Here is a 115,343-nt window from a genome sequence, read left to right as displayed (position 1 = left end):
ACATGAAGGAGTTGTTGCTGTACCGGCGTGGCATCAACGTGACCAGTGGCAATGCGCTTGCTGCGCGTTTGGCGCAGTCAGCACTGGACCTGAGTATTCCCATACTGACCAATACGCCAGCCAAGCAGGTGCTGATGGAGGGTGATCGTGCTGTCGGCGTTCTTGCAGCCACGGAGGGTGGTGAGCGGCGCATCGTTGCCCGTCATGGTGTGGTACTGGCCGCTGGTGGCTTTCCTCACGATGTAAAGCGTATTGCTCAAGCCTATCCACATCTGCGCCGGGGCCACGAGCATCTATCCCCAACGCCAGTCGGTAACACCGGAGATGGCGTAAGCATGGCCGAGGCTGCTGGCGGTATGGTGGATATTCGCCTCAAAGACTCAGCAGCCTGGATGCCTGTGAGTAAGGTCTATTTAGGGGGCGGCGAAGTGGGCGTGTTCCCCCATTTGCTGGATCGCTACAAACCCGGCGTGATTGGTGTGCTGCAAAACGGTCGACGCTTTACCAATGAATCCAACTCCTACCACGACGTAGGGGCGGCCATGATAGAGGCTTGCGCTGGATTGGCAGAAACCGCCATGTGGCTGCTCTGTGACAAGGCCACTCTCTCCAAGTACGGCATGGGCTATGTCAAGCCCGCTCCAATGCCCATAGGCCGCTTTTTGCGCAATGGCTATTTGATTGAGGGCCGTACGCTAGCAGAACTGGCAGACAAAGCGGGCATAGATTCGCAGGGACTTGAGGCCACGATACAAGCATACAACCGGGACGCGGTGCGCGGCGAGGACCCTATATTTGGCCGTGGCAAAACAGCTTTTAACCGCTATTTGGCTGACCCCGAGCACCGACCCAACCCCTGTGTGGCCCCCGTTCAAAACGGCCCCTTCTACGCGGTCAAAGTTGTTATGGGAGATCTGGGTACGTTCGACGGCGCGCGCACTAGCGTGGTCGGCGAGGTGCTCAGGCGCGATGGCTCGACTATCGAGGGGTTGTATGCAGTGGGCAACGATCGCGCCAGCATCATGGGGGGCAACTATCCGGGAGCGGGTATCACCCACGGGCCGAATATGACTTTTGGCTATGTCACGGCGAATCACATTGCTGATCGGGCGCTGAATGGCGGGGATGCGTTATGAGTGCAAAGGCCTTGATCGACCACCGCGTCTACACCATCGCTCTGCGCAAAATGCCCGAATTCTTGGAGGTGTTCAACTCCCTGGCCATGCCAGTGTTGATACAGACCCTGGGGCATCCGCTGGGTTTTTACACCAGCCTCGTGGGGCCACAGAACCAGTTTGTGCATCTGTGGGGTTACGACAGCCTTGCTGACTACGAACTTCGCAGTCGCGCGCGAGATCTGCATCCGGATTTTCCTGCCTATTTGAAGGCCTCGGGGCATTTGATCACTGCGCAGGAGACTCGATTGATCCACGCAGTCGAAATGCTGGGTTGGAAGCGCTAGATCTTCCACCTTCTCCCGCTCGACTTACGCAAATCCGATTTAAACAAGACGTTGCTCGCTGGTAACGTCCTTTGTGCATGTGTAGTTGCGTAAGTCCTGCTCCTAACTATCTACAAGACGGAGACAAACTATGACGCATTCTCTTTCCCGCTTTCTGTCGCGCCGCACCTTGCTGAGCGCCACGGTGGCAACACTGAGCCTACAGGCCGGCGTTGAAGCCCATGCCCAGGCAATGTGGCCAGCCAAGCCTATACGCTTCGTCGTGGGCTTTCCTGCCGGCGGTTCTACCGATGTCATGGCCCGCGTAGTGGGTGCTGCCATGGCCAAGTCGCTGGGCCAGCCTGTTGTTGTCGATAACCGGCCAGGTGCCAGTGGCAACATTGCAGCTAGCGAGACCATCAAATCAGCGCCCGATGGCTATACCTTTATGGTGGCACCTATTTCGGTGCAGACGGCGAACCCCTTTCTGTTCAAGCCTGCGCTGAATCCTGAACGTGACCTACGCCCCGTGGCCAGCCTGGGCTATGCACAGCTCTACTTGGTGGCTAAAAAGGATTTGCGCGCCAAGTCGGCCACTGAGCTTGTAGCGATGGCCAAGGCGGCTCCTGGCAAGCTGAGTTACGGGTCTGGTGGTGCGGGAACGCAGATGCACCTAGTTGGTGAGTTGTTCAAGCAACAGGCCAATGTTGATGTGGTGCACGTACCCTACAAAGGCGCTGCGCCTGCGTTGCAGGACGTGCTGGCTGGCCAAATTGACTATTACTTTGATCCTGCAAGCGGCATTTCCCACATCCGCGAAGGGCGTGCGCGTCTGCTCGCTGTCACTGGCTCCAAGCGATCGCCCTTCTTTCCCGACGCACCTACGTTGACCGAACTGGGTATTAAGGGTGTTGAGCTCGGCAACTGGTTCGGCGTCTTCGCACCAGCCAATACGCCAACCGAAATCACCGTTCGTTTGGAGCGGGAAATCGTCAAGGCCATCGCTCAGCCCGAAGTCAAGCAGCGTTTTGCCGACCTCGGCACTGAATCTGTCGTGCAGGACGCGGTCGCCTTCCGCAAGACGATTGCAGCAGAGACCAAGGTGCTTTCTACATTGATCCGCGAGCGCAATCTCGTAGTCGACTGACATGAGCCTTTTTGCTTTCCGCCCGCAATACAACCACAGGGGAATCCATCCATGCACCTTGTCTTGTCTTTAAAACCGCGCTGCGGCAGACAGTTCGCTGCCTTCTCAATTCTCTTAGCCACCGGAGCAACTGCCTGGGCGCAGTCGTCCGTCACTATTTATGGTTCACTGGACCAATATGTCAGTCACTTGCGTAGCAGCTCCGGCAAAAATATCACCGCGTTGGAGGATGGCGCCGTACTGCGCAGTCGGCTCGGCTTTCGTGGCAAGGAAGAGCTGGGCGGCGGTCTCCATGCCAAGTTTCAGCTGGAGATGGGTATCAACGCCGACAACGGGACTCAGGCCGAAGCCACGCGCGGCTTCGACCGCCAGAGCTGGGTGGGGTTGGGCGGTGGTTGGGGTGAGGTGCGACTAGGCCGGCAGAACACAGCGTTGCTGAATAGCGGCGGTGCTATCGATTTTACGGGGCGCACTTTAGGATCGATGGTGAACAACTTCGGCGTACCTGCGCGTTTCGACAACGATATTGCCTACATCTCGCCTCGCGTGGGCGGCCTCCAGGCAGAGTTGCACTACGCCATGGCGGAAACCGGGGCTCCATCTCGGCAAGCCCTCTACCAGGCGGGTGTTGACTACATGAATGGCTCGTATCAAGTAGGCTACACGGGCTTGTACGCACGTGCGCCACAGAACGCGCCATACAAGGCACCTGTGCGCTACGACAACGTCTATGCCAACTACGATCACGGCAAGGGCAAGATCTACTTGGCCCTTGCGCGCAGTAACAACAGTACCGCCAGCGTAGCTGGCAACAATGCTGGCTCTATCCTTAGCAATATAGGTGGGGTGGTAGCAGGGACGAATGCTGACGTGGGCCGGTACTACCGGATCTGGCAGGTCGCGGCTGACTACCGAGTGCTGCCAAAACTGCGTTTAGGCGCCCTATGGGGCCAGATCAATGGACCTCATGGAGAGGGAGCCAAGGGCGCAACGTTAGCTGCATACTATGACTTGTCTAAGCGAACGATGCTGTTCGCGCTGGCCGAGCGGATGGCGAACGAGCGCAACACGGGGTTCCGGCTCGCGGGATCGGGAGGGCTGAAATCCAACCTCGCAGGAGATGACGTGAATGGGCGCACGATCAAGGGCGTTCAGGTTGGAGCGGTACACCGATTCTGAGCTTGCCCGAGAAGCAAGCTGAATGTATGGTCCCAGGAAGTCATGGTGCATTCTTCAGCCTGGAACAGGAGAAAGCACTATGGCAATCCGCCTGCATGGCAGCGCCCGCACGACGCCGCGTATCCGCGCAGAACTCCAGCTAGCCACCGGATCCCATCGGTCTTTGGCCAAGCGCTATGCCAAGACCATGGCCAAGTGGCGTGCGCGCACCTCTGTTCTCAATGAGCGCATGGCTCCTCGGTACAGAGCAAGCCAGCATCTTTCTCAAGAGCAAGAACACTTTGCAATTGGATTACGCAAGCAAAGGCATCTGTCGCTGGACGATCTCATGGGGCAGCTCCTGGAGACGGCACCCAGGCTCAGCCGCAGCGCCTTGCATCGATGCCTGCAGCGTCACGGCATCTGCCGACAGCCCGCGATGCAGGTGCCACGAAGGCTCGGAAAGTTTGAAGAAACGACGCTGGGCTTCGTGCACATCGACCGCGCCGAAATGAAGATCTTCAGCGGCAAACAGCACATGTTTGTCGCCTATATCTATTTCGGCATACGAGGAGACACCTTGATTTACTGGACTGGAAAAGGGTGCTTGGCGATAGCCGTTCCTCTTGCAACCTCTTTGGTTGGTGCTGCAGTGAATAGGTTTGCGTTTCATGGTCAGTTGTCAAACGATCAAATCTCCAGCCCTTCATTGATATGTGCCGCTCTCATCCTCCAATTCCTGATCCACCGTTTTCCTGATCTCCGCATGAGAGAGGAGCCGCCAGACAATGGTGAGGGCAATTCTTCTTCACCTTACTTCACGAAAGTCGAGCCTACATACGAACGTGTCATCAAATTTCTAAAGGTGAGGAGGCATGCGCCGCATACGTTTTGGTGGATTCCGTTAAGCGTATATCCCATCATCATCGGCGGCTTTGGTATATCGAAGCTATTCTCGCTGCGATGATTCGTATGCCAACCCATCCATCAAGCAGGGCGCAGCGCCGACGCGCATCGCCCCTTACGTCAAACGCGATGGGCCGAATGAAAACATTCGTTGTTGAAGGTGCAGCAATCGCCGATGAAGCGTCGTTTCATGAGGTGTTCCTCAAGGCGTTCGATTTCTCCGCCTTCTATGGGAGGAGCATGAATGCATGGGCTACTTTGATGGCGGCGTCCACATCGGCGGCCGAGCCCAGGCTGGTGCGCGCAATGGGCTGCTGCGTGGAGGGATTGATCACCTCCAGGGTGCGCGGGGTGGCCGTATCCACCCATTGACCGTTGATATAGAACTGCAGATGGTCTTTCATGCAATGCTCCGGATGTCGTATGTATTTGCGGAGAACTAGTTCAGGCAGCTTGAACTTGGGAGGCTATCAATGAAGACGGTGTATCGAAGGTGACTCGTTGGTTTACCCGGTGATGGGGCCAGTAATCAGCGACAGCGTAGTGCTGCGTGCTCCTGTTATCCCATATCGCAATGCCGCCAGCTTCCCACTGGTGATGCACCATGAACTCTGGTCTCTGTAGCCAGCCAAGTAGAAAATGAAGGACCCCACGAGCTTCATGGCGGTCGATTCCAATGATGTTTCGGGTGAAGTCGGCATTCACGAATATGCATTTACGGCCTGAGTCAGGATTCACTCGGACCACAGGATGTGTGACCGGCTTGCCTGCCTTGATTGCAGCGATGAGAGCTTCGTCTCCCTTTTTTCCAAGGTATTCACGAAAGCCTGATTGTTCCCAGGTGTGCACGGCACTCAACCCCTCCAAGTACTGTTGCATGCCGGGGGATAGCCATTCAAAGGCTTTGCTGGTGCTGCTCCAGCAAGTGTTTCCACCAGCTGGAGGAGTCACGGTGATCTGTATCGCTGTTCCTAATGGGGGGTTGAGCTTCCAGCTGATGTCTGTATGCCAGTTGTCGATGGCCGGCGGTCGGTCGCGGTCGGACACGATCATTTCCATCTCGGGAGCATTCGCGTTGCGGTCGAAATAGGAGCCATTTGAGATCGGTCCAAATACCTGCCCCAATGCAATGTGTTGCTCTGGTGTGATTGTTTGCGGTTTGAAGAAGATGACCTCGAAGTCGAACAACGCCTGGCGAAGTTCAGCCTTAACTTCATCAGTCAGAGGCTTCGTGAGATCAACGCCTTCGATCCAAGCCGCGAAGTTCGGCATTCTGGGGACCGGCTGTATGTGCTTGTAGCGGCTAGCAATATCGATCAACTCCATGGGTGTGGTATTGGCCATGTTCAATGCCTTTCAGGGATAGCAGGTGGTAGTGAGAGAACTGCTTACTGCCAGTGCAGCAGGCGTTTTTCGAGCCAGGTCATGAAGCGCACGATGCCAACCCCTAGCAATGCGAGTACCAGCAGGAGAGCCATAACGCCATTGATATCGAAGGTGGAGCCGAGATAGGCCAAGGTTTGGCCCAGGCCCTTTTCGCTTGCGATGATTTCGGTGCCGACAACTCCGAGCAGGGCATAGATCAACCCTAGTCTGAGTCCTGAAAAGATCACTGGGACCGCACCAGGCAAAGTGACCTCGAAGAACGTTGTGCCGGCTTTCGCCCCCAATGTCTTGCATAGCGTCAAGTGGTCCTGGCTCACCCCGCGGATGCCAGCTACAGTCGCAGAGAGAACGATGAAGAAGGTAAGCGAGCAGCCAACGGCAATCTTGCTGCCTATTCCAAGGCCGAACCACAGGATGAACAGCGGTGCCAGAGCAATACGTGGCATCACATTGAGCGCGTTGAAGTAGGGGTCAGCGAATCTCTCGATCGCAGGCCAGCGAACAAAAATGAGTCCAACGGCGAATGCGGCCAGGCTGCCCAGAACAAAAGACGCGGCTACAGCTGTCAGAGTCCAGCCTAGGTCGCTCCAAAACTTTGCTGTTCTTACGTTTTCCCAAAGGTAGGCCAGTACTCCACTTGGTTGGCCAAAAAATGTCGGATCAACCCATTTACGCGAAGAGGCGATCTCGGCAAATCCCAGCATTAAGGCTATGAAAACGATGTGCAAGAGTACCCACTGCAGTCGATTAGCCTTCATGGTGTACCCACCCCGATTCAAGCTGCGACCAGAGAGTCGCATAGAGTTCGTGGAAACGTGGCGACTTTTGCAATTCACGAATTGAGCGAGGTCGCGGTAGGTCAATCGGCACGTCTGCAATGATGCGTCCTGGCCTGGACGACATCACGATCACACGATCGGAAACGGCGACAGCTTCTGCCAAATCGTGAGTGACGAACAAAGCCGTTTGTCGGTGCTGATGACAGAGGCATAGAAGCAAATCTTGAAGCTGCAACTTGGTTTGCGCATCAAGTGCTCCAAATGGCTCATCCATCAACAGCAGCGGTGCATCCAATGCAAATGTCCGTGCGAGAGCAGTACGCTGACGCATGCCGTGCGAAAGTGCCTTCGGCAATGCATTGGCATGCTCTGCAAGGCCTACCTCGGCGAGCATTTTTCGTGCGCGTTCAAGGCTTTGTTTCTTGGTTTGCCCTCTGACCTTTGAGCCAAAGGCGGCGTTTTCCAAGGCGGAACACCACGGCAAGAGGCTATCGCGCGCGAGCATGTAGCCGATTTGGGGATTACCGGATCGTGGAGGGCTACCCATCACTTTGATGGATCCGGAACCCGTGCTTTCAACCAGGCCCGCACACAGATTTAGCAAGGTTGTCTTACCGCAGCCGCTTGGGCCAACGAGAGAGACAAATTCGCCTTCGGCAATATTCAGAGAGATGTCCGCCAGAACCGGATTGTTGCCGTCGAAGCTTAAATGCAGGCCATCTACGGCAACCGCAGGCTGTCTGGAGGCAAGAGCGTTGGGAATGGGCATATCGCCTCCGCTCACTGCACCAGCAGCGTAGAGGTGTCCACCACCTTGCTGATCTGGCCTGTACGTTGCATATACCTCGCTGTATCCTGGAAGGCCTTGGGATCTACAGGAAATTGCAAAGAGGGCAAAGAGTTACGCAGCGAGACCTCAAGAATCTGGTCTCCATTCGGAATATTGATCTTGAAGGTGTCTTGCGCAATCTTGAGCAGTGCCCCAAAGTTTGCGGGGTTCTGCGCAAACTCACTCGCTTCAATCATGGCCCTTCGGTACCCCTCTATCGCCTTAGAGTTTTTCTGAAGAAATTCATCGCGCACGACTTGCAGCATCGAGGCTCCGTCGGTCTCCAGGACATCACTGGGACCTTGCCCCTTGCGGGGATCAACCACCATCCGGCATACCTTCGACACTTCGCAAAAGCCATCCATCGGGGTGAAAAGCATCAGCCCATCAATCTGCTTCTGCGAGATCGCAGGAAAGGCGGTGTTGGGCGAGCCGACCGCAACAATCGTGACGTCCTGGGTAGACATGCCTGCACCCTTGAGCAGGCTCACCAACTGGAACTCGGCTGCGCCGCCTCTTGCTGTAACGCCGATTTTCTTGCCTTTGAAATCCTGCATGACCGCCGGATAGCCATGGGCCGCATTGGGCGTATCCAAGCCAGCTCCCGCCATGAGGAAGAATGTGGGTCCGCGAGCTCCGCTGCCAATCGCTTTGACTGCAGCTCCCTTGTTCGCAGCCTGGACAAGAACCTCCGGAGGCGTAAATGCGACGTCGAGATCTCCCGCCAGCAGTGTCTGCATCGCTAACGGAGCCTGCGGAATGCTGCGCAATTCGCACGTGATGGCATGCTTTGCGCAGAGTCCATTCGCATTGGCGACACGAACCAGAAAGTTGCCCAAGCCGGGATAGTCCTGTATGCGCAAGACGACGGACTGAGCCATAGCCGAAGTGGATAGCGCCGATACAGAAGCTATAGCGAGAGCGATCAGTTTTTTTCGAATCATGGTAATCCGTTCCGTTGGAGAGAGAGTTACGACAATCGGTATGCAAACGGATTAAAAAATCGACCAGCCAATTGAATTGCGCCTCAGGTGACAATGTTCGGATGAACACCAAGCTCGACTTCCCTAGGCGTCTATCGGGTGACCGTTACCGCGTGGATTGGCTTGCGAACTTCCCTGAGCCCTCTATGCAGCGGCTTCGTGCCATTGGCATCAAGCGAACGTTCCACGACGGCCAACTCGTACAGAAAAGAGGTGACTCTGCACAGAGCGTGTTGGTTGTGTTGTCAGGACGTCTGCGCTCTGTGGGCTACACCCCAGGAGGGGCCGAGCAATTTACGCGTTGGATGGAACCAGGCGAAATCAGCGGTTTTAGTTCGGTGTTGGGAAATGCGCCGGTGCCGGTAGACCTTGTCGCAACCGGAGACGTCGAACTTCTAATCTTGCCAAGTCAGCCCTTGCTCGAGGTCTTGGCAAGCGATGCTCTGGCATCTTTGGCAGTGGCACGTGCACTAAGCCTGCGCGTGAACGAATTGTTCGACATGATCTTCATCAGGGCTGAAGAGACTCTCAATGCGAGAGTTTGGGCGACGTTGCAACGCATAGCAGCTGAAAACGGAAAGCCTGTTCACGGCAATGTCGTGCTTCGCATTTCTCAAGGTGATCTCGCGCATGCCGTTGGAGCGTCTCGTCAAAAAGTCAACCTCGAACTGCGCGAACTTCAAGCACAAAAGAAGATTCGCCTGGGTTATCGCTGGATTGAAATTTTCTGCAGCGCATAGCCCTGAGCAGGTCAGGTCTAGCATCGGCAGCTTGGTTTTAGACTGGTGCTTTTATGCAGAGGTTCCCTAAGGAGCCTCTGCATAAATCTTTTCTGTGTCTGCTATCGCGGCCTTTGACAGTCATTGCGCAATATTCGGCAACGAGAAATCAATAGCTTAGAAGTGATTGGCGATGCATCAATGATGGTGCGGATGCCTTATAGCGGGTAGTTTCTGATTTATTCAGAGCTCTTCCAAGGGTGGCGCAGAGCCTTAGCCCTGGGGTTTCACTCCTCAAACGCTGCCATGCTGTGCACGTCAAGCTCTGCCAAGTGCTCGGCGGTTCGCCTGCCGACACCCATGCATCGCCAACGGGCGTGCATTCCATCAGCAATTGCTGATCGCCGACCGGCAGCCCGGCAAAGTTGCACACACGCCGCAGGTGCGCCGGACAGGTGCTTGCAGGTGAGATCCCCGTCCATCTCCGCCACCACTATGTCGTCATGCTGGGGGCGGAAGAACTCATCCACCAAGAGCATGAATTTCCTCAACTCCATTTGGTCGTCTCGGATACGTTGGTATGTTTGTAACAATTGGTATATTTGAGCCAGCAATAATTAAATGAATGAGGGAGCCGAGATGCTAGTGAGTCGTGGATCTGCGGGCCTGTTGGGCTTAGCGCTGTTGTTGGTCGGCTGTACAGGTAAGGGCATCGATGCTCCCTTGGCAACAACTGATGAAGCAGCTTACAGAGCGTCGCTGAACAAGGCATGGCCAGACATGAGTGCCCATCAGCAGGAGGCATTCAACTGGGCTGTAAGCAATTTCAGTCTGCAGCAGCTGATTGCGAAGTACTCGAGCATGACGCCGCGTGTCGTCATCAGTCGTGAGGCAGATGAGTACATACAGCTGAAAACCCAGCAGGCAGCAAAGAGTGCAGCAGAGCTGGCGGCCAATGCAGAGAGACTGACGCAGCAAGAGCTGTCTCTGAAGGGCGTGGAGGCAGAGCTGTCCAAGATCTCGGCCCGAGGACTGACGATTCAGAATCGATTTGGATTTGGCAAGGACTTTGTCTATGAAGTCAGCAACTCGAGTAAATTCAATTTGTCATCTGCCCAATGGGATGCCTGGTTGTTCTTGAATGGTGAGGAAACCAGCACGCGTCATTGCAAGGTCTACAGCACTTTCAAGTACGAGGGCGGCTTGCGTGCCGGCGCAAGCATGAGGAAAAACTATGAAGTTGGCTTCATGGCTTGCGACAACTGGAACACCTTGGAGGTTCAGAATGCCAAAAGCAAGCAGTACCAACTGAAGCTTGAATTTGCTTCGGTAAAGGACTTCGACGAGCGGCAAATCCTGCCAGTGATTTCGCCATCGAGAGCCGATTATGAAAAAGCTATCACTGATGCAGGCAAGGAAGTTGAGAATGCCAAGATGTACAAGGAATCGTTGAAATAAGAGCTGTCTGGGCAGCGCTAAGCATCAGCTTCGGTTGCATCCATCGCGTCTGTATTGCGCTCCATCTGCACCTTGCTGGTCAGAGCCCCATTGCCCAGCGCATGGGTGACTTCTGGCACCACCAGACCTGGCCATCAATTTCAGGCTTGAACCCCGTCACGCGCACAGGGGTCTGCGGCATCAGCGCTGGCGCAACGATGGCCTGATTCAGATCGAGGCGTAGCCATGCCTCGATTGATGCGCTGCCGCTCGCTCTTGGCTGCGGCCCGCGCGTCAGCCTCAATGCCGAAGGTTTCCTTCATGGTCTTGAGGTTGCAGTCCTTCTTGCCTGCAATCACTTCCTTGCGCTTGCCAGACTTTCGGTCGTTCCAAAGCGCATTGACGCCGTCATAGGCATCGCGGGTGCTGCTGGCTCAGCGGTGCTGGTCGCCCCGATGCGGGTGATTTCGAGGTTTGGCAGGCTCTCGCCCTTGCTGGTTTGGGTGCCGTTGACGGGCATGAAGGACAGGTGTTTTTTCTTCACCGTGGCCACGGTGTCATATTTGCGCGCCAGCCGGGTGATGAAGTGCATGCCTGATTCATTGGTCTGGTCGATGTGCCGGACCCGGGTGGCGCCCAGCTTGGCATCCACCTTGCGGGGGAGCTTGTTGCGCTTGGGCAGCGTGGCCAGGATGGAGCCCAGGCATGGTGTCATGCCAGCTTTTCTCGGTGCGCTTGCATATCTCGCCGCACAGATCGGCAGCACGGGCGCGGATGGTGATGATGTCCGGGGCGCCGCTGTGCTCGGGTTCGTTCACCATAAAGGTGCCTTTGTCGATCAGCTGAGCTCCTTGCGACCCCAGCTGCGTATTCCGGTCAAACTGACCACCCGTGCCGGATGCTGCTGACCAGTCTGCTGGTCATGACCGACTGAGCTCGGCCAAAAGCGGACCTTGGACTCCTTGACGGCAATGACTGCTATCGAATGGCATAAGAGTCTAGGAAGACTGCCACCCACCGCCCAGTGCCTTGAAGGCAGCGACTGCGGCGCGCGTCGATTCAGTCTGTGCCTGCACCCGCGCGTCGGACGCGCGCAGCAAGCTGTCGTCTGCTTGCAAGACCTCGATCAAGCTGACAACGCCTTTTTGGTATGCCGCAAACGAAGCTGCTCGTGCTTGACCGAGCGAGTCCACTCCTTGGGAGAGCACGGCAGTTTGTTCTTCACGCCTGACCAGGGCAGAAAAAGCGTTTTCTACGTCTTCGGTTGCGCGCAGCGCCGCGAGCCGATACGCCGCCAGCATTTCGGCCTCTTGTCCCTTGGCCTGCTCAATCTGTGCATTGATGCGGTCGAAGTCAAACAAGCGCCAGCGCAGGCCGAGAACGCCAGCGGCCTGGCTGGCACCGCTGGTGAACAGATTGCCGCTGGACACTGCGGTGGCGCTGCCGATCAGTCCACTCAAGGAAAGTTTGGGGTAGTACTCGGCGACAGCCACGCCGATACGCGCGTTCGACGCAGCCAAGCGACGCTCGGCTGCAATCAGGTCTGGCCGCCGCCTCAGCAGGTCGCCCGGTGATCCCGTGGCTGTGATCTGCGGAGCCAGCGGGATGTTGGTGGTCTTGGCAAGTTCCTCCCGGTGTGTGCCGGGTGGTGTCCCGAGCATCACGTCGAGGGCGTTCGTGGCGCTATCCAGGCCCGCTTCAAGAACGGGGACAGATGCCTGTACCTGGGCCAGCGCTCCTTCGACCTGCCTTACCTGTAAGTCAGGTGCCAAGCCCTTGCCGTTGAGAAGTTTGATGGTCGAGAGCAGTTCCTGCTGTGTCTGCACCTGGCGCCGCACGACATCCAGACGGGCTTGCAATCCACGGATGCTTATATAGATGTCGGCGGTCTGCGCGGCCACTGTCAGCCGCGTGGCGGCCGCACCTGCTTCTGAAGCCTGGTAGTCGGCAAGCGCCGCTTCTCGGCCACGGCGCAGCCCACCGAACACATCCAGTTCCCAGCTTGCAGTGAGATTGGCTTCGTAGGAGCTGCCGTAACGGTCAAAGCCACGCGCTGAGTTCAGGACTTGCCCCAACGGCGTTTCAACGGATTGGTAGGCTCTGGCCGCCTGAGCGCCGATATTGCCGGACGGCAACAGCGCAGCATTCATCGCACCGAGACCCGCACGTGCTTGCGTGACCCGGGCGGATGCCTGTGCGATATCGAGGTTCTGGTCAAGGGCCATCGTGACGTACCGCGTCAGTTGCGGATCGTCGAAACCTGTCCACCAAGTGGCGAGGCCGGCATTGGTGGCTGCATGCCGAAGATCCATTGCAGCCTGACCATGAAACTGCGCAGGCATGGGGGCGTCGGGTTGAACGTAGTCGGGGCCGACGGCGCAGCCGGCCAGAAGGCAGGCAACAGTGAGCGCGGAAAGAGTGTGTTTGGGCACCATGGGCGTATTCCACAAAAGCAGAGGGTGACTATAGTACCAAACAGTCACAGGTTGTCCAGTCTTTGTGGTTGACGTAAGCTGGAGCCTATGAAGAAAACAAGCGCTTATCCCGTCTCGGCCCGAGGCCCGGCCGATCACGAGGTGCGAAACCAGATCGTCACAGCGGCCACCGAACACTTCAGTCGTTACGGCTATGAGAAGACGACCGTCTCCGACCTCGCCAAGGCCATCGGCTTCTCCAAGGCGTACATCTACAAGTTTTTCGAGTCCAAGCAGGCCATCGGCGAAATGATCTGTGCGAATTGCCTGCGCCAGATCGAAACCGAGGTCGGGGAGGCCGTGGCCCAGACCGATCTTCCACCGGAGAAGCTGCGGCGAATGTTCAAGACCGCCTCCGAAGCAAGCCTTAAGCTGTTCTTTCAGGATCGCAAGCTCTACGAGATTGCGGCCTCCGCCGCCACGGAGAACTGGCAGTCGGTGATCGCCTTTGAAGAACGCATCCAGAAGCTGCTGCAAGACGTCTTGCAGGCAGGCCGGCAGACTGGCGACTTTGAGCGCAAGACCCCTCTGGATGAGACCGCAAAGGCGATCTACCTGGTGATGCGCCCCTACCTCAATCCGTTGCTTTTGCAACACAGCTTTGATTACGTCGAAGAGGCGCCGGTGCACCTGTCCAACCTGGTGCTCCGCAGCTTGTCTCCATGACGCATGGCCCAAAACCAATTGTGACTATTGACTAAATTAGTCACTGGTACCAAAATAAAAGTCCAATCACTTCGTCGATGGGACTTTTATGCTCCGGCGCCGCCTCGCTACCTCTACCCTCATCTGTGCATTGCCCCTCGCACTGGCCGCGTGCGGCGACAAAGCGACATCTGACCCGCGCACCGAAGCACCGTTGGTGCGTACCGCCACCGTCGCAGGCGCAAGCTCCGCATCACGCTCGTTTACCGGAACCGTCGCCGCGCGAGTACAGAGCGATCTAGGATTCCGTATCGCCGGCAAGGTGCTGGAACGGCTTGTGGATGCCGGGCAAACCGTCAAGCGCGGCCAGCCGCTCATGCGCATCGACCCCGTTGATCTGAAGCTCGCGGCCCAGGCGCAGCAGGAAGCAGTCGCTGCGGTACGGGCACGGGCGCAGCAGACCGCCGAAGATGAGGCTCGCTACCGCGACCTGCGTGGCACGGGAGCGATTTCGGCATCGGCCTACGATCAGATCAAGGCGGCAGCGGATACCGCGAAAGCCCAGCTCAGCGCGGCCGAAGCCCAGGCCCTTGTTGCCCGCAATGCAAGTGGCTATGCGGAACTGGTCGCGGACAGCGATGGAGTCGTCATGGAAACGCTCGCCGAGCCTGGGCAGGTGATCAGCGCTGGGCAGACTGTCGTGCGCCTGGCCCGTGCCGGACAGCGCGAGGCCGTGATCCAACTGCCGGAGACCCTGCGCCCCGCGATCGGCTCGACGGCACAGGCCACGCTCTTTGGCAAAACAGGTGCTGGCGTTCCGGCCAGACTTCGCCAGCTCTCCGATGCTGCGGATCGGCTTACCCGAACTTTCGAGGCCAGGTATGTGCTCGACGGCGAATTGGGGAGCGCCCCGCTGGGCAGCACCGTCACGATCCAGATTCCGAAAGTGGCAGCGTCAGCGCAGAGCAGCTTGCAGGTGCCCATTGGCTCCATTTTCGATGCGGGTAAAGGGCCAGGCGTTTGGCTCATCAGCGGTAAGCCGGAGGAAGTGTCCTGGCGCCCTGTGACGATCGAGCAATTGGGTAACGACAGCGCCCAAATTGCTGGCCAGCTCAAACAAGGCGACCAAATCGTTGCCTTGGGTGCGCACTTGCTTAAAGAAGGTGAACAGGTGCGCATAGGCACTAAAACCACTCAGACGGCCGCCACGGCGCAAGGAGTACGTCCGTGAGCGAGCGCCGATTCAACTTGTCTGCGCTCGCCGTGCGCGAGCGCTCCATCATGCTGTTTTTGATCTTGCTGATTACCGGCGCCGGCATTCTTGCGTTCTTCCAACTCGGACGCGCAGAAGATCCGCCGTTCACGATCAAGCAGATGACGGTCGTCACCGCCTGGCCGGGCGCCACGGCGCAGGAGATGCAGGATCAGGTTTCAGAGCCGCTGGAAAAGCGCATGCAAGAGCTGCGGTGGTACGACCGGACGGAGACCTATACCCGTCCCGGCTTGGCCTTCACGATGGTTTTCCTGCGCGACAGCGCTCCGCCTTCCGAGGTTCAAGAGGAGTTCTATCAGGCCCGCAAAAAGCTTGTGGATGAGGCCAAGAAGCTGCCTGCCGGAGTTATCGGTCCGATGGTCAACGACGAATATGCCGACGTGACCTTTGCGCTCTTTGCTCTCAAAGCCAAAGGCGAACCACAGCGCTTGCTGGTGCGTGAAGCGGAAGCCTTGCGCCAACAACTGCTACATGTCCCCGGAGTGAAGAAAGTCAACATCATCGGGGAACAGTCTGAACGCATCTTTGTGTCGTTCTCGCACGATCGCCTGGCTACGCTGGGTGTCACGCCGCAAGACATCTTTGCTGCACTCAACGATCAAAACGTATTGACTCCCGCCGGGTCTATCGAGACCAAGGGGCCGCAAGTCTTCCTGCGCGTCGATGGCGCGTTCGACAGCCTGGAGAAGATCAGGCAGGCCCCGATCACCGCCAAGGGACGAACGCTGAAATTGTCGGATGTGGCCACTGTCGAGCGTGGCTATGAAGATCCCGCCACCTTCCAGGTGCGCAGCAACGGCGAACCGGCGCTGCTGCTCGGCGTCGTGATGCGTGACGAATGGAACGGCCTCGATCTCGGAAAAGCGCTGGAGGCGGAAGTCTCCAAAATCAATGAAGGTCTCCCTCTGGGAATGTCCCTGACGAAAGTGACGGATCAGGCCGTCAACATCAGTTCGGCGGTGGACGAGTTCATGGTCAAGTTCTTCGTCGCGCTGCTCGTCGTGATGGTGGTCTGCTTCGTGAGTATGGGTTGGCGTGTCGGCTTCGTGGTCGCGGCGGCCGTGCCGCTGACGTTGGCGGCCGTGTTCATCATCATGGCAGCCTCCGGCAAGAACTTCGACCGCATCACGCTCGGATCACTAATTCTGGCGCTGGGCCTGCTGGTGGACGACGCCATCATCGCCATCGAAATGATGGTCGTGAAGATGGAGGAAGGCTATAGCCGGGTCGCCGCTTCGGCCTACGCCTGGAGCCACACGGCAGCCCCCATGCTCTCGGGAACGCTGGTCACCGCAATCGGCTTCATGCCCAATGGATTCGCACGCTCCACGGCGGGCGAATACACCAGCAATATGTTCTGGATCGTCGGCATTGCCCTGGTCGTTTCCTGGGTGGTGGCGGTCGCGTTCACGCCGTATCTGGGCGTGAAGATGCTGCCGAACATCAAGCAGGTCGAGGGCGGGCACGAAGCCATCTACAACACGCGAAACTACAACCGCTTCCGCCAGGTACTGGGGCGTGTCATTGCACGCAAATGGCTGGTGGCCAGCGCGGTTGTGGGGGCGTTTGTGCTTGCCGTCGTCGGCATGGGGCTGGTCAAAAAGCAGTTCTTCCCGACATCCGACCGGCCCGAGGTGCTGGTCGAGGTACAGATGCCGTATGGCACTTCGATCCAGCAAACCAGTGCCGCGACGGCGAAGGTCGAAGCCTGGCTGGCGAAGCAGAAGGAAGCGAAGGTTGTCACGTCCTATATCGGCCAGGGCGCTCCGCGCTTCTTCCTGGCCATGTCGCCTGAATTGCCCGATCCGTCGTTTGCCAAGGTCGTGGTGCTCACCGGCGATGAGAAGGAGCGGGAAGCCCTCAAATACAGGCTGCGCCAGGCAGCAGCCGACGGCTTGGCGCCGGAGGCACGGGTGCGCGTCACGCAGATCGTGTTCGGCCCGCCCTCGCCATTTCCTGTCGCCTACCGCGTGATGGGGCCCGACCCTGACAAGTTGCGCATGATCGCCACCCAGGTCGATGACGTCATGCGCGCCAGTCCCATGATGCGCACGGTCAACACGGATTGGGGCTCGCGTGTTCCCACCTTGCACTTCACGCTCGATCAGGATCGGCTCCAAGCCGTGGGGCTAACGTCCAACTCGGTGGCCTTGCAGTTGCAGTTCCTGTTGAGCGGGGTGCCGCTTACGGAGGTACGCGAGGACATCCGCTCTGTGCAGGTGGTCGGTCGCGCGGCGGGTGATATTCGTCTTGATCCTGCAAAGATCGCCGGCTTTACGCTTGCCGGCTCAGCAGGACAACGCATACCGCTGTCACAGGTGGGCACTGTCGATGTGCGCATGGAAGACCCCATTCTGCGGCGCCGTGACCGCACGCCGACTATCACGGTTCGAGGCGATATCGCCGACGGGCTGCAATCACCGGATGTTTCTGTTGCTATTTTGAAGCAGTTGCAGCCGGTCATCGAGCAGCTCCCTTCTGGCTACCGGATCGAACAGGCTGGCTCCATCGAGGAGTCTGCCAAAGCCACCACGGCGATGCTGCCGCTGTTCCCGATCATGATTGCGCTCACGCTGCTTGTCATCATCTTGCAGGTGCGTTCGATCTCCGCGATGGTCATGGTGTTCTTGACCAGCCCGCTTGGATTGATTGGCGTAGTGCCGACGCTGCTTCTGTTCCAGCAGCCATTCGGCATCAATGCCCTGGTTGGCTTGATTGCGTTGTCCGGCATCCTGATGCGCAACACGCTGATCTTGATCGGGCAGATTCACCAGAACGAGCAGGAAGGCTTGAGCCCGTTCAATGCGGTTGTCGAAGCAACCGTCCAGCGCGCGCGGCCCGTGATCTTGACGGCCTTGGCCGCGATCCTGGCATTCATCCCGCTAACCCACTCGGTGTTCTGGGGAACGCTGGCCTACACGCTCATCGGAGGCACGTTCGCAGGAACGATTTTGACCCTGGTGTTCCTGCCGGCCATGTACTCCATCTGGTTCAAGATCAGGCCAGCTCCTTTGCAAAGCTGATCGCCCCCCTTCCTCCAACTTGTCTCACGAAAAGGAACTGCCATGTCGAACTCCAAAGTCGTCGTCATCACTGGCGTGTCATCGGGCATTGGACGTGCCGCAGCTATCCAATTTGCCCAGCAGGGATGCCGGGTATTCGGCACCGTGCGCAACCTGGAAAAGGCGCAGGCAATACCCGGTGTTGCGCTCATCGAGATGGATATCCGCGATGAAGAGTCAGTTCAACACGGAGTCCAGACCATCCTTGCTCAGGCCAAGCGCATCGACGTGCTGGTCAATAGTGCGGGCGTGACCCTGGTCGGCGCAACAGAAGAAACGTCGATTGACGAGGCAAAGACGCTGTTCGACACCAACCTTTTCGGTCTCATGCGCACGATTCAAGCAGTGCTGCCGCACATGCGCGAGCGGCACGCCGGCCGCATCGTCAACATCAGCTCTGTACTGGGCTTCCTCCCGGCGCCGTACATGGCGCTGTATGCCGCATCCAAGCATGCTGTCGAAGGGCTGTCCGAGAGCCTGGATAACGAGGTTCGCCAATTCGGGGTTCGCGTCGCGCTGGTTGAACCGTCGTTCGCCAAAACCAAACTGGATCTCAATGCCCCTAAGGCCGTTTGCACGATCCCGGACTACAGCAAAGAGCTCGGCATCGTCTCCAAGGCCATTGAGAAGAACGTCCAGCAAGCCCCCGAACCCAATGGCGTAGCCGACACGATTGTGGATGCCGCTTTGGGTCCGTGGAGGATGCGCCGCACGCCTCAAGGCGAGGCATCTCTTCTGGCCAAACTCCGCCGTTTCATGCCCGCCGGCCCGGTCGAGAAGGGCCTGAGAAAGACGTTTGGGCTGGCCTGAACGAATCCTTGCAATCACCCGCGGTGGCCGAGCCTTGACCTTTGGCCTGGAAGATGGCGGCGGTGCTCACCGCTCCATGTAACAGGTCTTGCGGCAAGGAGATCTTGCTCGTGGTCAGGTGCAGCACGTCAATGCACTTGCCTCCACGCAGGTCGGTAAGCGGTGCTGCGCATCGGTTGCGAACCAAGCAGCACATTCAGAACGAGGAGAACGCATTGCTTCTGACCAAAGACATTCAATCAGAGGTCTCGACTAGGAGATTGCGGAGTTGCCATCTTTTTGACGGCATGGATGATCTTCGACTCGGTGAGGTTGCCAGTCTATGTACTTGGCAAAGCCTGGAACCTGGAGAAATTGCTGCTGGAAAGTCACAAGACATGTTCTTCATTGTTTGCCAGGGCAAGATGCGGGTTTCTGCACTATCTCCGAATGGGCGTGAACTGCTCATTTCAGATTTCGCGCAGGGCGGGCATTTCGGGGTTGTTGGAGTGATGGGGGGCAGTGGCGCTTCCCTGCAAGCCCAAGCGTTAGCACCATCGTTGCTCGCGTGCTTGACACGCACCGCTTTCATGAAGCTGATACGAGAGGATTCGATTTTTGGCAGGCTCTTGTTGGAAACGCAACAAGCGGCGACGGAGCATTTGATGAGCCGTTTGGTCGAGCTTGGAGTGCTGAGAATTTCAGGGCGGCTGTACAGCTATTTACTGGAGCTGGCAGAGCAGGCAGGCATCATGGATAACCGCTCGATTCTTTCTCCTGGACCGCGTCATCTTGACCTGGCTGCAAGAATTGCGGCCTCACGGGAAGAAGTAAGTCGTGAAATGGCGCGGCTGCACAAGCAGGGGGTTATCACATCAACGCGTCAAACACTGGTGCTGAATGACGTAGCTGCTTTGGAGCAGCGACTACATGCGCTATAGCCATAAGCGCATGAAATCTTGAATGGAGGTAAGCGCCAATTTCCACCCCTAGTGAGGTCTTGGTCCCGAATATTCTGCGTTTACAAGCAGCGGCTTTCAAACTTGTCACTCAATCAATCTTTGCTCAGACAGGGCCAGGACGGCATTGATAAAACGAGACGTTGAATTCTCGTAAAGTCCAGCCTTGCTTCCCGCGCCCCCACATCAGCGCCTTCTGGCTGTCCGAATAGTAGATTCTGGGGCGCTGCTTCATTTGCAACACTCCTGCCGCCTATGCGGTGGTTAGTGTGTTGCAGCGACCGGTTGAATCCGCCGTCGATTGCTGTCGGTGGTCAGTACCAGCAGGCCGGTCATCTCTTCGCTGAATGCTGGTCATTGAGAACCAGCGCCTGTACCCAGCTCCAGCGAGATTTCCGCTGCCTTGCGCGGGATGGCAATTGCCCGTTGTGGTCGCTTCGCATTAACGGTTGCAAACCGTAATCCTGGCGGAAAGCAGCTGGAGTCGAACCAACCCGGGAGCGGCTGACGCCCCCCACCGGGTTTGAAGCCCATGAAATCATTCGGAGGGATGCCTTTGGAATCAACTACTTTATTGATTTCAATGGCTTAGCTTCAACCTGTTGTAGCACTTTGCCGTAGCAGCACATCGGTGTGAGTGTTAAGAGTGGCTAACATCACTTCGTCATAGCCCCTCGCAGAGCAGTTATGCTTGCGGCCCTCATGGCAAGACGACCCGTTAGCAAAGAACTGTGGCGACAGCTACAACCCCTGATCCCAGCCTTCGTGCCTTCTGCCAAAGGCGGTGCGCGCAAGCTCGCGGTCAGCGACGAAGCCGCCCTCAACGGCATCCTGTTCGTGCTGCAAACAGGCATTCCATGGGAGGACCTTCCCCAATCTCTTGGGTACGGCAGCGGCATGACTTGCTGGCGGCGCCTGCGAGACTGGAATGCCGCTGGTGTCTGGAAGCAGTTGCACCAGGCCATGCTGACGCGCTTGCGTGAACACGACCAGATCGATTGGAGCCGGGCCAGCATTGATGGCTCCTCGGTACCAAGCCCCCGGGGGGCCAGGAAACGGGCCCCAACCCCACGGACAGAGGCAAGCTCGGCTCCAAACGACACATCGTCGTAGATGCCAGAGGCATTCCGCTGGTGATCTTGGTCAGCGGCGCGAACCGGCACGACTCTAAGATGTTCGAGAGGTGCGTGGACGCGATTCCTGCGATTGCAGGCTTGTCAGGGCGTCCCCGTAAAAGACCAGCCAAGCTGCACGCTGACAAAGGCTACGACTTCAAGCGATGCCGAAACCACCTGAGGCAGCGGGGCATCATCGGCCGGATTGCCAGACGAGGCGTTGAGAGCAGCCAGCGGCTGGGCAAGCACCGCTGGGTGGTGGAGAGGACGCACAGCTGGTTTGCAGGCTTTGGCAAGCTGCGAATCCGCTTTGAACGACGGCTGGATATCCACGAAGCGCTGTTGAAGTTGGCGGCAGCGATCATCTGCGCACGCTTCGTGGATAGGTGGTGTTAGCCAGTCTAAGTCTAGCAGGCTCACTGGATGAAAATCTGGAAGAAAAATCTGTGAGGGCATCTCAGCGCTAGATGCTCTGTGGAGTCCCCCCTGTAGGGCCGCTATGCTTGAGTCATTCCAAAAGAGAGGGTGGGCGAGTGCTGAAAGAAATCGTTTGTGAGTCTTGGAATTGGACTGCCATCGGAGCCATTGCTACTGCTGTAGCTTCTGTGACTGCTATCTACACAGCTCGTGTTGCATTGCATGTGGGGAGGGAGCCAAGGAGGCTGCATCAAGAGGCTTTGAAGAGAAGGGGCGTTGTTGCATATAAGCTCTTGAGCCCTGAAATGCAAGTGCTAAGAACTGTAGCTGTTGACCTGCGCCACTGGTCCGCCACTCAGCAGCTTGTTCAGGGGCATAGTCTTTTAGAAGTGCATCAACGCTTGGATGCTCCTTGGCTTAAAAACTGCCTTGATATGCCTGAGGTGTATCCAATGCGCTTGTGTATTGCTCTGGCTGACGTATACGGGCGTGTGTTGTCGCTGAAACAGTCTGTGTCCTTTCTTTCTCGTTTAGCGCGGGGAGGAGAAATAACGGTGTCGTCAGTTGCTCTTGATTCAGAAACTGAGCAGTTGTTAGGTGCATTAGAGAGTCTGGAGGAGGTCTTGGGACATGACCACAAACGACCGTTTACGGACAGGTCTCTGTAGGGTGTCCAAAAGATAGCTTGATAAATTAACGGACATGGCTTAAATTACGGACATCCTATTCGTACACATGAAGAGTCCATGTCCAGAGTCTTTGCTTACTGCCGTGTCTCCACCTCAGATCAGACTACTGCAAATCAGCTTCAGGAGGTCGCTGCTGCAGGCTTTGAGGTCTCGCCTAGGAGAGCCATTGAGGAGACCGTCAGCGGCTCTGTAGCGGCCTCTGAACGCCCTGGATGGACCTCCCTGGTTACCAAGATGGAGCCAGGGGATGTCCTGGTGGTCACCAAGCTGGACCGCCTGGGGAGGAATGCCATGGACGTGAGGGCCACCGTGGATGCACTGGCTGCTGATGGCGTGAAGGTCTACTGTCTGGCTCTGGGTGGGATGGACCTCACGAGCCCTGCAGGGAAGATGACCATGGGCGTTATCAACGCTGTGGCTGAGTTCGAGAGGGACCTATTGATCGAGAGGACTCAGGCAGGTCTAGCCCGTGCGAAGGCAGAGGGGAAGTCCCTGGGTAGGCCCAAGAGCCTCAGCGGTGAGGAGACTGGGGAGGTCCTCAAGAGACTGGCTGCAGGGGAATCTGTAGCGGCCATAGCTAGGGCCATGGAGACCTCTCGGCAGACAGTGATGCGGATCAGAGATGCTGGGTCCTCTAGCGATGTAGCTGGTGCGGATTGATCGCTATAGGCCGCTGGAGGCTCTCTGTGGGTCTCCAGTGGTCAAGCCTTGGGGTCACCATTGGCGAGTCTATAGGAGCGCTCCTGGGGCTTCCTGATGAACCTGTGGACAGTCCACGAGAGTCTGCAGCTTCCTCCATGGCGCTCCTCCGGTGGGGGGCAATAGAGGCAAAGACAGGCGACACATGGCTGGAATGCCACTGACGTAACCTATTAATTCCATTGGGTTTTCTATTAACCCACAGTATTGGGGAGACACCCTCCGGATTCTATACTTATAGATCCTATGGAGCGACCAGCAGAGCCATCCAGGAATGGAAGACCAAAGCTACCTAAAGAGCACCACAAGACACGATCTTAGGGAGCAGGAAGCAAGAGGCCAGAAGATAGACCGTAAGAGCACAGACCAATGAGAGTAATCACTACAAAGATTATTACCCCATAGGCACTTCCAGATGTACCTCTAGAGGGGGGTATTTAACCCACACTATATAGGGCTTGAGGTTGATTAGGGTCTCGCTCTTTAGGGTCATCGGTACTCGTGAGGAGACTTCCTCCAGCGCCAGCAAGCTGACAGCTAGAGATGCTTCAGAAGACCTCCTGCAGGCCTGCTGCTGGCTTATTTGGTCTTGCCTGAGGGTGCACCCTGGGGAGGTCTACGGATTCGTAGGAGAGCTGTTCTACGGCTTGCTGGAGGTCTTCCATGTCCGGATGTGTGTAGACCCTGCGACCTGTGGAGCCGCCTGTCTCGTGCCCTGTGATGGCGTCCATGAGGTGCTCTTGTACCTGGGCCTTCGCTAATCTTGTTCTGACAGTGTGGCGGAAGGAGTGAAAGTCCAGCCATTGACCATCCAGCCCTGGGATGCTCTTCCTGTACCGACTGAACCATGCGCTTGCGATATTTGCGTTCTTCAGGAGCGGCCACAGGCTCCCTTCCGGGCCTTGCTTCCGGACATCCTCTGCGTAGTCCAGTAGACCCAGCCGGATCAGCTCGGAGTGAATCGGGAGGGACCTTCGGCTGGCGCTGGTCTTCACGCTCTGGCCTTCTCCTTTGTCAGTGATGTGGATGACAGGAATCCCATCCTCTTCAGTAATGTCTGAGACCAGTAGCTGCGCCAGTTCGCCCATGCGGGCTCCTGTGTACAAACCAATGATGGGAATCCAGTAGGCTGCTGGACCTCCTCCAGTTCGACCCTTTGGTGGCACTTCATAGGCTTGAAATAGCGGCTGGCTGAATAGCTGCTGTAGCTCCTGGGGCTTCCATGGCTTGCGGGTGTCACTCTCGGGAACCTTGATGGCTAGACTATGCCAGGGGTTCTTCTGGATCATCTCCAGCTCCACACAAGCGAACCTCAGAAGTGAGTTCACATACATGAGATGGTTCTTGGCAGTCTTGAGGCCAAAGCCTCTGGCAGGCTCCTGCAGCCAAGCCTTGAAGGTATTCCCCTGATCCCTGGTGACTCCATGGACGTACAGCGGGCCGCCGAGGCATTCTTCAGCGAGACTCAGTGCCCGGTCGCTGGCTTGCTTGGTGTCGTGGGTCTTGCGCTCAGCCTTCAGCCAGAGGGCCTGGATGTCCCTGAGGGTTTGCCCATCAGCAGCACCACCATCAATTGCATGACCACCAGCGCCAGCAGCCCCCTGGGCTTGCATGGAAGACGCCACAGGAGCGCCTGTAGCGGCCTCTGGCTTTAGGTTGAGGGGTAGGGGGACATCTTCATCAATAAGCTCTCCTGCATCCATCCTGGAGGCATCCTGCCATGCCTGCCGGTATGACCTCAGGTAAGCCGTGAGAGCTTCCTTTAGTCCTTTAGTTTCTTCAGTGATGGTACGACCAAACGCCCTTGCATCCTCCTGGAGGAGCGGGAGGACAGTCCCACGGTTCAGTCCAGCCAGTGCTCTTCCGGTCTCCTGGGACTGCGTGACATTGAGGATGGTCAGGGCATTCAGTTCCCTGTCGGTGAGGCCATCAAGAGGGTCCCTCTTGGGTAGAGGAATAGACCCATCAGCTGCACGCATCAGCGGTAGGCCTACGCGGGCCAGCGCATTGAAGATGGGGTCGTTCCCTTCTCTGCGGTGATGGTCAGCCTGGAGGACTCTCTTACGGGCTCCACTGGCGAGGACCTGCGCCAGCTCCGGAGTAATGACCTCCAGGGCTTGAGGGTTGAGAGCCTTGCGCTTGGCCTCGAACTCTTCTAGCCATTGGGCTTTCAAGCGGAGGCCCTTACGGACCGCCTCTGCCTTGTCGCTGGTGCCAAGTGCAGTGTTGAACTTGGGTTTGCCGTAGTGGGCTTGGAGGTCTTTAGGAATGAGGACCAGTAGGGACCAGCGGGAGCCCCTCTGATTCAGTCCTTCAACAGTCGCCATTTCGTCTTTCCCTTGAGTGGGGGATTGAGGTGGACGATGTGGCACTTGACTGTAGTACTTTGGGTGGCGGAAAGCAGCTGGAGTCGAACCAACCCGGGAGCGGCTGACGCCCCCCACCGGGTTTGAAGCCCGGCCGCGCCACCGGGCACGATTGCCTTCCTTTGAGTCAAGAGTGGCAACTGCCACTCTTGTAGAAGATAGGACAGTGATTGTAGCCAGCAATCCGGCACCCGATGACAAAAGCACGTCAAGAACGCATATTCCGCTCTACTCTAATTTGATAGCTTGTTGCGTAAGCGGGATAAGGAACCTGGACTGATTTCTATCTGCTTTCCTTGCAGGCTCAGCGTGGCGTGCTATTCCAATGTACGTCAGGGCGCAGCAGATGGACGTCGCGCACGCGGCGCGTGTAGCCGGTGCGGTCGAAGAATTCGAGAATCTGGATGGCGCGCTTGCGGCCCAGACCAGTTGCGTCGCGGAAGGCGCTGGCTTCCACTTCCCCTCTGGCGTGCCGGCTGGCGATGTCGGCAACCAGGGCGGCGAGCTCATCCATGCGCGCCGGTGTATAGAACAAATCCTTGACGACCTGGAACAGCTGGCCCTGGCGCGAAAGCTTTTTGAGCAACTGGCGCACGAGCTCTTCACCCGCCGCATGGTCGCGCGCCAGATCGCGCACCCAGGGCGGGTCATAGCGGCCTGCAGTGATGGCGGGCAGCAGCTTTTCGGCCAGCGTCTGCTCGGCACTGCTCAGCTGCACGCTGTGTTGCGGCAAATGCAGCCAGGCACCGGTGCTGGCTAGCAGCTGGCTGCTGAGCAGGGCATCGACCAGGCCTTGATAGAGCGCGTCGTAGCTGCCTTGCTGCAGGCCGGGCAAGGCCATGCGCCTCAGTCTGGCCGCATTGACGCCGGGCTCGTCGGGCGATTTTTCGTGAAAGCGCGCCAGGCTGTCGATGACCTGGGTCTGCAGCTGCTGCCAGCGCTGCAGGCCCAGCACCAGGGCATCGCCGCCGGCAATGGGTAACTGGATGGTGTCGGCAAGGCTGGACTCGGGGAAGGCATGGCCGCTCAGCCGCACCAGCTGCGAACGCGCAATGCCGTGCGGGGCCTGTGCAATCAGTGGCCCGAAGTCGCTGCGGGCTATGAGTTGCTCCATGGCGTCTAGGTAGGCCATGCGCTCTGCGCTGCGGCGCTTGCGGCTCGGGGCATAGGGGTCGAGCACCATGCCGCCGGCGATGGTGCGGCTGGCCTGGGCGTTGCGCAGAATCAGGCGGTCGCCGGGCAGGGCGAAGACCGGCGTATCCAGCACCAGCTGCACGCGGGCCTCGGTACCGGGCTCTATGCCTTGGTCCTGCAGCAGTGCCACATGGCCTGTGGTGCGCTTGGTGCCCAGGTGCACATGGACAGGCGTCCACTGGGCCAGCAAGGGCGCTTCGCTGAGCAGGTGCAGATGAATATCGAGGCGGTCCGTGGCCTGTAGCAGGCGCGAGTCCATGATCCAGTCGCCGCGTTCGATCTCGTCCTTGCCTATGCCTGCCAGGTTCAGTGCGCAGCGCTGGCCGGCGACGCCGCTGTCGCTGCTCTGGTTCTGCGCATGAATGCTGCGCACCCGCACGGCCTGCCCGCTGGCCGAGTGCGCCAGCGTGTCGCCCACCCGCACTTGGCCATTGAAGGCCGTGCCCGTGACCACCGTGCCCTGGCCCGGCAGCGTGAAGACGCGGTCCACGGCGAGCCGGAACAGGCCGTCCCGGGGACGTGCCTGCATCATCTGGGCCTGCACCTGCAGATGTTCGCGCAGAGCCTGCACGCCGGCGTTGCCGGGTTCTGCGGCATTGGTCTCGAAGATGGGGCTGCCAGCCAGCGCAGTGACGCCGAGAATGGCGTTGATTTCGCGGTGCACGTCGGCAATGCGCTGCGGCAGCACGCGATCGACCTTGGTCAGCGCCACGCTGCCACGCCTGACACCCAGCAGCTGCAGAATTTCCAGATGCTCTATGGTCTGGGGCATCACGCCGTCGTCGGCAGCCACGACCAGCAGGGCGTGATCAATGCCCACAGCGCCGGCAGCCATGGTGTGGACGAATTTCTCGTGGCCCGGCACGTCGATGATGCCCAGCACATCGCCGTTGGGCAGCGGGCTGTAGGCATAACCGAGTTCTATGGAAATGCCGCGGGCTTTCTCTTCCTTGAGGCGATCGGTTTCCACCCCCGTGAGCGCACGCACCAGCGTGGTTTTGCCGTGGTCGATATGGCCTGCGGTTCCGATGATCATGGTGTGCTTATAGTCTTGATAGCTGCTGGCGCTTGTGTGTCAAGCGATGCAAGGTGTTTTTTATAAAAATTCCAGGGGCCGGGGCCATGGTGCTGGCTCAGGCCAGCAGCGGCAGTTGCGCGGCAAACAGGGCCTGGGCCGGGTTTTCCAGGCAGCGCAGATCCAGCCACAGAGCGTCGTCATGCAGGCGCCCGATCACCGGCCGGGGCAGGCCACGAAAGCGTGCTTCGAGCCGGCTCAGCTGGCGACCCGCCTGCTTGCCGCTGGCCGGATAAATCCTGAGGCCGAAGCTGGGCAGATTTTCCACGGGCAGGGCGCCGCTGCCGATCTGGCTGTTCATGGCAGCGGTCTCCACCACATAGTCCTGGCCCAGTGCCTGCTGAAGCAGAGGCTGCAGTTGCTCGGCCTGGGCCTGCATGTCGGCGGCCTTGCGCGTAAACAGACGCAGCGTGGTCAGCTCCTGGGCGAGCTTTTCGGGGTTCAGATACAGGCGCAGCGTGGGCTCCAGCGCTGCCAGCGTGATCTTGCCCACGCGCAGCGCGCGCTTGAGCGGGTTCTTCTTGATTTGGGCAATCAGCTCCCGCTTGCCGACGATGATGCCGGCCTGCGGGCCGCCCAGGAGCTTGTCGCCGCTGAAGGTGACGATGTCGGCGCCGGACTCGACCGTCTCGCGCACCGTGACTTCATAGGGCAGACCCCAGTCGCGCATGTCGATCAGTGTGCCGCTGCCCAGGTCGACGATCATCGGCAGATTGCTGTCGTGTGCAATGCGGGCGACATCGGCGTCGCTTACCGCCTTGGTAAAGCCGGTGATGGCGTAGTTGCTGCAATGCACCTTCATGAGCGCCGCCGTATCCATGCCTATGGCCGCTGCATAGTCTTTCTCGTGGGTGCGGTTGGTGGTGCCGATTTCGACCAGCCGGGCACCGGCGCGGGTCATGACGTCGGGGATGCGGAAGGCTCCGCCGATTTCCACCAGCTCGCCGCGCGAGACCACCACTTCACGGCCCATGGCCATGGTGGACAGCACCAGCAGCACGGCAGCGGCGTTGTTGTTGACAACGGTCGCGGCTTCGGCGCCGGTCAGCTCGCAGATCAGCGACTCGACCAGGTCGTCGCGATCGCCGCGGCTGCCGTCATCAAGGTCATATTCCAGATTGGCCGGGGAGCTCATGGCCTGGACCACGGCATCAATCGCGGCCTGAGGCAGCAATGCGCGGCCCAGATTGGTGTGCAGCACCGTGCCGGTGAGATTGAAGACGGCTTGCAGGCGTGGCGCAAACCGGGCCTGAAGCTGCTGTTGTGCCGCTTGCACAATGCTGCCGATGTCGGCCTGCACGCTCCGGCCGGGCTGATCGGCAAAACCCAGGAGCTGCTGGCGCAGCCCCGTCAGCACATCGCGTACTGCCTTGGTGCAGGCGTCCAGGCCATAGGACTCGCGCAGCACCTGCATCCCGGTCGCGAGCAAGACCTTGTCCACGGCGGGAAGCTGAGATGGGTGCGAAATTTCAGGGGCGGTCGCTGCGGTATTGCTCATGGCCAGGGTGTGTCGGGTCGTCGGAAAAATGAAAAAGGCGGCAGGAGTTCCTGCCGCCTTCATTATGGTGGCGGTTGGAGCCGGCAGGTTTACGCCGCAGGGTCCACCAGCTCGTGGTCGGCCTCGCCTTGCTGCTCTTCGGCCACGGCCACAAACAACAGAGGGTTGGCGCTGGCGCGCTGGAACTGGGTCTCGCTCATCAGCAGATCCAGCATCAGGGTGGCCAGATCGTCCACGAGGGGTTCGACCATGGGGTTCTTTTCCTGATTCACGATCTTGCGGTAGCTGCCGCACTCGTCGCAGGTCTCGGCCAGAACTTCTTCGCCCGCACCGTCAATGCCCTGGTAGTGGATGCCCTTGGTCGATTCGCAGTGCGTGCACTTGACGCGAACCATATGCCATTCACAGGCACAGGTGCCGCAATGCGCGTAACGGTGACCAGCCACTTTGCCGCCAATGCGGATGACGCTGGCCACAGGCTCGCTGGCGCAGACGGGGCAGATGTTGGCCGGGTCTGTGTAGGGAACGTCTCTGGGGCTGAGTTTGGAAGAGCGCTTGGCGAAAGCCACCTGCAATGCTGCCATGATGAAAGGGGCCAGGCCCACATGGCGTGCAGCTACTTCTTTTTGCAGCAGCTTTTTGGCGATGTCTTCTCGGATTTCGGGCTCAAGTGCGCGTAGTTCCTTGAGCAGGGGCTGCAGGGGCTCGGGTAGGCCTTCGCTGCTTTGCAGCGTGTCGAGCATATTGTCCAGCACTGTCTGCCAGATGGGATCGATGTTGTCCACAGCGGGCAGCAGGGGCATGGAATGCTCCTGGGCACGTGCCATCAGGGTGGCATTGGCGGGTTCGACTTCCACAGCGCTCACGGCTTTGTGCTGTGCGTCCATGATCTGGGCCACAAACAGCAGGTAGTCTGCAATGGGATTGCCATTGGCCAGCTGGCGCAGGCGTGCAGCGCGTTCGGCGAACAGACTGCTTACCTGGGGCAGCAAGATGCGGGGAAAGCTGGTGTGATCCAGTGCTTCGATTTCACCGGGTTGAAGAATGCGTTGCATTGACAGGGTTTCCAAATGAATCAGCCGCCGAGCGCCGATAAACGCTTGGCGGCTGGGTTGTTAGGGGAGAGGACTAAAAACCTTAGTCGTTGTCACCCGTCATCTTGCGGTACCAGCCGCGGTGGTGTTGCTTGGCCCAGGCCCGCGTTACTGTGCCATAAAGCATGGCGCGAATGGTGCCACGGGTCCAGATGGCGGCATACACGTGCATGATGATCAGACCGATCATCCACACGGCAGCGATGGCGTGAACCACCGAAGCCGCTCGCACCACGTTGACCGGCAATGTCCACCAAGCGCGCCACATCAGAAAGCCGGTGATCACGATCAGCAGCATGCCGATCACCAGGCCCCAGAACAACAGCTTCTGACCACCGTTGTACTTGCCTTGTTCGGGCATGTCGTGGTCGTCGCCATCGATCATCTTGTTGACGTTCTTGAGCCATTCGATGTCGCGCGGCTCAACGATGTTGAGCTTGGCGAAACGGCAGGCCATGATGACGAAGAATGCGCCCATGACAACCCCGATGTAGGGGTGCAGGATGCGGGTCCAGGGGCCGCCACCGAACAGATTGGTCAACCAGAAGAAGGCTGGGTGAAAGAACGCCAGACCGGACAGGGCCAGCAAGATGAAGCAAATGCCTACCACCCAGTGGTTGGCGCGCTCCGATGCGTTGTAGCGCACGAGGTCGCGAGGATTGCGTTTCATTTGCCGTTCTCCTTGTTCAGCGCTTCGGCGTCCTTGCGTTCCATTTCATCTTCAAGGTCCTTGGACACGTCGTTGGGTCCCTTGGTGATGTAGTGGAACAGGCTGCCGATTGCGGCTGCACCCAGTGCGGCCATGGCCAGAGGCTTGGCTACACCCTTCCACAGCGACACCATGGGGCTGATGGACGGATCGTCCGGCAGGCCCTTGTACAGCGAAGGCTTGTCAGCGTGATGCAGAACGTACATCACGTGCGTGCCACCCACGCCTTGCGGGTCGTAGAGACCTGCCTTTTCGTAGCCGCGTTCCTTGAGGTCCACGACACGGCGGGACGCATGCTCCTGCATGGCTTCCTTGGTGCCAAACTGGATAGCGCCGGTGGGGCAGGTCTTGACGCAGGCGGGCTCCTGGCCAACAGCCACGCGATCCGAACACAAGGTGCACTTGTACGCCTTGTTGTCCTTTTTGGAGATGCGCGGAATGTTGAACGGGCAGCCCGTGACGCAGTAGCCGCAGCCCACGCACTGGTCTTGCTGGAAGTCCACGATGCCGTTGGCATATTGGACGATGGCGCCAGGCGAGGGGCAGGCCTTCAGGCAGCCTGGGTCTTCGCAGTGCATGCAGCCGTCCTTGCGGATCAGCCATTCCAGGTTGCCTGTGGCTTCGTTTTCGTACTCGGCAAAGCGCATCACGGTCCACGACTCCGACGTCAGATCCGTCGGGTTGTCGTAGACGCCTGCGGCAACCGTGCCGATTTCGTCGCGAAGGTCGTTCCACTCCATGCAGGCAGTCTGGCAAGCCTTGCAGCCAATGCATTTGGAGACGTCGATCAGCTTGGCGACTTCCCCCGCGTGCGCACCGCGTGCGCTGGGTGCGGGGGTCGTCGTGGCAGAACGGCGTTTGATATCGAGAGACATGGTTGAGGACATCAGCGTGGCTCCTTAGATCTTTTCCACCTTCACGAGGAAGGTCTTGGATTCAGGGGTCAAGCTGTTACCGTCACCCACGGAGGCTGTCAGGTTGTTCGCCAGATAGCCCTTGCGTCCCGTCGTGGAGAAGCCCCAGTGAATAGGCACACCCACGTGATGGATGGTTTTGCCATCGATCTTCATGGGCTTGATGCGCTTGGTCACCACGGCCACGGCCTTCACGAAACCGCGCTTGGACGAAACCTTGACCTTCTGGCCGGTCTCTATGCCCAGTTCCTTGCCCAGTGCCTCGCCGATTTCCACGAACTGCTCGGGCTGAACGATGTTGTTCAGCTGAACGTGCTTGGTCCAGTAGTGGAAGTGCTCGGTCAGGCGGTAGGTCGTGCCCACATGCGGGTAGTCCTTGGGATCGCCCTGGGTGCCCTTGGCGGTTTCCAGGATACGTATCACGGGGCTGATGACGGCCAGCTTGTTGTTGGGGTACATGGGGTTGTAGCCCAGCGGGTTGTCAAACGCCTCGTAATGCGTGGGGAACGGACCTTCTGCCATACCCTTGCGGGCAAACAGGCGCGCCACCCCTTCGGGGTTCATGATGAAGGGGTTGATCACCTCAGGATCCAGGCCCACGGCCACGTCCGGCACGTCCGCACCGCCCCATTGCTTGCCGTTCCACTTGATCAGCACGCGTTCGGGGTTGAAGGGCTTGCCCTGGCGGTCGCAGGATGCGCGGTTGTACAGCACACGGCGGTTGGCTGGCCAGGCCCAGGCCCAGTTCAGCGTGTTGCCTATGCCTGTCGGGTCGCTGTTGTCGCGGCGCGCCATCTGGTTGCCGGACGAGGTCCAGCTACCAGCCCAGATCCAGCAGCCGCCCAGGGTGGTGCCGTCATCGCGCATTTCGCCGAAGCCCGCCAGCTGCTCGCCGGCCTTGCGGATGAGCTTGGTGGGGTCCTTGGGGTCGAACAGATCCACCAGCGCACGACCGTTGTATTCCTTGGCCACTTCCTCGGGGGAGGGGTGATCGGCTTCGGCATAAGGCCAGTACAGATTGGTGATGGGCTCGGAGAACTTGCCGCCGTCCTTCTGGTAGAGAGCCTTCAGGCGCAGGTGCAGGCCGGACATGATGGCAATGTCGGTCTTGGCCTCTCCCGGGGGCTCGGCAGCCTTCCAGTGCCACTGCAGCACGCGCGAGGAGCTGACCACGGCACCGTCCTCTTCAGCGAAGCAGGTGGTAGGCAGGCGGAACACCTCGGTTTGAATCGAAGCCGAGTCCACGTCGTTGAATTCGCCGTGGTTCTTCCAGAATTCCGAAGTTTCTGTGACCAGCGGATCCATGATGACCAGGAACTTCAGCTTCTTGAGACCTTCGCGCACGCTGTTGCTGTTGGCCAGAGCCGCCAAGGGGTTGAAGCCTTGGGCGATGTAGCCGTTGACCTTGCCCTGCGTCATCATCTCGAAGATCTGCAGCATGTCGTACTGCTTGTCCAACTTGGGCAGGTAGTCGAACGCCCAGTTGTTTTCAGCAGTTGCAGCCGCTCCCCACCACGCCTTCATCAGGCTGACATGGAACTTGGGCGTGTTCGACCAGTAGTTCATCTGGCCAGGGCGCAGCAGCTTGGGCGTGCGGGTGGCGATGTACTGGTTGTAGTCCTGTTCGGCTTCGTTCGGCAGCGTCAGGTACCCGGGAAGCGAAGCAGACAGAATGCCCAGGTCCGTCAGGCCCTGGATGTTGGAGTGGCCGCGCAGCGCGTTCATGCCGCCGCCAGCGATACCGATATTGCCCAGCAGCAGCTGGATCATGGCACCGGTACGCAGGATCTGCGCACCCGTGGTGTGCTGAGTCCAGCCCAGAGCGTACAAGATGGTGGCAACACGGCCGGCTTCAGCGGTCGAAGCAAGCTTCTCGCACACGTGCAGGAATTTTTCCTTGGGTGTGCCGCAGATGGATTCCACCTTCTCGGGCGTATAGCCGGCGTAGTGCTTCTTGAGCCATTGATAAACGCAGCGTGGGTGTTCCAGCGTGGGATCGACCTTCACAAAGCCATCGTCACCGAGCTCATAGTCCCAGGAGGCCTTGTCGTACGTGCGCTTTTCGGGGTTGTAGCCGGAGAAAATACCTTCGTCGAACGCAAAGTCCTCGCGCACGATGAATGAGAAGTCCGTGTAGTTCTTCACATACTCGTGGTGAATCCTGTCGTTTGTCAGCAGGTAATTGATCACGCCACCGAGGAAGACGATGTCCGAGCCGGAACGGATCGGTGCATAGAAGTCAGCCACGGATGCCGAGCGGTTGAAGCGCGGATCGACCACCATGAAGTGAGCCTTGTTGTGCTCCTTCGCTTCGGTCACCCACTTGAAGCCGCAGGGGTGTGCTTCGGCGGCATTGCCGCCCATGATCAAAATAACGTCCGCGTTCTTGATGTCGACCCAATGGTTCGTCATCGCTCCACGGCCAAACGTCGGGGCAAGACCTGCCACCGTCGGGCCGTGTCAGACACGTGCTTGGTTGTCGAGTGCAAGAAGGCCCCAGGAACGGGCCACTTTGTGCGTGATGTAGCCAGCTTCATTGCTGGAGGCCGAAGCGGCCAGCATGCCGGTGGTCAGCCAGCGGTTGACCTTCTGGCCCTTTTCGTTGGTTTCAACGAAATTGGCGTCGCGGTCTTCCTTGAGCAGCTTGGCGATGCGGTTCAGTGCCTCGTCCCAGGACATGCGCTTCCACTCGGATGAGCCGGGAGCGCGGTATTCGGGGTACTTGAGGCGGCTGGGGCTGTGGACAAAGTCCAGCAGCGATGCACCCTTGGGACACAGCGTGCCGCGATTGACCGGGTGATCCGGGTCGCCTTCCACGTGCATCACGGACAGACGGGAGTTCTTCCCGCCGTCGCCCAGGGAGTACATGAGGATGCCGCAACCTACGGAGCAGTAGGTGCAGGTTTGACGGGTTACGGTGGTGGCTGACAGTTTGTACTGTCGCACCTCAGCAAGGGCGGCTGTGGGTGAGAAACCCATCAGCGCCAAGCTTGAACCCGCCAGAGTCGAACCAGTCACTTTCATGAACTGGCGTCTGGAGAATTGGTCCATTGTGGGGTACCTTTTCGTATGAACGCTTATGTGAAAGCAAATTTTACGACCCCCCTCATTTTTGATAGCAGTTACAAACCCTTAATTCTTGAGTAACGTTGAGCGACTTTGAGTTTTATGTTTCGCTTTTGTTTTTCTTAATCGCAGCGATAGCTTTCAACCTACGCCTCTCAACCTATCAACTTTCAGTTTGAAAAGCCATCGGTCAGCAGGCCGAATTGAGCAGAAAATTCCTAATCTGTGTCGCTTTTCCGTGTTTCGGCAGGAGGGGGCGCGACGGTGGGGGCGAGGCCTTCTGCAGGCTGCTGCGGATCGGTCGTTGTGCGTTTTTGCGCGATTTCCCGATTCAGCAGCTTCTCCTCCTGTTCTTGCATGGTGGTAAACAACTCCCATGCCGCCATGAACAGGGCGGCAATGGCCGGGCCGAGCACAAAGCCCGAAAGACCGAACAAGGCCATGCCCCCCAGGGTGGAGATCAGCACTACATAGTCAGGCATCTTGGTGTCCTTGCCGACCAGCAGGGGGCGCAGCACGTTATCCACCAGGCCGATGACCAGCACGCCATAGGCCGCCAGGATCAAGCCCTTGGTGAGGGCGCCTGTGGCCAGGAAGTAGATCGCAACCGGCCCCCAGACCAGGCCAGCCCCCACTGCGGGCAGCAAGGACAGAAAAGCCATCACCACGGCCCAGAGCACAGCGCCCTGAATACCCAGAATCCAGAAAATCAGGCCCCCCAGCGCACCCTGAGCCGCAGCGACGGCCAGATTGCCCTTGACCGTGGCCCGGATGACGGTGATGAACTTGGTGGCCAGCTCGCGCTTGTGCTCGGGGGCGAGCGGCGTGGCAGCCCAGATGCGTGCGATCAGTTCCTTGCCGTCGCGCAGCAGAAAGAAGATGAGATAGAGCATGACGCCGAATCCCACGACAAAGCCCAGGGTGTTCTGTCCCAGTCCCACGGCCTTGGTGGCCGCGAGCTTGCTGGCCTGCAGCGCGATGTTGGAGAGCTTGGTCTGGATTTCGTCCAGAGTGCCCAGGTGCAGCTTTTCCATCCATGGCGTCAGCCAGGAGGGAAGTGCATTGAAGACCTGCTCCACATAGCTGCCGGCCGAGAGGTTGCCGCTGCTGACCTGGTCATAGATGGCTGAGGTCTCCTTGATGAGCGACAGTCCTATCAGAGACAGCGGCAAAATGACCATTACCAGACTAATTAGCAAGGTTGCCAGTGCAGCCAGGGTCGGCCTGTTGGGCATGCGCATCAGCAGCTTGCGGTGCAGGGGGGCAAAGACGATGGCAAACACCACGCCCCAGAAGATGGCAACGGCATATTCTTCAAGAACCAAGCCGAATCCGGCGGTTACTGCTATCAAAAGAAGAATGAATGCACGTTTGTGAAGCGGCAAAAGCGGCATGCGAATCCTTGTTTATGGAGTTCCCGCAATGTAAGCGACTCCCCGGGGTGTAAACATCTTGTCTTTTATAAGACCAAGACTTTGAACAGTGGCACAATGGCTGCCGCAACTCCAGGCCCTTCCCCAGCCACAGTCGCATCCGCCAATCGGTACAGCCGTGTCGCGGGAGGTTCTACAAACCAGCTAATGCTTTCCGAAGGAAAGCGGAGGTCAGCGAGATATGAGCGATCAGTCAACGATCTATCAAGCCTATCAAGGCAACACCTATCTGTTCGGCGGCAATGCGCCCTATGTCGAAGAGATGTACGAGAACTACCTGGCCAACCCCGGCAGCGTTCCCGATTCCTGGCGTGAATACTTCGATGCCCTGCAGCATGTGCCTGCAGTGGATGGCACCGACAACAAGGACGTTCCCCACCTGCCCGTGATCAATGCTTTCGCAGAGCGCGCAAAGCAAGGTGGCACCAAGGTGGTGGTGGCTTCCGGCGCTGACTCCGAACTGGGTCGCAAGCGCACGGCCGTGCAGCAGCTGATTGCAGCCTATCGCAATGTGGGTCAGCGCTGGGCCGATCTGGATCCTCTGAAGCGCACCGAGCGCCCCGAAATTCCCGAGCTGGAGCCTGCCTTCTACGGCTTCACCGACGCCGACCAGGAAGTGGTGTTCAACACCAGCAACACCTTCTTCGGCAAGGAAAGCATGACTTTGCGCGAGCTGATGAATGCTCTGCGCGAAACCTACTGCGGCACCCTGGGCGCCGAGTACATGTATGCCACCAATCAGAATCAAAAGCGCTGGTGGCAGCAACGTCTGGAATCGATCCGCTCCAAGCCCGTCTTCAATGCCGACGAGAAAAAGCGCATCCTGGACCGCCTGACCGCTGCTGAAGGCCTTGAGCGCTATCTGCACACCAAGTATGTGGGCCAGAAGCGCTTCTCGCTGGAAGGTGGCGAGTCCTTCATCGCCGCCATGGACGAGCTGATCAACTCCGCCAGCGCCAAGGGCGTGCAGGAAGTCGTGATCGGCATGGCCCACCGTGGCCGTCTGAACGTGCTGGTCAATACCCTGGGCAAGGCTCCCAAGGATCTGTTTGCCGAGTTCGACCACACCGCTCCCGAGGACCTGCCTGCCGGTGACGTGAAGTATCACCAGGGCTTCAGCTCGGACGTGTCTGCCAAGGGCGGCCCCGTTCACCTGTCGCTGGCCTTCAACCCCTCGCACCTGGAAATCGTCAACCCCGTGGTGGAAGGTTCGGTGCGCTCGCGCATGGACCGTCGCGACGACCCCATGGGCAAGCAAGTGCTGCCCGTGCTGGTGCACGGTGACGCAGCCTTCGCCGGCCAGGGCGTGAACCAGGAAACCCTGGCACTGTCCGAAACCCGTGGCTACACCACCGGCGGTACGGTTCACATCATCATCAACAACCAGATCGGTTTCACCACCTCTGATCCCCGCGACCTGCGCTCCACGCTGTATTGCACCGACATCGTCAAGATGATCGAGTCGCCCGTGCTGCACGTGAATGGCGATGATCCCGAAGCCGTGTGCCTGGCCATGCAGCTGGCGCTGGAATTCCGTATGGAGTTCTCCAAGGACGTGGTGGTCGATATCATCTGCTTCCGCAAGCTGGGTCACAACGAGCAGGACACTCCTGCACTGACACAGCCTCTGATGTACAAGAAGATCGCTGCCCACCCCGGCACGCGCAAGCTGTACGCAGACAAGCTGGCCACTCAAGGCCTGGGCGACACGCTGGGCGACGATATGGTCAAGGCCTATCGCGCCGCCATGGACGAAGGTCGTCACACCCAGGACGTGGTGCTGACCAACTTCAAGAGCAAGTACGCCGTGGACTGGAGCCCCTTCGTGGGCAAGACCTGGACCGACGCCGGCGACACTGCTATTCCCTTGACCGAGTGGAAGCGCCTGGCCGAGAAGATCACGACTCTGCCTGCCAGCGTGAACCCTCATGCTCTGGTCAAGAAGGTGTATGACGATCGCGCAGCCATGGGCCGCGGCGATGTGAACGTGGACTGGGGCATGGGTGAAACCATGGCCTTCGGCTCCCTGGTCGCTTCGGGCTATCCCGTGCGTCTGTCGGGTGAAGACTCGGGTCGCGGCACCTTCACGCACCGTCACGCCGTGGTTCATGACCAGAAGCGTGAAAAGTGGGACGAGGGCACTTATATTCCTTTGCAGAACGCTGCCGAGAATCAGGCTCCGTTTGTCGTCATCGACTCCATCCTGTCCGAAGAGGCAGTGCTGGGCTTCGAGTACGGCTATGCATCGAACGATCCCAACACCCTGGTGGTCTGGGAAGCCCAGTTCGGCGACTTCGCCAACGGCGCCCAGGTGGTGATCGACCAGTTCATCGCATCGGGTGAAGTGAAGTGGGGCCGTGTTAACGGCCTGACACTGATGCTGCCTCACGGCTATGAAGGCCAGGGCCCCGAGCACAGCTCGGCGCGTCTGGAGCGCTTCATGCAGCTGGCTGCCGACACCAATATGCAGATCGTGCAACCCACAACGGCCAGCCAGATCTTCCACGTGCTGCGTCGCCAGATGGTTCGTGGCCTGCGCAAGCCGCTGGTCATCATGACTCCCAAGTCGCTGCTGCGTAACAAGGACGCCACGTCGCCCCTGTCCGAATTCACCTCTGGTGGTTTCCAGACCGTGATTCCCGAGCAGGACGAAACCATCGTCAAGAACGCTGCCAAGGTCAAGCGCATCATCGCCTGCTCGGGCAAGGTGTACTACGATCTGGTCAAGAAGCGTGCCGAGAAGGAATCCAAGGACGTCGCCATCATTCGCGTCGAGCAGCTGTATCCCTTCCCCCACAAGGCGTTCGCCGCCGAAGTGAAGAAGTACGCCAACGCTACTGACATCGTGTGGTGCCAGGATGAGCCTCAGAACCAGGGTGCCTGGTTCTTCATCCAGCACAACATCCACGAGAACATGCGTGAAGGCCAGAAGCTGGGCTACTCCGGTCGCGCTGCGTCCGCCTCGCCCGCCGTTGGCTACGCACATCTGCACCAAGAGCAACAAAAGGCACTGGTGGAAGGCGCATTCGCCAAGCTCAAGGGCTTTGTCCTGACCAAGTAATACAGGCGACACCCCCTGTCCGAGGACAGGGGGCACAAGAAACATCTTTGGAAAGAATTCAAAATGGCAATCGTTGAAGTTAAAGTCCCCCAGCTGTCCGAATCCATCACGGAAGCCACCATGCTGACCTGGAAGAAAAAGGTCGGTGAGGCAGTGGCCATTGATGAAATCCTCATCGAAATCGAAACCGACAAGGTCGTGCTGGAAGTGCCCGCTCCTTCGGCTGGCGTGATCACCGAAATCCTGCAAGGCGACGGCGCAACCGTGGCTGCCGAGCAAGTGATCGCCAAGATCGACTCCGAAGCCGTCGCCGGTGCCGCTGCTCCTGCTGCCGCCCCCGCTGCTGCTGCGACTCCTGCTGCTGCCCCCGTGGCCGCCGCTCCTGCCGGCGCCGACAAGAGCGGCGTGGCCATGCCTGCTGCTGCCAAGATCCTGGCCGACAACAACCTGTCCGCTGCCAACGTGGCTGGCACAGGCAAGGACGGCCGCGTGACCAAGGGTGACGCGCTGGGTGCCATCAAGGCCGGCGCAGCCATCCCCTCCGGCGCTCCCAAGGCGGCTTTGCCTCAGGTTGCGGCTCCCGTGACCAAGGAAAACCTGGGCGACCGTCCCGAGCAGCGCGTGCCCATGACACGTCTGCGTGCCCGTATTGCCGAGCGTCTGCTGCAATCCCAGGCGACCAACGCCATCCTGACCACGTTCAACGAAGTGAACATGGCTCCCGTGATGGAAATGCGCAAGAAGTTCCAGGACCAGTTCACCAAGGAGCATGGCGTGAAGCTGGGCTTCATGTCCTTCTTCGTCAAGGCTGCAGTGCATGCCCTGAAGAAGTTCCCCGCAGTGAACGCCTCCATTGACGGCAACGACATCGTCTACCACGGCTACTTCGACATCGGTATCGCTGTGAGCTCGCCTCGCGGCCTGGTGGTGCCCATCCTGCGCAATGCAGACCAGATGAGCTTCGCCGACATCGAAAAGAAGATTGTCGAATTCGGTCAGAAGGCCAAGGAAGGCAAGCTGGGCATTGAAGAGATGACCGGCGGTACCTTCTCCATCTCCAATGGCGGCACCTTCGGCTCGATGATGTCCACCCCCATCATCAACCCCCCTCAGTCCGCCATCCTGGGCGTGCACGCCACCAAGGACCGCGCCGTGGTCGAGAACGGTCAGATCGTGATCCGTCCCATGAACTATCTGGCCATGTCCTATGACCATCGCATCATCGACGGCCGCGAAGCCGTGCTGAGCCTGGTGGCCATGAAGGACGCGCTGGAAGATCCTTCTCGCCTCCTGTTTGATCTGTAATTCAGCAGATCGAGCTTCTACAAAGCCCACCACCAAAAGCGGTGGGCTTTTTTCGAGTTAAACAGAGAAAAGATTCAAATCATGAGCAAGCAATTTGACGTCGTCGTGATCGGCGCAGGCCCCGGCGGCTACATCGCTGCCATCCGCGCTGCACAACTGGGTTTCAACGTCGCCTGTATCGACGAGTGGAAGAACGCATCTGGCGGCGCTGCTCCCGGCGGCACCTGCACCAACGTGGGCTGCATTCCCTCCAAGGCGCTGCTGCAGTCCTCCGAGCATTTCGAGCATGCCAAGCTGCACTTCGCCGACCATGGCATCTCCACCGGCAAGGTCGAGATGGACGTGGCGCAGATGATCGCCCGCAAGGACGCCATCGTGAAGCAGAACAACGACGGCATCCTGTACCTGTTCAAGAAGAACAAGGTCACCTTCTTCCACGGCCGCGGCTCTTTCGTGAAGGCTGCCGAAGGCGGCTATGAAATCAAGGTTGCCGGCAAGGACGAAGAAATCATCACCGGCAAGCAGATCGTGGTGGCCACCGGCTCCAACGCTCGCGCGCTGCCTGGCGCTGCCTTCGACGAAGAGAACATCCTGTCCAACGACGGCGCTCTGCGTCTGGGCAAGACTCCCAAGAAGCTGGGCCTGATCGGTGCCGGCGTGATCGGCCTGGAAATGGGCTCGGTCTGGCGCCGCCTGGGCACGGAAGTGACCGTGCTCGAAGGCATGGACAAGTTCCTGCCCGTGGTGGACGAGCAGATCTCCAAGGAAGCCAAGAAGGCGTTCGACAAGCAAGGTCTGAAGATCGAGCTGGGCGTGAAGATCGGTGAAGTCAAGTCCGGCAAGAAGGGCGTGACCGTTGCCTACACCAATGCCAAGGGCGAAGCCCAGAGCCTGGAAGTGGACAAGCTGATCGTCTCGATCGGCCGCACCGCCAACACCAATGGTCTGAACGCCGAAGCCGTGGGTCTGGCTCTGGACGAGCGCGGCGCCATCGTGGTGGACGATCTGTGCAAGACCAATCTGCCTGGCGTGTGGGCGGTGGGCGACGTGGTGCGCGGCCCCATGCTGGCGCACAAGGCCGAGGAAGAAGCCGTGGCTGTGGCCGAGCGCATTGCCGGCCAGCACGGTCATGTCAATTTCGCCACCATCCCCTGGGTGATCTACACCAGCCCTGAAATCGCATGGGTGGGTCGCACCGAGCAGCAGCTCAAGGCCGACGGCGTCAAGTACAAGGCAGGCTCCTTCCCCTTCCTGGCCAACGGCCGCGCGCGCGCACTGGGCGACACGACCGGCATGGTCAAGTTCCTGGCCGATGCCGAGACTGACGAGATCCTGGGCGTGCACATGGTGGGTCCCATGGTCTCCGAGCTGATTTCCGAAGCCGTGGTGGCCATGGAGTTCAAGGCATCGAGCGAAGACATCGCCCGTATCTGCCACGCTCACCCCTCGCTGTCCGAATCCACCAAGGAAGCGGCTCTGGCTGTGGACAAGCGCACCCTGAACTTCTAAGTTTTTTTTCAGTCTTGCGCGCAGGTTTTGACATGGCTGTGAAGTGCCCGCGCGCAGGCTGAGTTTCTTTTGGAATTCAGAACAAAATGGCTGCTAACGCTTAGTGTATAAGCGGTAGCAGCTATTGTTTTTTGAGCATCTGGAGACAAGACGGTGAATGTAAGACAAGCCTACGAGGCGGAACTGGCCGCCAAGGGTTTCAAAAGTGATCCCGCGCAGTTGCGTGCAGTCGATGCGTTGCAGCGCTGTGCCGACGAGTGGGCCGCGTACAAGGGCAAGCGCTCCAATGCTCTCAAGAAACTGATCAATCACCCCGATCTGCCCAAGGGCGTCTATATGTACGGCGGGGTGGGGCGCGGCAAGAGCTTTCTGATGGAATGCTTCTTCAACGCCGTGCCCCTCAAGCGCAAGGTGCGCCTGCACTTTCACGAATTCATGCGCGAAGTGCACCGCGAGATGCATCTCATGCAAGGCACGCAAAATCCGCTCGATGCCCTCGGCGCCAAGATCGCCAAGAAGTACAAGCTGATCTGTTTTGACGAGTTTCATGTCGCCGACATCACCGATGCCATGATTCTCTACAGGCTGCTCGAGTCGCTGTTTGCCAACGGCGTGGGCTTTGTGACGACCTCCAACTTCGAGCCCGACGGTCTCTATCCCGGTGGCTTGCATCGCGACCGGATCCTGCCTGCGATTGCCCTGCTCAAGGAGCGCATGGAAGTGGTGAATGTGGACAACGGCACCGACTATCGCCGCCGCACTCTCGAGGATGCCAAGCTCTATCATTGCCCGTTGGGCCCGCAAGCCGATGCGGCGATGCAGCAGACCTTCGATCGTCTGGCCGAAGCCCATGACGAAGAGCCTGTGGTGCAGATCGAGACTCGCAAGATTGCGGCCAAGCGCCGTGCCGGCGGCGTCGTGTGGTTTGACTTCCGCGAACTCTGTGGCGGCCCGCGCTCGCAGAACGACTATCTTGAAATCGCCACGCAGTTTCACACCATCTTGCTGTCCGACGTGCCCGAGCTGCATGTGAACATGGCTTCGGCCGCGCGGCGCTTCACGCTGCTGGTGGACGTGCTCTACGATCGCCATGTCAAGCTTATTGTGTCGGCTGCCGTGCCGCCCGAGAAGATCTATACCGAAGGTCCTCTGTCCCACGAGTTCCCGCGCACCGTCTCGCGCCTCAACGAGATGCGCTCCAAGGAATATCTGGCGCTTGAGCGCCGCGTGGTCGACACCAGCTTGACCTGATCGCCTGCAGGCAGCGGCCTGCGGCCTTAAGATGCCAGCCTGTACTTCGAGTTTCCGAGTTGATGACGATGCCCACTATCCTTGCCCAGCTGATCCGCCGCCGCATTGCAGGCTTTGCATTGGCGCCCCTGGCCGCCGTCTGGCTGGCTTGCGCGCCGGCCATGGCTCAGGTAAAGGCGGATTCGGCACAGCAGGCTGACAAGCAGGCGCAGAAGGAAGTTGCCGAAAAGGCGCGCCAGCATCTGCACCAGCAGCGCGAAGCCGAGCGCAACGAGCTTCTGAGCAAGCGCGCCCTCATCGAGCAGCAGCGCGTGGCTGATGAAAAGCTCTGCTACCAGAAGTTTGCCGTGGAGGGCTGTCTGGCCGATGCCCGCAAGGTGGCGCGTGAGAATGACGCGCCGCTGCGTGCGCGCGAGCTGGAAATCAACGATGCGCAGCGCAAGGAAAAGGCAGCGGCCAAGCTGCAGGCCATTGAAGAGAAAAAAGCCGAGAACGCTGCCGTGCCCATGAAGTCGCAGCAGCGCGAGAAGAACGGCAAGAGCTCGCCACAGCCCACTGGCTCGGGTGCCAAACCTGCCGTTGACGAGCAGGCGGCGCGGGCTCAGCGCCAGACCGAGGCTCAGCAGCGTGCCAGCAAGCAGGCCGACTATGTGCGCCGCCACGAGCAAAACCGTGCCCAAGCCGATCAGGGGCGAGCCGAGCGTGAAGCCAAGGCCCGGGCAGATCATGAGGCCAAGCTCAAGGCGGCAGCCGAGCACAAGTCCAGAGCCTTGCAGCAGGCCAAGGAGCGCGGTCAGACGGCAGCGCCGCTGCCAGCACCCGCTCCCTGAAGCATTCGAGGATCGGCAGTGCTCAGCAGCAGGGTGCTGCCGGAAGTACTGCTGCAAGCGCGTCTCCAAGGCGTTTAAAGATGCCTTGTCCGGACTGATGACGCTTCAAGCGCTTGCTGCTGCGGCTGAGGTATCCAGCTTGAGTATTGCCAGCGAGAGGTTGTCACCCCCCCCAGCCGCGCGCCGCCTGGCTTTTTCAATCAAGAATTGAGAGGCTTCGCGTGGCGAGAGTCCGTCAAGCACAGTGCCCAGCTCCTGAGCGGTGAAGTAATGCCACAGGCCGTCCGAGCAGGCCATCAGGCTGTCGCCCGGCAGCAGTTTCTCAATCATGTGATGGCGCATGGGCGGCGGCGGCTCGGCTCCCAGGCAGCCCAGCAAGATGTTGGACTGTGGGTGGTACTGAGCCTGGGCTTCAGTGAGCTCGCCGCGCTCGACCAGTGCCTGTACATAGGAGTGATCGAGCGAACGGTGCACCAGGGCGGCGCCGCGAAAATGGTAGAGCCGTGAATCGCCGGAGTGCATGAAGTGGCAGCGATTGTCGGGCAGCACTATGAAGGCCGCGATGGTGCTGTGGGGCTCCTGCTCCGCTGCTATGGCGGTGAGGCGAATGACGGTGTGGGCATCTTGCACAATGGTGCGCAGCATGCGTATGCAGTCTTCCTTGGCGGGCTCAAAGCGCTCGAAAAGCTGGCGAGCCGTCAGCATGACCTGATCGGATGCCTTTCTCCCGCCGCTGCGCCCGCCCATGCCATCGGCCACCACGCCGAGAATGCAGCCCTTGGCATAGGGGTGCGCCATGAGCAGAACCTGGTCCTGCTGGTATTCTCGGTCACCGCGATGAATGCCGGTGGCCGCCTGAATGCGGTAGCTGGATGACATGAGTGTGTGCGGGTGCGCTTGCAGAGCGAAATTTAACGTTGCGTTACATTTTATCGGCCGGAGGCTGGGCTTCGGCGAATATTTGCGATCTTATGTGAGCTTGAGCTGACTTGGCTTGTTGGAAGGTGAAACGGTTTTGACTCATTTGCAGGAGGCGGTCGCGCAGGTGTTTGCGCAGCAAGGTGCGCTCTCGCTGGCCGAGCCCGCATTCACGCCGCGCCCAGGCCAGACCCGCATGGCGCTGGCTGTGGTTCAGGCCATAGAGGAGGGCGGGGTGCTGGTGGTGGAGGCAGGCACGGGTGTTGGCAAGACCTACGCTTATCTGGTGCCGGCCTTGCTCAGCGGCCAGCGCGTGCTGGTGTCCACGGCCACCAAGGCGCTGCAGGACCAGTTGTTTGCCCGTGATCTTCCGCGTCTGGTTCATGGCCTGGGCCTGCCTCTGCGCATGGCCAGGCTCAAGGGGCGTTCTTCCTATCTGTGCACGGAGCGGCTGGAGCGTGTGCGCCAGGGCCGCACGGCTCCCCAGGATCCGCAGGTGCTGCGCGCCGTGGCGGATGTGGAGCGCTGGGCCAGGGTCACGCGTACCGGTGATCTGGCCGAACTGACGGCGCTGGATGAGCGCTCCCCGGTGATGCCCTTGGTGAGCTCCACCAAGGACAATTGCATGGGCTCCGACTGCCCGCACTGGCAGGACTGCCATGTCAACCAGGCGCGTCAGCAAGCGTTGGAGGCCGACGTGGTGGTGGTCAACCATCACCTGCTGTTTGCCGATCTCGATGTGCGCGACAGCGGCATGGCTCGTCTTTTGCCCAACACCGGCGTGGTGGTGATCGATGAAGCCCATCAGCTCAACGACATCGGCGTGCAGTTTGCCGGAGAGGCCGTGTCCAGCCAGCAGTTGGTGGGGTACGCACGTGATGCCCTTCGGCTGACGCAGGAGCATGCCCGCGGCATGGCCGACTGGCTGGTGCTCTGCGCCACGCTGGAGCAGGCCATGCGTGAGCTGCGCCTGCAGGCAGGCAAGCCTCCGGTCGGAGGGCGGCTTGCGTGGCAAGCGGTGACCCCGCAGGGACTGGATGCGGCGAAATGGCGTGCGGCACTGGTGCGGCTGGGGCAGAGCCTGCGTGCCCTGTTGATTCCACTCTCAAGCCTGGAGGGTGCAGGGGTCGAGTTGCAGCGTCTGTATGAGCGCGGCGCAGAGTTGCTCGCGCGACTGGCACGCTTTGCTGCACCTGCGGATGATGAATGCGTGCGCTGGCTGGAGATAGGTGCGCAGTATCTGCGCATGCTGGAGTCTCCGCTGTCGATTGCCCGCGTCATGCAGCAGCGGCTGCTTCAGCGCTCGCTGGAGGATGCCGGCACGGACCAGGGCGATGAGCCCGATCCTTCAAGGAAAAAGGCCTGGATTTTCACCTCTGCCACTTTGGGCAATGACGCGCAGCTGAGCTGGTTTGTCGAGTCCTGCGGCCTGCGCGGCGCTCAGGTGTTACAGGTGGAAAGCCCGTTTGACTACCATCGGCAAGCCGGCGTCTATGTGCCCCAGCCCTTTGCTGCGGCCGGCAGCGCACAGCACAGCCAGCAGGTCGCCCAGCTGGTGCTGGATGCAGCGCAGCGCATAGGCGGGCGCACCCTGGTGCTGACCACCACACTCAAGGCCCTGCATGCGATCAGCGCCTCGCTGCGCACCAGCCTGGGCCTGTTTACAGATCTGGATGTGCTGGTTCAGGGCGAGGCACCCAAGCTGGCCTTGATTGAGCGCTTTATGGCCGCCGGGGCAGTTGCTGGGCGTGGAGCTGTTCTGGTGGCTTCCGCCACTTTCTGGGAGGGGGTGGACCTGCCCGGCGACATGCTGCAGCTGGTGGTGATCGACAAGCTTCCGTTTCCGCCACCTGACGACCCCCTGGTCGAAGCCCGCTCGCGACTGCTGGAGAGCGTGGGGCGAGGGGCGTTTCATGATTACATGCTGCCCGAGGCGGCACTGGCCCTCAAGCAAGGGGCTGGACGCCTGATCCGTAGTGAGGCCGATCGTGGCGTGCTGGTCATCTGCGACAGTCGCTTGATGACTATGGGCTATGGCGCGCAGTTGATGTCGGCCTTGCCTCCCATGCGCGTGCTGGGCAGTCAGCCGGAATTCGAGGCGGCGCTGCAGCAGTTGACGATGCAACGCGCCAGGCGTGACGGCGAGCAGACGCCGGTGCAGGATTCAGAGACGTAGCAATGAAAAAAGGATGCGATTGACGCATCCTTTTGTCCTTTGGGCGGCAAACGTTGCTTACCAGAGCTTCCACCAGGATTCTTTTTTCTTCTCTACGTTTTGTTCGGTGTTGGCGCCATAGCTGCTCTCCAGCACGCGCTGGGCGTCGTCACGCAGCTGAGTCATGCCCAGGGCGTCATAGGACTTGACGAGGATCACCATGGCTTCGCGCACTGCGGGCACGTTCTGGTAGTCCCTGATGGCAGCCTGCGCACGGGCAATGGCCGCCACATAGGCGCCTCGGCTGAAGTAGTACTTGGCGACATGGACTTCGTACTGGGCCAGCGAGTTCACGATGTACTGCATGCGCTGGCGGGCATCGTCGGAGTACTTGGAATCTGGAAAGCGGGTCACCAGTTCGCGGAAGGACTCGAACGAATCCTTGGCGGCTTTCTGGTCGCGTTCGGACAGATCCTGGCGGGTCAGCCAGCCGAACATGCCCAGGTTGTCATTGAAGTTGACCAGACCCTTGAGGTAGAGGGCGTAGTCCATGGCGGGGCTGGCAGGATGCAGCTTGGTGAAGCGGTCCAGCGTGGCCAGAGCCTGCACTTTTTCGCCGGCCTTGTACTGGGCATACGCTTTTTCCAGCTGGGCCTGCTGGGCCAGCGGCGTGCCGGCAGCACGGCCTTCGAGCTTCTCGAACAGCGGCACGGCCTTGTCATAGGCGCCGGAGGAAGATTCATCGCGCGCTTCGGTATAGATGCGCTCGGGTGTCCACTTGGCCGTCGGGTCGTCCTTGGTGCTGGAGCATCCCGCCAGCGTGGCGGCGATTAACACGGCAGGGACTAGAGTCAGTGAAATACGCGGCATGGTGGACAGTTTTCTGACGATCATTAGCGGTAATAGGAGGCAGGCCCGTCGCATCTGGCGGCAAGGCGCAAAACCTACACCATACACCACCAGGGCCGGACCTTCCTGAAAAAGGATCGACGCATTGTAATGGGCCGCCGGATCGCGCCGGCGAGTTGCTGGCGTCTTTACGCCAGGGCTCAGCGAATCTAGAGGCATTGAGTGCGCAGGGACGAAGCGCTCTTCCTACAATAGCGGCCATGTTTGTCCATCTGCGCCTGCACACCGAATTCTCCGTCGTCGACGGAACCACCCGCGTCAATGCCATGATCAAGGCCGCTGCCGAAGACGGGCAGGTGGCGATGGCCATTACCGACTTCAACAATCTGTTTGGCGGCATCAAGTTCTACCGCGAAGGTCGCGGCAAGGGCGTCAAGCCTCTGCTGGGCGCCGAGATCGTGCTCGAAGGGCTGGGCGACGCGCCGCCTTCGCGGATCATCGTTCTTGTGCAGAGCAAGCAGGGCTACCACAATATTGCCGAGCTGCTGGCCCGCGGCTGGACGCGCAATGTGGTACGTGATCAGGCGCAGCACAAGTGGGAATGGCTGCAGGAGCTGGGCGAGGGACTGATCGTGCTGTCCGGTGCGCATGCCGGCCCCGTGGGCATAGCCCTGACGCGTGGTGATGAGAAAGGTGCGGCCGAGATTGCCCAGCGCCTGGCCACCATGTTCCCGCACCGCTTCTATATCGAGCTGCAGCGCGCGGGCCGTCCCGATGACGAGTCGCATGTGCTGGCTGCTGTGAAGCTGGCCAGCCGTCTGAATCTCCCGGTGGTGGCGACACACCCGATTCAGTATGCCAAGCCCGATGATTACGAGGCACACGAGGCCCGTGTCTGCATCGCCGAAGGCGAGATCCTGGGCAATGCCAAGCGGGTGCGCAAGTTCACCCGCGAACAGTATTTCAAAACCGCTGCCGAAATGGAGCAGCTGTTTGCCGACATTCCGAGCGCGATCGAGAACACGGTGGAAATTGCCCGCCGCTGCAGCCTGACGCTGGAGCTGGGCAACCCGCAACTGCCCAACTTCCCCGTGCCTGATGGCATGACCATGGACGAGTTCTTCCGCCATGAGTCCTACCAGGGGCTGGAAGAGCGTCTGGTCCACCTCTATCCCGATGCGGCCAAGCGCGACGCCCAGCGTTCGCGCTATGTGGAGCGGCTGGAGTTCGAGCTGGGCACCATCATGAAGATGGGCTTTCCGGGCTACTTCCTCATCGTGTCGGACTTTATCAAGTGGGCCAAGGCCAATGGCTGCCCAGTGGGGCCGGGTCGCGGCTCGGGTGCCGGCTCGCTGGTGGCTTATGTGCTCAAGGTGACCGATCTCGACCCGCTGGAATACAACTTGCTGTTCGAGCGTTTCCTGAACCCGGAGCGCGTGTCCATGCCCGACTTTGACGTGGACTTCTGCCAGCAGAACCGCGACCGCGTGATCGACTATGTCAAGGACCGCTACGGGCGCGACGCCGTCAGCCAGATCGCCACCTTCGGCACCATGGCCGCGCGGGCGGCCATCCGCGACGTGGGCCGCGTGCTGGACATGAGCTACACCTTCTGCGACGGCATCTCCAAGCTGATCCCGAACAAGCCCGGCCTGCATGTCACGCTCAAGTACCCGCCCAATCCGCCCAAGGAAGGCGACAAATACACATACGCCATCAAGGAGGAGCCGATTCTGGCCGAGCGCATCGAGCGCGAGGAGGACGTCAAGACCCTGATCGAGATGGCGCAGAGCCTGGAGGGCATGACGCGAAACATCGGCATGCACGCCGGCGGCGTGGTGATTGCGCCGGGCCGCCTGGCCGATTTCTGCCCGCTGTACCAGCAGCCCGGCAGTACCTCGGCCGTGGCCATGTACGACAAGGACGACGTGGAAGCCGTGGGCCTGGTGAAGTTCGACTTCTTGGGCCTGGCCACGCTGACGATTCTGGAGATTGCGCGCGAATTCATCATGAAGCGCCACAAGGGCCAGGAGAACTTCCAGTTCGAGAACATTCCGCTGGACGACTACCCGACCTACAAGCTGTTCTCCGACGGCAAGACCGAAGCCGTTTTCCAGTTTGAATCGCGCGGCATGCAGCAGATGCTCAAGGAGGCCAAGCCCTCGCGCCTGGAAGACCTGATTGCGCTGAACGCCCTCTACCGTCCCGGCCCCATGGACCTGATTCCCACCTTCATTGCCCGCAAGCACGGGCAGGAAGTCGTGGAGTACCCGCATCCGCTGGTCGAGTCGGTGCTGGCCGAAACCTACGGCATCATGGTCTACCAGGAGCAGGTGATGCAGACCGCCCAGGTGCTTGGCGGCTACTCGCTGGGTGGCGCCGACTTGCTGCGCCGTGCCATGGGCAAGAAGAAGGTCGAGGAGATGGTCAAGCACCGGGCCATCTTCCGCGAAGGCGCAGCCAAGAACGGACTGAGCGAGGAAAAGGCCGACGAGGTCTTTGACTTGATGGAGAAGTTCGCGGGCTACGGCTTCAACAAGTCGCACGCGGCAGCCTACTCCCTGCTGGCCTATCACACGGGCTGGCTCAAGGTGCACTACACGGCCGAGTTCTACTGCGGCAATATGACCGTGGAAATGGACAACACCGACAAGCTCAAGGTGTTGTACGAGGACGCGCTCAAGATGGGCATCACTTTCGAGATGCCCGATGTGAACCGCGGCGTGCACCGCTTCGAGCCGGTGACCGACAAGGTCATACGCTATGGCCTTGGAGCCATCAAGGGAACAGGGCAGGCGGCTATCGAAGCCATCGTGGCCGCGCGCAACGGCGAGGGCACAGGCCCCAACGGCCACGAGAAGGGACCGTTCAAGAGCCTGTTCGACTTCTGCCTGCGCGTGGATCGCAGTCGCATCAACAAGCGGACGGTGGAAGCGCTGATCAAGGGCGGCGCCTTTGATTCGATAGACATGAACCGCGCCTCGCTGATGGCGACGCTGGACACGGCCTTCGGCTTTGCTGCCACGTCGATTGCCAACGCCGACCAGGGTGGCCTGTTCGACATGATGGGCGATGATGCGCTGGGCTCGAGCACGGCGGAGCCACCCATGGCCGATGTGCTGCCCTGGGGCGTCAAGGAAAAGCTGACGCTGGAAAAAACGGCCATCGGCTTTTATCTGACGGGCCATCTGTTCGACGAGGTCGAGGCCGAAGTGCGCCGTTTCGTGCGCACCCCGATCGGCGAGATGCAGGGCAGCCGCGAGCCGCAGACCATGGCCGGCATCATCGGCGGTCTGCGCACCATCAACGGCCAGCGTGGCAAGCTCAGCATCTTCACGCTGGACGACAAATCTGCGGTGATCGAAGCTTCCGTCGACGAAAAAACCATGGCTGCCTGCGCCGAAGTGCTCAAGGAGGACGAGTTTGTCGTGGTTTCGGGGCGTCTGCAGCCCGACCGCTTCAGCGGCGGCCTGCGCATGAAGGTGCAGCAGATGTGGAGCCTGGCCGATGCACGCTGCCGTTTTGCGCGCTATCTGCAGGTCAGCGTCGGGGAGAAGATGCCCGATGTGCCGGCGCTGCTGCGCCAGTTCCCGGCCAAGGTCGAGGAAACCGAGAGCGGCAATATCAACCATGGCGTGAAAGTGCGCCTGGACCTGATCTGCCGGGATGGGCGCGGCTCGGCCAGTTGCGAGCTGGCGCTGGGCGAGAGCAGCCGCTTCTATCCGTCGGATGCCGCACTGGCCGCCTGGTATGGCTCGGCTGCTGCCGGTCAGGTCAAAGTGGTTTATGAATAAAAAGCATGGGCTGCCTTTTCGAGCTGCTTGCACTCGAATGTCGGATAGGAGCCCTTTTTTTTGATAGCGCAGAGCGCTTGCTGGGTAAGGGATCTCCATGGATTTCCCTTGGTTTTGCCAATTTTGCTTTCAGCCGCCTTGAAATCCCTAACAATGCTATGCATATGCCAGCGCAAAAACATTGCAACGGCTCGCTAGAATGGATTTCATGGCTACCCAACTCCCATCAATTCCCCCGGTCTCGCCAGCGATCAGAACGCCTGACGATGGAGATTCCTTGGTGCTTGAACGGCGCCGCCAGCGGCTGCAGCCGCCACGCATGTATCAGGTGGTGATGCTCAACGACGACTTCACGCCCATGGAGTTCGTGATTGCCGTGCTGCAGGAGCTGTTCGGCAAGGACCGCGAATCGGCCACGCAGATCATGCTCAAGATTCATTTGGACGGCCGTGGTGTCTGCGGCGTCTACAGCCAGGATGTGGCGGCGACAAAAGTCGAGCAGGTATTGCAGGCGGCCCAGAAAGCGGGCCATCCGTTGCAGGCCACATTCGAGCCTGTTGAATAAGCGCAGTCCGCCCTCAGATTAGTTAGCACAGAGTCAACCAAGCAAGCCGAAAGGAGTCGCACATGATCGCTCAAGAACTGGAAGTCAGCTTGCACATGGCGTTTGTCGAGGCCCGTCAGCAGCGCCACGAGTTCATCACCGTGGAGCATCTGCTGCTCGCCCTGCTGGACAACCCCAGTGCAGCTGAAGTGCTGCGCGCATGCGCGGCCAACATAGACGACCTGCGTTCATCGCTGTCCAACTTCATCAAGGACAACACACCGCAGGTGGACGGCACCGAAGAGGTGGATACGCAGCCCACGCTGGGATTCCAGCGTGTGATTCAGCGCGCCATCATGCATGTGCAGTCCACAGGCAATGGCAAGAAGGAGGTGACGGGTGCCAATGTGCTCGTGGCCATCTTCGGCGAAAAGGACTCCCATGCCGTGTACTACCTGCACCAGCAGGGCGTGACGCGCCTGGACGTGGTCAACTTCATTGCTCATGGCATCAAGAAGGGCGAGCCGCCCGAGCCAGCCAAGGCCGAATCTCCCTCGGAGAGCGAAGAAGGCGCCGCTGGCGAGCGCAATGAAAAGGCCTCGCCGCTGGAGCAGTTCACGCTCAACCTGAATGTGGCCGCCAAGGAAGGCAAGATCGATCCGCTGATCGGGCGCGAGTACGAGGTCGAGCGCACCATCCAGATCCTGTGCCGCCGCCGCAAGAACAACCCGCTGCTGGTGGGCGAGGCCGGTGTGGGCAAGACGGCCATTGCCGAGGGTCTGGCCTGGCGCATCACCGAAGGCACGGTGCCCGAGGTGCTCAAGGATGGCGTGGTCTACTCGCTGGATATGGGCGCGCTGCTGGCCGGCACCAAGTACCGCGGCGATTTCGAGCAGCGCCTCAAGGGCGTGCTCAAGTCGCTCAAGGACAAGCCGCATGCCATCCTGTTCATCGACGAGATCCACACGCTGATCGGCGCCGGTGCGGCTTCGGGCGGCACGCTGGATGCGTCCAATCTGCTCAAGCCCGCGCTGTCCAGCGGTCAGCTGCGCTGCATCGGTGCGACCACGTTCACGGAATACCGTGGCATCTTCGAGAAAGACGCGGCCCTGTCGCGCCGTTTCCAGAAGGTGGATGTGGTCGAGCCAACCGTGGCCGAGACCGTGGACATCCTCAAGGGCCTGAAGTCGCGCTTCGAGGAGCACCACAGCATCACCTACGAGCAGGACGCCCTGCAGGCGGCGGCCGAGCTGTCGGCCAAGTACATCAATGACCGTCACCTGCCCGACAAGGCCATCGACGTGATCGACGAGGCGGGCGCTGCCCAGCGCATTGCCCCCGAAGCTCAGCGCAAGCAGACCATCGGCAAGGCCGAGATCGAAGCCATCGTGGCCAAGATCGCCCGCATTCCGCCTGCCAACGTCAGCAACGACGACCGCAGCAAGCTGCAGACGCTGGAGCGTGACTTGAAGAGCGTGGTCTTCGGCCAGGACAAGGCGCTGGAGGTGCTGGCGTCCGCCGTCAAGATGGCGCGCTCGGGTCTGGGCAAGCCGGACAAGCCGATCGGCTCCTTCCTGTTCTCCGGCCCCACGGGCGTCGGCAAGACGGAAGCTGCCAAGCAGCTGGCCTACATCCTGGGCGTGGACCTGATCCGCTTCGACATGTCCGAGTACATGGAGCGTCATGCCGTCAGCCGACTGATCGGCGCGCCTCCCGGCTATGTGGGCTTTGACCAGGGCGGTCTGCTGACCGAGGCCGTGACCAAGAAGCCGCATTCGGTGCTGCTGCTCGACGAAATCGAGAAAGCGCATCCGGACATCTTCAACGTGCTGCTGCAGGTCATGGATCACGGCACGCTGACCGACAACAACGGGCGCAAGGCCGACTTCCGCAACGTGATCATCATCATGACCACGAATGCGGGTGCCGAGACCATGAACAAGGCCACCATCGGTTTCACGAATCCGCGTGAGGCCGGCGATGAAATGGGCGATATCAAGCGCCTGTTCACGCCTGAGTTCCGCAACCGTCTGGATGCCATCGTCAGCTTCAAGCCGCTGGACGAGCAGATCATCTTGCGCGTGGTCGACAAGTTCCTGCTGCAACTGGAGCAGCAACTGGCCGAGAAGAAGGTGGACGTCACCTTCAGCGACGAGCTGCGCAAGCACCTGGCCAAGAAGGGCTTCGATCCGCTCATGGGTGCACGCCCCATGCAGCGCCTGATCCAGGACACCATCCGCCGCTCGCTGGCCGATGAGCTGCTGTTCGGTCGTCTGACCAACGGCGGGCGCCTGGAAGTGGATTGGGACGAAGCGGGCAACGAAGGCAAGGGTGATGTCAAGCTCACCATTACCGAGTTGCCCAAGGACGCCTCCAAGGCCGAGCCCGAGCAGGTAGTGGCCGATTAAGGCAAGCCATGAAGGCTTTTGCCGGCGTCCGTGAGGGGCGCTGAGACCAGAAACCGGCAGTGGAGACACTGCCGGTTTTTTGTTGCCGGTCTGGCCTGTGTTTGCTCTCTTTATAGGAGCTTCTGTCGCATGTTCTGCATGAAACCCAGGTACTTTTGTATCTGAATTTCCCTAAAGGAGAGCGAAGCCAGCTATGAATGATGATTCAGCGGTCGGGGCCGATGAGCTGGCGCTGGCGGATGCAGTAGCGGCCACGGCTTTTTCGGCGTGGGCGGTCTGAGCGGAGGCAGGCTTTGGCGCAGATGTTCTGTGCTGCGGCGCACGACCGTGCTGCGCGCACGATAGCGCCGCAGGTCGATGCCCAGGCGCAGCAGCCTGATCAATCACGCAGGTACAGAAGCAGCATGAAGACCGGTGTGCCGGCCAGAACGCCGATGATGGAGAACAAGGGGCCGTAAACAAGCAGGCTTATCTCCAGGGCACGCAAGCATCCCGAGATGCCCTCATTCAGGCAGCTGACCCCGTCGGGCGGCAGCAAGATGCTGTGAAACGGCAGAAAAAGCGCCGCCACGGCCACACCGGCAAGCAGTGCCAGCAAGGCGGAGAAAACAAGTCGGCCCAGGGTTTTCATGATGTGCGTGTCCGGCGCCACTATAGCTGGCTGCGCTGTGAATGCCGGGATGGCGCGGGAACAATGGCGCTGGAGCCTGTCTAGTGCTTGTCTAGGGCTTGTCTAGGGCTTGTCTAGGGCTTGTCTAGGGCTTGTCTACCATGCCGCGTGCCGCCTGGCTGATGAAGTTGAGAGCAGCGACGATGATGCCTTTGCTGAGCGGCAGCAAGGCGAAAAACAGGAAAAAGAGGTGATTGACCTGCCACATCGGCATGGTGCGCAGATGTGCGAGCCAGCTTTGAACATGGCCGCCGGCCACGGCAGTCGCGATGGCGGCGGCAAGCAGGGCCACAAGCGCCACGGCCAGGGCCTTGGCATGCTTGGATGCGCGCTCGAAGGCGAGCGTGGCAGGGCGGATCAGGCAGCAGCCAAAGGCCAGGGCGCAGAGAAAAGGCACCAGGTCCACGGCTTCGCCGCGCACCAGCCAGGGCAGGGCAGTTGCATAGGACAGAGCCAGCAGGCCGAGGCCGATGGCTCCTATGAGTCGGGGTTGCCGCTGTGGCTGCTGCTTCATGGGCACCTGCCTGTGCGCTGGGGCGAGGCGATGAAACCAATGAAAAAAGGAGCTGCTATCGCTTGCTGCATAACGATTTAAGATACTTTTGTATTTGAAAGTCAATACTGATAAGCGGTATAAGCTATCAATATTGATGCTTGAGTCTGACGCCAGTCACTTGACCTGGCGTTTTTCCAGCTTGCGCGCCAGGGTGCGCCGGTGCATGCCCAGGCGGCGTGCGGCCTCGGAGATATTGAAGCCGGACTCGGCCAGGGTCTCGTGAATATGCTCCCATTCCAGCGTCTTGATGGAGGTGGTCTGGCTGCTGACCTCCACGTCGGTGCGCCCCTCGACCCGCCCGAAGGCGGCTTCGATATCGTCGGTATTCGAGGGCTTGGCCAGGTAGTGGCAGGCGCCGAGCTTGACGGCTTCCACGGCCGTGGCAATGCTGGCGTAGCCGGTGAGAACGACGATGAGCGCATCGGGGTTGTGCAGATGCAGCATCTGCACGCAGTTCAGGCCCGATGCATTGCCGGCCAGCTTCAGGTCCATGACCGCATATTGCGGCCGGTGCTGGGTCAGCATCTGCTGCACTTCCTCGCCGCTGGTGGCATGCAGCACGCGGTAGCCCCGGCGCTCGAACGAGCGCTTGAGCGTGCGTGCAAATGCCGCGTCATCTTCAACCAGCAGCAGTAAACGGTCTTCTACCATGCAAACCACAATGTCTTAAATCGCGAGAGCGGACTGGGGCAGGCTGACCTCCACCAGAGCGCCACCGCCTTGCTGAGCCGGCAGATTGCCGGCATGAACGCGGCCGCCCAGGGCGCGGGCCACGTTGGTCACCAGAAACAGGCCCAGGCCGCGACCGGGGCGCTCCTGCTTGGTGGAGACATGGCACTGGCCCAGTTGCTGCAGCACGGTGGCATCGAAGCCCGGGCCGTGGTCGCGCACCTGGATGCGTATCTGGTCTTGATCGCTGCTCAGGGTCAGCTCCACCCAGCCGGGCGAGGCTTCGAGGGCATTGTCCAGCAAATTGCAAATCATTTGCTGCAATGCAGTATCCGAGAGCATGGCGAAGTCCTTCACGCCCTGCTGGTGCAGCGCAAAGTGCTGCAGGCTGTTATGCGCCTGCCAGTGGCTGACCACGCCTTGCACAAAGCTGGCGAAGGTGGTGCTTTCCGTGCCTTCGGCCCGGGTCTCGCCGGCAGACAGCAGCACGCCCGAGACGATGGACTTGCAGCGCAGCAGCTGGCGCTGCATTTCCTGCAGGTCCTCGCGCAGGTCCTCGTCCTGCATGAGGGCCGGCATATGCTGCCAGTCGCCCAGGATCACGGACATGGTGGCCATGGGCGTGCCCAGCTCGTGTGCCGCGCCGGTGGCCAGCAGGCCCAGGCGCACGATATGTTCCTCCTCGCTGGCGCGCTGGCGCATATTGGAGATGCGCTTGTCGCGGCGGCGCGTGTTCTCGACGATGCGGGTCAGAAAGACGATGGTCAGGATGCTGGTCAACGCAAAGCTGATGAGCACGCCCACGACGTAGAGGCTGGGCAAGCCTTCCTGAGTGGCGAACTGCACATGCAGGGGCTGGTGAAACAGGGTCAGGCCCAGGACGCCGACAAAGGAGGCCGCGACCACGCACCAGGTGTAATGAGCGGGCAGCAGCACGGCACTCAGAATGCCCTGCAGCAGATACAGATAGATGAAGGGGTTGCTGGCGCCGCCGCTCAGGTACAGCTGAATGGTCAGGGCCAGCACATCGGCCAGCAGCGCATAGAAGACGCTGCGCGAGGTCACGGGGCGGTGCAGGCCCTGGCTCCAGTAGATGTAGGCCAGGTTGGTGGCGACCAGGGCCACCAGCACCAGCGCCATGGGCAGCAGGGGCAGTGCAATCTGAAAGCCGTAGTGCACCAGCGAGATGGTGACGACCTGGCCGACCACGGCAATCCAGCGCAGCTGAATCAGCAGCTGCATGTTCTGCCGCTCGGTCAGGCGCTGTACGCGAAACAGGGAATCGGAAATTTGGCTCACCGCGCAATTGTCACCGAGCAGGCCTGCCTCGGACGCCTCTGGGGCTATGCATTCGTGATGTAGGAGCAGCCCGCAGGGAGCAAAAAAAAGCGCTCCGGGGAGCGCTTTCAGAGGGAGGCATCAGTTTGCGGCAACCGCCTTGTCGTGCCGGCGCACCAGCCAGGCCGCTCCCAGCACCATGGCTGCCAGCCCATACCAGGTAAGCGCATAGACCAGATGACTGTTCGGGAACCGGATGACTGTCATGCCGGGGCGCAGGACTTCGCTGTCGGCCTCTGCCTTTGCATAGGCCGGGTTGCTGGCGGGCACGCCCTGGTCTATGAAGTAGGGGGCGGGCCTGCTCAGGCCCTGGGCCTGGGCAATGGCGGCGACATCGCGCGAGTACCACTGGGCGTTGGCGGGATCGTTCTTGCGCAGAAAGCCGCCGCCGGGCTCGCTCATGCGCATCAGGCCGATGACGGTGACGGTCTCGGCCGATGGCCCGGCTTCGGCAATCTGCTTGAGCCACTGGCTGCGCAGTTTCTCGGGCGTGAAGCCGCGGTTGACCAGAACCTGCGTGCCATCGCTCAGCTGCAGCGGCGTCATGAGCCAGAAGCCCGCACCGGCTTCGGTCAATGCCTTGGCCAGCACGCTTTGCTTGTCCAGCCATCGGCCTTGCGCCTTGACGGGCAGGTACTCGTGGCTGGCCGCATTGATCTGCGGCCATTGACCGGGCTCGGGCAACGCCACGGGGGCGCTGTGCACGCGCTGCTCCACGCGCTCGATGAGATCGAGCTTCCAGGCGCGGCGCTGCACCTGCCAGGTGCCCAGAGCCATGAACCCTAAAAACAAGGCGATGCCCACAAACGCGAGCATCGCCTTGGCGAAGGGAGAGCGCTGCCGTGCAGCGCTCTGGTTCTTCATGAGGTCAGTCAAGGTGTGACAGCAGCGGGAGCCGTGTGACCTTCGTGATCTGCATGGCCTGCGGCCTGGTGCATTTCATGACCGGGCATCATGTTGGTGTTCATGTGGAACATGACCCAAAGCGTGCCGGAGATCGCAATCGCCAGGAAGATCACCGTGAAGATGGTGGACAGCATGGTCCAGCCGCCCTGGATCTTGCCGTTCATGTGCAGGAAGTACACCATGTGCACGAGCACCTGGATCACCGCAAACAGACCCAGCACGGCCACAGCCGTGGAGCGGTCGGTGATGATGTTGTTCATGACCAGGTAGAAGGGGATGGCAGTCAGGATGACGGCCAGGATGAAACCCTTCACATAGTCGCCCATGGTGACGTGCAGGTCGTCGTGATCGTGGTGATCGTCATGACCGGCGTGGATATCGTGTGCGCTCATTTACAGCACCCCCATCAGATACACAAAGGTGAACACACCGATCCAGACCACGTCCAAGAAGTGCCAGAACATGGACAGGCAGTTGATACGGCGCACGTTCTCGTTGATCAGGCCGTGCTTCTTGATCTGGATCATCAGGGTGATCAGCCAGACCAGACCGAAGGTCACGTGGATACCGTGGGTGCCCACCAGCGTGAAGAAGGACGACAGGAAGGCGCTGCTCTGAGGCGTTGCACCTTGATGGATCAGGTGGTGGAACTCATAGAGTTCCACGGCCAGGAAGGCTGCGCCCAGCAGACCGGTGACGGCCAGCCACAGCAGCGTGCCGTTCACGTTCTTCTTTTGCTTTTGCAGCATGGCAAAGCCGAAGGTGATGGACGACATCAGCAGGAAGGCCGTGTTGACCGCGACCAGCGACAGATCGAACAGGTCCTTGCCCGAGGGGCCGCCTGCATAGCTGCGGCCCAGCACGCCATAGGTGGCGAACAGTGCGGCAAAGATCAGGCAGTCGCTCATCAGGTAGAGCCAGAAGCCCAGCGAGGTGCCGTTTTCCGGATGAGGCTCGTGCGCGAGGTGGTACTCGCGAGTAGCCAGGGCGGCTGCGCCGCCAGCGTTGATATGTGTATTAGACATGGGCTGCTGCAAGCTGCTTGGTACGTGCTTCTTCCGATGTGGCCACTTCGGCCGCAGGGATGTAGTAGTCACGCTTGTAGTTGAAGGTATGAATGATCGAGGCCAGGATGGTCGCGGCGAACGAGGCGATCGCCAGAGGCCACATGTGCCAGATCAGAGCAAAGCCCAGAACGGTGGACAGGCCGGCAATCACCACGCCGGCGCCGGTATTGGCGGGCATGTGGATGGGCTCGAAGCCGCTCAGCGGACGCTGATAGCCGTGCTTCTTCATGTCGGTCCAGGCGTCGATGTCGTGCACCACGGGGGTGAAGGCGAAGTTGTACTGGGGAGGGGGCGAGGAAGTGGCCCATTCCAGGGTGCGGCCTTCCCATGGGTCGCCGGTCACGTCACGCAGTTCGTCGCGCTTCCAGATGGACACGGCCAGCTGGATGAAGAAGCAGCCGATACCGGCAGCGATCAGGGCAGCACCGCAGGCAGCGATGATGAACCAGATCTGCAGCGAGGGATCGTCGAAGTGGTTGGCGCGGCGAGTCACGCCCATCAGACCCAGGATGTACAGGGGAGTGAAGGCAACCCAGAAGCCGACCAGCCAGAACCAGAACGAAGCCTTGCCCCAGAACTCGTTGAGTCGGAAGCCGAAAGCCTTGGGGAACCAGTAGTTGATGCCGGCAAACACGGCAAACACCACGCCGCCGATGATCACGTTGTGGAAGTGGGCGATCAGGAACAGCGAGTTGTGCAGCACGAAGTCTGCGGGAGGCACGGCCAGCAGCACGCCGGTCATGCCGCCAATGGCGAAGGTGACCATGAAGCCCACCGTCCACAGCATGGGCACCGAGAAGCGGATGCGACCGCGGTACATGGTGAACAGCCAGTTGAAGATCTTCGCGCCCGTGGGGATGGAGATGATCATCGTGGTGATACCGAAGAAGGTATTCACGCTGGCACCCGAGCCCATGGTGAAGAAGTGGTGCAGCCACACCAGGTAGGACAGGATGGTGATACACACGGTGGCGTAGACCATCGAGGTGTAGCCGAACAGGCGCTTGCGGCTGAACGTTGCCACGATTTCGGAGAACACGCCGAAGCAGGGCAGGATCAAGATGTAGACCTCGGGGTGGCCCCAGATCCAGATCAGGTTCACGTACAGCATGGGGTTGCCGCCCAGCTCGTTCGTGAAGAAGTTGGTGCCGACGTAGCGGTCCAGCGACATCAGCACCAGGGCTGCGGTCAGCACGGGGAAGGAAGCCACGATCAGGGCGTTGGTGCACAGGGCAGTCCAGGTGAAGACGGGCATCTTCATCAGGTTCATGCCGGGGGCGCGCATCTTGATGATGGTCACGATCAGGTTGATACCTGACAAGGTCGTGCCCACACCGGCGACCTGCAGGCCCCAGATGTAGTAATCCAGACCCGTTCCAGGATTCTGGTGCCCCAGATTGGACAGGGCCAGCCAGCCGGAGGTGGAGAACTCGCCCAGGAACAGGGAGATCATCACCAGCACGGCGCCGCCGGTGGTCATCCAGAAGCTGAAGTTGTTCAGGAACGGGAAGGACACGTCACGTGCGCCGATCTGCAGAGGAACCAGGTAGTTCATCAGGCCGGTCACGAAGGGCATCGCCACGAAGAAGATCATGATCACGCCATGGGCCGTGAAGATCTGGTCGTAGTGGTGAGGAGGCAGGTAGCCCATGTTGTCGCCGAAGGCCATGGACTGCTGCAGACGCATCATCACGGCATCGGCAAAGCCGCGCAGGAACATGACCAGACCGAGGATCATGTACATGATGCCGATCTTCTTGTGGTCGATGGAGGTGATCCAGTCGTTCCACAGCGGAGCCCAGAGGCGGAACTTGGTGATGCCGCCGACCACGACGAGGCCGCCAAGCACCACGGCAATAAAGGTCAAGAGCACGATGGGCTCATGCGTCATGGGAATCTGGTCCCATGTGATACGGCCCAACAGCCAGTGGGAGGCCGGGGTTGTTGTTTCAGACATGTTGAGTCTCTTTTGTCGTATTGGAGCGGCTGAGCGGTGAGCGCATCCGCACCGTGAACTACTTATTGCTGTGCGACAGCTCCGGAGGCGGCGACTTCGTCGAGCAGGGCGACAACGCGCTCAGCGTCTTGGGAAGTGCAGACATCCAGGGGCAGGGTCACGCTGGAGGTCTTGCTGTGGTGTGCAGGAGGCCTGCCGCCGGCAGCGTCGATGGCCATCATTTCGTTCATGCACATCTTGCCGTCTTCCACGCAGCGGTTGAGGACCTTCTGGTACAGGCCTTCGTCCACGCTGGCGAAGCGTTCAACGGGGTTGCGCTCGCTGGGCTTGGACAGATCGATATAGGCATCGCGTGTCAGGGCCTTGCCTTCGGTCTTGGCCTTGGCAATCCACTGATCAAACTGCTCGTTTTCCAGGCCGTGGAACTTGAAGGTCATGCCCGCAAAACCAGCGCCGCTGTAGTGAGAGGACTTGCCGCCATAGACACCGGGCTTGTTGATCACGGCGTTCAGCTCGGTCTGCATGCCGGGCATGGTGTAGATCATGCCGGCCAGATCAGGAACGTAGAACGCGTTCATGGTGTGGGTGGAGGTCAGCTTGAAGTGAATGGGGCGATCCACCGGGGCAGCCACTTCGTTGACGGTGGCAATGCCTTGCTCGGGGTAGAAGAACAGCCATTTCCAGTCCAGAGACACGACCTGGATCTCCAGGGGCTTGACGTTGGGGTCCAGAGCCTTGGTGGAGGAGATGCGGTCCAGAGGACGATAGGGGTCGAGCTTGTGGGTGCTGATCCAGGTAATGGCGCCCAAAGCGATGATGATGAGCAGGGGAACCGTCCAGATCACCAGCTCCAGTGCAGTGGAGTGGTGCCATTCGGGGTCGTATTTGGCTTCGGTGTTGGACTGGCGGTATTTCCAGGCAAACAGCAGCGTCAAAAAGATGACGGGGACGATGATGAGCAACATCAGCAAAGTGGCCGTAATGACCAGGTCGCCTTGCTGCTTGGCGACATCGCCAGCTGGGTTGAGGACGACGGCCTTGCTGCAACCTGCGAGGGTTGCAGTCAAAGCGGCCGCTGAGAGCCACGCGGGCCCACGGATTTCCTTGATTTTTAACATGCTTTGGGCGTGACAAAGTCGCGCTTAGGTGTAAACGCGGATTACTGGATCTCGGCAAATGTAATACCAAACGGTGGCTTGTCCATTGGACATTTTGTCCAAGGTCAACGTCTCGGGATTGGAAATGCGCTATGCGACAAGGGTTTAGCAGCTTTGGCGTGTGGACAAACTTTGATCTGACAGGGCTTGAAATTGTCAAATCAGCCCTCAGAAACGGGGGCTGCGCGGTGCTGGTCTGACAGTGCTCAGAGCAAAAACTCTATTGCGGCTGCACATGCTTGGGCGTAGAACTGAAAGCGTCCCCGGGACTGAAAAGTAAGACAAGGAGTTGTACCTTTATGACAAGCATGAACCCGTCCATTGGTCTTACTCAGCAAGACTATGAGAACTCGGAAACCTTGGCCTATGCGGATACCGACGAGGATGTGACCCCTGGCGAGATTGCCGTGGGGGTGATCATCGGGCGCTCTTCCGAGTACTTCGACTTCTTCGTGTTCGGCATCGCCTGCGTGCTGGTGTTTCCCTCGCTGCTGTTTCCCTACATGTCCAAGCTTGATGGCACGCTGGCTGCGTTTGCCATATTTTCGCTGGCCTTTGTGGCCCGCCCCGTGGGCACGGCGCTGTCCATGGCCGTGCAGCGCCGCTGGGGCCGTGCCACCAAGCTGACCCTGGCGCTGCTATTGCTGGGCGTGTGCACGGTGGGCATGACCTTTTTGCCCAGCTTTGAAACCGCAGGCATGAAGGCCGTCTGGGCGCTTGTGATGTTGCGCATAGGTCAGGGTCTGGCACTGGGTGGTTCCTGGGACGGACTGCCCTCGCTGCTGGCCATGTCGGCCCCGCAGAACAAGCGCGGCTGGTACTCGATGATTGGTCAGCTCGGGGCACCGCTGGGTTTCATCATTGCTGCCGCGCTGTTTGCCTTTCTGTACTCCAGCCTGACGGCCGACGAGTTCATGAGCTATGGCTGGCGCTACCCCTTCTGCGTGGCCTTCGCCATCAACGTGGTGGCGCTGTTTGCCCGCTTGCGTCTGGTTGTGGGCCAGTCCTATGCCCAGCTTCTGCAGGAGCGTGAGCTGGAGCCCATCAGCGTGAGCAGTCTCATGACCAACGAAGGCCGCAATGTGATGATCGGGGCTTTTGCCGCGCTGGCCAGCTTCGCGCTGTTTCATCTGGTGACCGTGTTCCCGCTGTCCTGGATTTCCATGTATTCCAACCAGTCCGTGACGGAGGTGCTGGTGGTGCAGATCATCGGGGCGCTGCTGGCCGGTGCGGCCATGATCCTCTCGGGCTGGCTGGCGGATCGTGTGGGTCGCCGCAACACCCTGGGCACCATGGCCTGCCTGATCGGCATCTTCAGCTTTCTGGCACCCTGGCTGCTGGGCAGCGGCAGCACCGGCAACAATGTGTTCATCCTGGTGGGCTTTGTGCTGCTGGGTCTGTCCTACGGCCAGGCCTCGGGCACGGTGACTTCCAACTTCTCGTCGCGCTACCGTTACACCGGTGCGGCCCTGTCCACGGACATGGCCTGGCTCATCGGTGCGGCGTTTGCGCCTCTGGTGGCCCTGGGTGTCTCGGCCAAGTTCGGACTGGTGGCTCTGGGTATCTATCTGCTGTCGGGTGCCTTGTGCACGCTGGCTGCACTGGGCATCAACCGTGCCATCGAGGCCCGCGATCAGTAAGAAGGTTGCGCGCTTCTCTGCAAAACGCCCGGTGTGATGCATCGGGCGTTTTTACGGATGCCGTAGCGCATGAAAAAGCCGCCTTCAAGAGGCGGCTTCTTTACGGATGGGCGGGCTGGATCAGTCCAGAGCCAGACCGGCCTTCTTGATCACCTCGCCAAAGCGCTTGCTCTCGGAAGCCATGAAGGCCTTGAATTCTGCGGGCGTGGGGTTGAAGGACTCGTAGCCGAAGGCGGCGAACTTCTCCTTCACGTCCTGGCCGGTCAGCGCCTGACGGACGTCGGTGCGGATCTTCTCGACCACGGCGGCAGGGGTGCCGGGGCGCACGGCCAGGGCGTTCCAGCCGATGGCTGCGAAATCCTTGGGGCCGCCCGATTCGGACACCGTGGGCACGTTCTCGAAGCCGGCAATGCGGCTGGGAGCCGCCACCGCCAGGAAGCGCAGCTTGCCGCCACGCACCAGAGGACCTGCCGTGCCCAGAGAGCCCAGGGCAAAGGTCAGCTCGCCATTGGCAACGCCCTGGTACAGCTGGCTGGTTTCCTTGTAGATCACGTGCTCCATCTTGGTGCCGGTCTGGTTTTCCAGCAGCGCCGAGCCCAGGTGCACGGGGTTGCCCACGGACCAGGAGCCGTAGTTCAGCTTGCCGGGATGCGCCTTGGCATCGGCGATCAGATCGCCGATGGTCTTGTAGGGGCTGTTGACGGGCACGCAGACAAAGAAGTAGTTGCGGAACAAGGGCATCAGGATGTCGAAGTCCTTGTTCAGGTCGTAGGGCAGCTTCTTGAACAGGTGGGGGTAGGCCGCGATGTGGACGTTGTCCAGCTGGATCATGTCGGTGCCGTCGGTCGCGCCACGCTTGAATTCGTTGATGGCGATGAAGCCGTTGCCGCCGGGACGGTTTTCCACCACCACGGGCTGGCCCCAGGCGCGGCCCAGCTTGTCGGCCACCAGGCGCGAGATGCCATCGGGGCCGCCGCCTACAGGGAAGGGGTTGATGATGCGCGAGGACTTGGTGGGCCACTTGTCGCTCTGGGCGAAAGAGGGGGCTGCCACGGCTGCGGCAATCGCGCCGAGTGCGAATGCAGCTTGGCGACGGCTCATATTGAGCTGATGGGTCATTTTGTCTCCCTGGAAGGACGTCGATGATGAATTGCGTGTGGACCACGCATTGTTGATATCGTCGGCTGTTATTTTTAGATATTTAGGCCCAGTTAATTACATTGTGTCACTTGGGTCATAAACACCTAGGTCTAGCTGAGGCTAGCAGCTATAGCAAAATAGCATAGCTTGTTTTGAAAGGTGTGAGCATGAATCTGCAGCAGATAGAGACCTTTGTTCGGGTGGCCGAAGTGGGGAGCTTCAGCAAGGCTGCAGTACTGCTGGACACGGCCCAGCCGGCGCTCAGCCGTCAGGTGCGGGCCCTTGAAACCGAGTTGCGCGAGACCTTGCTGATCCGTACCGGGCGTGGCGTGACGCTGACCGATGCGGGGCGCCGCCTGCTCGAGCATGGTCACGCCATCATGCAACGCGTGGCCATGGCCAAGGAAGATCTGGGCAGTCAGCGCGACGAGCCCGTGGGGCGCATCACCGTGGGCCTGCCGCCGAGTCTGGCGCGGCGCCTGACCCTGCCCCTGATCGACGGCTTCAGCCGCGAGATGCCCAAGGCCAGGCTGGCGGTGGTCGAAGGCTTCTCCATGAATATCTCGGAGTGGCTGACTTCGGGACGCATGGATCTGGGGCTGGTCTACACGCCCGAGCCCCATCCGCAGATCGAGGTCTCGCCCGTGCTCGAGGAGCGCCTGTGCCTGATCGGCCCGGCCAGCACGCTGGCAGGGCGCACCAGCATCCCGTTCGAGCATCTGGCCGAGTTCCCGTTGATCATGCCCCAGCACGGGCAGATTTTCCGCAAGCTGATGGAGGCCCAGGCCACGCTGTCCCAGGTCAAGCTCAATGTGGTCTGGGAGGTTTCCAGCGTGCCGGCCATTCTGGATCTGGTGCGCGGCGGCTATGGCTATGCGGCGCTGACCGATAGCGCCATGCACAGTCATGCCACGGACGCTGCGCTGGTGGAGGTACCCATCAAGTCGCCGCATATCGTCAGCACCTTGTGCCTGGTGCAGCCCGCCAAAAAGAAGTCCACACCACTGATGCGCCGCACGGCCGAGCTGCTGCGCCGCCTCAGCATGCAGGTCTGCTCGGTGGAGAGCGGCCATATCTGAACGCCGCGCCTGCACCGGGGCATGGCCGCTGATGAAGCATGCTCCTGTTAGGAGAGCTTGTTGCACTTGTTGAATAACGATTTCAGATACATATCTATCTGAAATCAATTTAAGGCGGGCGCTATAAGCTTCTGAAATGATAGCGTCAAAGCTGGGGGCGCAAGGTTCTGGCCGCTTCCTGCAGCAGCGGCAGTATTTCCTGCTGCATGGTGTGCGGGCTCATGCGTTTGGCCGATGTCACCACATTCAGCGCTGCCACGGTGCGCCCGAGCATATTGCGCAGCGGCACGGCCACGGCCTGAATGGCCAGTTCATGCTCTTCAAGCGCCATGCAGTAGTCGAGGCGGCGCACCTCGTCGAGCAAGCCCTTCAGCGCCGCGCCATCGGAGACCGTGTGCGCCGTCAGCTTGGGCAGGTCATAGGTGGCCAGCCAGTCGTCGAGCTCCGAGCCCGAGAGCGAGGCCAGCAGCACCCGGCCGGTGGACGTGGCGTGCGCCGGCAGACGCGTGCCCAGATGCAGTCCGTGGGCCATCAGCCGTTCGCCTTTTTCATGAACGGCGCTGCGCGCGACGATGACGACTTCACGACCCTCGCGCACCACGCAGGAGTAGGACAGGCCGGTCTGCGCGGCCAGTCTGTGCAGCACGGGTTGCACGATGCGCGGCAGCCGGGCCGAGGCCAGATAGCTGCCCGACAGGCGCAGCACCTTGGGGGCCAGCCAGAAATAGCTGCCATCGGACTCCAGATAGCCGAGATAGGCCAGCGTGAGCAGATGGCGCCTGGCTGCGGCGCGCGTGATGCCTGCGCGATCGGCCGCCATGGTGGCGTTCAGGCGCTGGCGTTCGGTGTCGAAGCTCTCGAGTACGGCCAGGCCCTTGGCCAGGCCTGCAATGAAGTCTGCCGGGGCGATGGAGGGGGAGCCGGGGTCACTCATGGAGGGCCCCGCCGTTCTTGTTTTGCGCGATCATCGTTCTCATTGTGCGATTATCGCGCAAACGTCGATTCTCTCCTTTGTCTTGATGCAGCACAAAACTTAGTCTTGCTGCACAGCGCAATCGGCGTCGTCACGCGCGCCGATCGACAGGTTTTTGAGCCATAACAAGGAGTCACAATCATGCGTACACAAGTCGCCATCATCGGTGCCGGTCCCTCAGGTCTGCTGCTGGGGCAGCTGCTCTACAAGGCGGGCATCGACAACATCATCATCGAGCAGCGCAGCGCCGACTATGTGCTGGGCCGCATCCGCGCCGGCGTGCTGGAGCAGGTGACGGTGGATCTGCTCAAGCAGGCGGGTGCCGACAAGCGCATGAACGAGGAAGGACTTCCCCACGACGGTATCGAGCTGCTGTTCAAGGGCAAGCGCCATCGCATCGACCTGAACGGCCTGACCGGCGGCAAGCGCGTGATGGTCTACGGCCAGACCGAGGTGACCCGCGATCTGATGGAGGTGCGGGCCCAGGAAGGCCTGACCACGGTCTACGAAGCCAGCCATGTGCAGCCTGTGGACTTCGAGAGCGACAAGCCCAAGGTGCGTTACGAAAAAGACGGTCAGGTGCACGAGATCGAGTGCGACTTCATCGCCGGTTGCGACGGCTTTCACGGCATCTGCCGCGCCAGCGCTCCCCAGGACAAGATCAAGACCTTCGAGAAGGTCTACCCCTTCGGCTGGCTGGGCCTGCTCTCCGATACGCCGCCCGTGTCGCATGAGTTGATCTACGCCAACACCGAGCGCGGCTTTGCGCTGTGCAGCCAGCGCAGCGCCACGCGCAGCCGCTACTATCTGCAGGTGCCGCTGACCGACAAGGTGGAGGACTGGAGCGACGAGGCGTTCTGGGAAGAGCTCAAGAAGCGCCTGGACCCCGAAGCCCGCGCCAATCTGGTGACCGGTCCTTCGCTGGAAAAAAGCATTGCGCCGCTGCGCAGCTTTGTGACCGAGCCCATGCGCTTCGGCCGCATGTTCCTGGCAGGCGACGCCGCACATATCGTGCCTCCCACCGGTGCCAAGGGCCTGAACCTGGCGGCTTCCGATGTGGGCTATCTGTCACAGGCCTTTGCCGAGTACTACAAGGAGCAGTCCGAAGCCGGTATCGACCGCTACTCCGAGCAGTGCCTGCGCCGCGTCTGGAAGGCCGAGCGCTTCTCCTGGTGGATGACTTCCATGCTGCACAACTTCCCTGGCGAGGGCGAGTTCAATACCAAGGTGCAGGAAGCGGAGCTGGACTACATCGTCCACTCCGAGGCCGGCTCGACCTCGCTTGCCGAGAACTATGTGGGACTGCCCCTGGTTTAAGCCCTGGACTTAAGCCCAAGACCGCCTGGCCTTCATCACCGTGGTGATGAAGGCCCGCTGCCCGATCGCGGTGCCTTGCGCTGTGCCTGCATTGCTGTGTGCGATGCAGGCATTTTTTTCATCCATGCAATTTGGTTGATGCTGCCTTGCGTAAATTTTGATGCCGAGCCGCAAGCCGGCAGGGCCTGCGAGGAGTAAGCTTGCCGACCTTATGGCGCAAATCATGTTTTCCCCTCCCTACATTGCCGCTGCCGAGGCAGCTCAGTCCTTGCGCACGCGCGGCTACGCCGTGCTGCAGCCCGAGGACTTTGCCCAGTGGATGGGCCTTGGCGTGAGCGATCTGCATGCCATGGATGCGGACTGGCAGGGTTTGCCGCCCGATGCCTTCCTCAAGGATGGCGGCCGCTATCGCCGTCGCCGCCATTCCTGCTTTGTCAGCGAAGGCCATCAGGTGCAGCAGGTGCCCCACCGCGCCCACTGGCAGCCCGTGGAATACAACGCGCTGCACGGCGGCATGCAGCGCATGTTCGAGCCCATGCTGGAGAGCACGACGACGAGCGCGGCATGGCTGGAGATGATCAATGCGCTGGCTCAGCTGGCCGACCAGGTGTTCTGCACCGACGAGCGGCATGAGCGCTGGTTTGTCGAGGCGCACCAGTTTCGCATCGACACCACGGACGGCATCGGACGGCCCACGCCCGAAGGCGCGCACCGCGACGGCGTCGATCTGGTTGCCGTGCTGCTGGTGGGGCGCAAGGGCGTCAAAGGGGGCGAGACCCGTGTGTTCGAAGCGACCGGCCCCAATGGCCAGCGCTTCACGTTGACCGAGCCCTGGTCCGTGATGCTGCTCGACGATGCGCGCATGATTCATGAGACCACGCCGATCCAGCCTGCCGAGCCCGGTGGCGTGCGCGACACGCTGGTGCTGACCTATCGCCGTGGCAACTTCCAGGGGGCCGCGCTCCAGGAGCCGCAGGGCCAGGCCGCTTGAGCTGGATTGAGGCGGACGGCGTTGTTCGAAAAATTTGGGCAAAACTGTAACGTGCTCAATGCATCAAAGTGACGCCCTCGACACTGCATGATGCAGGCTTGTTGCGGCGAAGCTTTCGCCTCTTCGAGTCTTCCTGGCATCCAACACGCCACAACCGCTGGCCGACACCACGCCCCTGCCGGGCGTGTTTTTTTATATGAATCGCTTTTACGCCCTCAGTATTTCAGTGCTGACCGCTCTTGTCACCGTAGCGGCCTGCAAGCCTTCGCAAGACCGTCCGGCGCAGGCGGCCGACACCAAGGAGCCCACGATCTACTTTCGCAATGGCCTTGAGATTACCCTCGGCGATGCCTCGGTACCGATTCGCGGCGTGGAGGAATGCCCTTATGGTCTGGCCGCGCCGGCCGGGGCCGTGGTCGAGCTCAATGATGCCAAGTGCATCCGGCTGTCGCACGATACCGAGCAGATCGTCGTGATGCTGGATATGCCGGGCGGCATCGTCCAGGAGGAATGGACCGTGCGCCGCGATGCGCCCAGCAAACCCCATGAGCCAGCCTTCAAGAATGTCTCCCTGTTGTGCCCGGACGGCACTCGCATCACGATTACCGACAAGTCCGACACTCTGCTGGACAAATGCTACGAATACCAGGCGGCCCATGTCTGCATCTGAGCCAGACCTCGGCCAGTGTGAATTTCAGGGTTGATTCATGTCAACACGCTGAGGCATGATGAAGGCAGACTCAACGCTATCTCAAGAGCGGCATCTGCCCCGGGCCTTTGGCTTGAGGTTGGTGTCGCCTGCAACCTGAAAGGAGAAACATATGTCCATGTTCAATCACATCCTGGTTCCGGTCGACGGCTCCAAGCCCTCCATGCTGGCTGCACGCAAGGCCGCTGAGCTCTCCAAGGTTTTCGGCAGCGCCGTGACGGCGGTGTATGTGGTCGATCCCTATCCTTTCACCGGCGTGGGCGCCGACTTTGCCTATGGCCAGTCGCAGTATCTGAGCGCGGCCACCGCCGAAGCCAACACCGCCCTGGATGCGGTCAAGGCCATCATGGATGAGGCGGGTGTGCCCGTGAAGACCCTGGTGGGTGAGGGTCATGCAGTGCATGAAGGCATTGTGCGGACCATGGAAAGCGTGGGCGCAGACCTTGTCGTCATGGGCTCGCAGGGACGACGCGGCCTTGAGAAGCTGATGCTGGGCAGCGTCACCCAACGCGTGCTGGGCGCAGTCAAAATCCCGGTTCTTGTTGTGCGCGAGTAAGCGTAAGGCGGCTGCCTACGAAGCAACGGCTCCTGAGGGAGCCGTTTTTCTTGTGGGTCAGAGTGCTCAGCGATTGAGCAGCCGGGCGAGCCAGCCTTTTTTCTTGCGCTGCAGTTCCAGCTCCTGAAGCACTTCGGCCTTGAGTTGTTCCTTCTGTGCAGCGTGTCCGCTCTCTTTGGTCATCATGCGCAGATAGACCTTGGCCGAGTCCACATAGCCATGGTCTTCGTTGCGGATGTGGTTGAACAGCCAGCGCGAGAGCATGCCGTGCAGCTCGGCGGCCACATCCTCGCCCGCATCGAAGCGGGTCTGCATCTCGATGACGCGACGCGTGAACAGCTCGTGCACTTTTTTGTGCGGGCCGGCGAACATATAGCCGGCGCTCTCGATCAGGCTTTCCTCGAAGACGAAGTGCGAGACGGTGTAGTCGATCATCTCGCCGATGACATCGCCCAGCCCAGCGCGATCTGGCGAGCTGCGCAACTCGTAGAGTCTGTTGATGTAATCGACGATGCGGCGGTGCTGCCGGTCAATCTCTGCAATCCCGGTGTCCAACTCGGGGACCCAGACCAGCAATGCCATGATGTTCTCCAGAAATTCAGGGGTTTCCGCAGAAGTATTCACGAGCCTGTCATAGGCCGCATTGATGCAGATCAGGCCTATTCGCGCCTGGCAGGGCGGCGCCAATCCTGCGCGCCGCGTCGGGATGTCACTCGATCTTGGCGCCCGAGGACTCGACGACCTGCTTGGACTGCTTGAAGTCGGCCTGGAACATCTTGTCGAAGTTGGCCACGCTCATGGACTGGGGCTCGGCACCCTGGGTCAGAATGGCGTCGCGCACCTCGGGCGTGGCCAGCAGCTTGTTCACTTCGAGATTGACCTTGGTCACGATGGCTGCGGGTGTGCCCTTGGGCATGAACAGGCCATACCAGGTGCTCACATCAAAGCCCTTGAGACCGGACTCGGCCAGTGTCGGAGTGTCCGGCAGCGAGGACGAGCGCTTTGCCGAGGTCACGGCGATGGCGCGCAGCTTGCCGGCCTTGATCTGGGCGATGGCCGAGGGCACGGAGGACACCAGCAGATCCACATTGCCGGCCAGTGCATCCATCATCGCGGGGTTGGAGCCCTTGTAGGGCACGTGAGTCAGATGAATGCCCGAGGCCTTTTCCAGCATCACGCCGGCCAGGTGGATGCTGGTGCCGTTGCCGGGCGAGCCGTAGGTGATCTTGGACGGGTTCTTCTTGGCTGCAGCCACCACGTCGGCCAGCGTCTTGTAGGGCGAGTTGGCGGCCGTGGCAATCACGATGGGGGTGTAGGCCACATGAGCCACGGGGGTCAGATCCTTGCTGGGGTTCCAGGGCAGGTTCTTGTAGAGGTAGGGGCCAAGGACCACATTGTCCTTCTGGCCCATCACCATGTCATAGCCCGTGGGCGCCGCTTTTACCGCTTCGGTGATGCCGATGGTTCCGCCCGCACCTGCACGGTTGTCGGGCACCACGGTCCATTTGCTGACTTCGGTGAGCTTGTTGGCAATCACGCGCGAGAGGATGTCCGTGCCGCCACCAGGCGGGAACGGCACGATCATGCGCACGGGCTTGTTGGGGTAGTCGGCAGCGGGGTCTTGTGCAGCGGCTGAAAAGCTCAGGCCCGCGCTTGCGAGCACGGCTGTGCTGATGAGAATTTGGCGAATCATGAAAAAGAAGCTCCAGAGACGAACGGGGGAGCGCTGGCCCGCAAACAAGGGCGGCGCAGTCGCGGCTGGCACCTGAGCCTTGAGCTCGGAAGCCAGAGTCACGGAAGGTGGGCTTTTCGATGATCGGGGACGGTGGTTCCGCCATCAATGGGTATTTGTCTTTACCGGGGAGCGCGAGTTATGCCGTACGGACATGATCGCCATCCGCACACGCTGCACGACAGGGTTGCTGCCGTTGCTAGCACGGGGGCAGCGTACCGATCGGGTGTCGCTGCCGATGTGGCCCACGGGCGCGGATTGTGGTTCTGCGCACAGCTTCAGAGGCTGCTGCAGACCAGTGCAAACATTCTGCCACGCATGAAAGACTTGCCAGGGCTTGGTTCGAGAATAGGCCGGGCCTGCTCCCAGATTTTTTGCGCGGTCCAGTCATTCACGGCAACAAGAGCTGCAGGCGTCCTTAGCCCTTGGTTTGGATAAGGCGGCTGCAGCCATGTTTGGGAGCACCACTGCCCTGAGTGCGATCTCAGGGCTGGCGTACGTCTGCAATCACCTGGTCGCCGAAGTCCGGTCGCGCCAGCCAGGCCAGCACGCGGGCTGCGGCGTCATCGGCCGAGGTCAGCTGCCCGTTGCTGTGCAGACCTGCAAAACGGCCCACGTCAGGGAAGTCGCTTGAAGCTGCGCTGCGCAGTTGCACCTGCATATCGGTGTCGATGACGCCGGGTGCCAGAGACACAATGCGTGCGCCGTTGGGCTTGGCAGCCTCTTCCAGCGCCACGCAGCTGCTGAACTGGTCCATGGCGGCCTTGACCGTGCAGTAGCTGGCTTGCGAGGCCATGGCGCGGCGGCCCAGGCCCGAGGAGATATTGAGCACCTTGCGGGCAATCCTCCAGTTCTCGGTTGCTCCGAGAAAGGCTCCGGTCAGGGCCATGGGCGCTTCAAGACCCACGCGCAGGGCATTGATCATATCGGCGGCAGGCACCTGGGACAGCGGCGCAATCTGCGGCATGACGCACGCATTGTTGATCAGGGTGATGCTGGTCCATTCACGGGGATCTATCGTGCCCAGCCAGGTCGCCAGGCGCTGCGCAGCAGCAGCGCTTTGTGCCAGGTCCTGCTCCCATTGCAGTAGCTGCGCAGGCTTGCTGGCGCTGGAGGTGAGGGCGGTGCTGGTCTTGCGGGCAATACTCAGCAGCTGATGGCCTTGTTGCAGCAGTTGCTGCCCCATGGACAGGCCCATGCCGCGAGAGCCACCGGTCAGAATTGTCAAATGCTTTGTCATGCCGGGCATCTTACGGGCGATTGAAGACAGAAAAGAGCAAGCCCCGCAAGACTGGCGTCCGGCGGGGCCTGGCGATGACCTCAGATGAGCTCAGTGAGCCTTCAATGCCCCAGGTAGGCCTTGCGCACCTCGTCGTTGCTCAGCAGGTTGACACCGCTGTCCTCCAGCACCACCTTGCCGGTTTCCAGCACATAGCCTCGGTCGGCAATCTGCAGGGCGCGGTTGGCGTTCTGCTCGACCAGGAACACCGTCACACCCGCTGCGCGGATGGTCTGGATGATCTCGAAGATCTGCGCAATGATGAGCGGCGCCAGGCCCAGTGTGGGCTCGTCCAGCAGCAGCAGGCGCGGCTTGCTCATCAGCGCGCGGCCTATGGCCAGCATCTGCTGCTCGCCGCCGGACATGGTGCCCGAGCGTTGCGCTGCACGCTCCTTCAAGCGAGGAAAGAGCTTGAACACATGCTCGACGCCGTCGGCGATCTCGGCCTTGTTCAGGAAAAAACCGCCCATCTGCAGGTTCTCGGTCACCGTCAGGTCCTTGAAGACACGACGGCCTTCGGGCGAGATGGCAATGCCGCGGCGCATGATGTGATGAGTGGACATCTGGGTGATGTCCTCGCCCTCGAACAGAATGCGCCCGCTGCTGGCACGAGGGTTGCCGCAGACCGTCATCAAGAGCGATGTCTTGCCTGCACCATTGCTGCCGATCAGGGTGACGATTTCACCCTGATCGACATGCAGGCTGACATGATTGACCGCGCAGATCGCGCCGTAGTGGGTGGAGACCTGCTCCAGTTGCAACATATGCTGGCTCATCAGGCCTCTCCCAGATAGGCCTTGATGACCCGTTCATCATTGCGAATCGCCTCGGGCAGGCCCATGGCGATGGGCTTGCCGTATTCCATGACCAGAATGCGCTCGGACACTCCCATGACCAGGCCCATATCGTGCTCGATCAGCAGCACGGCCACGCCGTACTGTTTGCGCAGATCGTCGATCAGGTGCTGCAGGTCTTTCTTCTCCTGCGGGTTCAGGCCGGCGGCGGGCTCGTCCAGCATCAGCACGCGAGGCTTGGTGATCATGCAGCGCGCAATCTCCAGCCGGCGCTGGTGACCATAGGCCAGATTGCCGGCCTCGCGGTTGGCAAACTGGCGCAGGCCCATCACGTCCAGCCATTGCAGCGCGTTGTCGATCTTTTCCTGTTCGGCACGGCGATAGCCTGGCGTGTTGAACAGGCCGCCGAGCAGCGTGGTGCGCGACTGGCGGTGCTGTGCGACCAGCAGGTTTTCCAGTGCCGTCATGCTCTTGAACAGGCGTACGTTCTGGAAGGTGCGCACCACGCCGTGGTTGGCGACCTGGTGGCTGCTGTGGCCTGCAATGCTCTGGCCGTCCAGAACGACCGAGCCGCCTGAGGGCTGGTAGAACCCGCTGATGCAGTTGAATACCGTGGTCTTGCCCGCGCCGTTGGGGCCGATGATGGCAAACACTTCCTGAGGGCGTACGTTAAAGCCCACGTTGTCCACGGCCAGCAGGCCGCCGAAGCGCATGCACAGGTCTTTGACTTCTAGCAAATACTCGCTCATGCGCTTGCCCTGCCTGTGGTTGTAGTTATTGAAATAATAGCGTTCAGGTGCAGCTTCATGACTTCACCTCCACTTGGTGTCGCTTCATGGGCAGCAGGCCCTGGGGGCGCCAGACCATCATCAAAATCATGACCAGACCGAAGATCAGCATGCGGTATTCGGAGAACTCGCGTGCCAGCTCGGGCAGCACGGTCAGGATGATGGCAGCCACGATCACGCCCAACTGAGAACCCATGCCGCCCAGCACCACAATGGCCAAAATCAGGGCCGACTCGATGAAGGTGAAGGACTCGGGATTGACGATGCCCTGGCGAGCGGCGAAGAAGGCGCCGCCGAAACCCGCGAACATTGCGCCCAGCGTGAAGGCCGAGAGCTTGATCTTCATGGGGTTCAGGCCCAGCGAACGGCAGGCGATTTCATCCTCGCGCAGCGCTTCCCAGGCGCGGCCTATGGGCATGCGGATCAGTCGGTTGCTGATGAACAGCGTCACCATGGCCAGCAGCAGGGCCATCAGATAGACGAAGATCACCATGTGCATGGAGTTGAACTCCAGACCGAAGAACTGATGAAAGGTCGTGCCGTCCTCGGTCAGGGGCGAGCGGGTCATGGGCAGGCCCAGCACGGTAGGCTTGGGAATGCTGGAGATGCCGTCGGGGCCGCCGGTGAAGCTGGTCAGATTGGTCAGAAGCAGTCGGATGATTTCACCGAAGCCCAGCGTCACGATGGCCAGATAGTCGCCGCGCAGGCGCAGCACGGGAAAGCCCAGCACGAAGCCGAACAGGGCCGAGGCAGCGCCGGCCAGCGGCAGCGCTTCCCAGAACGTCCAGCCAGCCCAGTGGAACAGCAGCGCATAGGTGTAGGCACCCACGGCATAGAAGCCCACAAAGCCCAGGTCCAGCAGGCCGGCAAAGCCGACCACCACGTTCAGACCAAGGCCCAGCATGACGTAAATCATGGCCAGAGTCGCGATGTCGACGGCATTGCGGCCAGCGAAGAATGGCCAGGAGGCGGCCATCATCAGCGCCACGAAGATGACGACGTTGCGTGTGCCCGACTTCATCTGCGGCACGGCCGGCAGATTGACCTTGGGCAGCTTGCCCGCGAGCAGGGGCTTGAGCATTTGCACGACAAAGATGGCAAGGCAAGCCCAGCCGGTCATGCTCCAGTCGGGGCTGATGATGGTGCGCACGCCGGCGCGCTCCAGGTGCAGGCTGAAGATGGGGGTGACGACGATGGCCGTCATCACGGTGGCGATCAGCGCATCGCGCAAAGCGGCAGAAAAGCTGTACTTCATCAGACTTTCTCCACTTCAGGTTTGCCCAGCAGGCCCGAGGGGCGGAACATCAATATGGTTACCAGTAGGCCGAAAGCCACGATGTCCTTGTATTCCGACGAGATGTAGGCGGCGGCAAAGGTCTCGGCTACACCCAGAATCACACCGCCGAGCATGGCGCCGGGGATGGAGCCTATGCCACCCAGCACGGCGGCCGTGAAGGCCTTGATGCCGGCGAGGAAGCCAATGAAGGGGTTGAGCTTGCCCACGGCCAGCGCAATCAGAACGCCGCCCACGGCGGCCAGCACGGCGCCCAGCACAAAGGTGAAGGAGATGACCTTGTTGGTATCTATGCCCAGCAGATTGGCCATGTGCATATCCTGAGCGCAGGCTCGCGAGGCACGGCCCATGCGCGAATGCTTGATGTACATGGTCAGTGCAATCATCAGCACCACGGTCACCGCGATGATGAGCACGCGGGTATAGGGGATGAAGACCTCGAAATTACCCATCTGGAAATTGATGGCACCCGGCAGCAGCGAAGGCACGGCCATATCGCGCGCGCCCTGGCCCAGAGCCACCCAGTTCTGCAGGAATATGGACATGCCGATGGCCGAGATCAGTGCTACCAGACGCGGGCTCTGGCGCACGGGCTTGTAGGCCACCTGTTCGACGACCAGGCCATAGACTCCGGTGACGAATACGGCCACCACCAGCATCAGGCCGATGATGGCCCAGACCGGCAGACCGCTTTGCGTGCCAATCGCCGAAAGCGTCACGAGGCCTATATAGGCCCCGATCATGTAGATGTCACCGTGTGCGAAGTTGATCATGCCGATGATGCCGTAGACCATGGTGTAGCCAATGGCGATCAGGGCGTAAATGGCTCCGAGTGAGAGCCCGTTGAATAGCTGTTGTATCAGCTGGGGGAAAAAGTCTGACATGTAACGCCACCCTTGAAACAGGAAAAGGCCCGAGGGCCAGATAACAAACATCCGGAGACATGACCCCTGCCATTGCCTCCGGAGAGAGTGGTGGAATTACTTAGCGAGCGATTTGCTGCCGTCCTTGTGCCACTGGAAGACCTGGAAGTCGAAGGAGTTCAGGTCACCCTGCTTGTTCCAGGACACAGGGCCCAGCACGGTGTCCACGCCGGTCGATTTGTGCATCCAGTCCGCCACCTTGGCGGGGTTGTCACCAGCGGCCTTGATGGCGGCCAGCAGCGATTGAGTTGCGGCAAACGACGTCAGCTGGAAGGCACCCGAGGCATTGCGCTTCTTGTCCTGGAATGCCTTCACAACGGCAGCGTTCTTGGGGTTGGCGGCAAAGTCGGCGGGCAGAGTCACCAGCATGCCTTCGACGGCAGGGCCGGCAATGGCGTTGACTTCGGGGTTGCCCACGCCTTCAGGACCCATCATCTTGACCTTCAGACCTTGCTCGGCAGCCTGACGCAGCAGCAGACCCATTTCGGGGTGGTAGCCGCCGTAATAGACAAAGTCCACGCCTGCACCCTTGAGCTTGGTGATGACGGCGGAGTAGTCGCTGTCGCCTGCGTTGATGCCCTCGAACAGGGCCACTTCAATCTTGGCCTTCTTCAGGTCGTCACGCACAGAAGAGGCAATGCCCTGGCCGTAAGACTGCTTGTCGTGCAGCACGGCAACCTTTTTGGGCTTGAGCTTCTCGGCAATGAACTTGGCGGCGGCCGGGCCTTGCTGGTCGTCACGGCCAATGGTGCGGAAGATGAAGTGGTAGTTCTTGCCGTCGGTCAGAGCGGGCGAGGTCGCAGAAGGAGTGACGACCACCACGCCTTCGTTGTTGTAGATGGGCGCTGCGGCAATCGAGGCACCCGAGCAGACGGGACCGACCACATAGCCGATTTTGTTGTTGACCACGCGGTTGGCTGCGACGGGGCCTTGCTTGGGTTCGCAGGCGTCGTCCACGGGTACCAGCTCGATTTTCTTGCCATTGACACCGCCAGCGGCGTTGGCCATTTCAACGGCGGTGGTGGCGCCTTCCTTGACCATGTCGCCGTACTGAGTCAGCGCACCGGTGGTGGGGATGACCAGGGCGATCTTGATTTGGGCATGCGCGGTGGAGACCAGGGCGGCACCAGCCAGGCCCAGGGCGGCAACAACGGTTTGCATGCGGAACGGAATGCTCATAAGGACTTCCTTAATCTCGAGAGATGTTCGAAAAGCGCGATTGCTGCCATAGCAGTTCGCGCAAAGAAGCTCAGATTAATCGAGTGGTCAACGAAGGCAACAGGGTATGCAGGGGCTGGTGCAGGCTTTTGGTTTTTGCTATGTCGTGCATAGCAGCTATTACCCAAAGGCTATGGCTTGACCTTCATTTGTGCTGTATGAGCAAAGTCCAGGCCCGAGCGGTGTGGCAAGTGTCTGCATCAGCGGTCTTCGGGTGCCGATTTCTCGGGCTTCAGGCGCCGCTTCAAAGGGTCTTTGTTGCAGCGCGGCAACTACTGGCGCTTGACGGCTGCTGCCAATTTGATCGGGCTTAAAAAAGAGGCTCGCTTTTTAGCTGCAGCAGTGCACCGGTGACCGGGTGCGCCAGCTCCAGTGCTGCAGCATGCAGCAACAGGCGTGGGCTGGCGCTGACCACTGCTTCGCAGGCATAGAGCGCATCGCCCAGCATGGGGTGGCCTATGGCAGCCATATGCAGGCGCAATTGATGGGTGCGGCCCGTCAGCGGGCTCAGCAGCACGCGGGTGCAAGGCTGTCCCAACTGCTCGGTGTGCTCGATCACCCGCCACAGCGTCTGGCTGCTTTTGCCGGTTTCGTGGTTGATGACCCGCAGCGGTCGACGCTCCCAGTCGGCCGCTATCGGCAGATCGATCAGTTGCCAGTCCCTGGCATCCGCTGCTTCGCTGTGCGCCTGCAACTCACCGGCCACTACGGCGATATAGCGTTTGTCGACCTTGCGCTCGGCAAAGGCCTGGCTGAGCTGGCGTTGGACGGCCGGATTTCGAGCCATGACGACCAGACCCGATGTGGCCTGATCGAGGCGGTGCACGACCAGTGCATCGCCGAAATGCTGGAGGGCACGCAGGCTCAGGCAGTCTTGCTTGTCGGGGCCGCGGCCGGGCACGCACAACAGGCCCGAGGGCTTGTCAAGCACCAGCAGGTGCTCGTCTTCATACACACAGTTCAACGCACTCATTCAAACAGCTATCGATGGTTTCAGGGGTTGAGCAGTTCATGCACCGTGGCGCAGAACTCCTGCACATCGTTGGGCTTGTGGATCAAGGCTCTGGCTCCGGCTGCAATCGCGGCCTGCTCGATTTCTGCCGTCACATAGCCGGAGGCAAGTGCCACGGGCAGTTGAGGGCTGATCTGCAGAGCCTGTCTGAGCAGGTCCAGACCGCTGAAGCCGGGCATGTTGTAGTCGGTGACTATGAGGTCAAAACGCTGTGGCTCCTCATGCAGAGCAGCCATGGCCTCATGAGGATCGGTAAAGCCCGAGACTTCATAGCCGCGCCGGCGCAGCAGGCGCTGAAACAGAAAGACCAGAGCCTGATCGTCGTCCACATACATGACATGGCTGGCGCGCGTGGCCAGGACCAGCTCGGGCGGTGGGGCTTCGGGCTTGTCCATGCGCATGGGCGGCAGCGCACAGTGACTGGAAGTCGGGTCGCTCAGAGGAAAGTACAGCGTAAAGCAGCTGCCCTGACCCAGTTCGCTGTGCACGTCGACAGCGCCGCCATGGGTGCGCATCACGCCATGTACGACCGAGAGTCCCAGGCCCGTGCCCTGGCCGACCGGTTTGGTGGTGAAAAAAGGCTCGAAGATGCGCCTCTGAGTCACGACGTCCATGCCGGGGCCCGAGTCCTGCACCATAAAGACCAGGTATTCGGCCACGGCCAGACCCAGGCGCTCGCATTGGTAGCTGTCGGGAGCAATGCGCATGGCACGCATCTGGATGACGCCGCGCTGACTGCCAATGGCCTGCATGGCGTTGTTGCAGAGATTGAACAGTGCCTGTTCCACCTGAGTGGGGTCGGCCAGCAGCGGCGGCAGGTCGCTGGACTCCTGCACCTGAAGCTCTATGGAGGGAGGCAGAGTCACACGCAGCAGGCGAGCCGTGTCGGACATGACTTCCTGCACCTGAACCGGACGGCGTTCAGGCAGGTCATTGCGGCTGAAGGTCAGAATCTGGCGCACCAGATCTCGGGCGCGGCGACCGGCTTTTTCGATCTCGCGCAGGCTTTCCATGGCAGCCGGGTTGCCGCAGCTATCGGCCTTTGCCAGCTCCACGTTACCCAGGATTGCGCCCACGATGTTGTTGAAGTCGTGGGCAATCCCGCCGGCCATGGTGCCCACGGCCTGCATCTTGTGGGATTCGCGCAGCTGGGTCTCCAGCACATTGCGCTGGGCTTCGGCGCGATTGCGGCTGGTCAGGTCGCGCGCAAAGATGGTGGTGGTGTCGCCGCTGCTGTGGTGCTCGAAGGAGACGCTGATTTCCATGGGGATCTCACGCCCCGACAGGGTCAGGCCCGTCATCTCGCCCAGCACGGCCTGTGTGGTCAGCGAGGAAAAAGCCAGTGCCCGAGCGGCATCGGGTAAAAAGCGCTCCAGCGGGCTGCCCAGGGCATCCTGAGTCGAGCACAGAAAAAGGGCTGCTGCGGTGGGGTTGAAGACGGTGATGCGCTGGTGCTGATCGACGCAGATGATGGCGTCCAGCGCGGAGTTGATGACCGACTCCAGCCGTCTCTCGCTGGCATAAAGCTGCTGATTGCGCTCTTGCAGCGCCTTGCGCTCGGCAAGCAGCGGGCCTTGATTGACAACGGCACACAGATACTGCCAGGTGGCCGGACCGTTTTGCTGGGGCACGACCACGCCGGCCACATGCAGGTCGCCGCAGAGCTCGAATTCTTCGGTGATCTGGAACAGAACCTCGTGTACTTCGGCGCGTCCCAGCGCTTTGGCCTGCTCGAAGGCCGTAGTCACGCGCTCTGTGTCGTTGGCATGCACAAAGGGCTTGAAGTTGATCAGCAACCGGTCTTTTTCGGTGGGCTGAAATGCGCGGTGAGCCATGGCATTGGCCTGGACCACCATATCGAATTCATCCACCACCAGCAGCGGCAGCGGAATGCTGGCAAACAGCGTTTCAAACCGCTCCGAAGCGCTTTCGGCGACGGCCTGGCTGTAATTGAGCACTTCGTTTTGCAGCTCCAGCTCGTGCTGGTAGTTGCGCAACTCCGCCACCAGTGCCTGCAGCGGGTCTTCATCCTCCGGCACCAATGGCTGGGTGTTGGCGTTCAGGCCCATAGGGACAGCACCGGGGGCCAGCAGGGCATGCAGAGGCAGGCCGCCATCAATGACAGGCAGCAAGGGTGGGGGAGTGGGTTCAGAGGAGCTCATGAGACATGCAAAAGACCTCGGCAGTGTAAGCCGGTCCCTGCCTTGCCCTTGAAAAGGGCGGGCAGTCAACCGGTATTCAGGCAACACGATAGGCGGTTTGGCGGCAGCAGCGCAGATTGCATTGATGTTGTGAATGTGCTTACAGCCGGCGAACAGCGATGGGTTGGCAGGTGTTCGGCATTGATTGAGCATAAAAAAGCCAGTGCGGCAGAGCGCACTGGCTTGGGGTGGGAGCCTTGGCGATCAGCCTTCGTAGGCGTCCATGGGCACGCAGCTGCAAAACAGATTGCGGTCACCATAGACGTTATCCACGCGGCCCACGGGACTCCAATACTTGGCGCGGCGCAGGGCAGGCACGGGATAGGCGGCGGTTTCGCGGCTGTAGCCATGTTGCCATTCGGCGGTCAGCAAGGACTCCGCCGTATGGGGTGCGTTCTTGAGCGGGTTGTCATCCCTGGGCAGTCTGCCTGCCTCCACTTCGGCAATCTCGGCGCGGATGGCGATCATGGCTTCGATGAAACGGTCCAGCTCATACAGGCTTTCACTCTCGGTCGGCTCCACCATCAGCGTGTTGGGCACCGGAAAGGACAGTGTGGGTGCATGGAAGCCGTAGTCGATCAGGCGCTTGGCCACGTCCTCGGCCATCACGCCGCAGCTTTCCTTGAAGTGGCGCAGGTCCACAATGCATTCATGGGCCACGTGACCATACTCGCCCGCGTACAGCGTGGGGAAGTGGTCCTTGAGGCGCGCGCTGATGTAGTTGGCGCTGAGGATCGCGGTTTCGGTCGCCAATTTCAGGCCCGGCTCGCCCATCATGCGGATATACATCCAGCTGATCGGCAAAACGGCGGCATTGCCCAGAGGCGCTGCGCTGACAGCGCCCACCTGGCGGACGTCGCCTGCGCTGGCATGCCCTGGCAGAAAGGGCACCAGATCTTCGACCACGCACACGGGACCGACGCCGGGGCCGCCGCCGCCGTGAGGAATGCAGAAGGTCTTGTGCAAGTTCAGATGGCTGACATCGCCGCCGAACTCGCCGGGCGCGGCAAGACCTACCAGGGCGTTCATATTGGCGCCGTCCACATAGACGCGGCCGCCGTGGCTGTGCACCAGCTGGCACAGCTCCTTCACCTGGGTCTCGAACACGCCGTGCGTGCTGGGGTAGGTGATCATGATGCAGGCCAGATTGGCGCTGTGCTTCTCGCAGGCCAGCTTCAGATCCGCCATGTCCACGTTGCCGTTGTCATCGCATCGGGTGACCACGACCTGCAGGCCCACCATTTGCGCGCTGGCCGGGTTGGTGCCGTGGGCGCTGCTGGGAATCAGGCAGATATTGCGGTGCGCCTCGCCGCGTGATTGATGGAAGGCCTTGATGGCCAGAAGACCTGCGTACTCACCCTGGCTGCCTGCATTGGGCTGCAGGCTGATGCCCGCGTAGCCCGTGGCCTGACACAGCCAGGCGCGCAGTTGCTGGTCCAGCTCGGCATAGCCTTGCAGCTGGCTGGCAGGAGCAAACGGGTGGATGTCGGCGAACTCTGGCCAGGTGATGGGAATCATCTCGCTGGTGGCATTGAGCTTCATGGTGCAACTGCCCAGCGGGATCATGCTGCGGTCCAGGGCCAGGTCCTTGTCGCTGAGGCTGCGTATATAGCGCAGCATGGCGGTTTCGGAGTGATGGGTGTTGAAGACCGGGTGGCTCAGGTAGGCCGTGCTGCGCTGCAGGGATTCGGGGATCAGCGAGGTCGGACCTTCGTCCATGGCCTCGATGGTGGGCAGAGCCTGACCCTCCTGGGCAAAGATGCTCCAGAGCAGCTCGACATCGGCCCGGGTCGTGGTTTCGTCCAGGCTGATGCACAGATATTCATCCCATGCCTTGCGCAGATTGACACCTCGGGACATGGCACGAGCTGCCAGGGCATCGGTCGCATCCCGGGTATGCAGGCTCAGTGTGTCGAAGGCTGTGCCGTGGTGATGGGCGCTGAAGCCCAGCCGGGCCAGGCCACGGCTCAGGATTGCGGTCAGGCGCGCCACTCGCTGGGCAATGCGCTTCAGTCCCTGGGGGCCGTGGTAGACGGCATACATGCTGGCGATCACGGCCGGCAGGACCTGGGCCGTGCAGATATTGGACGTCGCCTTTTCGCGGCGGATATGTTGTTCGCGCGTCTGCAGAGCGAGGCGGTAGGCGGGCTTGCCATGCGCATCGACGCTGACACCCACCAGGCGCCCGGGCAGGCTGCGCTTGTATTCGTCGCGGCAGGCCATGAAGGCTGCGTGCGGGCCGCCTGCGCCCATGGGCATGCCAAAGCGCTGGCTGTTGCCCACGACAATATCGGCATCCCATTCGCCGGGCGGCGTCAGCAGGGTCAGGGCCAGCAGGTCGGTGGCCACGATGGCGGCCGCCTGCTTGGCGTGAATGGCTTGCACATCGGCCTTCCAGTCCACGATCCAGCCGCTGGAGGCCGGGTACTGGATGACGGCTGCAAACAGGTCGCCCGCCAGCGCAGCTTCCCACTCCTGCTGGCTGTTGGCGATTACCACTTCGATGCCGATCGGCCGGGCGCGGGTCTCGATGACTTCAATCGTTTGCGGGTGCAGATCGCCGGCCAGCACGATGCGATGGCTGCTGGATTTGACAGAGCGTCTGGCCAGCGTCATGGCCTCGGCGGCTGCCGTGGCCTCGTCCAGCATGGAGGCATTGGCAATCGGCATGCCGGTCAGGTCGGTCACCATGGTCTGGAAGTTGACCAGCGCCTCCATGCGCCCTTGTGAGATCTCGGCCTGATAGGGGGTGTAGGCCGTGTACCAGGCGGGGTTTTCGAGGATGTTGCGCAGGATGACGCCCGGCGTGTGCGTGCCGTAGTAGCCCTGGCCGATAAAGCTCTTCAGCACCTGGTTCTTGCTGGCGATGGCCTTGAGTTCGGCCAGCGCAGCGGCTTCGGTAATCGGCGGCGGAAGATCCATGGGCCTGACGCGGGCGATGGAGTCGGGCATCACATCGCGAATCAAGGCGTCCAGCGAGGGCTTGCCGATGGCAGCCAGCATTTTTTGCTGCTCCTCGGCGTCCGGGCCTATATGACGGGGGATGAATTCTTGGCTGTTTTCCAGCGCTTCCAGCGAAGCGACGGGGGCGGGAGGCGACATCAGCATGGGAGGGACCTATTCTCAAATACTGTGACTGACGGTTGGCATGCCAGGCATGCGTGAATGCCGTATGCCTGAAGGCATGCAGCCGGTGCTTCAAGCAGCGCTGGCTTGTTCCAGCGCGGTGTTCATCAGGGCCAGGCGTTCGCTTTCCTGATCGGCATATTCCCAATCGGGATATTTGCTGCGTGCCACGGTGTTCAGCCATTGCTGGCAGGCCAGGGCAAGCAGGGCCTGCTGGTGCAGATCGGTATCGATGCTGCCTGTGATCTTGAGCTGACCAAAGGCGGTGGCCACATGGGCGCGACAGACCGAGCGCAGATAGCTCTGGTTCATGTCGTCGCTGGCCAGCCATTGGGCCTTGGCCGCTTCGTCATGAGCCAGCATGTCCTGGGGCACGGGCAGATCCCAGTCGCTCAGTTGCTGACGCAAAAAGCGCAGGGTCTTGGCGTGCTTGCCGTCCGTCTGCTCCTGGTACCACTCTTCAAGTGCGGCCAGTGTGTCGCTGCCGTCATCGTTGCCGAAGGGGCTGAAGTCGTCACCGCAGTCGTAATAGAAGTCCTGGGCCGCGATGCGCGCAAAGGCCGGGTGGCTGGTCTCGCGGGCGAGACCGACGTCCGGATCGTCGAAATACAGAATGGTGCTCATGGCTGCATGCAAAAACGGCCTTCGCAATGCGAGGGCCGTTGATACGCTTAGTGGTCCTTGGCGAAATCGTTGTAGGCGGTCTCTTCCATCAGAGCTTCGAGCTCGCCCACATTGCTCATCTTGACCTTGAAGAACCAGCCCGCGGCCAGCGGGTCGCTGTTGGCCAGCGACGGGTCATCGCGCAGGGCTTCGTTGACTTCGACGATCTCGCCGGTCACGGGCATGTAGACATCGGCAGCCGCCTTGACGGACTCGACCACGCCAGCCACATCGCCGGCCTTGAAGGAGGATCCCACGGCAGGCAGGTCCACAAACACCACATCGCCCAGCGCATCCTGTGCGTGTACGGTGATGCCGACGATGGCGGCATTGGTGTCAGCGGCGTTGATCCACTCGTGTTCTTTGGAATACTTGATGCTCATGGAAAGCTCCAGATGGGGGATTCAGGGGAATCGGGTGTTGTTTGAGAAAGGTCCAGCTCGCACTTTAGCGGTGTTCTGGCCGCTGTTTGGCAAACTGGCCCGTCTCATGCGCGGCTGTAGACCTAGCCGCGGTAGTAGCGGGTGGGAACGAAGGGCGTGGCGACCACCTTCATGGGGACGGGCTTGCCGCGCACCATGGCGAAGATTTCCGTACCGATGGCGGCATAGTCGGGCTCGACATAGGCCAGCGCCACAGGCTGGTTGAGCGTGGGGCTGAGCAGGCCGCTGGTGATGTGGCCGATATGCTGTCCGTCCATGTTTTCCAGCACGGCGGGCTCGCGCACGGGAATGCGCTCCAGCGCGATCAAGCCCACACGCTTGCGGCGCAGCGATTGAGGGTTGTGCAATTGCTCCAGCACGATGGCCGCGCCGGGAAAACCGCCCTCGCGCTCGCCGCCGGTGCGGCGCACCTTCTGCATGGCCCAGTTCAGCGCGGCTTCCACCGGGGTGGTGCTGGTGTCTATGTCGTTGCCGTACAGGCAAAGTCCGGCTTCAAGGCGCAGCGAGTTGCGCGCGCCCAGGCCGATGGGGGCCACCTCGGGCTGTGCCAGCAGAGCTTGGGCAAAGGCTTCGGCTGCTTCGCCGGGCAGGGAGATTTCAAAACCGTCCTCGCCCGTATAGCCGCTGCGTGTGATGTAGAGCGCATGGCCCTGCCAGTCGAAGTGATTGCCGGTCATGAAGACCAGTTGCGCAACACCGGGAATCAGGCGCGAGAGTGCCGCAGCGGCTTGCGGGCCTTGCAGGGCCAGCAGGGCGCGGTCGGGCAGTGCAACGACCTCGCAGAGGCTGCCGATGCTGCTCTGGATATGAACGATATCGGCCTCTTTGCAGGCACCGTTGACGATGAGGAACAGATCATCGCCGCGATTGACGAACATCAGGTCGTCGAGAATTCCGCCTTGTTCATTGAGCAGCAGGCCGTAGCGCTGCTTGTGCAGGCCCAGGTCCATGACATCGACGGGCATCAGCGATTCGAGGGCGGCAGCGGCATCGGGGCCGCGCAAAAGCAACTGGCCCATGTGCGAGACATCGAACAGGCCGGCGGCCCTGCGCGTGTGCAGATGCTCGGCCATCAGGCCTTGAGGGTATTGCACGGGCATTGAGTAGCCGGCAAACGGCACCATGCGGGCGCCCAGTTTCTGGTGCAGGGCAAGCAGCGGCGTGGAACGCAGATCGGAAGAGGTGGCGGCAGCAGTCACAGGCAAGCGCTCCGGTGGTCAAAACCCAATGAGTGGCCATGCATGACTGGGCCATGCTTGGCGGGCTTGCCCTGCTGTCCGCTTTACCTGAGAGATTCACCGCCTTTGCTTTCGCGGGCGGTTTGCTCCTTCGGTGGATGTCGGCGCACATACGAAATGACGGCCTGCATCTCTCTCCAGCAAGGGACGCTGCAGGTTTGCACACCTTGCAGCGCTTGTCAGTCCTTTTGCCTGAGCGTTTTGACACCGGGTAGGGGGTCTGCGCCTTCGGCGGTGCGAGGCAGCTTCAAGCTGCAGGCACTCTCTCCTGACGTTGGCAATTCTAGCGGTGGGCAGGGTGCCTGCACCACCGCAATGAGTGGATTTTGGGGTTTTCGAGCACAGATCGTCGTCACTGAGCTTGCGCTCTCACTGCGGGTCCGTGTTCATGGTGGGCGTGCGAGGGGCGTCGACCTCTTGGCGCGGAAACACCAGTTGGTAGGGCTGCTCGAAGCAGGCTGTCACGGGCTGGCCCTGGCGCATGCCGGGCTTGAACTTCCAGCGTTCGAGCGAGCGCATGATGGACTTCACGATGCGGGGATCGGTATCGGCGGGCTGATAGGCCACACGGCCGAGTTGACCCTGAGCCGTGACCTCCAGGCGAAAGACCACCGTGGTTTCCAGCCCGTTTGGAAACCAGTGGGCGCTGATGAAAGGCGTGGTGTGGCGGCGTGGCCGGGGTTGCTGATCGAGCTGGGCGGGGGGCGTGCAATCTGCATGGATCCAGGCAGGCCACTCCGTGCTCTGTGGACGCTTTGGAGATGCCGCCGGGGCAGGTGTCAGCTCTGGCTTAGGGGAAACCGTCTGCGGTGTGTCGGCACTCGCAAGCGGCTTGGGCTGGCTGTCATCAGGAAGGCTGGAGCAGGCACCGAGCAGCAAGCTGAGCAAAGAAGCGGCGGCAAGGTGTGGGGTGCGCGTAGAGTCCATGGCCGCATTGTCGGCGATGTCGGCAGCGCGTTCAGGGTTGCACCGGGCGCAGGTCCAGCTCCTTGTTGTCGGCCTCGGCGCAGGCGCGCCACCAGGCCGAGCCCGCATGCGGAGCGCCCAGGTCCAGGCGCTCGCCCATCATGGGCGTGGCGACCTCGATACCGTGCTGTCTGCCCAGTTTCAGAATCTGCTCGAACGGGTCCCACCAGGCATGCATGGCGAGGTTGAAAGTGCCGTTGTGTATGGGCAGCAGCCATTGGCCGCCGAGATCCCGGTGGGCCTGCACGGTCTGGGCCGGATGCATATGGACATAGGGCCAGTGGGCGTCGTAGGCGCCGGTCTCCATCAATGTGACATCGAAGGGGCCGAAGCGCCTGCCGATTTCGGCAAAACCGTCGAAGTAGCCGCCATCGCCGCTGAAGAAGACGCGCAGCGGCCTGTCGGCCTGGAGCTCTTCTATGGTCCAGGAAGCCCATAGGGTGCGGTTGCCGTCACGCAGGCTGCGTCCCGAGAAATGCTGGGCGGGCGTGGCCGTGAAGCGCAGGCCGTCGACCTCGCTGCCCTGCCACCAGTCGTGCTGCACGATCTTGTCGGCCGGTACGCCCCAGGCTGCCAGTCTGTCACCCACTCCCAGAGGGCAGAGGAAAACTCCCACCTTGGGCGCGAGCACGCGAATGGTGGCGCGGTCCAGGTGGTCGTAGTGGTCATGCGACAGCAGCACGCCGCGCAAGGCCGGCAACTCGTCCAGGGTAATCGGCGGGGCATGAAAGCGCTTGGGGCCGGCAAACGATAGCGGCGAGGCACGCTCGGAAAATACGGGGTCCGTCAGCCACCAGCCGCCGCGCAACTTCATCAGCAAGGTCGAATGGCCCAGGCGATACAGGCTGCGCTCGGGCGCGAGGCTCAGCTCGGCCGTGCTCAGCGGCAGCACGGGCAGCGCCTTGCCCGGCTCGGAATCGGCCGGCTTGTTGAAGAAGAACTTCCATAGCGTCCCTGCATCGGGCTTGGGTCCGTCGGCCGGACGTGGATGCGTGTTGCGAAAGCGCCCGCCCGAGTACTGAGGCGAGTCCTCGTAGTCGGCGATGGGGGTGTTGAGGCTTGGTTTGCGAAACAAGATCGGACGCCTTAGTAAGACAATTGCCGCAGTTTGGGACGGTTTGCCGCGCTGCAAGAGCCGGCTTGCGAGAGGCCGTATCGCCGGGGCGGCCATTGCCCTGATCCGATGGGGCGAATGCGACACTCGCTGCCTGAGGAGCAAATGCACATGAATCCCATGGTTCACAATCTGGAGAGCATGCTGGCGGCCGGCAAGGACGGTGCGCTGCTGCGCTATACCCTGGGCAAGGCCTATGCCGACGATGAGCAGATGGCCGTGGCGCGCGAGCATCTGAGCAAGGCCACGGCACTGGATGCCGAATACTCCGTCGCCTGGAAGCAGCTGGGCAAGGTGGAGCTGGCGCTGGGCGATGCGCAGGCGGCGCGAGCCGCCTGGCAGCAAGGGCTGAGCTGCGCCCAGGCCAAGGGCGATGCCCAGGTCGTCAAGGAGTTGCAGGTGTTTTTGCGACGCCTGGACAAGCAGGCTCATGGCGTTTAGGAGCTATCAAAAAAATAGCTGAAAACGCTTGTGAGTCAAGCGTTTTCAGCCAATTTGGTCTGAAGTCAATCAGTGTGCGCCGGCGGCCGCGTCGGCGGCTCCTGCGGGAGAGGCCGGGCGCTTGGTGAACCAGATCAGCACGATCAGGCTCAGGAAAAGAAAGGACGATGCCAGAAAGATGTCGTCGGCGGCCCGCGTGAAGGCCTGTTGATCGATCAGCCGGTTGATCTGGGCATAGGCCTGCTCGGCGCTCATGCCTGCTGCCTGCAGATTTTTGACCGTGCTCGCAAACGTGCCCTGGCCCTGCACCAGCAGCTCGGTCAGATGGGCGTGGTGCATGGAAGCCCGGCTTTCCCAGAGCGTGGTGGCAATCGAGGTGCCCATGGCGCCCGCCGTGATCCGCACGAAGTTGGACAGGCCTGCGGCGGCAGGAATGCGGTCCGGCGTCAGCCCGCTCAGCGTGATGGTGGTCAGCGGAATGAAGAAAAAAGCCATGGCGCCGCCCTGAATCAGCGTGGGAATCAGGATGTGGGCGAAGTCGGTCTCCACGGTGAACTGCGAGCGCATCCACAGCACCATGGCAAACACGATGAAGGCAATGGTTGCCATCTTGCGCGGGTCCCAGACGCCGACCTTGCGGCCCACCATGGGCGTGAGCAGGATGGCCAGCAGGCCCACCGGCGCCAGGGCCAGGCCGGCCGAGGTGGAGGTGTAGCCCATCCATTGCTGCAGCCACAGCGGCAGCAGCACCACATTGCCGAAGAACAGGCCATAGGCGATGGACAGCGCGATCGAGCCAGCCGCGAAGTTGCGCCGCTTGAACAGGCGCAGATCGACGACGGGATGGGCGTCGGTCAACTCCCAGACCACGAACACGGCAAAGGCCACCACGGCAATCACCGCAAAGGCGATGATTTCATTGGAGGCAAACCAGTCCAGCTCCTTGCCCTTGTCCAGCATCAGCTGCAGCGCGGCCACCCAGAGCACGAGCAGGGACAGGCCCACGGTGTCGATAGGCAGTTTGCGCGTGGGCGTTTCGCGGTTGCGGTAGATGCTCCAGGTCATGAGGGCCGAGAGCAGGCCCACGGGCACATTGATGTAGAAGATCCAGGGCCAGGAAATATTGTCCGTGATCCAGCCGCCCAGAAGTGGCCCCACCACGGGCGCGACCAGCGTGGTCACGCCCCACAGCGATAGCGCCACACCGGCCTTGGCGGGCGGATAGCTGGACAGCAGCAGGGTCTGCGACAGCGGAATCATGGGGCCGGCCACGGCGCCTTGCAGCACACGGAACAGCACCAGCATCTCCAGCGAGGAGGCGAAGCCGCAGAGCCAGGAGGTCAGCACGAACAGCAGCACGCTCATGGTGAACAGGCGCACGGCGCCGAAGCGCTGGGTGAGCCAGCCCGTCAGCGGCACGGAGATGGCATTGGCCACACCAAAGCTGGTGATGACCCAGGTGCCCTGGCTGGGGCTGACGCCTACATCGCCGGAGATGGCCGGAATGGCCACGTTGGCGATGGAGGAGTCCAGCACGTTCATGAAGGTGGCCAGCGATAGCGCCAGCGTGCCCAGGGCGAGCTGCGCGCCCTTGAGCGGGGCGATGGCAGGCGGCATGGGGCGGGCCGCCGGGGCTGGCGGTGAATCGCCTGGCACAGGTCCGCCTGGCGCAGGTCCGCCTGGCGCAGGATTGGCAGAGGTCGTGGAAGTCATGGCTGATTCCGCGTCTTATTGCACAGGCTGGGCAGCGGGCTGGGTGGGCGCGGCCGGGGCGGGCAGATCGGACAGCTGGGTCAGCGCAGGCAGTTTGTCGCCAGCGATGATGTGCTGGATGCGCTGCTCGGCCTGGGCCAGGCTGCCGTCATAGACGGTGGTCTGGGCCACGGGCTCGGTGCGCGGCGTGCTGGCAAGGGCCTGGCCGTCCTTGTCGCGGATATCGACCTTCACGTTCATGGACAGGCCCACGCGCAGCGGGTGCTGCTTGAGCGCTTCGGGCTCCAGGCTGATGCGCACGGGAACGCGCTGCACCACCTTGATCCAGTTGCCGGTGGCGTTTTGCGCAGGCAGCAGCGCAAACGCCGCACCCGTGCCGGCGCCCAGGCCCACGACCTTGCCTTCATAGCTGGTCTTGTCGCCGTAGACATCGGCGTTCAGCTCCACCTTCTGGCCCATGCGCAGATCGGCCAGCTGGCTTTCCTTGAAGTTGGCATCCACCCAGAGCTTGTGCAGATCGACCACGGTCAGCAGTGGCGAGCCGGCGGCCACGCGCTGGCCCAGTTGCACGCCGCGCTTGGCCACAAAACCGTCCACGGGCGCGATCAGGCGTGTGCGCTGCAGGGCCAGATAGGCCTCGCGCACCTTGGCTGCGGCCGCCATGACGGCCGGGAAGTCCTCGGCCGTCGCTCCCTTGGTCTGGGCTTCGGCGGCCGTCAACTGGGCCTTGGCAGCGCGCACGGCGGCTTCGGCGGCCGCCACGGCGTTGCTGGCGGCCGTGGCCAGGGCCTTGGCATGGTCAAACTCTTCCTTGCCCACGGCGCCGGTGGCCGTGAGCGGGCGGCGGCGCGCCACATCGTCGTTGGCCTTGGCGGCATCGGCCTTGAGGCGCAGCAGATCGGCTTCGCGCTGGGCCACCTGGGCGGCCAGCGGGGCGTTGTTGGCGTACAGGGTGCGGGTCTGGCGCGCGGTCTGGGCCAGTTGCGACTCGGCCTGGGCCAGTTGCACCAGATAGTCGGCAGGGTCCAGCTGCACCAGCAACTGGCCGGCCCTGACATAGTCGGTATCGTCGGCGCCGATGCTGATCACGGTGCCGCCGACCTGGGGCGTGATCTGCACCACGTTGCCGGCCACATAGGCGTTGTCCGTGGTCTGGTAGTTGCGGGCCACCATCCAGTGCCAGCCGCCCCAGGCGATGGCGGCCACGGCGACGGCGGCCGCCACGATGGTCAGGCCCTTGCGGCGGCCCGCAGGGTTGGCGCTGGGTGTAGCTGCCGCAGGAGCTTGGGGAGCGTTCTGAGTAGGCTTGGTGTCGGTCATGATGTTGGCGCTTTGTTATCTGTGAAGCGGTTTTGCGCTATTTAAAAAGAGGAGCTGCTGGCGCTTGTCAATAAAGGAATTGAAGGTGTTTTAGCCTTGAATTCATTGGTAGGAAAGCGCTAGCAGCTATTGATTTTTTTTGAGTGCGGTGTTTATTGCAGGGCAACAGCCGGGGTGTCGTCGCTCCAGCCGCCGCCCAGGGCTGCGGCCAGGGCCACTCGGGTGTCCAGCTCGCGCGCCTGCAGGTCCACGGCCAGACGGCGCTGGTTGATGAGCTGGGTTTCGGTGTTGAGCACGGTGACCTGGCTGCCTAGGCCGGCCTGATAGCGCTGCACGGCAAAGTCATAGGCACGCTCGGCCTTGGAAAGCGACTCGGTTTGCAGCTGCTGCTGGCGCTGCAGCGATTGCACGGAGGCAATGGCGTCGCCCGCCTGCTTGACGGCATCGAGCACGGCGCCGTTGTACTGGGCGATGGCGGTGTCGAGATCGGCCTGTTTGCCGCGCAACTGGGCGCGCAGGCGCTTGCCGTCGAAGATCGGCAGGCGCAGCGCAGGCGTGATGCCCATCTGACGCGAGCTGCCCTGCAGCAGATTGTCCAGGCCCAGCGCGTTCAGGCCCACGAAGGCTGTCAGGTTCACATCGGGGTAGAAGTCGGCCTTGGCGGAATCAATGCCTTGCGTGGCCGCTTCCACGCGCCAGCGCGCGGCCACCACATCGGGGCGGCGGCCCAGCAGGTCCGCGCCCAGTGCCTGGGGCACGGGCTGGATGCGCAGCACCGACAGTCTGGGCGAGAGCGCATTTTGCGCATCGGGCGCCTGGGCGCAGAGCACGGCAATCGTGCGGCGCGCCAGCGTGATCTGCTCGCCGAGCATTTCGATCTGGGTTTGGGCATCGGGCATGCCGGCCTGGGCCTGGGTCAGCTCCACCTGGCTGTCCAGGCCCGCTCGGGTGCGCTGCTCGCTCAGGCTCAGCAGTGACTGGCGCTGACCCAGCGTGCGCTGTGCCACTTCCTTCTGGGCAATCAGCCGGGCCAGGGCGATATAGCTTCGCGCCACCTGTGCGGCCAGCTGGTTGGCGGCGGCGGCGCTGTCGGCCTTGGCAGCACGCGCCTGGCCCAGTGCGGCCTGCAGGTCTGCGGCATGCTTGCCGAAGAGATCGGGCGACCAGGACAGGCCGGCCTGCAGATTGGCGCTGTTGAAGATATTGCCCGCAATGGGGGCGGGAATCATGCCGTTGGCCGTGTAGCGCTGGCGTGTGGCGTCGGCGCTCAGCGTTCCGCGCACATCGCTGGCCGTGCTGCTGGCCGTGGCCAGGGCCGCGGCTTTTTCAAAGCGGGCGTTGCTGGCGGCCAGACTGGGGCTGCCGGCCAGGGCCTGATCGATGAGCTGATTGAGCTGGGCATCGCCCAGACCTGTCCACCATTGGGAGGAGGCCAGTGCCGTGGCGTCCGCCGCGCTGAGGCTGGCGGAGTCGTTCAGGCCGACATCGGCCGAGCCCAGTCGTGCCAGCGGCTGGTGCGCCGGCCCTTGCGAGGCACAGCCTGCCAGCGCGAGCACGGCGGCCAGTGCTGCGGTTGCCAGCAGCGAACGGCCGGGGGCGCACTCGGTGGCGGGTTTGCGTGAAGGTCTAGAGGTCATGGAAAAGTGCCAGTGGTTTTTATTGAAATAGGGCGGTGAAAAAGTAGGCAGCAGGCCAGCCTAGTGCTTGGCTTCGCGGCCTGCCTCGTTCGTTTGGATGGGGGGCTTGCCTGGCTCCTGGGTCAGGGCCTCGCGCAGCGCATCGCCGTTGACCAGCATGCGCTGCAGCATGGACAGCATCAGCGTGCATTCGCTGTGGCTGAAGCCGCGCAGATGGCCGTTGAGCACCTTGGTCAGCACCTTGGGCACCTGGGTGGCGACGCTGCGCCCCTCCTCGGTGAGCACCAGATGCACCACGCGCCGGTCGGTGGTGGAGCGCTCGCGACGCAGCAGCCCCTTGGCCTCGATGCGGTCCAGCGCGCGTGTCACCGAAGCCGGGTCCATGCCCAGATCCTTGGCCAGCGTGCTGCTATTGGTGTCGGAGCAGATCAGCAGCTTGTACAGCGGTAGCCACTGCACATAGGTCAGTCCTTGCTCGGCCAGCTGGGCGTCGGCCAGCTGCAGGATGGAGCTCAGTACACGCCGCATGAGAAAGCCAATGCTCTTGTCCGGCGCGTAGACCCCTGCCTGGTAGAAGAAGCTGGACTCGTCCTGCGGGTCGATGATGGGGTCGGTCTGGTTTTGCAATGGCGCCACCAATATTTGCTTGGTCAATGATTGAGTTGGCAATTATTGTGCAGCTGCAAAAAAATGTCAGCAAGGTTTTGAATGGAGCCGGGTCTGCCTTTGCAGTCTCGGCTTTTATTGCTATGAAAATAAAAGCAGTTTGCGGATTGTTGGTATGTGCCGGAGCCTTGTCGGACTCATAAAAAAAGCCCGGCCATGAAGACCGGGCTTGCACAAGGCTGGCGCAGTCTCAGAGCGGCACGCGCAGCACGACCACGATCACCAGGCCCAGGGCCAGATTGAAGGAAACCCATTTGCGGATGCTCTGCAGCGCCTTGCCGCCTGCGGGCCAGTCCTTGAGCTGCACGGCCGCATCCAGGCGCTTGAACAGTGCAAAGCGGATATGGCCGAACACGGCCATCATCACCAGGCCCAGAATGCTCATCACAATCCAGTTGACCGGCATGTTGAACTGACCACCGGCCTGGGCGGCCATGGCGTGAATGCTGCCTATCATCCCGATGCCGGTGGCCAGCACGACTACCACCAGCACCATGACCCAGGCAAAAAACCGCTGCAGCACGCCATGCATCAGCGTCACGCGCTCGGGCGGCTGCAGGCCCTGGACGGCAGGGCGCAGAAAGAAATGCGCAAAGAACATGCCGCCCACCCAGATGATGATGGCCAGAAGGTGCAGAAGTTTGAACAGAATGAAAAGCATGGCTTGTGGGGCTTGATTGGGGAGATATCGCAAGCCTAACGGAGATCGTCCTACGGGTGGAACACACAGGCCGAAATAGCAGGGCTATCGCGTTGCCCAGGCCTGATTAGACTTGGCTGCAACCAACAACAGCCGGCCATAGCGCAGGAGTCCCTATGTCAGAACAAGCCACCGTCGTCGCTTTCAAGCAGTCTTCCGGTCGGGTCGCCTTGCGCACCGGCAACGGCCGCTTTGTGCTGGCCGAGCAGACCGATTCCAGTGTGCTGCGCGACGGACTGAGTCTGAACGGCAATATGAGCGAGTTCGGCCCCGAGGTCTGGGGTGACGACAGCGGACAGAACCAGTACGAAGTCTTTGTGCTGGGCTGGGATCTGTCGCAGGAAGCGGTCGAGCTGGAGATGTGATGTGTTGCGCCTGAAAAAAGAGCTGCCAGCGCATGCTTGACAAGCGCTGGCAGCTCTCTTTTTTTGGGATTTTCCTGCAACCGGGGCTTTCACCCCGGCGCGCCCCATTACTTCTTCAGGTCGAAGCGGTCCAGTTCCATGACCTTGACCCAGGCAGCGACGAAGTCCTGGTAGAACTTCTGCTCGTTGCCCTTTTCGGCATAGACCTCGGCCACTGCGCGCAGAACGGCGTTGGAGCCGAAGACCAGGTCCACGCGGGTGCCGGTCCACTTCCTGGCACCGCTCTTGCGGTCCACGCCTTCGTAGTTGCCATCCTCCAGGGGCTGCCACTGTGTGCCCATGTCCAGCAGGTTGACGAAGAAGTCGTTCGTCAGCTTGCCCGGAGTCTGGGTCAGCACGCCGTGGTTGCCGGCAGTGTTGATGTTGATGGCACGCAGGCCGCCGATCAGCACGGTCATCTCGGGGGCCGTGAGAGTGAGCAACTGGGCCTTGTCGATCAGCAGGGCTTCTGCGGGCGCCGGGAAGCGCCCTTGCAGATGGTTGCGGAAGCCGTCGGCCTTGGGCTCCAGCGGCGCGAAGGATTCGGCATCGGTCTGCTCGTCGCTGGCGTCGCCTCGGCCGGGGGTGAAGGGCACGTTGATCTTCACACCAGCGTCTGCGGCCGCTTTTTCCACGCCCGCGCTGCCGGCCAGCACGATCAGGTCGGCCAGCGAGATGCGCTTGTCGCCCTCGGCCGCCTTGTTGAATTCGCGCTGGATTTCCTCGAGCTTGCCCAGTACCTTGGCCAGTTGCGCAGGGTTGTTGGCGGCCCAGTCCTTTTGCGGAGCCAGGCGGATGCGGGAGCCGTTGGCGCCGCCGCGCTTGTCCGAGCCGCGGAAGGTGGAGGCCGATGCCCAGGCCGTGGCCACCAGCTCCTGCACCGACAGGCCCGATGCCAGCAGCCTGGCCTTGAGGGCGGCCGCATCGGCATCGTTGACCAGCTCATGCTTGACGGCGGGGATGGGGTCTTGCCAGATCAGCTCTTCCTTGGGTACTTCGGGGCCCAGATAGCGTGCACGCGGGCCCATGTCGCGGTGGGTCAGCTTGAACCAGGCGCGGGCAAAGGCTTCGGCGAAAGCCTGTGGGTTTTCAAGGAAGCGGCGCGAGATCTTCTCGTAGGCCGGGTCCATGCGCAGCGACAGGTCGGTGGTCAGCATGGTGGGCTTTTTGTGGGGGCCGCCATGCGCGTCGGGGATGACATCGCCCGCGTCCTTGGCCACCCACTGAATGGCACCGGCAGGGCTTTTTTCCTGCACCCATTCGTACTTGAACAGGTTCTCGAAGAAGAAATTGCTCCACTGTGCCGGGGTCTGGGTCCAGGTCACTTCAAGGCCGGAGGTGATGGCATCGCCAGCCTTGCCGGACTTGTAGCTGCTGGCCCAGCCCAGGCCCTGAGCTTCCAGGCCGGCGGCTTCGGGCTCGGCGCCCACATGGCTGGCGGGGCCCGCACCATGGGTCTTGCCGAAGGTGTGGCCGCCGGCGATCAGCGCCACGGTTTCCTCGTCATCCATGGCCATGCGGGCAAAGGTGTCGCGGATGTCATGCGCGGCCGAGAGTGGGTCGCCATTGCCGTCCGGGCCTTCGGGGTTGACATAGATCAGCCCCATCTGCACCGCGGCCAGCGGGTTTTCGAGGTCGCGCTCGCCGCTGTAGCGGCTGTTCGGGTTCTGGGTGGGGGCCAGCCATTCCTTCTCTGCACCCCAGTACACGTCCTGATCGGGTTCCCAGGTGTCCACGCGACCGCCACCGAAGCCGAAGGTGCGGAATCCCATGGTTTCCAGTGCGACGTTGCCGCACAGAATCATCAGGTCGCCCCAGGAAATCTGGCTGCCGTATTTTTGCTTGATCGGCCACAGCAGGCGGCGCGACTTGTCGATGTTGACGTTGTCAGGCCAGCTGTTGAGCGGGGCAAAGCGCTGCTGGGCGCGGCCCGCGCCGCCTCGACCGTCCTGAATGCGATAGGTGCCGGCTGCGTGCCAGGCCATGCGGATGAACTGGGGGGCGTAGTGGCCGAAGTCGGCAGGCCACCAGTCCTGCGAGTCGGTCATCAGGGCGCGCAGGTCGCGCTTGACGGCTTCATAGTCCAGCTTCTGGAAAGCCTGGGCGTAGTTGAAGTCTTCACCCAAGGGGTTGCTTTTGGCGGAGTGCTGGCTCAGCAAATCCACGCGCAGCTGATTGGGCCACCAGTCCTTGTTGCTGGTGGCGTTGCCTGCGGCGGCGGTTTCGCTGTTCTGTCCTTGGTGGAAGGGGCACTTGGATTCAGTAGTCATGGGGCTCTCCGTTTCAACGATCCGACAGGTCGGTAGGTGCAGGAAACAGATATCAATCAATGATTAATATCAATCAATTCAACTCAATAGCTATTAGCGATTGGCTGAGGTGAATTATCGGTGCGCGGCTGGCCTGAAGGGCGTGTTGTGCTATTGAAATTACTAAGCAGCGCCATAGGAAGAATTAGGGGTCGAGTCTTGAGCCGACGCAATGTCGGGTTCAGATACTTCGCAAAGTGACTGAGACTGTGACTTTTAAAGCGTATGCGAGGCAGCCTGTTTGCACAAGCATGAGCCATCAAATCAGGTCGTTGACCTACCTGGACTCACCTGTGGCAGCGGCTCAGCCGGCGACCAGCTTGTGCACCAGATCGGCTGCGGTGGAGGCGCCGTATTTGCGCATCAGCCGGGCGCGGTAGATTTCCACGGTGCGGTGGCTGATGGCCAGCGCCTTGCCGATTTCCTTGCTGGTCATGCCTTCGAGCAGGCGCGCGGCCACTTCGCGTTCGCGGCCTGTCAGCTCGGCCTTGACGGGGCGCTGGGCCGAGAGGTCTTCAAAGCTCCAGATGCCCGAGGCATGCGGATCGTCGCGGTCCAGCGTGCGGCCGCTGACATGGCACCAGAACACCTCGCCATTGGCGCGCTTCATGATGCGATTGTCGGAATAGATGCCTGTGATGTTGAGAATCGGGGCAATGCGTGCGCCCAGGCGCTCGTATTCGTCAACGCTGGGGTACAGCACCTGGAACGTCTGCCCTATGAGTACTTCGCGCGAGGCGTGGAACATTTCACACAATTGCCGATTACAGTCAATCATGATGCGGTTGCGCGAGATGACGAGACCTACGGGGGCAGCGTCGAACGCCAGCCGGTAATCCACAACCATGGTACTGCTCTTTACGAAAAACTACTTACTCAAGTACGTAGTATCGTAGCGCATCCAATTTCAAGGAGACATGTGTGAAAAAGCTCTACCCATCCGCAGAAGCGGCGCTGCAGGGCGTGGTGGCCGACGGGCAATTGCTGGCCGTTGGCGGCTTCGGCCTGTGCGGCATTCCCGAGGCCCTGATCGATGCGGTTTGCGCCAGCGGCGTCAAGAACCTCACGGTGGCATCCAACAACGCCGGCGTGGACGGCTTTGGTCTGGGCAAGCTGCTGGACACCCGCCAGGTCAAGAAGATGATCTCCAGCTATGTGGGCGAGAACAAGGAGTTCGAGCGCCAGTACCTGGCCGGTGAGCTGGAGCTGGAATTCACGCCTCAGGGCACGCTGGCCGAGAAGATGCGCGCCGGCGGTGCCGGCATTCCCGCCTTCTTCACCAAGACCGGTGTGGGCACGCTGGTGGCCGAGGGCAAGGAGTTGCGCGAATTCGACGGCGAGACCTATGTGATGGAGCACGCCATCGTGGCCGATGTGTCCCTGGTCAAGGCCTGGCGCGCGGACAAGAGCGGCAATCTGCAGTTCCGCCTGACGGCGCGCAACTTCAACCCTGCGGCAGCCACCTGCGGCAAGGTCTGCGTGGTGGAAGTCGAGGAACTGGTGGAAGTGGGCGAGATCGCCCCCGACGACATCCATCTGCCCGGCATCTATGTGCACCGCATCGTGCATAACGCCAACCCCGAAAAGCGCATCGAAAAGCGCACCGTGCGCGAAGCCTGAAACATGGCAGATACGTCCCATTCGCCCGAGGCTGCCGTCCAGGCCGACGTACCGGTCTTTCGTGCGTTGGCTGCGCAAGAGCGGGAGCAACTGGACCGCGAGCGCTTGCTGGTGTGCCAGGTCGCGGCCCGTGAACTGGGGCTGAGCGACTGGAGCATGGACCGCTCGGGCTTGGCGCAGTTGCAGCAGTTGCTCGATCGCGGCCTGGTATCGGCCGACAACCTGCTGCTGGCCCGAGGATTGGGCGTGGTGCTGGGGGACGCGCTGAGCTGCGAAATGGACGACATGGACTGGCATATGGTGAGCGACGACTGGGGAGTCGACCCCGTTGTGCGCTACCGCGAAACCAGCATCCAGGTGGGGGCTCGCGACATGGTCCTCAAACGGCTCGAAGACGGCCAGAGCGTCGATCTGCTGCACTTGCTCGATGGTGTGATTTCGCACCTGCAGCCCATGATCGATTCCGGCGATTACCAATAACGTCAATCACGATTTATTCAGGAGGCTCTTATGCCCTGGACCCAAGACCAGATGGCCGCGCGCGCGGCCCAAGAACTCGAAGACGGCTTCTACGTCAACCTCGGTATCGGCATTCCCACGCTGGTGGCCAACCACACGGGTGACAAGGAAGTGTGGCTGCAGTCCGAGAACGGCATGCTGGGCATCGGCCCCTTCCCGACCGAAGACCAGGTCGACGCCGACCTGATCAACGCCGGCAAGCAGACCGTGACCACGCTTCCCGGCTCGGCCATTTTTGGCTCCGACCAGTCGTTTGCCATGATTCGCGGCGGCAAGATCAATCTGTCCATTCTGGGTGCCATGCAGGTGTCCGAAAAAGGCGATCTGGCCAACTGGATGATTCCCGGCAAGATGGTCAAGGGCATGGGCGGGGCCATGGACCTGGTGGCGGGCGTCAAGCGCGTCATCGTGCTCATGGAACATGTGGCCAAGAAAAAGGACGGCACGACCGACCTGAAGATTCTGCCCAGTTGCACCCTGCCGCTGACGGGTCTGGGCGTGGTGGATCGCATCATCACCGATCTGGGCGTGATGGACGTGACGCCCGAAGGCCTGAAGCTGGTGGAGCTGGCCGAGGGCGTGAGCTTTGACGAGATCCAGTCCAAGACGGGTGTGACGCTGCTGAGATAAGCGGCGCTGCGCTCCCGGGCAAGAACCGCTGCGGCGGTTCTTTTTTATGCCTTTTTTTTGCGGAATCAGCAGAATTAATAGCTGCCGGGGTTGATAGGACAAGCGATGTAAGCTGTTTTTGCTTTAATTGTGGCCCACAAATTATTGCAATCTGCAACAATCGAGATTGATTGAGCAGACAGAAAAAGAGCGCTTTGATGAGTGAGAACGCTGGTGCGCAGGGGCACGAGACCGATATACATTTTTTGCGCGCAGTCACCGATATGGCCGAGCATACGGAGGTCATGACAGGCGATGCAATCTATACCGATAAGGGCATGAAGCTGGTGGACAAAGGCACACGTGTTGACAGTCGACTCTATGACCGTCTGGTCATGCACAAGCTGCGTGACCCGATCGATGCCAACCTGGTCACGGGCGATCTGGTCGACGTTGCATCCCTGGTCGCTCTGGCGCGCCAGCAATGCGAGCAGGTCGATCTGCTGCATCGCATGGTGGCGTCCATCGGCGATATCGAGCGTCTGCTCGCGCCGCTCAAGAGCTTGCTGCTGCCCCAGGCCATTGCCTTCAAGCTCACCGTCATGCGCGAGCAGCGCTCCGACCTCTACCAGCACAGCCTGCAGATGACGCTGGTGGCGATCTTTCTGGCGCTCAAGAACGGCTGGACCGAGCGCGAATGCGTGCCGTTGGCCACGGCCGCGCTGCTGCACGATGTGGGCATGCTCTATATGGACCCGGTCTGGACCGATCCGGACCATCGCTTGAGCGGCGAGGAACGCAAGCATCTGGTCGCGCATTCCGTCACCGCCATGTTGGTGGTGCGCAGCACCGAACTGTATTCGCGCGCCGTGGAAATCGCCGTGCTCGAGCACCATGAGCGCATGGATGGGGCCGGCTATCCGCGCGGCATCAAGGGCAACGCCATTTCGCCCATGGGGCAGGTGCTGCTGCTGGCCGAGGTGGTCTCGGCCTTTTTCGAGAAATTCACGGACATGCCGGGTCAGCGCCTGTCGCTCATGCTGCGCATGAACCACAAGAGCTATCCGGCCGATCTGGTGCACCTGATTTTGCCGCTGCTCTACGACGAAATCAGTCCCGGCAAGCCGCTGGCGCCGCTGCAGGCCGAGTTCTCTCACAGCATTGCGGCCCTGGAGGCTGCGTTGCGCAAATGGAGCGAACTCAGGCTCGATTTTCCCGAGCAATGGCAGCAAATGCCCGACGCACAGGCGGCGGTGGCCGTGGAGAGCAATCTTGCCCAACTGCAAAAGCAGCTGGCCGAGGCAGGCTCCCACCCCAGCCAGCAACTGGATGTGTTGAGATTCTTCAAGGATGACGCGCTGGGTATGAGTGAGCTGGCCCTGGTCAACCGCGAGGCCTTGTGGCAGCTGCAGGCGATCATGAACGACTGCCTGCGCCGCTGGCCCACGCTGGGGCAGGGTGGCTCCACGCTGGAAGTCGCCGTGGCCGAATGGTGCGAGGCCTGCGCTCAGCTGATGCCGCAGGCGGGCCGCAGCTCGGCCATGAATGTCGACACGCAGTCGTTGAGTTGACGGCATTGACCACGAGCTTCGCCCGGGACGGATGTCCTCAGGTTTGATAGCTGCAGGCGCTTGATTGACGGGCGCTACACGGGTATTTCTTCAAGATTTTGCGCATCGCGCCGCAGTGCGGCGTGCTTTGCCGTGTCTGCTGGCGGCATTCTGAAAAAGTATTGTTGATAGCGCGCGACGCCCGATCAACAAGGGCCGGCCGCATCTGCTACCAGTCTTAGGGCTTTGTTTTGCGCAGGAATTCGGATGACTGTATATTTGTACAGTATCAAAGAGTTCTCGCATGCATACCCAGTCCTTGACATCCTTGGCCCGCCCTGGCTCACAGCCAGGCATGACGGCGTCCGTCCGGCAGCAGGCAGGTGCAGAGCAGGGCGTGCGGCAGGATCTGCACGCTGCGGGTAGCCCGCATTTGTCTGCCATACAGATTCCCGGTGTCTGGCGCGGCACGGACTGGCAGCAGGATGCATGCCGCAATGTCTGGCCCAGTGGTCATGCAGCGCTGGACTGCGAGCTGCCCGGTGGTGGCTGGCCCGGCAATGCCTTGATTCAGCTGCAGCAACCCGCGCACTGTCATGCGGAGTGGGCCTTGCTGTTGCCCGCGCTGGCAGCAAGAGTGCGGCAGCATGCGGCTTCACGCGGGGATGCGCGAATGGGGCAGCTGGTGCTGGTGGCTCCACCCTATCTGCCTTTCGCCCCGGCCTTGCAGGCCGCCGGTATTGACGCGAAGCGACTGTGTGCGGTGCAGCCGAGGCGCAGAGCCCAGGATTTGGCCTGGGCCTGCGAGCAGGCACTGCATTGCCGGGATGTGCTGGCGGTGCTGGCCTGGTTGCCCGAGCTTCCCGCGTCCACGCTGCGCCGCTTGCAGCTGGCTGCCGCTTCGCAGAGTCGGCCTCTGTGGCTATGGCAGGAGTTGCAGGCCGAGCCGCTGAGCTCTCCCGCCGCATTGCGGCTGAGACTGGGGAGAGCCACGGCAGACTCCGCTGCCCAGCAGGCGCCGGGTTTGCAGATACAGATACTGAAGCGCCGTGGGCCTTTGCTGGAGCGGCCCATACAGCTCCCGCTTTCGCAGTGGGCCTGGCAGCCCGTGCTGCAGGCACAGGCCCAAAGACATGCGCGCCAGAGCGAGGAGGCTGCCATGCTCATGCAAGGGCGTATGACAGCCGCCGCTCCTGCAACGGCCTCGCATTGGATGACGGAGGCATGAGATGGGCAATGCAGAGCACTGGATGGCCTGGCCTCTGGCCTGCCTGAGCAAGTCAAGCCCGGTGCCCGAGAGTGCCTGCTGGTGGGCGCTGGAGTTTTCGCCGCGTGTAGCCTTGCTCGAAGACGCCTTGCTCATGGAGACCCGCATGGTGCAGCGTCTTTGGGGCGGCAAAGAGGTCTTGCTGGCGCGGCTGGACAGTGCTTTTGCCCAGGCCTGTCCGGCCGCTGTGTCCGGCCTGCCGGAGTCCGGGGGCGGCGATGCGAGATGGCAGCCGCTGTGCGGACAGGGCAGCACGGCCTGGCAGGCTTTGGCACGCCTGCGGCTGCAACAGGGCCGGCCTGGCGGCTGCGTCCCTGTTTCCTTGCCCATGCCTGAGCCATCGCTGCATGCCGATGCGCTGCCGCTATGGACGCTGAGCGCCCTGGAGCAGCACAGCGCCGTGCTGCTGCGCCTGGGCTGCCGGTGCTGGGGCGATGTGCGCGCACTGCCGCGTGCGGGGCTGTCGCGCCGCATTGGAGCCAAGGCCTTGCGTGCGCTCGACGAGGCCTATGGTCTGCTGCCCCAGCCGCTTGACTGGCTGCAGCTGCCTCAGCAGTTCGAGTTGCGCCACGACCTGGGGTATCCGGCCCACCATGCTGATGCCGTGCTCCATGCCGCGCAGCCGCTGTTGCGCGCGCTGCAGTGCTGGCTGCAGGCCCGTCACCATGCGGTGCTGGCGCTGCAATTGCGCTGGCACCATGATCTGCGCCGTATCGACGGCCAAGCGCTGCCGGCCTGGGAAGCGCTTGTCATCCGCACGGCCCAGCCCACGCAGGGCATGGCGCATCTGCAGCGCCTGCTGCGTGAGCATCTGGGCCAGCAGCGCTGGCACGCACCCGTGGACATGCTGGAGTTGCAGGCGCTGGAGACGCTTGCCTGGGCGGCCGAGCCGCTGAGCTGCCTGCCTGCCGCCCAGGGCCAGAGTCCGTCGGACACTCTGGCCTGGCATGAATGGGTGGAACGCCTGAGCGCTCGCTGGGGCGAGGAGGCCGTGCAGATGGTGCAGCCGCTGGCCGACCACCGCCCCGAGCGCATGCAGCGCTGGCAAGCTGCTGCACCTCTGCTGCAGAGCAAGAATCCGGCTGCTGCAAGAGACGCTACCCAGGCTGGAGCGGGAGCGCAGCTCAGGCAGCAAGGCACGCATCGCGACCGTCAGTCCGGCTGTGCCGACCCCTGGCAAGCCCTGTGGCCGCCCTGGCTGCTGCCCCAGCCCCAGGCCTTGCCCGTGCAGGGCAATCGTCCCCAATGGCATGGGCCGCTGCAGCTCAGGGCCGGGCCTTACAGGCTCGAGTCCGGCTGGTGGGATGCGGCTGGCGATGCGTTTGCCGATGCCCGGGTCGGCGCGCCGGCCGGCCTCGCCGAGCGTGACTATTTCGTGGCCTATAACGCCGTGGTCGGGCATGTCTGGATTTACCGCGAGCGCGTCCGTAGCGAACACCTGATGGGCATGACAGCCAACCCTGCCAGCTGGTTTGCGCAAGGCCTGTATGGCTGAGCAGATCATGGCCGAGCCGCCCGCTGCCGCTCTGTGCCTCGCAGGGCCGCCGCCCGCCGCCATACCGGCCAGTCCCGTGGCTCAGGGCATGGGCAGAGGGCCGCTGGCCTATGCCGAGCTGCACTGTCTCTCGCATTTCAGTTTCCTGCGCGGTGCTTCATCGCCTGCCGAGCTGGTGCATCGGGCCAAAAGCCTGGGCTATGCGGCGCTGGCGCTGACCGACGAATGCTCGGTAGCCGGTGCCGTGCGCGCCTTTGAAGCGGCGCGGGACTGCGGCCTGCACCTGATCCATGGCAGCGAATTCGCCTGGGGCCCGCTCAGGATCGTGGTGCTGGTGCGTGATCTGCAGGGCTGGGGCAATCTCTGTGAATTCATCACCGCTGCACGCAGCCGGGCTGACAAAGGGGACTATCTGGTCGATGAATCCAGCCCCTGGCAGTTGCTGAATCAAGGCTGCGAGTGCCTGCTGCTGCCGCAGCGCGGGAAGCTGGATGCATCGGATTTGATAGCTTTAATCGCTTGCCTGGAAAGCGTTTCGGGCTATCTTGATGCTGAAAACCTCTGGCTGGGTGTGGAGCTGCATCTAGCACCCGACGACAGCCTGTGGCTGCAGACCCTGCAGCAGGCGGGCGCGGCGCTGGGGCTGCGCTTGCTGGCCTGCGGGGATGTCCATATGCATGCGCGCTCACGCAAGCCGCTGCAGGATGTGGTCACGGCGATCCGCATGGGGCGCACCGTGGCCGAATGCGGCTTTGTTCTGCAGCCCAATGCCGAGCGGCATCTGCGCTCGCGTCTGCGGCTGGCTTCGCTCTATCCCAGAGCCATGCTGGAGGCGACGCTGGAGCTGGCCGGGCGTTGCAGCTTCAGTCTGGACGAGATCCGCTACCACTATCCGCAAGAGAGCGTGCTGCCCGGCATGACGGCCACTCAGACCCTGGCCTGGCTGACCTGGGAGGGCGCGGCGGGGCGCTATCCCCAGGGCATTCCCAAGGAGGTGCGCGATCAGCTGCACAAAGAATTGGCGCTGATCGAGGATCAGAAGTACGAAATGTACTTTCTCACTGTGCATGACATCGTGCGCTATGCGCGCAGCGTCGGCATTCTCTGCCAGGGGCGCGGCTCGGCGACCAATTCTGCGGTCTGCTACTGCCTGGGCATCACGGCGGTAAACCCGGATGGAAACCATCTGCTGTTCGAGCGCTTTATCAGCAAGGAGCGCAGCGAGCCGCCCGATATCGATGTGGACTTCGAGCATGCGCGGCGCGAAGAGGTCATTCAGTACATCTACGAAAAATACGGGCGCGACCGTGCCGCTCTCACGGCCGTGGTCAGTTGCTGGCGCAGCCGCAGCGCGCTGCGCGATGTGGGCAAGGCGCTGGGCCTGCCTGCCGACCTGATCGATGCCCTGGCCAAGGGACAGTACTGGTTCAGCGAGCATGCCCAGGCGCAAGCACAGACGCATGCCGAGGTGGCGGATTCGGCACAGGAGGACCAGGCGCCCGAAGCACTGCCCGAAGACTGGGTGCAGCGCAAGCTCCAGGAGGCTGAGGTGCTGGCGTGCGAAATGAATTGCGCAGTGGGCGCGCATCGGCTGCGGCTCTGGATAGAGCTGGCCTGGCAGCTCAAGGACAGCCCGCGCCACCTCAGCCAGCATGTGGGCGGCTTCGTGCTGACCGAAGGCAAGCTCACGCGCCTGGTGCCCGTGGAGCCTGCCACGATGGCCAAGCGCTCCGTCATTCAGTGGGACAAGGACGATCTTGATATCGTGGGCCTGCTCAAGGTCGATGTGCTGGCCCTGGGCATGCTCACCATGCTGCGCAATGCCCTGAACGAGCGCGCGCGCTGGCGCGGCGAGCCATGGGCGCTGCACCAGATTCCGCAGGAGGATGCCGCAACCTACGAGATGATCTGTCAGGCCGATACCGTAGGCACTTTCCAGATCGAAAGCCGCGCCCAGATGAGCATGCTGCCGCGTCTGCAGCCGCGCACCTTCTATGACCTGGTGGTGGAGGTTGCCATCGTGCGCCCCGGCCCGATTCAGGGTGGCATGGTCCATCCCTATCTGCTGGCGCGCGAGCGCGAACGAAGGGGGCTGGCGCTGAAGCTCCCAGACCCGGAGCTTGAGAATGCCTTGCTGAGAACCCTGGGCGTGCCCATTTTTCAGGAGCAGGTGATGCAGATCGCCATGGATGCTGCCAAGTTCTCGGCCGGCAAGGCTGATGAGCTGCGCCGCTCCATGGCGGCCTGGAAGCGCAAGGGCGGCGTACACAAGTTCGAGCGCCCGTTGATCGACGGTATGGTGGCGCGTGGTTACAAGCTGGAATTCGCTCAGGCCATCTTTGCGCAGATGCTGGGTTTTGGCGAATATGGCTTTCCCGAAAGCCATGCCTACAGCTTTGCGCTGCTGGCCTATGCCAGCGCCTGGCTCAAGCGCCACGAGCCGGCCATCTTTCTGCAGGCGCTGCTCAATGCCCAGCCCATGGGCTTTTACTCGCCGTCCCAGCTGGTGCAGGATGCGCGCCGACATGGCGTGCGCGTGCTGCCGGTCGATGTCTGCCATAGCCACTGGCATTGCACCCTCGAAGCCCCTTTGCAAGCCATCCGCGGCGTGGCCCAGCCTCAGCCGGCCGTGCGCCTGGGGCTGAACCGGGTTGCTAGGCTGGGCAAGGCCGCAGCGCTGCGGATAGAAGGCGAGGCTGCGCAGGCTCCGTGGGAGGATGTGAGCGATCTGGCGATCCGGGCTCGGCTGGACAAGGCGGATATGGAAGCCCTGGCTGCGGCGGATGCGCTGCGCAGCCTGGCCGGTCACCGCCGTCAGCAGATGTGGGGTGCTGCTGCTCAGGTCAGCCTGCCGCCCATTTTTGCGCAGGCCGCCATTCATGAGCCGAGGCTTGAGCTGCCCCACGCCGCCGAGGGCGAGGAAATCATGTTCGACTATGCCGCCACCGGCCTGAGCCTGCGCCGCCACCCGCTGGCCTTGCTGCGTCCCAGGCTGGCGCGCCATGGGCTGAAAACCGCAGCCGATCTGCGCCAGATGCTGCCGGGCCAGAAGGTGCGCGCCTGCGGCATCGTCACCGTGCGCCAGCGCCCGCCTACCGCCAACGGCACGCTGTTCATCACGCTGGAAGACGAAACCGGCGTCATCAACCTGGTGGTCTGGAGCCAGACCTTTGCCCGCTGGCGCTCTGCTTTGCTGGCCTCGCGTCTGCTGGCCGTGGAGGGTATCTGGCAGCGCAGCACGGCCCCTCAACTGGATGCGTCGGAGTCAGCGGGAGATATGCCTGCGGCCCGGACAGGGCAGGAACCTGCGGTCCGCCATCTGGTCGTGATGAAGGCCAGGGATGTGACCCGCTGGCTGGGGCGGTTTGCCGAGGTCGGACTGAACAGCCGGGATTTTCATTGAGCGTGGCAAGGCCGGTGCGCGCTGGCCGCCGCGAATTCAGGGCGCTGCCGTCAGCTTGGCATGTTGCAGCGCATGCTCAATGAGCTTTTCCACGGCCCGGCTGCCCGGTGTCACCGAATGCACCAGTGCAATGCCCACATGAAAGCCGGGCGGGTTGTCCAGCAACGGCAGGCATTTCACGCCGCGTGGCTGAACGAGGTGCGATACGCCTGCGACCAGTCCCACGCCCAGGCCGGAAGCCACCAGGCTCATGATGGTCTGCACCTGCATGGCCTCCTGGGCGATGCGGGGGGTGAAGCCCGATTGCTGGCAGCGTAGCTTGGCCAGCGCGGCGAGGCTGGGGACCGTGTCCTGCGGATACATCACAAAAGGTTCATGTGCAGCCTCGGACAGAGCGATGGCGTCGCGCTGTGCCAGGGGGCTGTTGTCCGAGACGGCCAGCACGAACTCGTCCTGATCCAGCGGAGTGAGTTCAATACCTTCATCGAGCTCCAGCACAGGGTAGCGAAGCAGGCCGGCATCGAAGCGCCGGGTCGCCAGCCCCTCCAGGATCTCGGCGCTGGTCGCCTCATAGAACTCCAGCCCCACCTTGGGGTAGCGGTCGCGAAACGAGGGGATCAGGCGCGGCAGCAGCTCGTAGGTGGCTGAGCCGACAAAGCCCAGCCGAATCAGGCCGCCCACGCCTTCTCTGGTATCGCGCACTGCCTGGCGACATTGCTCGGCATGAAACAGGGTGGAGCGTGCGCTCTCCAGCATGGCCTTGCCGGCAGGCGTCAGCACGACGCCGGTGCTGGTGCGATCGAACAGGGCGCTGCCCAGTTCCTCCTCCAGTTTGCGAATCGAGATGGACAGCGGTGGCTGAGCCATATGCAACTGTTCTGCGGCACGGTGGAAGTTGCCGGTTTCGGCCAGAGCGATGAACTGGTTCAGTTGCTTGAGGTTCATTGATATTCAATGGATATCGGAAATGAAATTTTTAATATTAGACATTAATTTCACGCCTGCCTAAAGTGGGCTTACAAGAAAAGCACGGCAGCAATTTCGTATCAGGAGACAAACTTGAAGCAAGCACGCAGATACCTGCTGGCGGCCTTGCTGGGCGCCGGCCTGCTCGGCGCCGGCATGCCCTCCAAGGCTCAGGCCCAGGCCTTCCCTTCCAAGCCGATCAAGCTCATCGTGCCCTTTGGTCCGGGCAGCGGCACTGACACATCGGCACGCTATTTCGGGCGCAAGCTTCAGGAGCTTACAGGCCAGCCCGTGGTCGTTGAAAACAAGGCCGGAGCCAACGGCTTCATCGCCGTCAAGCAGGTGCTGTCTGCTCCCGCCGATGGCTATACCGTGTTCATTGGCAGCAACTCAACGCTGGCGGTCAATGCGGCGCTGTTCAGGCATCTGCCTTACGACCCGGTCACGGACTTTTCGCCGCTGACGATGATGATGCGCTCGCCGGCCATGCTGGCCGTCATGCCCCAAGCGGCCTACTCCGACCTGAAAGGCATGATCAGCCATGCCAGGGCCAACCCGGGGAAGGTGAATTTCGGGGCCGGCTCGGCAGGCTATCAACTGATGGGCGAGCTGTTCAACGACGCTGCCAGGATCGAAACCGTGCATGTCCCGTTCAAGGGGGCGGGAGAAACCACCACGGCCGTCGCTTCAGGGACGGTGGACTACACCTTCGCGGAAGTCACGGCAGTGCAGGAACTGGCCCGAGGAGGGCGTGTCAAGGTCCTGGCTGTGGCCTCCGATAAGCGCGTGAGCACCTCGCCCGATATCCCCACGGCCACGGAGGCCGGACTGCCCGGATTCGAGGCCTACACCTGGGTGGGTGCCATGGTGAGCGCCAAGACACCGGCCGCCGAGACTGCCAGGCTTGCCGAGCTTTTCACTGCCATCTCGAAGATGGATGAAACCCGTGCCTTCTATGAGCGACTGGGGGCCATTCCCATGACCGGCGGCCCGGCACAGATGCATGAATTCCAGAAGAACGAAATCGCGCTCTGGAAGCGCATCGTCGTCAAGGCAAAGGTGCCGCTGCAATGAAGGCATATGACAGCCAGCCGCCACAGGCGCTGCAGCACATCAAGGTGCTTGATCTTTCCAGGGTTCTGGCAGGCCCGTGGGCGGCGCAGACCCTCGGGGATCTGGGGGCTGAGGTGATCAAGGTCGAAAGACCGGGCGTCGGCGACGACACGCGCGCCTGGGGGCCGCCCCATGTGACCGATGCCGAAGGCCAGCTGACGGGGGAGTCGGCCTACTATATGTGCACCAACCGCAACAAGCAGTCGATTGCGGTGGACTTCACCCGCGGCGAAGGCCAGGAGATCGTGCGCCGGTTGGCCGCCCGATGCGATGTGCTGATCGAGAACTTCAAGACTGGCGGTCTGGCGCAGTACGGGCTTGATTACGCGAGCCTCAGTGCCCTGAATCCGCGCTTGGTCTACTGCTCGGTCACGGGCTTCGGCCAGGACGGTCCCTATGCGCATCGTGCGGGCTATGACTTTCTGATCCAGGGCATGGGGGGGCTGATGAGTATTTCGGGCCATGCCGATGGCCAGCCCGGGGGCGGCCCCATGAAGGTTGGCGTGGCGCTGACCGACATCCTCACAGGACTCTATGCCAGCACGGCGATTCTGGCGGCCCTGCAGGCCCGCGAGCATACGGGGCGCGGCCAGCACATCGATCTGGCTTTGCTCGATGTCGGCGTGGCCTGTCTGGCTAACCAGGGCATGAACTATCTGTACGGTGATCAGGTGCCCCAGCGCATGGGCAACGCGCATCCGAACACGGTGCCCTACCAGGAGTTCCCGACCGAAGACGGCCACATGATCCTGGCCGTGGGCAATGACGGCCAGTTCGCGCGCTTCTGCCATGCCGCAGGCAGGAGCGAATGGGCCGAGGACGAGCGGTTCCGCTGCAATGCGGCTCGGCTTGCCCACAGAGCCGAGCTGGTGGAGATGATCCGCCGCGTGACGCTCACACGCAGTACCCGCGCCTGGGTGCAATTGCTGGAGCAGCATGCCGTGCCATGTGGCCCCATCAACAGCGTGCGTGAGGTGTTCGAGGATCCGCAGGTCAGGGCCCGCGGCATGCAGATCGCCATGACACACCCGAGGGCAGGCCTGGTGCCGCTGGTCGCCAGCCCCATCCGCTTGTCTGAGACGCCGGTGAGCTACCGCCATGCACCGCCACAGCTGGGACAGCACACCCGCGAGCTGCTGGAGCGCCATCTGGGCCTGTCGCCCCAGCAAATGCAGAGCTATCGAGACAGCGGGGTATTGGGATGAGCAGCCAGGATGCATTGAAGCACACGCGCATCGCGGGCAAGGACGAAGCCCAGGGTGCCTTGTCAGGGGTGCGGGTACTGGACCTTTCCAGCGTGATTTTCGGCCCCATGGCCAGCCAGGTGCTGGCCGACTACGGCGCCGAGGTGATCAAGATCGAGCCCCCGGAGGGCGACTCCACGCGTCACACGGGCCCGGCGCTGGAGCCGGGCATGGCGGCAATGTTCATGGGCTCCAACCGCAGCAAGAAAAGTGTGGTGCTGGACCTGAAGCAAGATCAGGCGCAGGCCGCGCTGCATGCGCTGTTGCAGGGGGCCGATGTACTCATGCACAGCATGCGACCGCAAAAGCTGGCCAGACTCGGGCTCGATCCGGGCAGCCTGCGCAAGCAATACCCGCGTCTCATCTACGTGGGCCTGCACGGTTTTGGCGAGGATGGACCCTATGCAGGGCAGCCCGCATATGACGACGTGATCCAGGGCAGGAGTGGCCTGGCCGATCTCATGCAGCGCCAGACGGGCGAGGCCCGCTATCTGCCCACGATTGCGGCCGACAAGACCTGTGCTCTGGTGGCCGCGCATGCGGTGCTGGCGGCACTCTACCAGCGCGAGCGCAGCGGTGAGGGCAGTTATGTGGAAGTGCCCATGTACGAAACCATGGCGGGCTTCAACCTGGTGGAGCATTTCTACGGCATGCATTTCACACCAGCGCAGAGTGGCGCGGGCTATCCGCGCGTGATGGCGCCCTGGCGCAAGCCCTACAGGACGCTGGACGGCCATGTCTGCCTGATGCCTTACACCGACGCGCACTGGCGCCGCTTCTTTGTGGCCGTCGGCCAGCCCCAGCTGGCACAGGATCAGCGCTTTGCCACCCAGGCGATGCGCACCCGCCACATCGCCGAGCTGCTGGAGACAATGAGCGGCTACGTGGCGCAAAAGGACACCGCCTATTGGCTGGCCAGCTGCGAACAGCTGGAGATTCCAGCAGCCCCGGTGACTCGTATGGACGATCTGCCTCATGACCCGCACTTGCAGGCCACCGGCTTTTTTGTCGAGAAGCAGGACGCAGCGATGGGGATTGTGAAATTTCCGCGTTCGTCCGTGCGCATCAACGGTACTCAGCCACCCATCGGCATGCCCCCGCGCCTGGGCGAGCACACACAGGCATTGCTGCGCGAGGCAGGCTGGGACGACGCGCGCATTGCGGCCTTGCAGTCGAAGGACTGCTGAATAAACAGCATGAAGCGGAGACAGAATGAACGCGAGCAATTTGATTTCTTCTACTGAAAACCGTGCCGCGGCGCTGACAGACACGCCGCGCATGGGCCAGGGTTTTGTCTGGCAGGACCTGCGAGTAGGCCAGCAACTGCGCACCTTTCGCCGTACGGTGACAGAGACCGATCTGGTCAATTTCATCAACACCACGGGCATGCTCGAGGCGATCTTCATCGAGGACGGCTACGACGGCGGCGCTATTCAGGGCCGCCCGGTGCCGGGCGCGCTCACCTATACCTTGATCGAAGGCTTCATCCTGCAAAGCATGATCCAGGGCACGGGTCTGGCCATGCTCGAGCTGCACCAGAAGATTCTGGCTCCTGTGGTGGTGGGCGACACCATCGAGGCGCTGGTCGAAGTGATCGACATCAAGCCAACGAGCAAGGGCGGTCGCGCGGTGCTGAGCTCGCGGATCGAGGTCTACAACCAGCGTCGGCAGCAGGTGATGGTCTATACCGCCGTGCGCCTGCTGGCCGGCCGTGGAGCTTAGGTCCGCGCTGCCGCGGATGCCGTTGCACCGGTGCGCACTTCCCTGTGCGCCTAGATGAGAGAACTACAGGAGACACAAGATGAGTTATCGATTTTCACGTCGCTCGTCGCTGCTCGCCGTTGCCGCGCCGGCCGTTGCCGCGCTGGCCGTATGTGGTGCGGCGCAGGCGCAGGACACCTGGCCCAGCAAGCCGATCACGCTGATCGTCCCTTTCCCGCCCGGCGGTCCGACGGACATGGTGGCACGGGT

Annotated in this window: 98 protein-coding genes, 1 tRNA gene, 1 pseudogene and 2 riboswitches (2 of these 102 only partly in view); of the genes and pseudogenes, 46 read left to right on the top strand and 54 right to left on the bottom strand. The window is 61.3% G+C overall.

All coding sequences use genetic code 11. The annotated features are described in order from the left end of the window. The 6 genes and pseudogenes from QYQ99_RS00965 to QYQ99_RS28325 all read left to right on the top strand — a co-directional run. On the top strand, positions 1-1,136 hold the 3' portion of the coding sequence (locus QYQ99_RS00965) for an FAD-dependent oxidoreductase (RefSeq protein ID WP_302091018.1). The gene continues 580 nt to the left of window position 1, outside the view; only the last 1,136 of its 1,716 coding nucleotides appear in the window; its start codon lies off the left edge, out of view; its stop codon occupies positions 1,134-1,136. Further along, positions 1,133-1,462 (top strand): NIPSNAP family protein, encoded by a 330-nt coding sequence (locus QYQ99_RS00960; protein WP_302091017.1) that lies wholly within the window; start codon positions 1,133-1,135, stop codon positions 1,460-1,462. Before QYQ99_RS00965 ends, QYQ99_RS00960 begins: the two co-directional genes overlap by 4 nt. Before the next feature lie 130 nt (positions 1,463-1,592). Further along, positions 1,593-2,588, top strand: a complete 996-nt coding sequence (locus QYQ99_RS00955) for a Bug family tripartite tricarboxylate transporter substrate binding protein (protein ID WP_302091016.1) — start codon at positions 1,593-1,595, stop codon at positions 2,586-2,588. A gap of 51 nt (positions 2,589-2,639) precedes the next feature. Beyond that, positions 2,640-3,767 carry a porin gene (locus tag QYQ99_RS00950; protein WP_302091015.1) on the top strand — a complete coding sequence of 376 codons (1,128 nt, stop codon included), beginning with the start codon at positions 2,640-2,642 and terminating at the stop codon, positions 3,765-3,767. 79 nt (positions 3,768-3,846) lie between these two features. Continuing rightward, the gene (locus QYQ99_RS00945) at positions 3,847-4,713 is read left to right on the top strand and encodes a hypothetical protein (RefSeq protein WP_302091014.1); all 867 of its coding nucleotides are present in this window, start codon (positions 3,847-3,849) and stop codon (positions 4,711-4,713) included. Next, positions 4,710-4,883 (top strand): annotated as a pseudogene (locus tag QYQ99_RS28325) (hypothetical protein); the annotation flags it as partial. The gene QYQ99_RS00945 and the pseudogene QYQ99_RS28325, both read left to right, overlap by 4 nt. Here QYQ99_RS28325 and QYQ99_RS00940 read toward each other — a convergent pair. From QYQ99_RS00940 to QYQ99_RS00920, 5 genes are read right to left on the bottom strand one after another with little or no spacing between them, the layout of a single operon-like run. Then, positions 4,880-5,056, bottom strand: a complete 177-nt coding sequence (locus tag QYQ99_RS00940) for an aldehyde dehydrogenase family protein (protein ID WP_302091013.1) — start codon at positions 5,054-5,056, stop codon at positions 4,880-4,882. The pseudogene QYQ99_RS28325 and the gene QYQ99_RS00940 overlap by 4 nt on opposite strands. A 40-nt stretch (positions 5,057-5,096) precedes the next feature. Beyond that, positions 5,097-5,996: a TauD/TfdA dioxygenase family protein gene (locus tag QYQ99_RS00935; protein WP_302091012.1), complete on the bottom strand. Its 900-nt coding sequence runs from the start codon at positions 5,994-5,996 to the stop codon at positions 5,097-5,099. 44 nt (positions 5,997-6,040) lie between these two features. Then, positions 6,041-6,796 (bottom strand): ABC transporter permease, encoded by a 756-nt coding sequence (locus tag QYQ99_RS00930; protein ID WP_409812533.1) that lies wholly within the window; start codon positions 6,794-6,796, stop codon positions 6,041-6,043. Next, the gene (locus QYQ99_RS00925; protein WP_302091010.1) at positions 6,786-7,586 is read right to left on the bottom strand and encodes an ABC transporter ATP-binding protein; all 801 of its coding nucleotides are present in this window, start codon (positions 7,584-7,586) and stop codon (positions 6,786-6,788) included. The genes QYQ99_RS00930 and QYQ99_RS00925 overlap by 11 nt, the downstream gene beginning before the upstream one ends. 11 nt (positions 7,587-7,597) lie before the next feature. After that, the gene (locus tag QYQ99_RS00920; RefSeq protein WP_302091009.1) at positions 7,598-8,590 is read right to left on the bottom strand and encodes an ABC transporter substrate-binding protein; all 993 of its coding nucleotides are present in this window, start codon (positions 8,588-8,590) and stop codon (positions 7,598-7,600) included. Positions 8,591-8,691: 101 nt separating this feature from the next. On the opposite strand from QYQ99_RS00920, the gene QYQ99_RS00915 reads away from it, so the two are divergent. Then, positions 8,692-9,369 (top strand): Crp/Fnr family transcriptional regulator, encoded by a 678-nt coding sequence (locus QYQ99_RS00915; protein ID WP_302091008.1) that lies wholly within the window; start codon positions 8,692-8,694, stop codon positions 9,367-9,369. A gap of 600 nt (positions 9,370-9,969) precedes the next feature. Then, positions 9,970-10,806 (top strand): hypothetical protein, encoded by an 837-nt coding sequence (locus QYQ99_RS00910; RefSeq protein WP_302091007.1) that lies wholly within the window; start codon positions 9,970-9,972, stop codon positions 10,804-10,806. 79 nt (positions 10,807-10,885) lie between these two features. Here QYQ99_RS00910 and QYQ99_RS00905 read toward each other — a convergent pair whose 3' ends face one another. After that, entirely contained in the window at positions 10,886-11,089 is a 204-nt protein-coding gene (locus tag QYQ99_RS00905) for a hypothetical protein (RefSeq protein WP_302091006.1), read from the bottom strand. A gap of 51 nt (positions 11,090-11,140) precedes the next feature. After that, entirely contained in the window at positions 11,141-11,500 is a 360-nt protein-coding gene (locus QYQ99_RS00900) for a hypothetical protein (protein ID WP_302091005.1), read from the bottom strand. On the opposite strand from QYQ99_RS00900, the gene QYQ99_RS00895 reads away from it, so the two are divergent. After that, the gene (locus QYQ99_RS00895) at positions 11,499-11,693 is read left to right on the top strand and encodes a hypothetical protein (RefSeq protein ID WP_302091004.1); all 195 of its coding nucleotides are present in this window, start codon (positions 11,499-11,501) and stop codon (positions 11,691-11,693) included. The genes QYQ99_RS00900 and QYQ99_RS00895 overlap by 2 nt on opposite strands. Before the next feature lie 90 nt (positions 11,694-11,783). On the opposite strand, the gene QYQ99_RS00890 is transcribed toward QYQ99_RS00895, so the two are convergent. Further along, positions 11,784-13,220 carry an efflux transporter outer membrane subunit gene (locus tag QYQ99_RS00890; RefSeq protein WP_302091003.1) on the bottom strand — a complete coding sequence of 479 codons (1,437 nt, stop codon included), beginning with the start codon at positions 13,218-13,220 and terminating at the stop codon, positions 11,784-11,786. An 87-nt stretch (positions 13,221-13,307) separates the two neighbouring features. Here QYQ99_RS00890 and QYQ99_RS00885 point away from each other — a divergent pair, with 87 nt between their 5' ends. The 8 genes from QYQ99_RS00885 to QYQ99_RS00850 all read left to right on the top strand — a co-directional run bounded on the left by QYQ99_RS00885 (position 13,308) and on the right by QYQ99_RS00850 (position 22,868). Beyond that, positions 13,308-13,925, top strand: coding sequence for a TetR/AcrR family transcriptional regulator (locus QYQ99_RS00885; protein ID WP_302091002.1), 618 nt, complete (start codon positions 13,308-13,310; stop codon positions 13,923-13,925). Between the two features lie 88 nt (positions 13,926-14,013). After that, positions 14,014-15,135 (top strand): efflux RND transporter periplasmic adaptor subunit, encoded by a 1,122-nt coding sequence (locus QYQ99_RS00880; protein ID WP_302091001.1) that lies wholly within the window; start codon positions 14,014-14,016, stop codon positions 15,133-15,135. Further along, positions 15,132-18,200, top strand: a complete 3,069-nt coding sequence (locus QYQ99_RS00875) for an efflux RND transporter permease subunit (RefSeq protein WP_302091000.1) — start codon at positions 15,132-15,134, stop codon at positions 18,198-18,200. Before QYQ99_RS00880 ends, QYQ99_RS00875 begins: the two co-directional genes overlap by 4 nt. Before the next feature lie 42 nt (positions 18,201-18,242). Next, positions 18,243-19,049, top strand: a complete 807-nt coding sequence (locus QYQ99_RS00870) for an oxidoreductase (RefSeq protein ID WP_302090999.1) — start codon at positions 18,243-18,245, stop codon at positions 19,047-19,049. A gap of 215 nt (positions 19,050-19,264) precedes the next feature. After that, positions 19,265-19,969: a Crp/Fnr family transcriptional regulator gene (locus QYQ99_RS00865; RefSeq protein WP_302090998.1), complete on the top strand. Its 705-nt coding sequence runs from the start codon at positions 19,265-19,267 to the stop codon at positions 19,967-19,969. A gap of 720 nt (positions 19,970-20,689) precedes the next feature. Then, positions 20,690-21,498 (top strand): IS5 family transposase gene (locus QYQ99_RS00860; protein ID WP_302093079.1). Its coding sequence is split into 2 segments (ribosomal slippage): positions 20,690-21,020 and positions 21,020-21,498, totalling 810 coding nucleotides; the frame shifts between segments, so codons are not numbered across the junction. Between the two features lie 137 nt (positions 21,499-21,635). After that, positions 21,636-22,187 carry a hypothetical protein gene (locus QYQ99_RS00855; protein ID WP_302090997.1) on the top strand — a complete coding sequence of 184 codons (552 nt, stop codon included), beginning with the start codon at positions 21,636-21,638 and terminating at the stop codon, positions 22,185-22,187. Positions 22,188-22,265: 78 nt separating this feature from the next. Beyond that, entirely contained in the window at positions 22,266-22,868 is a 603-nt protein-coding gene (locus QYQ99_RS00850) for a recombinase family protein (protein ID WP_302090996.1), read from the top strand. Positions 22,869-23,455: 587 nt separating this feature from the next. On the opposite strand, the gene QYQ99_RS00845 is transcribed toward QYQ99_RS00850, so the two are convergent. From QYQ99_RS00845 to QYQ99_RS00805, 9 genes are all read right to left on the bottom strand, one after another. Continuing rightward, a complete protein-coding gene (locus tag QYQ99_RS00845) occupies positions 23,456-25,234 on the bottom strand; it encodes a site-specific integrase (protein ID WP_302090995.1) in 1,779 nt (592 codons plus the stop codon). A 64-nt stretch (positions 25,235-25,298) separates the two neighbouring features. Next, positions 25,299-25,394: transfer RNA gene (locus QYQ99_RS00840), tRNA-Sec, on the bottom strand. 183 nt (positions 25,395-25,577) lie between these two features. Further along, on the bottom strand, positions 25,578-27,503 hold the full coding sequence (gene selB, locus QYQ99_RS00835) for a selenocysteine-specific translation elongation factor (protein ID WP_302090994.1): 1,926 nt from the start codon (positions 27,501-27,503) through the stop codon (positions 25,578-25,580). A gap of 97 nt (positions 27,504-27,600) precedes the next feature. Then, the gene (gene selA / locus QYQ99_RS00830) at positions 27,601-29,040 is read right to left on the bottom strand and encodes an L-seryl-tRNA(Sec) selenium transferase (protein WP_302090993.1); all 1,440 of its coding nucleotides are present in this window, start codon (positions 29,038-29,040) and stop codon (positions 27,601-27,603) included. Positions 29,041-29,129: 89 nt separating this feature from the next. After that, positions 29,130-30,095: a formate dehydrogenase accessory protein FdhE gene (fdhE, locus tag QYQ99_RS00825; RefSeq protein WP_302090992.1), complete on the bottom strand. Its 966-nt coding sequence runs from the start codon at positions 30,093-30,095 to the stop codon at positions 29,130-29,132. Positions 30,096-30,177: 82 nt separating this feature from the next. After that, entirely contained in the window at positions 30,178-30,804 is a 627-nt protein-coding gene (locus QYQ99_RS00820; RefSeq protein ID WP_003066500.1) for a formate dehydrogenase subunit gamma, read from the bottom strand. Beyond that, entirely contained in the window at positions 30,801-31,730 is a 930-nt protein-coding gene (gene fdxH, locus QYQ99_RS00815) for a formate dehydrogenase subunit beta (protein ID WP_302090991.1), read from the bottom strand. The genes QYQ99_RS00820 and fdxH overlap by 4 nt, the downstream gene beginning before the upstream one ends. 12 nt (positions 31,731-31,742) lie before the next feature. After that, positions 31,743-34,808, bottom strand: coding sequence for a formate dehydrogenase-N subunit alpha (gene fdnG, locus QYQ99_RS00810; RefSeq protein ID WP_302090990.1), 3,066 nt, complete (start codon positions 34,806-34,808; stop codon positions 31,743-31,745). A 233-nt stretch (positions 34,809-35,041) separates the two neighbouring features. Further along, entirely contained in the window at positions 35,042-36,217 is a 1,176-nt protein-coding gene (locus QYQ99_RS00805) for an AI-2E family transporter (RefSeq protein WP_302090989.1), read from the bottom strand. Positions 36,218-36,437: 220 nt separating this feature from the next. On the opposite strand from QYQ99_RS00805, the gene QYQ99_RS00800 reads away from it, so the two are divergent. The 5 genes from QYQ99_RS00800 to QYQ99_RS00780 all read left to right on the top strand — a co-directional run bounded on the left by QYQ99_RS00800 (position 36,438) and on the right by QYQ99_RS00780 (position 44,212). Then, positions 36,438-39,317, top strand: coding sequence for a 2-oxoglutarate dehydrogenase E1 component (locus QYQ99_RS00800; protein WP_034375832.1), 2,880 nt, complete (start codon positions 36,438-36,440; stop codon positions 39,315-39,317). Positions 39,318-39,380: 63 nt separating this feature from the next. After that, positions 39,381-40,622: a 2-oxoglutarate dehydrogenase complex dihydrolipoyllysine-residue succinyltransferase gene (gene odhB / locus QYQ99_RS00795; RefSeq protein ID WP_302090988.1), complete on the top strand. Its 1,242-nt coding sequence runs from the start codon at positions 39,381-39,383 to the stop codon at positions 40,620-40,622. An 81-nt stretch (positions 40,623-40,703) separates the two neighbouring features. Continuing rightward, the gene (lpdA, locus tag QYQ99_RS00790) at positions 40,704-42,131 is read left to right on the top strand and encodes a dihydrolipoyl dehydrogenase (RefSeq protein WP_302090987.1); all 1,428 of its coding nucleotides are present in this window, start codon (positions 40,704-40,706) and stop codon (positions 42,129-42,131) included. Positions 42,132-42,284: 153 nt separating this feature from the next. Then, positions 42,285-43,382, top strand: coding sequence for a cell division protein ZapE (gene zapE / locus QYQ99_RS00785; RefSeq protein WP_302090986.1), 1,098 nt, complete (start codon positions 42,285-42,287; stop codon positions 43,380-43,382). A 68-nt stretch (positions 43,383-43,450) separates the two neighbouring features. Next, on the top strand, positions 43,451-44,212 hold the full coding sequence (locus QYQ99_RS00780; protein ID WP_302090985.1) for a hypothetical protein: 762 nt from the start codon (positions 43,451-43,453) through the stop codon (positions 44,210-44,212). 105 nt (positions 44,213-44,317) lie between these two features. Here QYQ99_RS00780 and QYQ99_RS00775 read toward each other — a convergent pair whose 3' ends face one another. Continuing rightward, complete coding sequence (locus QYQ99_RS00775; protein ID WP_302090984.1) at positions 44,318-45,091, bottom strand: PP2C family protein-serine/threonine phosphatase; 774 nt, start codon at positions 45,089-45,091, stop codon at positions 44,318-44,320. A gap of 136 nt (positions 45,092-45,227) precedes the next feature. Between QYQ99_RS00775 and QYQ99_RS00770 the strand changes: the two genes are divergently transcribed. Further along, a complete protein-coding gene (locus QYQ99_RS00770; RefSeq protein ID WP_302090983.1) occupies positions 45,228-47,306 on the top strand; it encodes an ATP-dependent DNA helicase in 2,079 nt (692 codons plus the stop codon). Between the two features lie 57 nt (positions 47,307-47,363). Here the strand turns inward: QYQ99_RS00770 and QYQ99_RS00765 are convergent, their stop codons facing one another. After that, the gene (locus QYQ99_RS00765) at positions 47,364-48,155 is read right to left on the bottom strand and encodes an outer membrane protein assembly factor BamD (protein ID WP_302090982.1); all 792 of its coding nucleotides are present in this window, start codon (positions 48,153-48,155) and stop codon (positions 47,364-47,366) included. A gap of 239 nt (positions 48,156-48,394) precedes the next feature. Here QYQ99_RS00765 and dnaE (QYQ99_RS00760) point away from each other — a divergent pair, with 239 nt between their 5' ends. The 3 genes from dnaE (QYQ99_RS00760) (at position 48,395) to clpA (ending at position 54,880) form a co-directional block, all read left to right on the top strand. Next, a complete protein-coding gene (dnaE, locus tag QYQ99_RS00760) occupies positions 48,395-51,928 on the top strand; it encodes a DNA polymerase III subunit alpha (RefSeq protein WP_302090981.1) in 3,534 nt (1,177 codons plus the stop codon). A 199-nt stretch (positions 51,929-52,127) separates the two neighbouring features. Further along, on the top strand, positions 52,128-52,493 hold the full coding sequence (clpS, locus tag QYQ99_RS00755; protein ID WP_034349666.1) for an ATP-dependent Clp protease adapter ClpS: 366 nt from the start codon (positions 52,128-52,130) through the stop codon (positions 52,491-52,493). Between the two features lie 62 nt (positions 52,494-52,555). Then, a complete protein-coding gene (clpA, locus tag QYQ99_RS00750) occupies positions 52,556-54,880 on the top strand; it encodes an ATP-dependent Clp protease ATP-binding subunit ClpA (RefSeq protein ID WP_302090980.1) in 2,325 nt (774 codons plus the stop codon). Positions 54,881-55,259: 379 nt separating this feature from the next. Here the strand turns inward: clpA and QYQ99_RS00745 are convergent, their stop codons facing one another. The 9 genes from QYQ99_RS00745 to cyoA form a co-directional block, all read right to left on the bottom strand. After that, entirely contained in the window at positions 55,260-55,511 is a 252-nt protein-coding gene (locus QYQ99_RS00745; RefSeq protein WP_302090979.1) for a hypothetical protein, read from the bottom strand. Between the two features lie 124 nt (positions 55,512-55,635). Next, entirely contained in the window at positions 55,636-56,064 is a 429-nt protein-coding gene (locus QYQ99_RS00740) for a polymerase (protein ID WP_302090978.1), read from the bottom strand. 156 nt (positions 56,065-56,220) lie between these two features. After that, the gene (locus QYQ99_RS00735) at positions 56,221-56,757 is read right to left on the bottom strand and encodes a response regulator transcription factor (protein WP_302090977.1); all 537 of its coding nucleotides are present in this window, start codon (positions 56,755-56,757) and stop codon (positions 56,221-56,223) included. 15 nt (positions 56,758-56,772) lie between these two features. Continuing rightward, positions 56,773-58,074 carry an ATP-binding protein gene (locus QYQ99_RS00730; protein ID WP_302090976.1) on the bottom strand — a complete coding sequence of 434 codons (1,302 nt, stop codon included), beginning with the start codon at positions 58,072-58,074 and terminating at the stop codon, positions 56,773-56,775. 120 nt (positions 58,075-58,194) lie between these two features. Next, positions 58,195-58,977, bottom strand: coding sequence for an SURF1 family protein (locus tag QYQ99_RS00725; protein ID WP_302090975.1), 783 nt, complete (start codon positions 58,975-58,977; stop codon positions 58,195-58,197). An 8-nt stretch (positions 58,978-58,985) separates the two neighbouring features. Continuing rightward, a complete protein-coding gene (gene cyoD / locus QYQ99_RS00720; RefSeq protein ID WP_302090974.1) occupies positions 58,986-59,411 on the bottom strand; it encodes a cytochrome o ubiquinol oxidase subunit IV in 426 nt (141 codons plus the stop codon). Further along, positions 59,412-60,044 carry a cytochrome o ubiquinol oxidase subunit III gene (gene cyoC, locus QYQ99_RS00715; RefSeq protein WP_003055501.1) on the bottom strand — a complete coding sequence of 211 codons (633 nt, stop codon included), beginning with the start codon at positions 60,042-60,044 and terminating at the stop codon, positions 59,412-59,414. Further along, entirely contained in the window at positions 60,037-62,043 is a 2,007-nt protein-coding gene (cyoB, locus tag QYQ99_RS00710; protein ID WP_302090973.1) for a cytochrome o ubiquinol oxidase subunit I, read from the bottom strand. The genes cyoC and cyoB overlap by 8 nt, the downstream gene beginning before the upstream one ends. 62 nt (positions 62,044-62,105) lie before the next feature. Next, positions 62,106-63,161 (bottom strand): ubiquinol oxidase subunit II, encoded by a 1,056-nt coding sequence (gene cyoA, locus QYQ99_RS00705; RefSeq protein ID WP_302090972.1) that lies wholly within the window; start codon positions 63,159-63,161, stop codon positions 62,106-62,108. A gap of 338 nt (positions 63,162-63,499) precedes the next feature. On the opposite strand from cyoA, the gene QYQ99_RS00700 reads away from it, so the two are divergent. Next, entirely contained in the window at positions 63,500-64,840 is a 1,341-nt protein-coding gene (locus QYQ99_RS00700) for an MFS transporter (protein WP_302090971.1), read from the top strand. Between the two features lie 120 nt (positions 64,841-64,960). Here the strand turns inward: QYQ99_RS00700 and QYQ99_RS00695 are convergent, their stop codons facing one another. Next, positions 64,961-65,959: a Bug family tripartite tricarboxylate transporter substrate binding protein gene (locus QYQ99_RS00695; protein ID WP_302090970.1), complete on the bottom strand. Its 999-nt coding sequence runs from the start codon at positions 65,957-65,959 to the stop codon at positions 64,961-64,963. Positions 65,960-66,147: 188 nt separating this feature from the next. Here QYQ99_RS00695 and QYQ99_RS00690 point away from each other — a divergent pair, with 188 nt between their 5' ends. Continuing rightward, entirely contained in the window at positions 66,148-67,059 is a 912-nt protein-coding gene (locus tag QYQ99_RS00690) for a LysR family transcriptional regulator (RefSeq protein ID WP_034352381.1), read from the top strand. A 145-nt stretch (positions 67,060-67,204) separates the two neighbouring features. On the opposite strand, the gene QYQ99_RS00685 is transcribed toward QYQ99_RS00690, so the two are convergent. Then, positions 67,205-67,993: an IclR family transcriptional regulator domain-containing protein gene (locus QYQ99_RS00685; RefSeq protein WP_302090969.1), complete on the bottom strand. Its 789-nt coding sequence runs from the start codon at positions 67,991-67,993 to the stop codon at positions 67,205-67,207. Positions 67,994-68,173: 180 nt separating this feature from the next. Here QYQ99_RS00685 and pobA point away from each other — a divergent pair, with 180 nt between their 5' ends. From pobA to QYQ99_RS00665, 4 genes are all read left to right on the top strand, one after another. Beyond that, the gene (pobA, locus tag QYQ99_RS00680; RefSeq protein ID WP_302090968.1) at positions 68,174-69,349 is read left to right on the top strand and encodes a 4-hydroxybenzoate 3-monooxygenase; all 1,176 of its coding nucleotides are present in this window, start codon (positions 68,174-68,176) and stop codon (positions 69,347-69,349) included. A gap of 211 nt (positions 69,350-69,560) precedes the next feature. Further along, positions 69,561-70,340, top strand: a complete 780-nt coding sequence (locus QYQ99_RS00675) for a 2OG-Fe dioxygenase family protein (protein WP_302090967.1) — start codon at positions 69,561-69,563, stop codon at positions 70,338-70,340. A 196-nt stretch (positions 70,341-70,536) separates the two neighbouring features. Further along, positions 70,537-71,010, top strand: a complete 474-nt coding sequence (locus QYQ99_RS00670) for a hypothetical protein (RefSeq protein WP_302090966.1) — start codon at positions 70,537-70,539, stop codon at positions 71,008-71,010. A gap of 157 nt (positions 71,011-71,167) precedes the next feature. After that, positions 71,168-71,605: a universal stress protein gene (locus QYQ99_RS00665; RefSeq protein ID WP_003079494.1), complete on the top strand. Its 438-nt coding sequence runs from the start codon at positions 71,168-71,170 to the stop codon at positions 71,603-71,605. 66 nt (positions 71,606-71,671) lie between these two features. On the opposite strand, the gene QYQ99_RS00660 is transcribed toward QYQ99_RS00665, so the two are convergent. The 16 genes from QYQ99_RS00660 to QYQ99_RS00585 all read right to left on the bottom strand — a co-directional run bounded on the left by QYQ99_RS00660 (position 71,672) and on the right by QYQ99_RS00585 (position 90,357). After that, the gene (locus QYQ99_RS00660; protein WP_302090965.1) at positions 71,672-72,229 is read right to left on the bottom strand and encodes a bacteriohemerythrin; all 558 of its coding nucleotides are present in this window, start codon (positions 72,227-72,229) and stop codon (positions 71,672-71,674) included. Between the two features lie 85 nt (positions 72,230-72,314). Next, complete coding sequence (locus QYQ99_RS00655; RefSeq protein WP_302090964.1) at positions 72,315-73,298, bottom strand: Bug family tripartite tricarboxylate transporter substrate binding protein; 984 nt, start codon at positions 73,296-73,298, stop codon at positions 72,315-72,317. Between the two features lie 523 nt (positions 73,299-73,821). After that, positions 73,822-74,586, bottom strand: a complete 765-nt coding sequence (locus QYQ99_RS00650) for an SDR family NAD(P)-dependent oxidoreductase (protein ID WP_302090963.1) — start codon at positions 74,584-74,586, stop codon at positions 73,822-73,824. A gap of 92 nt (positions 74,587-74,678) precedes the next feature. Next, the gene (locus QYQ99_RS00645; RefSeq protein WP_080995877.1) at positions 74,679-75,392 is read right to left on the bottom strand and encodes an ABC transporter ATP-binding protein; all 714 of its coding nucleotides are present in this window, start codon (positions 75,390-75,392) and stop codon (positions 74,679-74,681) included. Continuing rightward, positions 75,392-76,159, bottom strand: coding sequence for a high-affinity branched-chain amino acid ABC transporter ATP-binding protein LivG (gene livG, locus QYQ99_RS00640; protein WP_302090962.1), 768 nt, complete (start codon positions 76,157-76,159; stop codon positions 75,392-75,394). Before livG ends, QYQ99_RS00645 begins: the two co-directional genes overlap by 1 nt. Positions 76,160-76,214: 55 nt before the next feature. Beyond that, the gene (locus QYQ99_RS00635) at positions 76,215-77,453 is read right to left on the bottom strand and encodes a high-affinity branched-chain amino acid ABC transporter permease LivM (protein WP_302090961.1); all 1,239 of its coding nucleotides are present in this window, start codon (positions 77,451-77,453) and stop codon (positions 76,215-76,217) included. Then, positions 77,453-78,376, bottom strand: a complete 924-nt coding sequence (livH, locus tag QYQ99_RS00630) for a high-affinity branched-chain amino acid ABC transporter permease LivH (RefSeq protein ID WP_302090960.1) — start codon at positions 78,374-78,376, stop codon at positions 77,453-77,455. Before livH ends, QYQ99_RS00635 begins: the two co-directional genes overlap by 1 nt. A gap of 96 nt (positions 78,377-78,472) precedes the next feature. Then, complete coding sequence (locus QYQ99_RS00625) at positions 78,473-79,594, bottom strand: branched-chain amino acid ABC transporter substrate-binding protein (RefSeq protein ID WP_302090959.1); 1,122 nt, start codon at positions 79,592-79,594, stop codon at positions 78,473-78,475. 349 nt (positions 79,595-79,943) lie between these two features. Next, positions 79,944-80,606, bottom strand: a complete 663-nt coding sequence (locus QYQ99_RS00620; RefSeq protein WP_302090958.1) for an RluA family pseudouridine synthase — start codon at positions 80,604-80,606, stop codon at positions 79,944-79,946. 20 nt (positions 80,607-80,626) lie between these two features. After that, positions 80,627-82,807, bottom strand: coding sequence for a PAS domain-containing hybrid sensor histidine kinase/response regulator (locus QYQ99_RS00615; protein ID WP_302090957.1), 2,181 nt, complete (start codon positions 82,805-82,807; stop codon positions 80,627-80,629). Positions 82,808-83,050: 243 nt separating this feature from the next. Next, positions 83,051-85,954 (bottom strand): aminomethyl-transferring glycine dehydrogenase, encoded by a 2,904-nt coding sequence (gene gcvP, locus QYQ99_RS00610; RefSeq protein ID WP_302090956.1) that lies wholly within the window; start codon positions 85,952-85,954, stop codon positions 83,051-83,053. A gap of 90 nt (positions 85,955-86,044) precedes the next feature. Further along, positions 86,045-86,596 (bottom strand): MolR family transcriptional regulator, encoded by a 552-nt coding sequence (locus QYQ99_RS00605; protein WP_302090955.1) that lies wholly within the window; start codon positions 86,594-86,596, stop codon positions 86,045-86,047. 47 nt (positions 86,597-86,643) lie between these two features. After that, the gene (gene gcvH / locus QYQ99_RS00600; protein ID WP_302090954.1) at positions 86,644-87,018 is read right to left on the bottom strand and encodes a glycine cleavage system protein GcvH; all 375 of its coding nucleotides are present in this window, start codon (positions 87,016-87,018) and stop codon (positions 86,644-86,646) included. A 122-nt stretch (positions 87,019-87,140) separates the two neighbouring features. Further along, positions 87,141-88,277, bottom strand: coding sequence for a glycine cleavage system aminomethyltransferase GcvT (gene gcvT, locus QYQ99_RS00595; protein WP_302090953.1), 1,137 nt, complete (start codon positions 88,275-88,277; stop codon positions 87,141-87,143). A gap of 64 nt (positions 88,278-88,341) precedes the next feature. Further along, a riboswitch (glycine riboswitch) is annotated at positions 88,342-88,467 on the bottom strand. A 19-nt stretch (positions 88,468-88,486) separates the two neighbouring features. Beyond that, positions 88,487-88,597, bottom strand: a riboswitch (glycine riboswitch). A gap of 88 nt (positions 88,598-88,685) precedes the next feature. After that, positions 88,686-89,243, bottom strand: coding sequence for an energy transducer TonB (locus tag QYQ99_RS00590; RefSeq protein ID WP_302090952.1), 558 nt, complete (start codon positions 89,241-89,243; stop codon positions 88,686-88,688). 31 nt (positions 89,244-89,274) lie between these two features. Then, complete coding sequence (locus tag QYQ99_RS00585; protein WP_302090951.1) at positions 89,275-90,357, bottom strand: MBL fold metallo-hydrolase; 1,083 nt, start codon at positions 90,355-90,357, stop codon at positions 89,275-89,277. A gap of 150 nt (positions 90,358-90,507) precedes the next feature. Between QYQ99_RS00585 and QYQ99_RS00580 the strand changes: the two genes are divergently transcribed. After that, a complete protein-coding gene (locus tag QYQ99_RS00580) occupies positions 90,508-90,837 on the top strand; it encodes a hypothetical protein (RefSeq protein ID WP_302090950.1) in 330 nt (109 codons plus the stop codon). Positions 90,838-90,906: 69 nt separating this feature from the next. Here the strand turns inward: QYQ99_RS00580 and QYQ99_RS00575 are convergent, their stop codons facing one another. The 5 genes from QYQ99_RS00575 to QYQ99_RS00555 form a co-directional block, all read right to left on the bottom strand. Beyond that, a complete protein-coding gene (locus QYQ99_RS00575) occupies positions 90,907-92,550 on the bottom strand; it encodes a DHA2 family efflux MFS transporter permease subunit (protein ID WP_302090949.1) in 1,644 nt (547 codons plus the stop codon). Between the two features lie 15 nt (positions 92,551-92,565). Continuing rightward, positions 92,566-93,870, bottom strand: coding sequence for an HlyD family efflux transporter periplasmic adaptor subunit (locus QYQ99_RS00570; RefSeq protein WP_302090948.1), 1,305 nt, complete (start codon positions 93,868-93,870; stop codon positions 92,566-92,568). 152 nt (positions 93,871-94,022) lie between these two features. Then, the gene (locus QYQ99_RS00565; protein WP_302090947.1) at positions 94,023-95,507 is read right to left on the bottom strand and encodes an efflux transporter outer membrane subunit; all 1,485 of its coding nucleotides are present in this window, start codon (positions 95,505-95,507) and stop codon (positions 94,023-94,025) included. A 60-nt stretch (positions 95,508-95,567) separates the two neighbouring features. Further along, a complete protein-coding gene (locus QYQ99_RS00560; protein WP_302090946.1) occupies positions 95,568-96,143 on the bottom strand; it encodes a MarR family winged helix-turn-helix transcriptional regulator in 576 nt (191 codons plus the stop codon). 220 nt (positions 96,144-96,363) lie between these two features. Beyond that, positions 96,364-96,834, bottom strand: coding sequence for a CopD family protein (locus QYQ99_RS00555; protein ID WP_302090945.1), 471 nt, complete (start codon positions 96,832-96,834; stop codon positions 96,364-96,366). A 155-nt stretch (positions 96,835-96,989) separates the two neighbouring features. On the opposite strand from QYQ99_RS00555, the gene QYQ99_RS00550 reads away from it, so the two are divergent. Further along, positions 96,990-97,238, top strand: coding sequence for a hypothetical protein (locus QYQ99_RS00550; protein ID WP_302090944.1), 249 nt, complete (start codon positions 96,990-96,992; stop codon positions 97,236-97,238). 107 nt (positions 97,239-97,345) lie between these two features. Here the strand turns inward: QYQ99_RS00550 and katG are convergent, their stop codons facing one another. Both katG and QYQ99_RS00540 read right to left on the bottom strand, forming a co-directional pair. Beyond that, positions 97,346-99,547 carry a catalase/peroxidase HPI gene (gene katG, locus QYQ99_RS00545; protein WP_302090943.1) on the bottom strand — a complete coding sequence of 734 codons (2,202 nt, stop codon included), beginning with the start codon at positions 99,545-99,547 and terminating at the stop codon, positions 97,346-97,348. A 343-nt stretch (positions 99,548-99,890) separates the two neighbouring features. Continuing rightward, positions 99,891-100,433 carry a PAS and helix-turn-helix domain-containing protein gene (locus QYQ99_RS00540; RefSeq protein ID WP_302090942.1) on the bottom strand — a complete coding sequence of 181 codons (543 nt, stop codon included), beginning with the start codon at positions 100,431-100,433 and terminating at the stop codon, positions 99,891-99,893. A 74-nt stretch (positions 100,434-100,507) separates the two neighbouring features. Between QYQ99_RS00540 and QYQ99_RS00535 the strand changes: the two genes are divergently transcribed. From QYQ99_RS00535 to dnaE (QYQ99_RS00505), 7 genes are all read left to right on the top strand, one after another. Then, the gene (locus tag QYQ99_RS00535; RefSeq protein ID WP_302090941.1) at positions 100,508-101,206 is read left to right on the top strand and encodes a CoA transferase subunit A; all 699 of its coding nucleotides are present in this window, start codon (positions 100,508-100,510) and stop codon (positions 101,204-101,206) included. A 3-nt stretch (positions 101,207-101,209) separates the two neighbouring features. Then, positions 101,210-101,686 (top strand): DUF3806 domain-containing protein, encoded by a 477-nt coding sequence (locus QYQ99_RS00530; protein ID WP_302090940.1) that lies wholly within the window; start codon positions 101,210-101,212, stop codon positions 101,684-101,686. 30 nt (positions 101,687-101,716) lie between these two features. Continuing rightward, positions 101,717-102,355, top strand: a complete 639-nt coding sequence (locus QYQ99_RS00525; protein WP_302090939.1) for a 3-oxoacid CoA-transferase subunit B — start codon at positions 101,717-101,719, stop codon at positions 102,353-102,355. Positions 102,356-102,552: 197 nt separating this feature from the next. Further along, positions 102,553-103,905, top strand: coding sequence for an HD-GYP domain-containing protein (locus QYQ99_RS00520; RefSeq protein ID WP_302090938.1), 1,353 nt, complete (start codon positions 102,553-102,555; stop codon positions 103,903-103,905). 334 nt (positions 103,906-104,239) lie between these two features. After that, the gene (imuA, locus tag QYQ99_RS00515) at positions 104,240-105,112 is read left to right on the top strand and encodes a translesion DNA synthesis-associated protein ImuA (protein WP_302090937.1); all 873 of its coding nucleotides are present in this window, start codon (positions 104,240-104,242) and stop codon (positions 105,110-105,112) included. A gap of 1 nt (position 105,113) precedes the next feature. Continuing rightward, positions 105,114-106,646, top strand: coding sequence for a hypothetical protein (locus QYQ99_RS00510; protein WP_302090936.1), 1,533 nt, complete (start codon positions 105,114-105,116; stop codon positions 106,644-106,646). Beyond that, positions 106,639-110,049, top strand: coding sequence for a DNA polymerase III subunit alpha (gene dnaE / locus QYQ99_RS00505; protein WP_302090935.1), 3,411 nt, complete (start codon positions 106,639-106,641; stop codon positions 110,047-110,049). Before QYQ99_RS00510 ends, dnaE (QYQ99_RS00505) begins: the two co-directional genes overlap by 8 nt. Before the next feature lie 36 nt (positions 110,050-110,085). Here the strand turns inward: dnaE (QYQ99_RS00505) and QYQ99_RS00500 are convergent, their stop codons facing one another. Further along, complete coding sequence (locus QYQ99_RS00500) at positions 110,086-110,994, bottom strand: LysR substrate-binding domain-containing protein (protein ID WP_301445888.1); 909 nt, start codon at positions 110,992-110,994, stop codon at positions 110,086-110,088. Between the two features lie 114 nt (positions 110,995-111,108). Here QYQ99_RS00500 and QYQ99_RS00495 point away from each other — a divergent pair, with 114 nt between their 5' ends. The 5 genes from QYQ99_RS00495 to QYQ99_RS00475 form a co-directional block, all read left to right on the top strand. Then, on the top strand, positions 111,109-112,089 hold the full coding sequence (locus tag QYQ99_RS00495; RefSeq protein ID WP_301445889.1) for a Bug family tripartite tricarboxylate transporter substrate binding protein: 981 nt from the start codon (positions 111,109-111,111) through the stop codon (positions 112,087-112,089). Next, the gene (locus QYQ99_RS00490; protein WP_053282158.1) at positions 112,086-113,333 is read left to right on the top strand and encodes a CaiB/BaiF CoA transferase family protein; all 1,248 of its coding nucleotides are present in this window, start codon (positions 112,086-112,088) and stop codon (positions 113,331-113,333) included. Before QYQ99_RS00495 ends, QYQ99_RS00490 begins: the two co-directional genes overlap by 4 nt. Then, complete coding sequence (locus tag QYQ99_RS00485) at positions 113,330-114,559, top strand: CaiB/BaiF CoA transferase family protein (protein ID WP_302090934.1); 1,230 nt, start codon at positions 113,330-113,332, stop codon at positions 114,557-114,559. Before QYQ99_RS00490 ends, QYQ99_RS00485 begins: the two co-directional genes overlap by 4 nt. 25 nt (positions 114,560-114,584) lie before the next feature. Further along, positions 114,585-115,094, top strand: coding sequence for a MaoC family dehydratase (locus tag QYQ99_RS00480; RefSeq protein ID WP_302090933.1), 510 nt, complete (start codon positions 114,585-114,587; stop codon positions 115,092-115,094). 79 nt (positions 115,095-115,173) lie between these two features. After that, positions 115,174-115,343: the 5' portion of a Bug family tripartite tricarboxylate transporter substrate binding protein gene (locus QYQ99_RS00475; protein WP_302090932.1), read on the top strand. The gene runs 823 nt beyond the window's last position; the window shows 170 of its 993 coding nt (coding positions 1-170); its start codon is at positions 115,174-115,176; its stop codon lies off the right edge, out of view.

The sequence above is a fragment of the Comamonas testosteroni genome (assembly GCF_030505195.1).
In the GTDB taxonomy this organism is placed as follows: domain Bacteria; phylum Pseudomonadota; class Gammaproteobacteria; order Burkholderiales; family Burkholderiaceae_C; genus Comamonas; species Comamonas testosteroni_G.
Note: the sequence above shows the minus strand (reverse complement) of the source record. Positions and strands in the feature narration are given on the sequence as shown.

Excerpts from the sequence above, each read along its gene's own strand:
- QYQ99_RS00625 (WP_302090959.1), bottom strand. The coding sequence starts at position 79,594 with ATGAGCATTCCGTTCCGCATGCAAACCGTTGTTGCCGCCCTGGGCCTG.
- QYQ99_RS00605 (WP_302090955.1), bottom strand. The coding sequence starts at position 86,596 with ATGAGCACCATTCTGTATTTCGACGATCCGGACGTCGGTCTCGCCCGC.
- QYQ99_RS00700 (WP_302090971.1), top strand. The coding sequence starts at position 63,500 with ATGACAAGCATGAACCCGTCCATTGGTCTTACTCAGCAAGACTATGAG.
- QYQ99_RS00740 (WP_302090978.1), bottom strand. The coding sequence starts at position 56,064 with ATGAAGCAGCAGCCACAGCGGCAACCCCGACTCATAGGAGCCATCGGC.
- QYQ99_RS00930 (WP_409812533.1), bottom strand. The coding sequence starts at position 6,796 with ATGAAGGCTAATCGACTGCAGTGGGTACTCTTGCACATCGTTTTCATA.
- QYQ99_RS00650 (WP_302090963.1), bottom strand. The coding sequence starts at position 74,586 with ATGCCCGGCATGACAAAGCATTTGACAATTCTGACCGGTGGCTCTCGC.
- QYQ99_RS00955 (WP_302091016.1), top strand. The coding sequence starts at position 1,593 with ATGACGCATTCTCTTTCCCGCTTTCTGTCGCGCCGCACCTTGCTGAGC.
- QYQ99_RS00745 (WP_302090979.1), bottom strand. The coding sequence starts at position 55,511 with ATGAAAACCCTGGGCCGACTTGTTTTCTCCGCCTTGCTGGCACTGCTT.
- QYQ99_RS00570 (WP_302090948.1), bottom strand. The coding sequence starts at position 93,870 with ATGACCGACACCAAGCCTACTCAGAACGCTCCCCAAGCTCCTGCGGCA.
- QYQ99_RS00500 (WP_301445888.1), bottom strand. The coding sequence starts at position 110,994 with ATGAACCTCAAGCAACTGAACCAGTTCATCGCTCTGGCCGAAACCGGC.
- QYQ99_RS00685 (WP_302090969.1), bottom strand. The coding sequence starts at position 67,993 with ATGAGTGACCCCGGCTCCCCCTCCATCGCCCCGGCAGACTTCATTGCA.
- QYQ99_RS00575 (WP_302090949.1), bottom strand. The coding sequence starts at position 92,550 with ATGACTTCCACGACCTCTGCCAATCCTGCGCCAGGCGGACCTGCGCCA.
- cyoD (WP_302090974.1), bottom strand. The coding sequence starts at position 59,411 with ATGAGCGCACACGATATCCACGCCGGTCATGACGATCACCACGATCAC.
- QYQ99_RS00805 (WP_302090989.1), bottom strand. The coding sequence starts at position 36,217 with ATGCCGCTTTTGCCGCTTCACAAACGTGCATTCATTCTTCTTTTGATA.
- QYQ99_RS00950 (WP_302091015.1), top strand. The coding sequence starts at position 2,640 with ATGCACCTTGTCTTGTCTTTAAAACCGCGCTGCGGCAGACAGTTCGCT.
- QYQ99_RS00510 (WP_302090936.1), top strand. The coding sequence starts at position 105,114 with ATGGGCAATGCAGAGCACTGGATGGCCTGGCCTCTGGCCTGCCTGAGC.
- dnaE (WP_302090981.1), top strand. The coding sequence starts at position 48,395 with ATGTTTGTCCATCTGCGCCTGCACACCGAATTCTCCGTCGTCGACGGA.
- QYQ99_RS00915 (WP_302091008.1), top strand. The coding sequence starts at position 8,692 with ATGAACACCAAGCTCGACTTCCCTAGGCGTCTATCGGGTGACCGTTAC.
- QYQ99_RS00870 (WP_302090999.1), top strand. The coding sequence starts at position 18,243 with ATGTCGAACTCCAAAGTCGTCGTCATCACTGGCGTGTCATCGGGCATT.
- QYQ99_RS00480 (WP_302090933.1), top strand. The coding sequence starts at position 114,585 with ATGAACGCGAGCAATTTGATTTCTTCTACTGAAAACCGTGCCGCGGCG.
- lpdA (WP_302090987.1), top strand. The coding sequence starts at position 40,704 with ATGAGCAAGCAATTTGACGTCGTCGTGATCGGCGCAGGCCCCGGCGGC.
- imuA (WP_302090937.1), top strand. The coding sequence starts at position 104,240 with ATGACGGCGTCCGTCCGGCAGCAGGCAGGTGCAGAGCAGGGCGTGCGG.
- QYQ99_RS00520 (WP_302090938.1), top strand. The coding sequence starts at position 102,553 with ATGAGTGAGAACGCTGGTGCGCAGGGGCACGAGACCGATATACATTTT.
- QYQ99_RS00925 (WP_302091010.1), bottom strand. The coding sequence starts at position 7,586 with ATGCCCATTCCCAACGCTCTTGCCTCCAGACAGCCTGCGGTTGCCGTA.
- QYQ99_RS00780 (WP_302090985.1), top strand. The coding sequence starts at position 43,451 with ATGCCCACTATCCTTGCCCAGCTGATCCGCCGCCGCATTGCAGGCTTT.
- clpA (WP_302090980.1), top strand. The coding sequence starts at position 52,556 with ATGATCGCTCAAGAACTGGAAGTCAGCTTGCACATGGCGTTTGTCGAG.
- QYQ99_RS00620 (WP_302090958.1), bottom strand. The coding sequence starts at position 80,606 with ATGAGTGCGTTGAACTGTGTGTATGAAGACGAGCACCTGCTGGTGCTT.
- fdhE (WP_302090992.1), bottom strand. The coding sequence starts at position 30,095 with ATGCAACGCATTCTTCAACCCGGTGAAATCGAAGCACTGGATCACACC.
- QYQ99_RS00735 (WP_302090977.1), bottom strand. The coding sequence starts at position 56,757 with ATGGTAGAAGACCGTTTACTGCTGCTGGTTGAAGATGACGCGGCATTT.
- QYQ99_RS00580 (WP_302090950.1), top strand. The coding sequence starts at position 90,508 with ATGAATCCCATGGTTCACAATCTGGAGAGCATGCTGGCGGCCGGCAAG.
- QYQ99_RS00635 (WP_302090961.1), bottom strand. The coding sequence starts at position 77,453 with ATGAAGTACAGCTTTTCTGCCGCTTTGCGCGATGCGCTGATCGCCACC.
- QYQ99_RS00890 (WP_302091003.1), bottom strand. The coding sequence starts at position 13,220 with ATGGTGCCCAAACACACTCTTTCCGCGCTCACTGTTGCCTGCCTTCTG.
- QYQ99_RS00775 (WP_302090984.1), bottom strand. The coding sequence starts at position 45,091 with ATGTCATCCAGCTACCGCATTCAGGCGGCCACCGGCATTCATCGCGGT.
- QYQ99_RS00880 (WP_302091001.1), top strand. The coding sequence starts at position 14,014 with ATGCTCCGGCGCCGCCTCGCTACCTCTACCCTCATCTGTGCATTGCCC.
- QYQ99_RS00960 (WP_302091017.1), top strand. The coding sequence starts at position 1,133 with ATGAGTGCAAAGGCCTTGATCGACCACCGCGTCTACACCATCGCTCTG.
- QYQ99_RS00550 (WP_302090944.1), top strand. The coding sequence starts at position 96,990 with ATGTCAGAACAAGCCACCGTCGTCGCTTTCAAGCAGTCTTCCGGTCGG.
- dnaE (WP_302090935.1), top strand. The coding sequence starts at position 106,639 with ATGGCTGAGCAGATCATGGCCGAGCCGCCCGCTGCCGCTCTGTGCCTC.
- gcvP (WP_302090956.1), bottom strand. The coding sequence starts at position 85,954 with ATGCTGATGTCGCCTCCCGCCCCCGTCGCTTCGCTGGAAGCGCTGGAA.
- QYQ99_RS00845 (WP_302090995.1), bottom strand. The coding sequence starts at position 25,234 with ATGGCGACTGTTGAAGGACTGAATCAGAGGGGCTCCCGCTGGTCCCTA.
- odhB (WP_302090988.1), top strand. The coding sequence starts at position 39,381 with ATGGCAATCGTTGAAGTTAAAGTCCCCCAGCTGTCCGAATCCATCACG.
- QYQ99_RS00490 (WP_053282158.1), top strand. The coding sequence starts at position 112,086 with ATGAAGGCATATGACAGCCAGCCGCCACAGGCGCTGCAGCACATCAAG.
- cyoC (WP_003055501.1), bottom strand. The coding sequence starts at position 60,044 with ATGTCTAATACACATATCAACGCTGGCGGCGCAGCCGCCCTGGCTACT.
- QYQ99_RS00920 (WP_302091009.1), bottom strand. The coding sequence starts at position 8,590 with ATGATTCGAAAAAAACTGATCGCTCTCGCTATAGCTTCTGTATCGGCG.
- QYQ99_RS00765 (WP_302090982.1), bottom strand. The coding sequence starts at position 48,155 with ATGCCGCGTATTTCACTGACTCTAGTCCCTGCCGTGTTAATCGCCGCC.
- QYQ99_RS00655 (WP_302090964.1), bottom strand. The coding sequence starts at position 73,298 with ATGATTCGCCAAATTCTCATCAGCACAGCCGTGCTCGCAAGCGCGGGC.
- gcvH (WP_302090954.1), bottom strand. The coding sequence starts at position 87,018 with ATGAGCATCAAGTATTCCAAAGAACACGAGTGGATCAACGCCGCTGAC.
- QYQ99_RS00485 (WP_302090934.1), top strand. The coding sequence starts at position 113,330 with ATGAGCAGCCAGGATGCATTGAAGCACACGCGCATCGCGGGCAAGGAC.
- QYQ99_RS00590 (WP_302090952.1), bottom strand. The coding sequence starts at position 89,243 with ATGGACTCTACGCGCACCCCACACCTTGCCGCCGCTTCTTTGCTCAGC.
- QYQ99_RS00555 (WP_302090945.1), bottom strand. The coding sequence starts at position 96,834 with ATGCTTTTCATTCTGTTCAAACTTCTGCACCTTCTGGCCATCATCATC.
- QYQ99_RS00530 (WP_302090940.1), top strand. The coding sequence starts at position 101,210 with ATGGCAGATACGTCCCATTCGCCCGAGGCTGCCGTCCAGGCCGACGTA.
- katG (WP_302090943.1), bottom strand. The coding sequence starts at position 99,547 with ATGACTACTGAATCCAAGTGCCCCTTCCACCAAGGACAGAACAGCGAA.
- QYQ99_RS00725 (WP_302090975.1), bottom strand. The coding sequence starts at position 58,977 with ATGAAGAACCAGAGCGCTGCACGGCAGCGCTCTCCCTTCGCCAAGGCG.
- QYQ99_RS00540 (WP_302090942.1), bottom strand. The coding sequence starts at position 100,433 with ATGGTTGTGGATTACCGGCTGGCGTTCGACGCTGCCCCCGTAGGTCTC.
- QYQ99_RS00800 (WP_034375832.1), top strand. The coding sequence starts at position 36,438 with ATGAGCGATCAGTCAACGATCTATCAAGCCTATCAAGGCAACACCTAT.
- pobA (WP_302090968.1), top strand. The coding sequence starts at position 68,174 with ATGCGTACACAAGTCGCCATCATCGGTGCCGGTCCCTCAGGTCTGCTG.
- livH (WP_302090960.1), bottom strand. The coding sequence starts at position 78,376 with ATGTCAGACTTTTTCCCCCAGCTGATACAACAGCTATTCAACGGGCTC.
- QYQ99_RS00850 (WP_302090996.1), top strand. The coding sequence starts at position 22,266 with ATGTCCAGAGTCTTTGCTTACTGCCGTGTCTCCACCTCAGATCAGACT.
- selA (WP_302090993.1), bottom strand. The coding sequence starts at position 29,040 with ATGAGCAATACCGCAGCGACCGCCCCTGAAATTTCGCACCCATCTCAG.
- QYQ99_RS00895 (WP_302091004.1), top strand. The coding sequence starts at position 11,499 with ATGCCAGCTTTTCTCGGTGCGCTTGCATATCTCGCCGCACAGATCGGC.
- cyoA (WP_302090972.1), bottom strand. The coding sequence starts at position 63,161 with ATGTTAAAAATCAAGGAAATCCGTGGGCCCGCGTGGCTCTCAGCGGCC.
- fdxH (WP_302090991.1), bottom strand. The coding sequence starts at position 31,730 with ATGTCCTCAACCATGTCTCTCGATATCAAACGCCGTTCTGCCACGACG.
- selB (WP_302090994.1), bottom strand. The coding sequence starts at position 27,503 with ATGATCATCGGAACCGCAGGCCATATCGACCACGGCAAAACCACGCTG.
- QYQ99_RS00820 (WP_003066500.1), bottom strand. The coding sequence starts at position 30,804 with ATGAAACGCAATCCTCGCGACCTCGTGCGCTACAACGCATCGGAGCGC.
- QYQ99_RS00675 (WP_302090967.1), top strand. The coding sequence starts at position 69,561 with ATGGCGCAAATCATGTTTTCCCCTCCCTACATTGCCGCTGCCGAGGCA.
- QYQ99_RS00910 (WP_302091007.1), top strand. The coding sequence starts at position 9,970 with ATGAATGAGGGAGCCGAGATGCTAGTGAGTCGTGGATCTGCGGGCCTG.
- QYQ99_RS00935 (WP_302091012.1), bottom strand. The coding sequence starts at position 5,996 with ATGGCCAATACCACACCCATGGAGTTGATCGATATTGCTAGCCGCTAC.
- QYQ99_RS00900 (WP_302091005.1), bottom strand. The coding sequence starts at position 11,500 with ATGACACCATGCCTGGGCTCCATCCTGGCCACGCTGCCCAAGCGCAAC.
- QYQ99_RS00525 (WP_302090939.1), top strand. The coding sequence starts at position 101,717 with ATGCCCTGGACCCAAGACCAGATGGCCGCGCGCGCGGCCCAAGAACTC.
- QYQ99_RS00615 (WP_302090957.1), bottom strand. The coding sequence starts at position 82,807 with ATGAGCTCCTCTGAACCCACTCCCCCACCCTTGCTGCCTGTCATTGAT.
- QYQ99_RS00665 (WP_003079494.1), top strand. The coding sequence starts at position 71,168 with ATGTTCAATCACATCCTGGTTCCGGTCGACGGCTCCAAGCCCTCCATG.
- QYQ99_RS00670 (WP_302090966.1), top strand. The coding sequence starts at position 70,537 with ATGAATCGCTTTTACGCCCTCAGTATTTCAGTGCTGACCGCTCTTGTC.
- QYQ99_RS00945 (WP_302091014.1), top strand. The coding sequence starts at position 3,847 with ATGGCAATCCGCCTGCATGGCAGCGCCCGCACGACGCCGCGTATCCGC.
- QYQ99_RS00695 (WP_302090970.1), bottom strand. The coding sequence starts at position 65,959 with ATGACCCATCAGCTCAATATGAGCCGTCGCCAAGCTGCATTCGCACTC.
- QYQ99_RS00565 (WP_302090947.1), bottom strand. The coding sequence starts at position 95,507 with ATGACCTCTAGACCTTCACGCAAACCCGCCACCGAGTGCGCCCCCGGC.
- QYQ99_RS00690 (WP_034352381.1), top strand. The coding sequence starts at position 66,148 with ATGAATCTGCAGCAGATAGAGACCTTTGTTCGGGTGGCCGAAGTGGGG.
- QYQ99_RS00645 (WP_080995877.1), bottom strand. The coding sequence starts at position 75,392 with ATGAGCCAGCATATGTTGCAACTGGAGCAGGTCTCCACCCACTACGGC.
- clpS (WP_034349666.1), top strand. The coding sequence starts at position 52,128 with ATGGATTTCATGGCTACCCAACTCCCATCAATTCCCCCGGTCTCGCCA.
- cyoB (WP_302090973.1), bottom strand. The coding sequence starts at position 62,043 with ATGTCTGAAACAACAACCCCGGCCTCCCACTGGCTGTTGGGCCGTATC.
- livG (WP_302090962.1), bottom strand. The coding sequence starts at position 76,159 with ATGAGCGAGTATTTGCTAGAAGTCAAAGACCTGTGCATGCGCTTCGGC.
- QYQ99_RS00885 (WP_302091002.1), top strand. The coding sequence starts at position 13,308 with ATGAAGAAAACAAGCGCTTATCCCGTCTCGGCCCGAGGCCCGGCCGAT.
- QYQ99_RS00940 (WP_302091013.1), bottom strand. The coding sequence starts at position 5,056 with ATGAAAGACCATCTGCAGTTCTATATCAACGGTCAATGGGTGGATACG.